Source organism: Streptomyces sp. NBC_01017 (assembly GCF_045162795.1).
GTDB lineage: Bacteria > Actinomycetota > Actinomycetes > Streptomycetales > Streptomycetaceae > Streptomyces > Streptomyces machairae.
This window is the reverse complement of sequence record NZ_CP108683.1, coordinates 6,984,737-7,100,079: the sequence shown is the minus strand read 5'-3', so window position 1 is coordinate 7,100,079 and position 115,343 is coordinate 6,984,737. Positions and strand designations below refer to the sequence as shown.

Genomic DNA, 115,343 nt, shown 5'->3' with positions numbered 1-115,343 from the left:
CGGATCTGCAGGGCCTGCTTGGGGGTGGCCTCGTCGGTGATGGGGATGGGCTGGTACGGCGAGCCGTTCCAGCAGGGCTGCGGGGTCTCGGCGTCACACAGCCGGACCTTGCCCATCACGTCCTCGGGCTTCATGCCGAGGACTCCGGCCAGCTTGGTGAGGACGCCCTTGCCGTCGTCCTTCATCTTCAGCAGGTCGGTACGGGAGGCGGAGACCACCAGCCGCGTCTCGTTGTCCGCGAGCGGCACTCCGCGCGCGTCCAGGATCGAGCCGCGCACGGCAGGATCCACGACCTGCTGGACGTGGTTGCCGGACGCCTCCTTGGCGTACGCGTCGCCCTCGCGGATCTGCAGGTACCACAGGCGCCCGCCGAGGGTGCCCAGGAGGGAGAGGACGAGGATCTGGATGACGACGAGCCGGATCTGGACGCGTGGCGTCCGGCCGGTCTCGGGGATGTTGCTCACTGCGGCTGCCTCCCCCTCTCAGTGCGAGTACCAGTGCGGATTTGACTGCGTGTGTACGACTCTTCGTACGGCCGTGTGCACGACGCCGCCTACGACCGCGTGTACGAGTGATGAACGTCCGGCCCGCGCGGCCCGGTTCCTCCCGGACTCACCCGTCCGGGTGAACTCCCCTGCCCTCACAGCCGCTTGACCCCCTTGATACGCCCGGCGCGCGCCGTCCGCGCCCGCACCGCCTTCACCTTCAGCCCGCCCTTGAGTCCGCCCTTCAGGCCCCCCATCCCGCCGCGCTGGCCGCCGATGCGCAGGCCGGTGCCGCCGGAGAGCCAGCCGGTGGAGATGTCGGCCTTCTTCGCCTGGGACTTGGTGTCGGCGAGCGGGTCGTTCTCCGCCCGCCTGGCCAGCGCCATGATCCCCGGGACGACGAACGGGGCGAGCAGCAGGTCGTACAGCGCGGCCGTGAAGAGCAGACTGCCGAGGCCGACATGGCGGGCCGCGGTGTCCCCGACGAGGGCGCCGACACCGGCGTACAGCAGGGTCGTGCCGATCGCGGCGACGACCACGACGACCATCGGCCCGGTGGCTGACTTGAGCCGGCCGTGGTCCGGCTTGATGAGCCCGGCGAGATAGCCGATGACGCACAGCACCAGCGCATAGCGGCCGGCGGCATGGTCGGCGGGCGGGACGAGGTCGGCGAGCAGACCGGCGCCGAAGCCGACGAGGGCGCCGCCGACATGGCCGTAGACCATGGCGAGGCCCAGGACGGTGAGCAGCACCAGATCGGGGACGGCGCCCGGTAGGTGGAGGCGGGCCAGGACGCTGACCTGGATCACCAGGGCTACGACGACCAGGGAGGAGGAGAGCAGGACTCGGTTGACGCGCATCTGGCTTCAGCTCCTACTGCTCTTGCTCGTACACGTCTTGCTCGTACTGGTTCCGGCCGTCGGCCGGAGGCGGATCCTGGCCGTCGGCCTGCGGCTGGTTCTCACCGTCGGCCTCCGGCTGGTCCTGACCGTCGGCCTGCGGCTGGTTCTGGCCGTCGGCCGGGTCCTCGGCGCCCGGCGTGACGGTGACCGTCACGGTCGGCGTGGGGGTCGGCTCGGGCTTGTCGGGGAGAACCGTGTCGCGCGGGTCCTTCGCGGGGGCCTGGACGACGACGCCGACGATGTCGAGCTTGCTGAACCCGACGTACGGCGTGACGTACAGGGTGCGGGTGAGGTTGCCCCCGGACGGGTCGACGCGGGAGACGACGCCGACGGGGACACCGGGCACGAACGGCTTGTCGGCCTGCGAGCCGAAGGTGACGAGCCGGTCGCCCTTCTTCACCTCGGCCTTGCCGTTGAGGAGTTCGACGCGCAGCGGACGGTCGCCCTGTCCGGAGGCGAAGCCGAGCTCGTCGCCGGCCTCCATGCGGGTGCCGACGGTGAAGTCGGGGTCGTTGGCGAGGAGCACGGTCGCGGTGTTCGGACCGACGGTCGTGACCCGCCCGACCAGCCCGTCCCCGTTCAGGACGGTCATGTCGCGCTGGATGCCGTCGTTCACGCCGACGTCGATGGTGATCGTCCAGGAGAAGCCCTGGGCCGCTCCTATCGCGATGACCTGCGCGCCCTTGATGCCGTACTGGCCGGCGCCCGCGACCTTCAGCACCTTGTCCAGCTGCTTCAGACGGCTGCGGTTACGGTCGTCGCTGCCGAGCTTGGCCTTGAGGGCGGCGTTCTCCTGCTCCAGCCGGGCGAGCCGGTCGTGGCGCTCGCCGGAGTCGCGGATCGCGTTGACCGCGTTGCCGACCGGGTTCACCGCGGCCGACACGCCGTCCTCGATCGGGCCGAAGACCGTGGCAGCGGCATGGCGGGCACCGTCGACCGGCGAATCCTCACCGCCGCGGATGTCCACCGTGATCAGCGCGAACGCGATGGCGACCAGCAGCACCAGGAGCAGCCGGCTCTCTCGTGTGTCCCTCACGTGCGGCGGCCGTGCCCTTCCTCAGTAGGAATTCGGGAAACCCCGGGTAAACCCGAGGGGCTCTGTATGCGGAGTTTGGCTATGAACTTGTAAGCGGAGCTTGTATGCGGAGCTTGTATGCGGGGCTTGCGTGCGGCGCTTCTCTGCGAAGTGTCGAAGTTCGAAGGGTCGAAGTTTCGAGGCTCTTCAGGGAGCTTATGCCTCTATATCAACGATCCGCCGTACGAGAGGAGATCATCCCGTACGGCGGAATCGAAGAGTTACGTCATCTGCGCGGCTGGGCGTCCAGCACCTGCTGCAACGCCTCGAACTCCTCGACGCACTTGCCGGAGCCGAGCGCCACGCTGTCCAGCGGGTCCTCGGCGATGTGGATCGGCATGCCGGTCTCGCGGCGCAGCCGCTCGTCGAGGCCGCGCAGCAGGGCGCCGCCGCCGGTCAGAACGATTCCTCGGTCCATGATGTCGCCGGACAGCTCCGGCGGGCACTTGTCGAGGGTCGTCTTCACGGCGTCCACGATCGCGTTGACCGGTTCCTCGATGGCCTTGCGTACTTCGGCCGCTGAGATGACGACGGTCTTCGGCAGCCCGGAGACGAGGTCCCGGCCGCGGATTTCGGTGTGCTCGTCAGCGTCGAGGTCGTACGCCGAACCGATCGTGATCTTGATCTGCTCGGCCGTCCGCTCACCCAGCAGAAGGGAGTACTCCTTCTTGATGTGCTGGATGATCGCGTTGTCCAGTTCGTCGCCCGCGACGCGGATGGACTGGGCGGTGACGATGCCGCCGAGGGAGATGACCGCGACCTCCGTGGTGCCGCCGCCGATGTCGACCACCATGTTGCCCGTGGCCTCGTGGACCGGCAGGCCGGAACCGATGGCCGCGGCCATGGGCTCCTCGATGATGTGCACCTGGCGGGCGCCGGCCTGGGACGACGCCTCGATGACGGCGCGGCGCTCGACGCCCGTGATGCCGGAGGGCACACAGACGACGACCCGCGGACGAGCCAGATACCGCCGCTTGTGGATCTTCAGGATGAAGTAGCGGAGCATCCGCTCGGTGATCTCGAAGTCGGCGATGACGCCGTCCTTCAGCGGACGTACGGCAACGATGTTGCCGGGCGTGCGCCCGATCATCTTCTTCGCTTCGGCGCCGACCGCGAGAATGCCACCGGTGTTGGTGTTGATCGCGACGACGGACGGCTCGTTGAGTACGATCCCGCGACCCCTGACGTACACCAGCGTGTTGGCGGTCCCGAGGTCGACAGCCATGTCACGGCCGATGAACGACATTGAGTTCCCCATCAGGATTCGTCTGGCCTTCCTGGGAGCTTTTGATGGCTTTTCAGGTCGGCGAAGTGGGTGCTGTGACGTGAAGGCTTCTATCGTAGACGCGCCTTCGCGAACACTGCGGGAGGGTCTTCGCCATTGTCAGCAGATGGCGAGTCGCCTCGCTTGTGGAGACGGGCCATCGGAGGCACTCGTTCCCTCGATCGCCACGCATATGCCACTGGGCGGCCGGGTTTCTTCAACCGTCCCAGTTCGGGCCGGGTGTGGGGGTCAGGCGCGGCCCGGGAAGAAGATCTTCACCTCGCGCTCCGCGGACTCCTCGGAGTCGGAGGCGTGGATGAGGTTCTCACGGACGATCACACCGAAGTCACCACGGATGGAGCCGGGCGCCGCGGCGATCGGGTCGGTCGGACCGGTCAGGGCGCGCAGCCCCTCGATGACCCGCTCACCCTCGACGATCAGGGCCACGACCGGGCCGGACGCCATGAACTCCACCAGCGGCTCGTAGAAGGGCTTGCCCTTGTGCTCGCCGTAGTGCTGCTCCAGGGTCTCCTGGTCCAGGGTGCGCAGCTCCAGCGCGGTGATCTGCCAGCCGGCCTTGCGCTCGATCCGGCCGATGATCTCGCCGGTCAGGCCACGGCGGACTGCGTCGGGCTTGAGCAGGACGAGGGTGCGCTGGGTCACGACGAGCTCCTTATTACCTACAGGTGTGCGGTGGGACGAGGTTACAGGGCTGAGCTGGGCGCTCGTCACGGAGTGTCAGCTAGTGCAGGTCGCCGACCCCGGGGGCTGCCCCCCAGGGCTCCGATCGGCCGCGACGGCCTCGTCCTCAGGCTCCGGAAGGGCTGGTTTTGTCCCCTTGCGCCGCAAAGCGCGCCTTCGCCTCGTCGACCTTTCTGCCGTAGTGCACCGACGCCCACCACAGCGCCGCGAACACCGCGCCCAGGAAGAACATCGTCGGGACGATGAAGCCGGAGGCGATGAGGGCGATCTGCAGGGCCCAGCCGAGGGCGACGCCGCCGGGGCGGGTCACCAGGCCGCACAGCACCAGGCACAGGAACATCGCGATCCCGCTGACCGTCCACACCGTCGACATGGACAGGTCGGGATCCTTCATGGCGACCAGACCGGCGAAGCCGATGACGAAGAACTCGCCGATCAGGGTCGAGGAACAGAGCGTACGCATCTTCGGACTCAGCCCTTCCCCAGCAGCAGCCGGGCCTCGCCGACCGTGATGACGGACCCGGTGACGAGCACACCGCCGCCCGCGAACTCGCCCTCCTCCTCGGCCAGCGTGATCGCGGCCTCCAGGGCGTCCGGCAGCCGCGGCTCGACCTGCACGCGCTCGTCGCCGAACACCTCGACGGCGATGGCGGCCAGTTCGTCGGCGTCCATGGCGCGGTGGGAGGAGTTCTGTGTGACGACGACCTCGGCGAAGATCGGCTCGAAGGCCTCCAGCAGCCCCCGCACGTTCTTGTCGCCGCTCGCGCCGACGACCCCGATCAGCCGGCTGAAGTCGAAGGCCTCCCCGATCGCCTCGGCGATCGCCCGCGCGCCCGCCGGGTTGTGGGCGGCGTCGAGCACGACGGTCGGCGAGCGCCGCACGACCTCCATGCGGCCCGGAGAGGAGACGGCCGCGAACGCCTTGCGGACCGTGTCGATGTCCAGGGGCTCGGCCCGCGCGGCGCCGACACCGAAGAACGCCTCCACGGCGGCGAGGGCGACGGCGGCATTGTGCGCCTGGTGCGCGCCGTGCAGCGGCAGATACACCTCGGTGTACTCACCGCCCAGCCCGCGCAGGGTCGCCAACTGCCCGCCGACGGCGACCTGGCGCGACACGACCCCGAACTCCAGGCCCTCGCGCGCGACGGTGGCGTCGACCTCCACGGCCTTCTTCAGCAGCACCTGCGCCGCGTCCACGGGCTGCTGGGCCATGATCACGGTGGCGTCCTGCTTGATGATCCCGGCCTTCTCGCCGGCGATCTCGCCCGGAGTGCTGCCGAGCCGGTCGGTGTGGTCGAGGTCTATGGGGGTCACGACGGCGACATCACCGTCGATGACGTTCGTGGCGTCCCAGGAGCCGCCCATGCCCACTTCCACGACGGCGACGTCGACGGGCGCGTCGGCGAAGGCGGCGTACGCCATGCCCGTCAGCACCTCGAAGAAGGACAGCCGGTACTCCTGCTGCGAGTCGACCATCTCGATGTACGGCCGGATGTCCTGGTACGTCTCGATGAACCGCTCGGCCGAGATCGGCGCCCCGTCGAGGCTGATCCGCTCGGTGATCGACTGGACGTGCGGGGAGGTGTAGCGGCCGGTGCGCAGCTCGAAGGCACCGAGGAGGGCCTCGATCATGCGGGCCGTCGACGTCTTGCCGTTGGTGCCGGTGATGTGGATGGAGGGGTACGCCCGCTGCGGCTCGCCCAGCACGTCCATGAGCGCGGCGATCCGGGTGACGGACGGCTCCAGCTTGGTCTCGCCCCAGCGGGTGGCGAGCTCCGCCTCGACCTCGCGCAGCGCCTTGTCGACCTCGGGGTCCTCGGGGCGTGCGGGCACGTCGGCGCCGGGCGGGCCGCCCTGGGTGCGCAGGGTGCGGCTGCCGGCCTCGATGACCGCGAGATCCGGGTCGCGGTCGGTCTCGGCCGCGATGATCTCTTCGAAGGGGTCGAGGGGGTCGGGCTCGTTCTGGTCGCTCACGGGGCCAGTCTACGGAGGGGGACTGACAGGGCGCCCACCCAGTGGCGTGTCCTGGGTCGTCGAGCGGCCGCTGGTCCATTGTGGCTGGTCACGCCCACGCCGCGGAGCCGCACATCGGTACAGCCCCGTGTCCCTGAGGTACGCGCAGGCCCCCGGCGCCTGACAGCACCGGGGGCCTCATGGCCGTAGAACCGCCTACGCCTGCGGCAGGCGGTCCAGCTGTGCGGCAATCCGCGCGATGTCCTCTTCCGCCTTCGCCAGACGGCCGCGGATCTTCTCCACGACGTTGTCCGGCGCCTTCGCGAGGAACGCCTCGTTGCCGAGCTTGGCGTTCGCCTGGGCCTTCTCCTTCTCGGCCGCCGCGAGGTCCTTGGCCAGGCGCTTGCGCTCGGCCGCGACGTCGATCACGCCGGAGAGGTCGAGGGCGACCTCGGCGCCCGCCACCGGCAGGGTCGCCGTGGCCGTGAAGGACTCGCCCTCCGGCTGGAGGCGCAGCAGCTGGCGGATGGCCGGCTCGTGCGGCGCGAGGGCCGTGCCGTCCAGGCTCAGGCGGGCCGGGACGCGCTGGCCCGGCTGAAGGCCCTGGTCGGCGCGGAAGCGGCGGACCTCGGTGGTGACCTGCTGGAGAACGGCGATCTCCTGCTCGGCCGCCGTGTCACGGAAGCCGCTGTCCTTCGGCCACTCGGCGATCACGATCGACTCGCCGCCCGTCAGCGTCGTCCACAGTGTCTCCGTGACGAACGGGACCACCGGGTGCAGCATCTTGAGGGTGACGTCGAGGACCTCACCGAGGACGCGCTTGGAGACCTCGGCCGGCTCGCCGCCCGCCTGGAACGTGGTCTTGGACAGCTCGACGTACCAGTCGAAGACCTCGTCCCACGCGAAGTGGAAGAGCGCGTCGGACAGCTTCGCGAACTGGAAGTCCTCGTAGAACGCGTCGACTTCGGCGACGACGGAGTTCAGGCGGGACAGGATCCAGCGGTCCGTCGACGACATCGCCGACGGCTCCGGCAGCGGGCCGTCGACCGTGGCGCCGTTCATCAGCGCGAAGCGCGTCGCGTTCCAGATCTTGTTGGCGAAGTTCCGGGAGCCCTGGACCCAGTCCTCACCGATCGGGACGTCGACGCCCGGGTTGGCACCGCGCGCGAGGGTGAAGCGGAGCGCGTCGCTGCCGTACTTGTCCATCCAGTCCAGCGGGTTGACCGCGTTGCCGAAGGACTTCGACATCTTCTTGCCGAACTGGTCGCGGACCATGCCGTGCAGGGCGATGGTGTGGAACGGCGGGGTGCCGTCCATCGCGTACAGGCCGAACATCATCATCCGGGCGACCCAGAAGAAGAGGATGTCGTAGCCGGTGACCAGGACGGAGTTCGGGTAGAACTTCGCGAGCGACTCGGTCTGTTCGGGCCAGCCGAGCGTGGAGAACGGCCACAGGCCGGAGGAGAACCAGGTGTCGAGGACGTCGGTGTCCTGGTGCCAGCCCTCGCCGGTCGGGACCTCGTCGTCGGGGCCGATGCAGACGACCTCGCCGTTCGGCCCGTACCAGACGGGGATCCGGTGACCCCACCACAACTGCCGCGAAATGCACCAGTCGTGAAGGTTGTCGACCCAGTCGAAGTACCGCTTCTCCATCTCCTGCGGGTGGATCTTGACCTTGCCGTCGCGGACCGCGTCACCGGCGGCCTTGGCGAGCGGGCCGACCTTGACCCACCACTGCATGGACAGGCGCGGCTCGATGGTGGTCTTGCAGCGCGAGCAGTGGCCGACGGAGTGGACGTACGGCCGCTTCTCGGCGACGATCCGGCCCTCGGCGCGCAGCGCGGCGACGATGGCCGAGCGGGCCTCCAGGCGGTCCAGGCCCTGGAACGGGCCGTGGGCCGTGATGACGGCGTGCTCGTCCATCACCGTGAGGGACGGCAGGTCGTGGCGCTGGCCGATCTCGAAGTCGTTCGGGTCGTGGGCCGGGGTGACCTTGACGGCGCCGGTGCCGAACTCGGGGTCGACGTGCTCGTCGGCGACGACGGGGATACGGCGGCCGGTGAGCGGCAGCTCGATGTCGCGGCCGACAAGGTGGCGGTAGCGCTCGTCATCGGGGTGGACGGCGACCGCGGTGTCGCCGAGCATCGTCTCGGCGCGGGTCGTGGCCACGACGATGGCGTCGTCGCCGTCGCCGTACCGGATGGAGACGAGCTCGCCGTCGTCGTCCTGGTACTCGACCTCGATGTCCGAGATGGCCGTCAGACAGCGCGGGCACCAGTTGATGATGCGCTCGGCGCGGTAGATCAGCTCGTCGTCGTAGAGGCGCTTGAAGATGGTCTGGACGGCCTGGGACAGCCCCTCGTCCATGGTGAAGCGCTCGCGCGACCAGGCGACGCCGTCACCGAGACGCCGCATCTGCCCGCTGATCTGCCCGCCGGACTCGCCCTTCCACTGCCAGACGCGCTCGACGAACGCCTCACGCCCGAGGTCGTGCCGGGACTTGCCTTCCTTCCCCAGCTCACGCTCGACGACGTTCTGCGTGGCGATACCGGCGTGGTCCATGCCCGGCTGCCAGAGCGTCTCGTAACCCTGCATGCGCTTACGACGCGTCAGGGCGTCGATGAGGGTGTGCTCGAAGGCGTGCCCGAGGTGCAGGCTGCCGGTGACGTTCGGCGGCGGGATGACGACGGTGAACGGCGGCTTGTCGCTCTTCGCATCCGCCTCGAAGTAACCGCGCTCTACCCAGCGCTCGTACAGCGGCCCCTCTACATCGGCCGGCGCGTACTGGGTCGGCAGTTCGGTGTCGGGCGCTGGTGGCTGCTGCTGAGCGTTCTCGGTCACCCGCTCAGTTTAGGGGTGTCGCGGGCGTGTCCCGAAACGCCTTTGTTCTGTAACGGTGGGCACCCCGATGCCATGCGTTGCCTGAGTCTGGGCCAGGATGTCAGGAACACATAAGCATCTGGAGGGGAACCCAGAAATGAGCTACAACCAGCCGGGCCCGTACGGCGGGCAGCCCCAGCAGCCCGGTCCGTACGGCCAGCCGCAGCAGCCCGGCCCGTACGGCCAGCCGCCGCAGGCGCCCCAGCCCGGCTACGGCTACCCCCAGCAGGCCCCGCCGGCCCAGCCCCAGCCCGGTTACGGCTACCCGCAGCAGCCCCCGGGCGTCCCGCCCCAGCAGCCGAACCCCTACGGCCAGCAGCCCCAGTACGGCCAGCAGCAGCCGTACGGCATGCCCCAGCCCCCGGCCCCGGGCGGCGGCGGCAAGAAGGCGGGCCTGATCATCGGCGCCGTGGCCGTCGTGGTCGCGATCGGCGTGGGGGCGTACTTCGTGCTGGGCGGCAGCAGCGGCGGCGGCGCGGGCCTCGAGGACGACGGGGCGCACAAGCTGGCTACGCCGGCGACGGTGCTCAGCGAGTACAAGCGGGTCGGTGAAAGCAACCAGTCCTCCGACGCCGACGATGTGAAGGACATGGAGAAGAGCGGCGTCAAGAACGGGACGGTCGTCGTCGGGAGTTGGTCCACCGCCGACTTCAGCGACTACGACCCGCAGGACCCCACCACCATTCCTGATCAGGCGGAGTTGCTCGCCGCCAAGGGCGTCACGATGGTGGGCGGTTACGGAGAGATCGCGGACCCCCAGTCGACCCTGGACAAGTTCTTCGCCTCCATCCAGAAGGAGGTCAAGGAGAGCTCTTCGGACGACTCGCCCACCATGCGGAACGCCGAGCTGGTGGGCGAGCCCGAGGAGGTCGAGATCGACGGCGCGGTCGCCAAGTGCCAGTCGACCAAGTCCACCAACGCACTCACCAAGAAGCAGTCCACCGACTGGTTCTGCGCCTGGGCCGACTACAGCACGGTCGCCATGGTCTCGCCCGGTGACAACACCGGCACGGGCGTCGGCAAGGACACCGCGGTCGACCTCACCAGCAAGCTGCGCCAGGAAGTCCGCGAAAAGGCCTGACGCCGCACGCGCCAACTACGAAGGGGCCCCGTCTCTCGACCGGGGCCCCTTCGTACGTCTGCGGTACTGCGGTACGGCTACGCCGTCTTCTGCTCCCCCGACCCCCGCCCCCGCGCGTCCCGGGGGATCAGCGTCGGGTTCACGTTCGAGCGAACGACGTCGGCCGTGATGACGACCCGGGCGACGTCCTTGCGGGACGGCACCTCGTACATCACCGACATCAGGACCTCTTCCATGATGGCGCGCAGGCCGCGCGCGCCGGTCTGGCGGAGGATGGCCTGGTCGGCGATGGCCTCCAGGGCCTCGCGCTCGAAGTCGAGTTCCACGCCGTCGAGTTCGAAGAGGCGCTGGTACTGCTTGACGAGGGCATTGCGGGGCTCGACCAGGATCTGGAGCAGGGCCTCGCGGTCCAGGTTGTGGACCGAGGTGATGACGGGGAGGCGGCCGATGAACTCGGGGATCATGCCGAACTTGACCAGGTCCTCCGGCATGACGTCCTCGAACTGGTCCTTCGCCTCCAGCTCACGCTTGGAGCGGATCGTCGCGCCGAAGCCGATGCCCTTGGCGCCGGCCCGCGACTCGATGATCTTCTCGAGGCCCGAGAAGGCGCCGCCCACGATGAACAGGACGTTCGTCGTGTCGATCTGGATGAACTCCTGGTGCGGGTGCTTACGGCCGCCCTGCGGCGGGACCGAGGCCGTGGTGCCCTCCAAGATCTTCAGCAGGGCCTGCTGGACGCCCTCACCGCTGACGTCCCGGGTGATCGACGGATTTTCACTCTTCCGCGCGACCTTGTCGATCTCGTCGATGTAGATGATCCCGGTCTCGGCCTTCTTGACGTCGTAGTCCGCCGCCTGGATCAGCTTCAGCAGGATGTTCTCGACGTCCTCGCCGACATACCCGGCCTCCGTCAGCGCGGTCGCGTCCGCGATGGCGAAGGGGACGTTCAGCATGCGGGCCAGGGTCTGGGCGAGCAGCGTCTTGCCGGAGCCCGTGGGGCCCAGCAGCAGGATGTTGGACTTCGCCAACTCGATGGCGTCCTCGCGGCTTTGACCGCCGCCGTTCTCGCCGGCCTGCACGCGCTTGTAGTGGTTGTAGACGGCGACGGAGAGCGCCTTCTTGGCTGCTTCCTGGCCGACCACGTAGCCCTCGAGGAACTCGTAGATCTCGCGCGGCTTGGGCAGCTCCTCCCAGCGGACCTCACTGGTCTCCGCGAGCTCTTCCTCGATGATCTCGTTGCAGAGATCGATGCACTCGTCGCAGATATACACACCAGGGCCTGCGATGAGCTTCTTGACCTGCTTCTGGCTCTTGCCACAGAACGAGCACTTGAGCAGATCGCCGCCGTCACCGATGCGTGCCACGGTGTGCTTCCCCTTCGCCTGGGAGACGACTGGACGTTTTCGAATCCAGCGGCTCCTGGTGCTGCCTTATGTCGACGGTACCTTGCCTGGCCCCCCGTTCGGGCCCCCCTTGGCGCGGTTCACTTTGACGTGCACCGTCCCAAACCGTGCCAAGGGGCAGCAGACACTACCGGGTCCGCGTCAGCGAACGTCGGCGCTGTTCATCTTCCGGGTGGAGATGATCTGGTCGATCAGCCCGTACGACAGCGCGTCCTCGGCCGTGAGGATCTTGTCGCGCTCGATGTCCTCGCGAATCTTCTCGATCGGCGTGGTGGAGTGCTTGGCCAGCATCTCCTCCAGCTGCGAGCGCATCCGAAGGATCTCGTTCGCAGCGATCTCCAGGTCGGAGACCTGACCGCGGCCGGTCTCGCTGTACGGCTGGTGGATCAGCACACGGGCGTTCGGCAGCGCCATGCGCTTGCCGGGCGTGCCGGCGGCCAGCAGCACGGCCGCGGCGGAGGCCGCCTGGCCCATGCAGACCGTCTGAACGTCCGGCTTCACGAACTGCATCGTGTCGTAGATGGCCGTGAGCGCGGTGAAGGAGCCGCCCGGGCTGTTGATGTAGACCGAGATGTCCCGGTCGGGGTCCATCGACTCCAGGCACAGCAGCTGCGCCATGACGTCGTTGGCGGAGGCGTCGTCGATCTGCACGCCGAGGAAGATCACGCGCTCCTCGAAGAGCTTCGCGTACGGGTCGTACTCGCGGATGCCCTGCGAGGTGCGCTCCACGAACCGCGGGATGACGTAGCGGGACTCGGCGGCGGGACCCGTGTACTCGGCGCGCGTGCGGTCGTACAGGCCGCTGCCGGGGAAGTCGTTCACTGTCTGTCTCCTAGGAGCTGTGGCGGTCGGCTGAGGGGCTTGCTGGGGCCGATTCGGTCCCACGGGGCGGTCAGGCCCCGGTGCCGCCGCCGCCCGGGATGCCGGCAGCTGTGGTGATGACGTCGTCGATGAGGCCGTACGCCTTGGCCTCCTCGGGGTCGAACCAGCGGTCTCGGTCCGAATCACGGGTGACCTGCTCGACCGACTGGCCGGTGTGCTGGGCCGTGAGCTCGGCCATGCGCTTCTTGGTGTGCAGCAGCCGCTCGGCGTGGATCTTGATGTCCGACGCCGAACCGGCGAGGCCGGCGGAAGGCTGGTGGATCAGGATCTCGGCATTCGGAAGGGCGAACCGCTTGCCCGGGGTGCCCGCGCTGAGCAGGAACTGGCCCATGGACGCCGCGAGGCCCATGGCGATGGTCATCACGTCGTTCTTGATGAACTGCATGGTGTCGTAGATCGCCATGCCGGCCGTGATCGAGCCGCCCGGGCTGTTGATGTAGAGGTTGATGTCCTTGTCGGGGTCCGCGGCGGCAAGGAGCAGCAGCTGTGCGGTGATCTTGTTCGCGATGTCGTCGTCGACCGGCTGGCCGAGGAAGATGATCCGCTCGTTGAGCAGCCGGTTGTAGACCTGGTCGCCGAGGCCACCACCGATAGAAGGCTCGCCGGCGGCTGAGGGCATCAGATTCGTCACGTATCCACCTGCTCGTCTTGCGACGGCGCCGGGCCGTCTCACGTTTCCCTGCGGGCTGGAGCCATTTCGGGGACTCCCCTGCCCTCGTATTCATGGACCCTAACGCGCGGCACCTGCGGCGCAATCCCGGTTCCAGGGGTGTTCGCTGTGAGCGCATGCCTGCGCTGCGTGGGCGGGCCCGGCGCCCCGGAAGGGCACCTTCCCACCGTACGTCGAAGGGCCCTGGGGTGTTGTGCTCCCCCAGGGCCCTCCGTACGGCTTACAAGGTGCCGTGGGCTCAGCCCTCGGACTTCTCCTCGTCGGCGGCGTCGGCGGTGCCCTCGGCGGCCTCCACCGTCTCCGTGGCCTGCTCGGTCTCGTCCTCGTCGTCCAGGTCGATGACCTCGCCGTTGGTGTCCTTGACCACGGCCTTCTCGACGACGACGGCCAGGGCCTTGCCGCGGGCGACCTCGCCGACCAGGAGCGGAACCTGGCCGCCCTCGACGACCGCCTGGGCGAACTGGTCGGGGGACATGCCGGAGGAGGCGGCGCGGCGCATGAGGTGCTCGGTGAGCTCCTCCTGGTTGACGTTCAGCTTCTCCTGCTTGACGAGCTCGTCGAGGACGAACTGCGTCTTGATGCCCTTGACCGCGGCTTCCTTGGTCTCGGCGTCGAACTCCTCGACCGTCTTGCCCTGGATCTCGAGGTACTTCTCGAGGTCGAGACCCATCTGGCCGAGCTGGTGGTGCTCGAGGTTGTGCTTACGGGTGTTGATCTCGTCCTCGAGGAGCTTCTCGGGGACGGGCACCTCGACGAGCTCCAGCAGCTTCTCCAGGACGCGCTCCTGGGCCTGCGTGGCCTGGTCGTACTGCTTCATGTTCTCGAGGCGCTTGCGGCTGTCGGCCTTGAGCTCGTCCAGGGTGTCGAACTCGGAGGCGAGCTGCGCGAACTCGTCGTCCAGCTCGGGCAGTTCGCGGGCGGCGACCTGGGTGACCTTGACGGTGACCTCGGCCTCCTTGCCGGCCGCCGAGCCACCCTTGAGCTCCGAGGCGAAGGTGGCCTCGGCACCGGCCTCGAGGCCCTTCACGGCGTCGTCGATGCCTTCCAGCAGCTCACCGGAGCCGATGGTGTAGGAGACGCCCTCGGCGACGCCGTCCTCCAGGACCTCGTCGTCGACCTTGGCCTGCAGGTCGATCGTGACGACGTCGCCGTCCTCGGCGGCACGCTCGACCGGGGAGGTGGAGGCGAAGCGCTCGCGGAGCTGCTCGACCGACTTCTCGACGTCCTCGTCGGTGACCTCGACGGCGTCGACCTCGACCTCGATGCCGGAGTAGTCCGGGATCTCGATGGTCGGGCGGATGTCGACCTCGGCGGTGAAGTTCAGCGTCTCGCCGTCCTTCAGCTCGGTGATGTCGACCTCGGGCTGGCCCAGGACGTTGAGGTCGGCCTCGTTGACCGCCTCGGTGTAGAACTTCGGCAGCGCGTCGTTGACGGCCTCCTCCAGCACGGCGCCACGGCCGAACCGCTGGTCGATGACGCGCGCCGGGATCTTGCCCTTGCGGAAGCCCTTCACCGTGACCTGCTGGTTGATCTTCTTGTACGCCGCGTCGAGGCTGTCCTTGAGCTCCTCGAAGGGCACCTCGACAGTGAGCCGAACCCGAGTCGGGTTCAGGGTCTCCACGGCGCTCTTCACGGTTCGGTCTCCTTGTGGCTGACTTCTGGGGTTCTGCCGGGACCAGACTGGCCCGGCGGATTTCGCCGCCCGGGAGGACTTCATCAGATGGAGAGACACACGGGCGTGCAGCTTGCATAGTAACGGCAGCGGCGACACGCCCCAAAGGCGATCACTGGACGCGATCACACGAGGTCGTCGCGCGTGTGGCCGGTCTTGACCGGTCCTGGTCGGGGTGGCGGGATTTGAACCCACGGCCTTCCGCTCCCAAAGCGGACGCGCTACCAAGCTGCGCCACACCCCGTGCTGGTGCGACACGTAGGGTACATGGCTACAAGCAGTGCGGCCCCCGCATTAACGGGGTGTGCGGCGAGGGGTGCCGACCCGCTACGATGCCTTCGGTGCCGCGGTCACCTGACCTGCGGCGCGTCGCGTGCGGGCGTAGCTCAATGGTAGAGCCCTAGTCTTCCAAACTAGCTACGCGGGTTCGATTCCCGTCGCCCGCTCCATACGGCTCAGGGCCAGGTCAGAGGATGATTCCTCCGCCTGGCCCTGATCGTTTCCGAGAGGCTTGAGGCACGGCCGGGTCAGAGGTTGCGTACGTCCACGGTGTAGCCCGAACGGATGCCGTACGGGACGTAGAGGCGTCGCCGACGAGGACCGGTGGGGCGGAGATGCCGGGGAAGTCGACCGTGCCGCTGGGGGACGCCAGGTAGAGGTGAGTGGCGGAGGCGGTCGGGGGCCCCGGATGTTCCACGGTGGAGTTGCTCCCCCAGAGCTGTCGCAGGGCCGCTGGAGCGGCTGCTGCCGGATCGGGGGTCGCGTCGATGAGGCGCGCCCACGTGTTACTGCCGTCGGCCAGGGCGAAACCGGGTCGCCATGACCTCGTCACCCGCGCAGACCAGCGACGTACCTGAGGCGATACAGCGATTGAAGGGACCGCCGGGGCCGATCGGCTCCTTGTCGACGCTCGGGCCCTTCGACCTCATGTGCCAGGCCTGCCAGCCGGCGGGCAGGTCGGCGGGAGCGGAGTCGTCACCCGTTACGGCGACGGTGGTGGCGGTGAGGAGTGCGGCGCCCAGCGTGATGGCCGACCACAGGCGTCTGCGGCGCCTGGGCGGTCGTGGGGGTGAGGTCTCCTCGTCCGCCGGCGTCGGCTCCGGCCGCCTCGGCTCCGGCAGCGGTGAGGAGTGCGGCGCCCAGCGTGATGGCCGACCACAGGCGTCTGCGGCGCCTGGGCGGTCGTGGGGGTGAGGTCTCCTCGTCCGCCGGCGTCGGCTCCGGCCGCCTCGGCTCCGGCATACGGCCGTCGCGCAGCAGCCCCAGTAACTCATCCGGCGTGGGGCGGGACTCGGGTTATTTCCCAGTCAAAAGTGAGTGAAGGGGAGCAAGTCGGGCGGTACCCCCATCATGGCCAGTTCGGATGAGAACGTCCGAGGCGCCGAAGTCGATGACGCGGGGGCCGTCCTCGGCGAGCATCACATTGGCCGGTTTCAGGTCCCGGTGGACCATCCCCGCGCGATGGATGTCGCGCAGGGCCTCGGCGAGGCCGGCGGCGGGTTCGCGCAACTTCGGCAGCGGCAGGGGGCCGTGGCGGCGGATGTGGGTACCGAGGTCCTCGCCCGGGATGTGGAGCGTGGCCGTCCAGGGGCGCGGCGCGGCGTCGGCGTCCACGACGGGAGCGGTGAAGGCGCCGCTGACCTGGTGGGCGGCGACCACCTCGCGGCGATGGGGGTCCCCCCGCTCGCGCGAAGCCGAGAGTGGGGGAGGATGCGGAACTCGTCGTCGGCGGCGGCGTGCTGCGCCTGCACCACCTTGAGGGCGAGGCGGCGGCCGGAGGCGGAGCGGGCCAGGTGGACCACGCCCATGCCGCCGGGGTCGAGACGGTCCTCGATCCGGTAGCCACCCGCCTGCGCCGGGTCCGTCTCGCGCAGCGCCATCCCGTACGTTCCCCCCGTTCCGTACCGTTCGACGATCCCGAACGAGGGTATCCGTACTCTTCCGGGCACCCCAGGGGCCCCGGAAGCCGCGCTCACGGACCCTAGAACTGGATCGAGTTGATGGTCTCCGCTATCGAGTTGAGGAACCGCTGGATGTCGTCGGCCATGCCTGTCGAGGCCAGGAAGAAGCCGAACAGCACGGCGACGACGGCGGGGCCGGCCTTCAGGGATCCGCCACGGATCAGCACCACCAAGATGATCGCCAACAGCAACACCACTGACAGCGAAATGGCCACAACAGATCACACCCTCGGTCGGTCCGCTCTCCCGGCCCTGGGATGCAACCCCGCGCACCCCCGCCAGAACCATCGTGCCACCAACCGGGCCTCGCTATGCGGCACGTGACGTTTCGTTCGCCACACCTGTGCCGGATCTGTGCGGGTGCGTCGGACGCGGTCACCTCTCGCGTTGCGCGCGTACAGCAATTCGGGGGAACACCGGCGGAGAGAATTCGACGGGTTCGTTTCCATCGGCACACAACGTGTTCGTCGGCAATTCGAATTGTGGATGAGTTGATCATTCCATCGGAGTCGGCTCCTGACCATATGCACCTTTTAGTCGGGATGAATCCGGACAAGGAGGGTGTCCAACAGGTGTCTGCCAGGTGCATGTTCGTTGTACACGCGAGTTCGAACGCAATAACCCGGAACGACCTCGCAGGTTTTACGAAATCCCATAGGCAACGCTAGGGTGCCTCAGATGTTCCATGCTGCCTCGTCCCCCGCATGCGCAGCGAGGGCCTGGATCTACTCCCCCGGCTTCCGGTGGGAGGGTCTGTGAACAACTCGCTGCGACCGCACGGCCACAACAGAGCGCCACTCCCCCCGGCAGAGTCGTCGGCGGACGGAGTGCCGAGTCCGCGCTCGCCTCAGAACAAGAAGGCTCAGGCGGACAACAGACCCGCGTCCGGCGGTGCCAAGCAGCGCGACGCGTTCTTCGACAACGCCAAGTACCTGGCGATCGTGCTCGTCGCCATAGGCCACGCCTGGGAGCCGATCAAGGGCGACAGTCGCATCCTGGAGGCCGTGTACACCGTCGTGTACACCTTCCACATGCCGGCGTTCATCATCATCTCCGGCTTCTTCTCGCGCAGTTTCGACGCGAGCCCCAACCGGCTGAAGCGGCTGATCACCGGCGTCGCCGTGCCGTACGTCGTCTTCGAGACGGCCTACCCGCTCTTCAAGCGCTGGATCGACGACGACCCCAGCCAGAACATCAGCCTGCTGGACCCGTGGTACCTGACGTGGTTCCTGTGTGCGCTGTTCATCTGGCGGATGACCACCCCCATCTGGAAGATGGTGCGCTGGCCGCTGCCGATCGCGCTCGGCCTCGCCATGGCGGGGACCGTCACCCCGGAGATCGGCGACGACCTGGATCTGCAGCGGGTCCTGCAGTTCCTGCCGTACTTCGTGCTGGGCCTGATCATGAAGGCCGAGCACTTCCACATGGTGCGCACGCGCACGGTGCGGATGCTGTCCGTGCCGGTAGGAGCGGTCGCGTTGGCCTTCGCCTGGTGGGCGGTGCCGCGGATGAACACCGCGTGGTTCTACCACCGTGACGCCGCGCAGGAGCTGGCCGCGCCGTGGTGGAGCGGGCCGGTCATGGTGCTGGCGATGTTCGGCTGCTCGCTGCTGCTGACGGCCTGCTTCTTCGCGTGGGTGCCGCGCCGGCACATGTGGTTCACGGCGCTCGGCGCGGGCACGCTGTACGGCTATCTGCTGCACGGCTTCGTGGTGAAGGCCGGCGACTACCAGGGCTGGTTCGAGCACGCCTGGCTGGAGCGGCCGCTCGGCGAGATCTTCGTCACCGTGCTCGCGGCCGTCGGCGTGACGCTGTTGTGCACCGCGCCCGTGCAGCGGGTGTTCCGGTTCGCGATGGAGCCGAAGATGGAGTGGGCGTTCAAGCGGGATGCCGCGGAGTTGGCTCGGGAGCGGGAGAAGCGGGAGGGGTCCGCCGCTCGCGAGAAGGTCAACGCCTGAATCGAGTAGTGGGACATCAGTCGGCTTTCAGACCGAGAAGTGCGCGCATCCGTGCGTACTTCTCGGTCAGTCGTTTCCGGGTCGGTTCGTCGAGGGTGGCGAGGCGGTTGGGGTCGGCGTTGTGGGCCAGGTCTGCCTGCTTCACGAGGAGTGCGCCGGGGGTTTCGAGGATGCGGGCGGCGTAGGCCTCGGGGGGTTCTCCGGGGCGCTTGGTGAGGGCCAGCACCATGGCCTTGGTGCGGGGGCTCAGGGGGGCCTCTTCCAGCCACTGGGCGGTCAGGGCGTCGTCCTCCACGGCGTCGTGGAGCCAGGCTGCGGCGATCTGGTCTTCGTCGCCGCCGCGTGTGCGGACGCCTTCTGCCACGGCTGCGAGGTGCTCGGTGTAGGGGTGTCCGGCCTTGTCGGTCTGGGTTGCGTGGGCGGTTCGGGCGATGTCCTCTACGGCGGTCAGGGACAGCGGGGTTCTGGAGGTCTCGGTCACGCGTCCAGTGTCCCGCCCCCGCCATCGGCCTGAACGGCCTCGTCCGCAAACGCCGGACGGGCTGAAATGCCTGGCCCGGCGCCGAAAAGGACCGTGCGTGCGGAGCGCCCTACGGGTGGGGGGTTGGGGACAGAGCCCCCGTGGGTCAGTGCGGCAGTGTTGTCTGAGCCGTTGGGCCCTCTCGGCAGATCAGCAGGAGGGCTCGGTCGTCGTTGACGTCCTTCGCCACCGCTTCGATGAGGTGCCAGGCGGCGCCGTGGAAGCCGCCGGCGACGTAGCGGTCGGCCTCGCCGGTGAGGCGGTCGATGCCCTCGACGATGTCGCGGTCCGAAGTTTCGACGAGGCCGTCCGTGAACAGCATCAGTACGTCTCCGGGGCGGAGGGAGCCCTTCACGGGGTCGAACTGGGCGCCGTCGTACACGCCGAGGAGGGGGCCCTCGGCGGCCTTCTCCTCCCAGCGGCCGCTGCCCGCGCTGAGCTGGAGGCCCGGGGGGTGGCCCGCGGAGTAGAGCTCGTAGTCGCCCGAGTCCAGGTCCAGGACCAGGTGGATGGACGTGGCGAAGCCCTCGTCCCAGTCCTGGCGGAGCAGGTAGCCGTTGGCCGCCGGGAGGAACGCGTGTGGGGGCAGGCTGCCGAGCAGGCCGCCGAAGGCCCCTGACAGGAGGAGGGCGCGGGAGGCCGCGTCCATGCCTTTGCCCGAGACGTCGGTCAGGACGACTTCCAGGGTGCGGCCGCCGTTGGTGCGGGCCGCCACCACGAAGTCGCCCGAGAAGGACTGGCCGCCCGCCGGGCGCAGGGCCATCTCACGATGCCAACCGTGCGGCAGCTGCGGCAACTTGCTCTGGACGCGGATACGTTCGCGCAGGTCGAAGAGCATCGTGCCGCCGCGCCGCCAGGGCACGCCCACACGGCTGCGGAACTGCGCGATGAGCAGGCCGAAGAAGCCGCACGCCGCCACGACCAGGACCACGCCCGGGGTGACGCGGGACGGGCCCTCCGTGTACGGGCCCAGCTGCACCGACTCGACGATGAGGCCGGTGGCCGCCGCCGCGTACAGGCCCAGCAGGCTCGCCGGGCGCAGCAGCAGTCCGCCGGCGACGATGGGGAGCACCAGCGCGGCCGGTGAGAACCACACCGGGTTGGCCATCGTCAGGGCGCAGATCAGCGGGACCGTCAGCAGCAGGCCGGCCAGCGCGATCCAGTCGGAGCCGTCACCGCGGAAGTAGTCCACAGCGCTTCTGCGCACGCCGACGCGGGCCCGGTGCCACTGCATCTTCAACCGGGCCGTGAACGTCTCGGCCACCGTGCGCCGCTCTCGTCCTGCTGCCATTAGTTCGGGACCCTATCCATCGGACCAGTTGCTTGGCACGGGAGGTCCCACTTGTCCCCCGTCCGAGGTTCGACTTCACAGTGAACTTCACGGAAAGCCGGCTTGGCCCCGGCACCGAGAAATTCCCTCGCTCGTCCCGCAATGCCCTGGTAGGCATGTTTCATGGCGAAAGACAGTGCGAGCGGCAGCGACCGTCCGGTCGCCACCGGCCCCGACCTGCGGGTGCTACGGCAGGACGAATGGGGCATCTGGTACGACGGCCTGATCCGCGCCTTCAGCGGAGTCCCGGAGGCAGCCGAGGAGCGGGAGTTGTGGGACTCCCTCACCGAGCTCGACCGTTCCCTCGGCGCCTGGGACGGGGACACCTGCGTGGGGACGGCCGGCGCGTTCAGCTTCCGGCTCACCGTGCCCGGCGGAGCCGCCGTGCCCGCCGCCGGGGTCACGATGGTCAGCGTCGCCGGTACGCACCGCAGGCGCGGCGTCCTTACGTCGATGATGCGCCGGCAGCTGGACGACGTACGCGAGTGGGGCTGGCCGGTCGCGGTACTGACCGCCTCCGAGCCGGAGATCTACGGCCGGTTCGGCTACGGCGTCGGCACCTTCCAGGTGAGCGCCGAGATCGACACCGCGCGCGTGCGGCTGTCCGTGCCGACCGGCACCGACGACGTACGTCTGCGCTACGCCGTACCGGCCGACGTCCTCGACGTGTGCGAGGCGGTGTACGCACGCAAGGTGTCCGCCCGGCCGGGGATGCTCGCGCGGCTGCCCGGCTGGGAGCGGCTCGGGCTGCTCGACCCGGAGAGCGACCGGGAGGGCGCGTCGCCACTGCAGTGCGTGCTGGCCGAGCTGGACGGCGAGGTCGTCGGGTACGCACGCTTCGGCGTCAAGCCGGAGTGGGACGGCAACGGCCCCTGTGGTGCCGTGCACCTGCGGGACGTCCAGGCCCTGACCCCGGCGGCGGAGGCGGCGCTGTGGCGGTTCCTGTTCGGCATCGACCTGACGTCCAAGGTGACGGTGCGGTCACGGCCGGTGGACGAGGCGTGGCAGCACCAGGTTTCGGACATCCGGCGGTGCGGTGTACGGGTGAAGGACGCCCTGCACGTACGGCTGGTGGATGTCGGGCACGCGCTGGCGGCGAGGACGTATCAGGCGCCGGTGGACGTCGTGTTCGAGGTCGAGGACGCCTTCTGCCCCTGGAACTCGGGGCGTTGGCGGCTGATGGGGGATGCCAAGGGTGCGTCGTGCGAGCGTACGACGGACGCCGCCGATCTCTCCTTGTCCGTACGGGAGTTGGGGGCGGCCTATCTCGGCGGCGTGAGCCTGGCGGCGCTGGGTGGCGCCGGGCGGGTGCGGGAGCTGCGGCAGGGGGCGTTGGCGGAGGCGTCCGTGGGGTTCGCTTCCACGGTGGCTCCGTGGCTGCCGCACGGGTTCTGACGCCGGGTCAACCGGTCGCGGGGATCGGTTGCGGGGTCGGTCACGGTGTCTGGCAGTTCGGGCACCAGAAGAGGTTGCGGGCGGCCAGGTCGGCGGTGCGGATCTCGCCGTCGCAGATGTGGCAGGGCAGGTTGGCCCGGCGGTAGACGTAGACCTCGCCGCCGTGGTCGTCGACGCGGGGCGGGCGGCCCATCGCCTCCGGGGTGTGCTCGGGGCGGACGGTGTCGATGCGGTTGTTGCGGACGCCCTCGCGCATGAGGTCGACGAGGTCCGTCCAGATGGCGTCCCACTGGGCGGGGGTGATGTCCTTGCCCGTGCGGTACGGGTCGATGCGGTGCCGGAAGAGGACCTCGGCGCGGTAGACGTTGCCGACGCCGGCGATGACCTTCTGGTCCATCAGCAGGGCGGCGATGGTCGTACGGCTGCGGGAGATTCTGCTGTAGGCGGTGTGCGGGTCCGCGTCCGCTCGGAGGGGGTCCGGGCCCAGGCGGTCGTGTATCGCTTGCTTCTCCGTGTGCGTGATGAGGGCGCAGGTGGTGGGGCCGCGGAGGTCGACGTACGCGGTGGTGTTCGCGAGGCGCAGGCGGACGGTGTCCGTGGGTGGGGGTGCGGGGGCGTCGCCGAAGTTGACCTTGCCGAAGAGGCCGAGGTGGATGTGGACCCAGTCGGTGTCGCGGAAGGCGAGGAAGAGGTGTTTGCCGTGGGCCTCGGTGCGGGTGAGTTCTGCACGGTCGAGGAGGGCCGCGGCGTCCGAGAACTTGCCCTGGGGGCTGGTGACGCGGGGGGTGGTGCCGAGGAATGCGGTGGCGTAGTCCTGGGCCAGACGGTGGATGGTGTGGCCCTCGGGCACGGTGGCTCCTTGTTGGTGTGCGGGTGCCTGCCGGCGGTGCGGCGGGATGTTTCGCCCCCGCCGCCCCTACCCTTCCCGTCCTCCAGGGGCTCCGCCCCTTCGACCCCGGACCTGGGGGCTGCCGCCCCCAGACCCCCGCTTCGGCCCTGAACGGGCCTCGTCCTCAAACGCCGGACAGGCTGAAGTGCTGGACCGGCGTCTTCAGGCGCCGTCCTGTGGCGCCTGTGACTACTGCTGCGGGTGGTGCGGCGGGATCGGGGGGAGGTCGCCGGTCGTTTCGTAGGCCGAGAGCATTTCGATGCGGCGGGTGTGGCGGCCCTCGCCCGAGTACGGGGTGTTGAGGAAGGTCTCGACGAACTTGGTCGCCTCGTCCTGGGTGTGCATGCGGGCGCCCACGGCGACGACGTTGGCGTTGTTGTGCTGGCGGCCGAGGGAGGCCGTCTCCTCGCTCCAGGCCAGCGCCGCGCGGACGCCCTTGACCTTGTTGGCGGCGATCTGCTCGCCGTTGCCCGAGCCGCCGATCACGATGCCGAGGGCGTCGGGGTCCGCGGCCGTCTTCTCCGCCGCGCGGAGGCAGAAGGGCGGGTAGTCGTCCTGGGCGTCGTAGATGTGGGGGCCGCAGTCCACCGGGTCGTGGCCGGCCGCCTTGAGCCAGTCGACGAGGTGGTTCTTGAGTTCGAAGCCCGCATGGTCGGAGCCGAGATACACGCGCATGGAATGAGTGTGACACGGGTGTTTCGGGGCAGCAGCGCCGGGTGTCAATCGCATCAAATGTGACGCACACCATGGAAGCTCAAGAAAACCTCAAGTAACAATCCCGAATCAAAGGTTCCCGAATCCGTTCTCCTCCGATTCACTGGTCCGACTCGTACGCCTCATGCACCCCGCTAGTACGAGGACCGCTCACCACGGCGCAAAGGAAATCCGTTCCATGACTTCGCAGCCGACCCAGAAATCGGCCGGATCGGCCGAACCGGCCGCAGGCGGCCACGGTCTACAGGCCGGGCTCAAGAACCGCCATCTGTCCATGATCGCCATCGGCGGTGTCATCGGCGCCGGACTCTTCGTCGGGTCCAGCTCCGGTATCGCCACCGCGGGCCCCGGCATCCTTCTCTCGTACGCCCTCGTCGGCACGCTCGTGGTGCTGGTGATGCGGATGCTCGGTGAGATGTCCGCGGCGAACCCGACCTCCGGATCGTTCTCCGCCCACGCCGACCGCGCGCTCGGCAGCTGGGCCGGCTTCTCCATCGGCTGGCTGTACTGGTTCTTCTGGGTGGTCGTGCTGGCGGTCGAGGCGACCGCCGGTGCGGTGATCCTGGAGGGCTGGATCCCGGCCGTCCCGCAGTGGGGCTGGGCCCTGATCGTGATGGTGGTGCTGACCGCCACCAACCTCGTCTCCGTCGGGTCGTACGGCGAGTTCGAGTTCTGGTTCGCCGGGATCAAGGTCGTCGCCATCGCCGCGTTCATCATCATCGGCGGGCTGGCCGTGTTCGGGCTGCTGCCCGGCGTCGACAGCGAGCAGGCCGGGCTGAGCAACCTCACCGAGCACGGCGGATTCCTGCCCAACGGGCCCGGTGCCATCCTCACCGGTGTGCTGCTCGTCGTCTTCTCCTTCATGGGCAGTGAGATCGCCACCCTCGCCGCCGGTGAGTCCGAGAACCCGCAGCAGGCCGTCACCAAGGCCACCAACAGCATCATCTGGCGTGTCGCCGTCTTCTACCTCGGCTCGATCTTCGTCGTCGTGGCCCTGCTGCCGTGGGACAGCAAGTCCATCGCCGACGACGGCTCGTACGTCGCGGCGCTCAACTCCCTCGGCATCCCGCACGCCGGTCAGATCATGAACTTCATCGTGCTGACCTCGGTGCTGTCCTGCCTCAACTCCGGCCTCTACACCGCCTCCCGCATGGCCTTCTCCCTCGGCCAGCGCGGTGACGCGCCGAAGTCCTTCGGCCGCACGACCGGCAACGGCGTGCCGCGCACGGCGATCCTCGTGTCCGTCGTGTTCGGCTTCGTGGCCGTGTTCTTCAACTACAAGTTCCCGGACTCCGTCTTCCTCTTCCTGGTCAACTCCTCCGGTGCGGTCGCGCTGTTCGTCTGGCTGGTGATCTGCTTCTCGCAGCTGCGCATGCGGAAGATCATCCAGGCCGAGGCGCCGGAGAAGCTGGTCGTGAAGATGTGGCTGTACCCGTATCTGACCTGGGCCACGGCCGCGCTGATCGTGTTCGTCCTCGGCTACATGCTCACCGACACCGAGCACGACGGCCGCAAGACCGTGCTGCTGTCGCTGCTGGTGGCCGCGCTCGTGCTGGTCGTCGCCTTCGTCAAGCAGAAGGTGCGCGGCGGCGGACACGGCCCCGCGAGTGTCGAGGCCGCTGCCGCGTCGGACGCGCCGCGCGACGAGGTCAAGACCGGCTGACCCGGACCGGCTGACCCCTGCCTCCCTCGGCCTCGGGCTGAGGAACAGGCTGAGAGTCGGGCTGAGAAACAGGCCGAGGGGCCCTTGGGACGCTTGCGCGTTTCGAGGGCCCCTCGGCTTTTGCGCTCACAGCACGGTGAAGCTCTCCTTCACCTTCTCGTAGGTCTTCAGTGCCTGCTCTTCCATGTCCGGCTGGTACCACGTGTTGATCTGGTACGACTTCCCGTCGACCGTGAAGCCCAGCAGCCGGGCGTGCCAAGGGAGATCGTTGAGGGTGAAGGTGTACTCCCAGACCACCGCCGGGTGTCCGCGGAACGTCGTCCGCTCCAGGCGGATCTTGTTGTAGTCCCGGCCCTGTTGGGCGTTCTGCTCCGACTTCTGCCAGGAGTCCATGAGGTCGTTGCGGGCCAGGGAGGACTTGGCGGCGAGTTCCTGCTTGGCGTCCGGTGACGTGTAGTGCACCTCCGACCCGGTCTTGACGTCCCGCTGCCAGCCCTCGGGCGGCGCCCACGCGAACCCGCCCGCCTCACGGCGCGCGCCGGGCGGCAGGCTCTGCGGCCTCGACGTGCCCTCCACCGTGGACGAGGGGCCGGCGCCCGGGGAGGACGCGGCCGAGGAGAGCGGCGACTGGGAGGAGCTTGCCTTGTCGTCCTCGGGCGAACCGGAGTTGGCCACCAGGACGACCGCCACGACGGCGCCGGCGGCGACGCTTGCGACGGCGGCGATGAGAGTCGTACGGCGATGCCGCCCGCGTCGGCGTACGGCCGGGACCGCGGGGCCGGGGAGTTCGCCGGGCGGCATGGCGGGAGGGGTGGGAGGCCTGGCGCCGTAGGGGCCGGGACCGGGACCGGGGCCGCCGGGTGCGGGGCCCGGCGCCGGCGCCGGCCGCCGCTCGGTCACCGCTTCGGAGCGCACCAGGGAGACGCCGTTGCGGCGGGGTGCCGCGCCACCGGAATCGCCGGCCGGGGTGGGCGAGCGGACCTCTGAACTGGCTCGGGAGGCGAGCTCGGTGGAGGCGTTGGAGGCGCGAGAGGGGTTCTCCGTCGCTGGGGGCGGGGTGCCGTTGGAGGGAGCAGAGGCGACCGCTTCGGGCGCGGGCGCCTTGACCTCGGGTGTGGCCGGGACGCGAGCGGTCGGGGTTGGGGTGAGGGGTGGGGTGGGTGTGGGAGTAGGAGTGGGTGTGGGTGTGAGGTTCGGTGGCGGTGGCGGTGGCGGGATGGCGTCGCGTACGTCGTCCGGCTGCCGGGGATCGGGCCTGGGCGGGACGCGGGGGGCCTCCAGGTAGGCGGGGGTCGGCGATTCCCCTGGGGAATTCGGGTTCCAGGGGAGGTGATGGGTCGCCGTTGCCGATGCGGGGTGGTCGGGGGTGGCTGCCGCGGAGTCCGGGGCCGCGCCGCCGCGTTCGGGCTCGGGCTCGGGCTCGGGCTCGGGCTCGGGCTGAGACTTGGGGCGGGCGGGTTCAGGGTGCGGGCCGGGTATGGGTTCGGGTCCGCTCCGATGTACGGGGGCGGGGCTTCGTGCAGGGGCCGGGCCTCGTGCGGAGTCGGGGCTGCGTGCGGGGTCAGGGCCGCGTGCGGGGTCAGGGCCGCGTGCGGGGTCAGGGCCGCGTGCGGGGTCAGGGCCCGGTGCGGGTTCGGAGTGGCGTACGGAGTCGGAGCCCGGCGCGGGTTCAGAGCCGCGCATGGGATCAGGACCACGTGCGTAGTCGGAGCCCGACGCGGGCTCAGAGCCGTGTACGGAATCAGGACCACGTGCGGACTCGGAACCGCGTACAGGTTCAGAGCCGGGTGCGGAGACGGAGTTGCGGTCAGAGTCAGAGCCCCATACGGAATCAGAGCCACGCTCGGAGTCAGGCCCCCGTACGTAATCAGAACCTCGTACGGAGTCAGGGCCCCGTACTGCTTCAGGCCCATGCTCTGCGTCCCGCTCGGGACGAGGCACCGGTTCGGGCCCTGCGCCGAGCGCCGGGCCGGCTTCCGGCACGGACGTGCTCGGCGGGGCCGGGTCGGGTGCCGCACCACGGGCGGGACCGAGGGGCCCCTCGCCCAACGCTCCAGAGCCGGTAGCGGTCCCCGCGCCCAACGCACCGGGCCCGGCAGCGCCCTCGGCGTCCAACGGCCCGGGGCCGGCGCCGGGCCTCGCGTCCAACCGTCCGGGAACCGCAGCAGTCCCCGCGCCCAACACACCGGAATCGGCAACGCTCTCCGCGTCCAACCGCCCGAGGCCGGGGGCAGGCCTCCCCTCCAACCGCCCGGGGCCGTCGGCAGCATCAGTGTCCAACCGCCCAGGCTCGGCGACAGCCCCAGCGTCCCACCGCCCAGGGCCCTCAGCAGCTCCCGTGTCCAACGCACCGGAATCGGCAACGCTCTCCGCGCCCAACGGCCCGGGGCCGGCGCCAGCCCCAGCGTCCGACTGGCCTGGGCCCGCAGCAGTCCCCGCGCCCAACCCACCGGAATCGGCAACGCCCTCGGCGCCCAACGGCCCGGGGCCGGCGCCAGCCCCAGCGTCCAACTGGCCTGCGCCGACGACAGCCCCAGCATCCAACCGCCCAGGGCCCGCAGCAGACCCCGCGCCCAACCCACCGGAACCGGCAACACCCTCCGCGCCCAACCCCCCAAGGCCGGCGCCAGCCCCAGCATCCAACCGCCCAGGGCCCGCAGCAGACCCCACGCCCAACCCACCGGAACCGGCAACACCCTCCGCGCCCAACCCCCCAAGGCCGGCGCCAGCCCCAGCATCCAACCGCCCAGGGCCCGCAGCAGACCCCACGCCCAACCCACCGGAACCGGCAACACCCTCCGCGCCCAACCCCCCAAGGCCGGCGCCAGCCCCAGCGTCCGACTGGCCTGGGCCGGCGGCAGCCCCAGCGCGCGGCCGCCCGGGGCCCGCAGCAGCCCCCGCGTCCAACTCACCGGGCCCAGCGACCGGCCCCCCAGGCCCCGCCATGGTCTCTGGCTCGCCACCCCACGGCGCGCCCATGGCCGGCGCCGGTGGTGTCACCGGCATTGTCGGGGTGGGTGCCGGGAAGGCCACCGGCTGGAGGGCCGTTTCCAGGGGGTCCAGGCCGGGGCGGAGGGTGGGGTCCTTGTCCAGGAGCGCGGCGAGGATGTTGCGCAAGGGGCCTGTCGTGGGCGGAAGTTCGGGCTCCTCGTACAGGACCGCGTGCAGGGTCGCGAGGGTCGTGTCGCGGGAGAAGGGGGAGCGGCCGGCGAGGGCCGCGCACAGGGTGGCGCCCAGGGACCAGATGTCCGACGGTGGGCCCTGGGGGCGCCCGGAGATGCGCTCGGGGGCCATGTAGTCGGGTGAGCCGACCAGCATGCCGACCATGGTGAGCGCCTTCGCGTCCTGGATCGCCGCGATGCCGAAGTCCGTCAGGACGACCCGGCCCCGCCCGCGTGCCACCTCCGTCTCCACCAGGACGTTGCCCGGCTTGATGTCACGGTGGAGCACCCCCCGGTCGTGGACCTGGCGCAGAGCCGCGAGCAGGCCGATGCCGATCCGGGCCGTCTCGCACGGGCCCAGCGGTCCCTCCTCCGCCATGATGCGTTCCAGGGAGCGGCCGGCCACCAACTCCATGACGATCCACAGGCGTTCGCCCTCGTCGACCACGTCGTAGACCCGTACGACATTGGGGTGGTCGATCCTCGCCGTCGCCCTCGCCTCACGCAGGGTGCGTTCACGGCGTGTGCGGGTGTCCTCCGGGTCGAGGCCGTCGATGCGCATTTCCTTGACGGCGACCAGACGATCAAGAATTTCGTCGACCGCTCGCCACACGCGCCCCATTCCCCCCTGGCCAATACTCTCGACCAGTCGATAGCGCCCCGTCACCAGTAAACCTGGAACCCCACCGCTCCTCGTATTTCCCATATTCCCCGGCAATCCACTGCACCCCCCTCGATGCCGCACCAGACATTCGCCATTGAAACACAATGGTCACACTTCAGGCTGTACCAGCATAGTGCGGAGAAATCTTGTGGTACCTCTTCAAGTACTGCGAATTCAGGCGCAGGCAAGGGGGACGAACATGAGTTCTCGTCGCACGACGGCCATCGCGGGATCGCTGGTCGCGACATCTTTCTCGGCAGTGATGATCCTTTCCTTCACTGCCAGTGCGGACGACCAGGGACCCGGGAGCAGCAAGGGGGGAAAGGTCATCGACGAGGCGCCGGCGGGCGTGAAGCTCACCACCGAACTGCCCGAGAAAATCTCGGTGAACAACAGTTCGCAGGAAACCGAGATCACTGCCACCGTCAAGAACGAAGGGACCAAGGACAGCGGAAAGATCCAGCTTTTGGTCGTCGGGTTCGACGGCCTGACGGTCAAGAATGTCGAGGGCTGCTCGGCGATCGAGAAAAACAGTCTTCCGGAGGGCTCGAACAGCGGTTTCGCCTGCCCCGTCGACAATCTCCCCGCCGGTGACTCGAAGTCGTATGCGGTGGACGCGACGTACGACCTCGGCAAGGAGGGCAAGATCTGCCTCCCCGTCCAGACCGGTGACGGCAAGAAGACGTACTGGCAGCAGGGCCCGGTGCCGTTCGGTACGACGAACCCGTCACCGGATGCTCCGGCCACCCCGCTGCTGCTCGGCACCGACAACAAGCCGGTCGCTCCGGGCGCCGACGAGCTGCCCAAGACCGGCCTCGGCCGGGACGTCCTGCCGCTGGGCGCGGCCGGCGCGACGCTGATCGCGGCCGGTGCGGCCGGGCTGTGGTGGTCTCAACTGCGGCGGCCTCGGCGGTCGCAGGAGGGCTGAGACGGGAGGGCTGAGACGGGAGAGCTGAGGCGCGAGGGCTGAGAGGTGACGGGGCCCGTCCGGCACAGAAACGGGCTCCGTCCGGCACAGAAGCAAGCCCCGTCCGACGCAGGAATGCCCTGTCCGGCACAGGAATGGCCCGTCCGACGCAGAACACGAAGAGGCTCGCCGGGTGCTGCACGACCCGGCGAGCCTCTTCCGCTGGAACTACGGCGTCAGCGGTTGGCGAACTTCCAGGCGGTGGGCAGCGCGCCCATCGCGAGGGCCGCCTTGAGGGCGTCGCCGATCAGGAACGGGGTGAGGCCGGCCGCGATCGCGGCGGTCGCCGACATGCCGGTGGCGAGGGCCAGGTAGGGGACGCCGACGGCGTAGATGATCGCCTCGCCCAGCAGCATGGCACCCGCGGTGCGCAGGGCGGTGCGGTCGGCGCCGCGGCGGGCCAGGGCGCCGACGACGGTGGACGCGAGGATCATGCCGAGGATGTAGCCGAAGGACGGGGCCGCGGCGCCGGAGGTGCCGTCCGCGAACCACGGCACGCCCGCGATGCCCGCCAGCGCGTACAGCGCGAGGGAGAGGAAGCCGCGGCCGGCGCCGAGGGCCGTGCCGACCAGCAGCACCGCGAGGGTCTGGCCGGTCACCGGCACCGGGGAGCCCGGCACGGGCACGGCTATCTGGGCCGCGAGGCCGGTGAGCGCGGCACCGCCGACGACGAGCGCGATGTCGCGGACGCGGGAGGCCGGGAGCAGGTCGGCGAGGACCTGTCCGGTGCGGGCGGGGGCGGCGGCAGCGGTGCTCATGGGGACTCCGCGAGGTGAGGGCAGTACGGGACGCTGTGACGCTATCCCAGCGTGTGCATGCCCATCACCGTCAGTGGTCGACAAAGGGCGGATCACGGGGTTGGTGGGCTCCGGACAAAGGATGGGGGTTACACCGGGTACGAGGTGACGCCGGTCACTGAGGCGGGGACGTCCAGCTCACAGGCCGGTCTGCCGTCTCGCCCGTCGGTCGCCGTCTGGGCAGCGGTGGCCCGTTTTGCTAGCTTCGAGCGCATGGTCGCCCAGTCCCGGAACTTCTCGTCGCGTCGCCACGTCGACCTGCGACGCGTGGGCGCGGCCGCCTGTCGCCGTCCGGGGTGAGTCGGCCCGTCGGTTCGACTCGCCCGCATCAGACGGCGCAGTGTCGGACCGGCTCCCGAGGAAGTTCCCCATGCCCCGTATCGCGGCACCCACCCTTTCGGCTTCGGCCTCGACGTCGACCTCATCGTCGGCCTCGGCCTCGAAATCGTCTCCGATCCCCCGTGTCTCCGACCGCGACCGGCGCCGGACCAGCGCCAGCGTCATCCTGCGGTCCGTCCTTGAGCACGGGCCGGTGGCACGCAGCACCATCGCCCGGCTGACCGGCCTGTCACCGGCGTCGGTGACCGACCACTGCGCCCGTCTCGCCGAGCTCGGGTTCGTCCGGGAGGCCACCGCACCCCGGCGGTCCAACGGCGTCGGCCGGCCACACGTACCCCTCGACATGGACAACTCGCGGTTCGTGGTGGGCGGGGTGCACGTGGCGGTGCCGTACACCACGGTGGCGCTGCTCGATCTGCGTGGACGGGTCGTCGCCGAACGGGAGTTGAAGCACTCGGGTGCCCCGGATCCGTACGGCGTCCTGGCCCGCGCCGCCGACGGGCTCGCCGCGCTGCTGGACGCGGCGCCGGGCAGCCGGCCGCTCGGTGTCGGCTTCGCCGCGGGCGGCTGGGTGGACCGGGACTCCGGGACCGTCGTCGAGCATCCGATGCTGGGCTGGCGCGAGGTGCCGGTGCGGGAGGTGCTCGGCGCACACACCGGGCTGCCGGTCCATGTGGACGGGCACGCGCGGGCGTTGGTGAACGCGGAGCGCCTCTTCGGGCGGGCGCGCGGCAGCCGGAGCGTGCTGCATCTGTTCGTCGGCAATGTGGTCGACGCGGCGTTCGCCACCAACGACGAGGTGCACCACGGCCCCCGCTCGCAGGCCGGCGCCATCGCCCATCTGCCGGTGCCCGGCGGTACGGAGACCTGTGACTGCGGGCGGGTCGGCTGCCTCCAGGCCGAGCTGAGCGAGCAGACGTTGTGCCGACGGGCGCGGGCCGCCGGCGTCATCGACGGGGCGAACCCGACGCATGTCGTGCGCGCGGCGGCGGGCGGGGACCCGGTGGCGGTAGGGCTGTTGACCGACCGGGCGCGGATGACGGGCCGGGCGGTGGGGCTGCTGCTCGACGTGCTCAACCCGGAGACGGTCGTCGTCACCGAGATCGGCATTCTGAGCCGGGAGGACTGCCTGGGCTCGCTGCGCGCAGCGGTGGGGACCGAGCGGGCGGCGGCCGTCGTGCCGTCCAGTTTCGCGGATTCGGTGCTTGCCACGGCCGGTGGCTCGGTGGCGCTGGACGTGCTGTACCGGGATCCGCTGGGCGCGTCCTTCGAGCGCGTCACCTGAGGCTATTTAATTCAGAAACTCGGAATATTGACAGGGACCGCCGATGACCAGGAACATCCTGCTCATGAGCCCGTTCGTGAGCTGTCGCACCCACTGTTGCTGACACGTTGCCGCGTGTGAAGCGCTCATTTCTTCCTGTGTGAATTCCCTTTCTCCGGCTTCTCCTGCCCGGAATTCCGCATGCTTTCTTGACCTTTTCTCACTCACGGAGTCCTCCCATGTCTTCTTCTCCTGTGCCGGGTGTCGACCGACGGTTCTTCCTCACCTCCCTGCTCGGCGCCGCGGCCGGCGTCGCCGGACTCAGCGGCTGCGCCGACGGCAGCGCGGCCGCCGCGGACGAGGGCGCCTCGACCGCCCCGCTGGCCAAGAACGTGCCCGCCGGCACGAGCCTGAAGATCGCCTCGTACCAGAACACCCAGCAACTTCAGTTCAGACTGGCCAAGCTGGGCGATCCGCCCTTCACGGTCAGCAACTGGCTGAACATCGGTGCCGGGCCCGATGTCATCAACGCCTTCCGGGCCAAATCCCTGGACCTCGCCAACAACGCGGGCATTCCGCCGATCCAGGCGTACTACCAGGGCTTCGACGCGAAGATCGTGGCGATCAACATCACCCGCAAGCCCAACTACCTCTTCGCCACCAAGCCCGGCAGCGACATCCGGTCGGTCGACGACTTCAAGCGCAGGCGGCTCGCCTTCTCGCAGGGCCAGGCGCAGGGCGTCGTCCTGTTGCGTGCCCTGAAGAAGGCGGGGCTGAAGTACGACGACGTGGAGCTGGTCCCGCTGACCAGCAACCAGTTCCTCACGGCCCTGCAGTCCGGGCAGGTCGACATCGCCCCGCTCGCCAACAGTCAGGCGCCCGCCTATCTGAAGCAGTACGAGGGCAAGGGCGCCCGCATCGTCACGACCGACGTCGTGGACCTGCTCAGCCTGCTGTGGGCGCCGGTCTCGGTGCTGAACGACTCCGCGAAGGCCGCCGCGATCGCCGCGTACATCCCGTACTGGGCCAAGGGCCAGGTGTGGACGTACGAGCACCCCGACGTCTGGAACCGCGAGTTCTACGTCAAGACGCAGAACCTGACCCTGCCTCAGGCCGAGGCGATCACCGAGCTCGCCAACAAGCCGCTGTTCCCGCCGAGCTGGGACGAGGCCATCACGTGGGAGCAGGAGACCGCGGATCTGCTCGCGGAGGGCGGGTTCGTGAAGAAGTTCGACGTCAGCGAGCTCTTCGACCATCGCTTCGAGGGCATCGCCGCGAAGTCCGTACCGGCCGAGTACCGGAAGTGACCGCCATGACCACGACCACCCTGCACAAGGCCACCGCCGTCGTCGTCGCCGACGAACGGCCCCGCAAGCGCCACCGCGGGCTCGCCCCCGGCAAACGCCTTCCCGCCGCCCGGCTCGCCGGACCCCTGCTGGTGCTCGTCCTGTGGGCCGCCGCATCCGCCGCCGAGGCGCTCGACCCCGCCGCGATTCCCGCGCCCTGGACGGTGGTGGAGACCGGCGCCCAGCTGTGGACCGACGGGACGCTGATCACCGACATCCTCACCTCGTTGCAGCGGGCCGCGTCCGGCTTCGCGATCGGTCTGACCGCCGGCGTCGTGCTGGCCCTGGCCGCCGGGCTCACCCGCACCGGGGAGGCGCTGATCGACGGCACGGTCAACCTCAACCGGGCCATCCCGACCCTCGGTCTGATCCCGCTGTTCATCCTCTGGCTGGGCATCGGCGAGACCTTCAAGATCGCCATCATCGCGATCGTCGTCTACATCCCGATCTACCTCAACACGCATGCCGCCCTGTCCGGCATCGACAACCGGTTCGTCGAGCTCGCCGAGGTGCAGGGCCTGTCGAAACTGCGCTTCATCCGGGAGATCGTCATCCCCGGTGCGCTGCCCGGGTTCTTCGTGGGACTCCGGCTCGGCGTGACCGGCTCCTGGCTGGGCCTGGTGGTCCTGGAGCAGATCAACGCCACCAGCGGCCTCGGCTACCTGATGTTCCAGGCCACGAACTACGGCCAGTCGGACGTCATCCTCGTCGGCCTGGTCGTCTACGGCATCTTCGGCCTCGCCTCGGACAGCACGGTCCGCCTCATCGAACGGAGGGTGCTGTCGTGGCGCCGCACACTGAGCAGCTGACCCGCCCCGCCGTCCAACTCCGGTCGCTGACACGCTCGTTCGACCAGCGTGTCGTTCTCGACGGCATCGACCTGGACATCCCCGCCGGCCAGTTCGTGGCCCTGCTGGGGCACAGCGGCTCCGGCAAGAGCACCCTGCTGCGAGCGGTCGCCGGTCTCGACCACGAGGTCACCGGCAGCGGACAGCTCACCGCCCCGGACCGGGTGTCGGTCGTCTTCCAGGACTCCCGGCTGCTGCCCTGGCGTCGCGTCCTCGCCAACGTCCTCCTCGGGCTCGACGGCAGGGAGGCGGAGCAGAAGGGCCGCGAGGCCCTCGCCGAGGTCGGGCTGAAAGGCCGCGAGGGCGCCTGGCCCAACGAGCTGTCCGGCGGCGAGCAGCAGCGCGCGGCACTGGCCCGCTCACTCGTGCGTGAGCCCGAACTCCTGCTGGCCGACGAGCCGTTCGGGGCACTGGACGCGTTGACCCGCATCAGGATGCATGCCCTGCTCAGGGAGCTGTGGGAGCGGCATCGGCCCTCGGTGCTGCTGGTCACGCATGACGTGGACGAGGCGATCGTGCTCGCGGACCGGGTGCTCGTGCTGGAGCGGGGGCGTATCGGGCTCGACCTCGCGATCGACCGGCCGCATCCGCGGTCGTACCGGGATCCGTTGCTCGGTGAGTACCGGGAGCGGTTGCTGGCCGCGCTGGGCGTGACTGAGGACGTGGGGTGAGCGTCGGCTGTCCTGACCGTCTGCTGGGGGCTGCCGCCCCCAGACCCCCGCTTCGGCCCTGAACGGGCCTCGTCCTCAAACTCCCCCGGAGGGGGCACCCCCGGACGGGCTGAAATGCCGGGACCGGCGCTCGCAAATCCCTCCCCTGCCCAGATCAAGGGACCTCCATGCCCAGACAGCTCCACCTCAACGCCTTCCTCATGAACACCGGCCACCACGAAGCCTCCTGGCGGCTCCCCGAGAGTGACCCTTACGCGCACGTGTCCCTCGCCCACTACGTCAACCTGGCCCGCGTCGCCGAACGCGGCACCTTCGACTCGCTCTTCCTCGCCGACGGCCCCCAGCTGTGGAACAACCTCGCCCAGCGCCCCGCCGGCGCTCTGGAGCCGCTCACGCTGCTCACCGCGCTGGCGACGGCCACCGAGCACATCGGGCTCATCGCCACCGCCTCCACCTCCTACAACTCCCCCTACAACCTGGCCCGCAAGTTCGCCTCCCTCGACATCATCAGCGGCGGCCGGGCGGGCTGGAACATCGTCACCACGGCGGGAGCGGAGGCCGCCCGTAACTTCGGGCTGGACGCCGAGCCCGCGCACGCCGAGCGGTACGCCCGCGCCGCCGAGTTCCTGGACGTCGCCCTGAAGCTGTGGGACAGCTGGGAGGACGACGCGATCGTCGCCGACAAGGCGGCCGGCGTGTGGGGCGACGACGCCAAGATCCATCCGCCCCGGCACGCAGGGACGTACTTCAGCGTCCAGGGCGCCCTCAATGTGCCGCGTACGCCGCAGGGTTACCCGCTGCTCGTGCAGGCCGGTTCGAGCGAGGACGGCAAGGGCTTCGCCGCCCGGTACGCGGAGGCGGTGTTCACCGCGCAGCAGACGATCGAGGACGCGCGGGCCTTCTACGCCGACCTCAAGGCACGTACGGCGGCGGCCGGCCGCGACCCCGAGCACATCAAGGTGCTGCCCGGCATCGTCCCGGTGATCGGCTCGACGGAGGCCGAGGCGCGGGCGGCCGAGCAGGTCCTGGAGGACCACATCGTGCACACGCACGGGGTGGGACGCCTGGAGAGCCTGCTGCAACTGCCCTCTGGCACACTGGAGTTGGACTCCGAACTCCCCTCCGATCTGCCGCCCGAGGACGCCATCGAGGGCGCCAAGAGCCGCTACACCCTCGTGGTGGAACTGGCCCGGCGCGAGCGGCTCACCGTGCGGCAGCTGATCGGGCGGCTCGGCGGCGGACGCGGCCATCTCACCTTCGCCGGTACGCCGGAGCAGGTCGCCGACGCCATCGAGACCTGGTTCACGCAGGGCGCCGCCGACGGCTTCAACATCATGCCGCCGGTCCTGCCCTCCGGCCTCGACGCCTTCGTCGACCACGTCGTCCCGATCCTTCGCGCCCGCGGTCTGCTCCGCAAGGAGTACGGCCCGCGCCGGACCCTGCGCGAGCGCTACGGCCTCCCGCGCCCCGCCAACCAGTACGTCAGCACCCCCGCAACCGGCACCCCCGCCCTCGTCTGAAAGGACCGCACATGTCCATCGAGATCCAGAAGGTCACCGCCAACATCGGCGCCCGCGTCTTGGGCGTGGACATCTCCCAGCCCCTCGGCCAGGAAACGGTCGCCGCTCTGCGTGAGGCCCTCACCGCCCACAAGGCGCTCGTCTTCGACGACGTGAACCTCGACGACGAGACCCAGCAGGCGTTCGTCCGCCCCTTCGGCGACGTCACCACCGCCCACCCGACGGTCTCCTCCGTCGCCGACACCCCGAACGTCCTGCCCGTCGACAGCGAGCGCGGCCGTGCCGCCAACCACTGGCACACCGACGTCACCTTCGTCCTCAACCCGCCGCAGGCCACCACCCTGCGCAGCATCACGATCCCGCCGTACGGCGGCGAGACTTTGATCGCCAGCTCGGCTGCCGCCTACCGGCAGCTGCCCGAGCCGCTGCGGAACCTGGCCGACACCCTGTGGGCGGAGCACACCAACGACTACGACTACGCCGTGCCGGACGAGGAGGTCGACGAGCAGCAGGCCGCCAATCGCGCCGAGTTCACGTCGATCAAGTACCGCACGGTCCACCCGGTCGTCCGCGTCCATCCCCTGTCGGGCGAGCGCGGCCTGTTCATCGGCGGGTTCGCGCAGCGCCTCGTGGGCCTCTCGCCGGGCGAGTCCCGCAGGATCCTCGACCTGCTCCAGGCGTACGTCACCCGGCCGGAGAACATCCTTCGCCACCGCTGGTCCGAGAACCAGCTGGTCGTCTTCGACAACCGCATCACCCAGCACTACGCCGTCGACAACTACGACGGGCTGCCGCGCCGCCTGCACCGGGTGACCGTGGCCGGTGACGTGCCGGTCGGCATCGAGGGCAAGGAGAGCTACTCGATCGAGGGGGACGCGTCGCACTACACGCCGGTCGCCGCGTAGTCGGCCTGTCACAGTCGGTGCGGTAAGTGTCCGCATAGTGGGCAGCCTCTCCTCTTCGGCGGAGAGGCCGCCCAGACTGTGGGCGTTTTTGCCCACCTTCTGCATTGGACGAGCCGCGCCCATGCCCAACAGCACCACGGAGACGCCCCCGAAGGCGGACGATGTCTCCCCAGGACTGAATCACGGCCTCAAGCAGCGCCACCTGTCGATGATCGCCCTCGGCGGTGTCATCGGAGCGGGCCTGTTCGTCGGGTCCGGCGCCGGTATCGCCGCCGCCGGTCCGTCGATCGTCATCGCGTACGTCCTCTCCGGCCTCCTCGTGATGCTGGTGATGCGGATGCTCGGCGAGATGTCGGCCGCGTATCCCTCGTCCGGCTCCTTCTCCGCGCACGCCGAGCGGGCGATCGGCCCGTGGGCCGGCTTCACGGTCGGCTGGGCCTTCTGGGTGCTGATGTGCACGGCCGTCGGCCTGGAGGGCATCGGCGCCGCGAAAATCGTGTCGGGCTGGCTGCCGGGCACCCCGGAGTGGGCCTGGGTGGCCCTCTTCATGGTCGTCTTCTGCGGTGCGAACCTCGCCGCCGTGAAGAACTTCGGCGAGTTCGAGTTCTGGTTCGCGGCCCTGAAGGTCGGCGCGATCGCGCTGTTCCTGGTGCTGGGCGGGCTGGCGATCGCGGGCGTCCTGCCGGGCACGGACGCGCCGGGCACCGCGCACCTCACCGGTGAGGGCGGATTCCTCCCGAACGGCACCGAAGGCCTGATCATCGGCCTACTCGCCTCGGTCTTCGCCTACGGCGGCCTGGAGACGGTCACCATCGCCGCGGCCGAGTCGGAGAACCCGGTCAGCGGCGTCGCGAGCGCGGTCCGCACGGCGATGTGGCGCATCGCCCTCTTCTACGTCGGCTCCATGGCGGTCGTCGTCACCCTCGTCCCCTGGGACTCCAAGGAGGTCGTCGAGAAGGGCCCGTACGTCGCCACCCTCGACCACCTCGGCATCCCCGGCGGCGGCCAGCTGATGAACGTCGTGGTCCTGGTCGCCCTGCTGAGCGCCATGAACGCCAACATCTACGGCGCCTCGCGCATCGCGTACTCGCTCGTCCAGCGCGGGCAGGGACCGAAGATGCTGGGCCGGGCGTCGGGCGGCGTCCCGCGCATCGCCGTCCTGGCGTCCTCGGTGTTCGGCTTCGTGTGCGTGGCGCTGAGCTACTGGCGGCCGGACGACGTCTTCCCCTGGCTGCTGAACATGATCGGCGCGGTCATCCTGGTCGTCTGGATCTTCATCGCCGTCTCCCAGCTGCGGCTGCGCAGCCGCATGGAGCGCGAGGCGCCGGAGAAGCTGGTCGTGCGGATGTGGGCGTTCCCGGTTCTGACCTGGGTCGCGCTGGCCGGGATGGCGGCCATCTTCGTCCTCATGGCCCGGGAGCCGGACACCCGCGTGCAGTTGTACTCGACGGGCGGGATGACACTGTTCCTGGCGGTCGTCGGGTACACGTGGCAGAAGGTGCGCGCCAAGGCCTGACGCGTCCGGGACGGCAGTCCGACAGCATCGAAGCCCCCGTGTCATCCACACGGGGGCTTTTTGCTGTTAGCTTGTTATTGCGAACCAGTCGCAACAAGGCGTCCTGCCTCGTGATCGTCTTCTCACCCTTCACGAACGGCGGGCGGAATGAAGGAAGCCCCCGCGAGGACCTGACTCGCGGGGGCTTTCCCGTGCTGCCGGAGTGCGTCAGGGCTTGCGGCCCAGTCCGCCGTGCTGGCCGATCGGCCGCGGCTCCTCGGCGGCCGGCTCCGGGTGCCACAGCGGGACGGAGACGAGGCCGGGCTCCACCAGGTCCAGACCCTCGAAGTACGCGGTGATCTGGTCGATCGGGCGCAGGAAGTACGGGACGGCGCCGGTCTCGTTGTAGGCGTCCTGGGCCTGCTCGTAGTCCGGGTCGGTGCCCCGGGAGCCCTCGTTGAGGGAGAGGTAACTGCCGGAGGGCAGGCCCGCCAGGAGGCCGCGGACGATGCCGCGGGCCTGCTCGTAGTCGGTGACGTGACCGAGGATGCCGCTGAGGATCAGGGCCGTGGGGCGGGAGAGGTCGAGGGTGCGGGACGCCGCCTCCAGGATCTTCTCCGGCTCGTACAGGCTCAGGTCCTCGTACGCCGTCACGCCCTCGGGCGTCGAGGTGAGCAGGGCGCGGGCGTGGGCCAGCACCAACGGGTCGTTGTCGACGTAGACGATCTTCGACTCGGGGGCGAGGCTCTGGGCGACCTCGTGGGTGTTGTCGACGGTGGGCAGGCCGGTGCCGACGTCGAGGAACTGACGTACGCCCGCCTCCGTGACCAGGTACCGGATGCTGCGGCCCAGGAAGGCGCGGCTGCTGCGGGCGATGGTGACGATGCCGGGGTACACGGCGGTGTAGGCGTCGCCGGCGGCCTCGTCCACGGGGTAGTTGTCCTTGCCGCCCAGCCAGTAGTTCCAGATCCTGGCCGAGTGCGGTACCGAGGTGTCGATCTCCGTCATGGGCACATGGTCCTACGAGACGTCCGGCTCGCACGGCACATTGAGGGAGAGAAGTGCCGCGGAACCGTCGGTTTTCATGTGCAGTTCGCTGATCGCCACGTTGCGCAGCCTCGGGAACACTCTGCGGTACTCCCCGGCCGGGATCGACAGCAGCGTGCACAGCACCAGCCGGAACAGGGTGTTGTGCGCGACGACGAGGACGCGTTCGCCGGAGTGGGCGGCGGCGATGCGGCGCAGGGCGGCGGCTCCGCGTTCGGCGGCGGCGACGGGGTTCTCGGCGTCCGGGAACGGGTGGGCCACCGGATCGGTGCGGAAGGCCTCGGCCGCCTGCGGGTCCTCGGCCGCGAACTGCGCGAGCGTACGGCCCTCAAGGACGCCGAAGTCGCATTCGCGCAGGCCGGGTTCGCGGTGCGGGGTGATGCCGAGGGCCCGGCAGGCGGGGTCGGCGGTGGCCACGGCACGGGACAGGGGCGAGGTCCAGATCGCGTCGACCGGGTGGGCGGCGGCCCAGCGGCCGAGGGCCTCGGCCTGGGCGCGCCCGGTGTCGGTGAGGGGCACGTCGCTGATCCCGGCGTAGCGGTTCTCGGCATGCCAGACCGTCTGTCCGTGCCGGGCCAGCAACAGCGTCGTACTCGTGCCCCGGTCCATGTCCATGCCCGTTCCCTCGCCTCTGCTCTCGCCCTTGCCCGTGCTCATGAAGCCGAAGTATCCGCGTCCAGGCGCGCGAGCGCGTGCGCCGCGACCGGCGGCGGGAGCCAGCCTCGGGCGGTCAGTTCGTCGACCAGACGCGCGTACGGCCCGGCGAAGCGGGCGGTGCGGCCGGGGCGGGGTTCGACGGTCCTGTCGATGCGGACCATGCCCTCCGCGGCCTCTGGCAGACCGGGTGCCGCGCCCGCTCCGTACGCCGCCAACGCGGCCATTCCCAGGGCCGGTTCCGTCTGCTGCGGTACGCGGGCCGGACGGCCCAGGATGTCGGCGCGCAGCTGGTTCCAGTACGGGCTGCGGGCGGCGCCGCCCGTGAAGGTGAGGGGGCCGTCGAGGGGAGCGCCGAGGTGGTGCAGATAGTCCAGGCACAGGCGTTCCGTGAAGGCGACGCCCTGGAGGAGCGCGGCCCACAGGTCGGCGTCCGAGTCGGGTTCGCCCAGGACGAGCGCGACGGCCTTCGGGGCCAGGAACGGGAACCGCTCGCCGGGTGACACGAGGGGGTACGTGATCGCCCCGGACGGCTCGTAGGAGGCGGCCAGCGTGTCCATGGCCGCCGGGTCGGCGCCCGAGAACGCGGCCGTGAGCACGCCCGCGCCCACGCTGGAGGCCCCGCCGGGCAGCCAGCTCCCGTCCGGGGCGCGGTGGTTGTAGACCACGCCGGTCGGGTCCCGGACCAGGGTCGGGGACGCGCCCTTGAGGACCAGCGTGGTGCCGAGCACGGAGTTCCAGGAGCCGGGGCGCAGGGCGGCGGAGGCGATCTGGGCCGCGCAGCCGTCGGTCATCCCCGCGATGACGGGGGTTCCGGCGGGGATGCCGGTGGCGTCGGCGGCGGTCGGGGAGACCTCGCCGAGGGGGGTGCCGGGGCGTACGACGTCCGGGATCACCGCGTCGGGCAGACCCAACCGGGTCAGCATGGCGGGCCAGGCGTCACGCTCCAGGTCGTAGCCGGTCTTCAGGGCGTGGCTGGAGTCGGCCGGGGGCAGCTCGCCGGTGAGGAGGGAGACGACCAGGTCCGGCTGATGGGTGACCCGCCCCTGCCCGTGCGTCTCGGTCAGCCACAGCGCCTTCGGCAGCGCCCAGGTGTCCTGCACCGCGAGCCCCGCCATCCGCGCCCGCGCTCCCTGAACCGTCGCCCGCCCGTCGTCGTACATCAGCGCGGGGCTCGTCGGCCGCCCCGCCCCGTCCGTCAGCAGCACGGTCCCGGACGTCCCGCACACCGCGAGCCCGCCGATCCGCACCCCTCGCAGGGAACCGAGCGCGGCCCGGGACGCCGTACACACCGCGTCCCACCACTCCCCCGGATCCTGCTCGTGCCGCACCCCGTCCCGGCGCCCGCCGAGGGGCGCCGAGCCGCTGCCGAGCACGGTGCCGTCCCCGGTGACCAGCAGGACCCGGACGCTCTGGGTGCCGAGATCGATCCCGAGCCATGCGTCGTCCTGATCGTGCGTCATACGGGGCTGTTCGTGTGCCATACCGGACCTCCAGCACATCTCGATCCGTGAACTTCACACTCTGCCCTGAGATTTTCCCTTGCGCGAGGGATTGACGCCCAACTTCCGCCGTTCCACCCTCTGTTAACGAGTCGACTCGCCGTGTTAACCCCTGTACCCGGATGGCCCAACCCCACGTGGAGGTCACGGATGGACATGCACGTGCACGACCGCCGCCGCTTCCTCGCCCTGACCGCCGCGGCCGCAGCGACGCCGCTGCTCGCGGCCTGCGGGGCCGGGTTCGGCGGTGACGACGACAAGAGCGACGGCTCGGCGGCGGACGACGTCACCGGGTCCTTCGACTGGAAGCGGGAGAAGGGCACGACCGTCAAGGCGCTGCTGAACAAGCACCCGTACACGGACGCGCTCATCGCCGATCTGAAGTCCTTCACCGAGAAGACCGGCATCAAGGTCGAGTACGACGTCTTCCCCGAGGACAACTACTTCGACAAGCTCACCGTCGACCTGTCCAGCGGGCGGGCCTCGTACGACGTCTTCATGCTCGGCGCGTACATGGTCTGGCAGTACGGGCCGCCCGGCTGGCTGGAGGACCTCGGTCCCTGGATGCGCAACTCCTCGGCGACCGGCGCCGAATGGGACCAGGCCGACTTCTTCCCGAACCTCCTCCAGGCCGACCAGTGGTCCCTGAAGGCGGGCGCGCCGCTCGGGCAGGGCGGGCAGTACGCGCTGCCGTGGGGCTGGGAGACCAACGTCGTCGCCTACAACACGGACGTCTTCAAGAAGCTCGGCCTCAAGCCCGCCGAGACCTTCGACGAGCTGCGCGACATCGCCGGGACGATCAAACGGAAGGCGCCGGGCGCCGGCTTCGACGGCATGTACGGGATCGCCGTGCGCGGGTCCCGGAGCTGGGCCACCATCCACCCCGGCTTCATGACGATGTACGCCCGCAACGGGCTCAAGGACTTCACGGTCGAGGGCGGGAAGCTCACACCGGCCATGAACAGCCCCGAGGCCGTCGCGTTCACCGAGGACTGGGCCGGCATGGTCAAGCAGGGCGGGCCGCCGTCCTGGACGTCGTACACCTGGTACCAGTGCTCCAGCGACCTCGGTGCGAAGAAGGCCGGGATGCTGTTCGACGCGGACACGGCCGCCTACTTCCAGGCGGTCGAGGGGGCGAGCCCGGCCTCCGGGAAGATCGCCTTCCACCCCGGCCCGAAGGGACCGGACGGGTCGCTCGCCACCAACATGTGGATCTGGTCGCTCGGCATGAACGCCAAGAGCAAGAAGAAGAGCGCCAGTTGGCTGTTCCTGCAGTGGGCGACCGGCAAGGAGCACCTGCGCAAGAGCGCGATCACGCACAACCACATCGACCCGGTCCGCAAGTCGATCGCCGACGACAGCGCCTACAAGGACAAGATGCGGCACCTGCCGGGCTTCATCGAGACCTTCGAGACCGTCGTCGACCAGACGAAGATCCAGTTCACCCCGCAGGCGCAGTTCTTCGACGCGACCACCAGCTGGGCCGCCGCCCTCCAGGAGATCTACGGCGGGGGCGGCGCCAAGTCGGTGCTCGACGGGCTGGCGGGCGACCTCGCCGACAAGGTGGGCTAGCCGATGGGATGGCGGCTCGCCCTTCGCCCGTACGTCCTGATCGTCCCCGCCCTGCTCCTGACCTGCGGAATCCTCTACCCCTTCGGGCTCGGCCTCTACTACACCCTGTTCGACTTCTCGGCGAGCAAGCCCCAGCCGGACATGGTGCGGTTCGAGAACTACGAGACCGTCTTCACGCAGGAGGCCTTCTGGAACTCGGCATGGGTGACGGTGCTGTACGCGGTGGGGGCCGCCGCCGTCGAGACGGTCCTCGGGGTCGCCGTCGCCCTGCTGCTGCACCGGTCGTCGCTGGTCGGAAGGGTGCTGGAGAAGATCCTCATCCTGCCGCTGATGATCGCGCCGGTGATCGCGGCGATCATCTGGAAGCTGATGCTCCAGCCGTCGGTGGGGGTGATCAACTACCTGCTGAGACCCTTCGGGCTGGGCGGAGTCCAGTGGACGGACACCCCGACCGGCGCCCTGCTGTCGTCGATCGCCGTGGACGTCTGGGTCTACACCCCGTTCGTGGCGATCCTCGCCCTCGCCGGCCTGCGTTCGCTGCCGACCTCTCCCTTCGAGGCGGCGGCCGTCGACGGGGCGGGCTGGTGGTACACCTTCCGGCGGCTGACGCTGCCGATGCTGTGGCCGTACGTCCTGGTGGCGGTGATCTTCCGGTTCATGGACTCGCTGAAGGTGTTCGACATCATCTACGCCCTCACGGAGGGCGGGCCGGGCGACTCGACCGTCGTGCTCCAGATCCGCGCCTATCTGGAGGCGATCCGCTTCCAGCGGTACTCGTTCGGGATCAGCTACACGATCGTGCTGTGGGCCGTGGTGTATCTCGCCGCGATGGTGCTGGTGAAGCACCTGGGGAAGATCCAGCGGAAGGCCGCGGAGGTGAAATGACCGTCAAGAATCGCCTGTTGGGGTGGCTGGCCGACGCCGCCCTCATCCTCTACTTCGTCTTCGCGCTGTTCCCGATCGCCTGGATGGTGATCCTGTCGCTGAAGCCGACGAACCAGCTCTTCTCCACCTACTTCTCCTTCTCCCCCACCCTCGACGGCTACCGCACGGTCCTCGGCGACAGCGAGGGCATCCCGTTCGTGCGGTTCTTCGTCAACAGCCTGGTGGTGTCGGTGGGCGCGGTCGTGCTGTCGCTCCTGGTCGGGCTGCCGGCCGCGTACGCCTCCGCGCGCTGGCGTTTCAAGGGCTCGGAGAACCTGATGTTCACGCTGCTGTCGTTCCGGTTCGCGCCCGAACTCACCGTGATCATCCCGCTGTTCGTGCTGTACCAGAAGCTCGGGCTGTTCGACACGTACGTCGGCATGGTGTGGGTGCTCCAGCTGGTCACGCTGCCGCTGATCGTGTGGATCATGCGGTCGTACTTCGCCGACCTCACGCCCGAGCTGGAACAGGCGGCGCTGCTGGACGGCTACACCCGCAAGCAGGCGTTCATGAGGGTGGCGCTCCCGCTGGTGAAGCCGGGAGTGGCCGCAGTATCCCTGCTCGCCTTCATCTTCGCCTGGAACAATTTCGTCTTCCCGCTGATCCTGACCTCCAACGAGGCGCAGACCGTGACGGTGGGCGCGCTGTCCTTCCTGGGCGGGGACCGGCCCAAGTACAACCTCACGGCCGCCGCCGCGCTCGTCTCCGTCGTACCGCCGCTGCTGCTGGCCCTCACCATCCAGCGGTATCTGGTGCGGGGGCTGTCGTTCGGGGCGGTGAAGTCATGATCCGCCTGAGGGAGATCCGCAAGGCGTATGGCAAGGCCACCGCGCTCGACGGGCTGGAACTGGACGTGCACGAGGGCGAGTTCTTCTGCCTGCTCGGCCCGTCCGGCGCCGGCAAGACCACCACCCTGAAGACCGTCGCCGGGCTGGAGATGCCCGACGCCGGCACGGTCGAACTCGACGGCAGGGACATGCGCGGCATCGAGCCCTACGACCGTGGCGTGGCGATGTGCTTCGAGAGCTACGCCCTCTACCCGCACAAGTCGGCCTACGACAATCTCGCCTCGCCGCTCCGCTCCCCCCGGCACCGCCTCCCCGCTGCGCAGGCCCGGGAACGGATCGGCGAGGTGGCCGAACTCCTCGGCATCTCGGCCCTGTTGGACCGTCCGGTCGGCCGGCTCTCCAACGGCCAGCGGCAGCGCGTCGCCCTCGGCCGCGTCCTGGTCCGCCCGGCCCGGGCCTTCCTCCTCGACGAGCCCCTGTCCCACCTCGACGCCAAGCTGCGCCAGCAGATGCGGGCCGAACTGAAGGCGATCGGGGCGGTGCGGCGCACGACCACCCTCTACGTCACCCACGACTCCGTCGAGGCGCTGGCGCTCGGCGACCGGATCGGGGTCATCCGGGGCGGGCGGATCGTGCAGACGGGGACGCGGGAGGAGATCTGGTACCGGCCCCACGACACGGAGGTCGCCCGCGCTTTCGGGCGGCCCCGTATCAACCTGCTGCCGGGAGCCCTCGCGCCCGACGGGAGCTTCCGCTCGGCGGACGGCAAGGTCGAGCTGCCGATGCGGGCCGACGCCGCCCCCGGCACGGAGGTCCTGGTCGGCGTCCGCCCACGGGACATCGAGCTGAGGGGCCGGGGACACGAGCTCACCGGCACCGTCTACGTCACCGAGGTGCTCGGCCGGTCCGTGGAGGTCACCGTCCGGCTCGGCGAGCAGCACGTGTCGCTGGTCGCCCCGCGCGGCGACGCGGCCGGCCTTCGACCCGATGATCCGGTCCGGCTGTCGGTCCGGCCTGAGAACCTGCTGCTGTTCGAGGCCGACCGGCCGGAGCGTCCAGGACGACGGATCGAGACACGATGAGCAGCAACCACAGCAGCGGTCAGCAGGGCCCCGCGGCCCGCCAGGCCGCCATGGCCGAGCAGGTCCTCGCCGACGGCTCGGCGACGGCAGCCGAGCTGGCCGAGCGGTTCGGCGTGAGCCTGATGACGATCCACCGGGACCTCGACGAACTCGAACGGCAGGGAATCGTGAGGAAGTCGAGGGGCGGGGTGACCGCGCAGCCGTCCGGTGTCTTCGAGTCCAACGTCCAGTACCGGCTGAAGACCATGCGGGCGCAGAAGGCCGCCGTGGCCGACCGTGCGCTGAAGCTGATCGAGCCCGGCATGGCGATCATGCTGGACGACTCCACCTCCACCCTGGAGATAGCCCGCAGGCTCCGCCTCGGCGAGGTCACCCCGCTCACGGTCGTCACCAACTTCCTGGAAGCCATCAACCTCCTCTCCGACCAGCGTGGCATCCACCTCATGGCCCTCGGCGGCGACTACGACCCGCTGCACTCGTCCTTCCTCGGCGTCTCCTGCGTCGAGGCGATCGAGCAGCTGCGCGTGGACGTCTGCTTCGCGTCGACGTCGGCCGTGCGCGGGGGTTTCGCCTACCACCAGGAGCAGCACATCGTGTCGGTGAAGCGGGCCATGCTCGACGCGGCCGCCCGCAACATCCTGCTGATCGACCACACCAAGCTCGCCCGCGTCGCCCTGCACCGGGTGGTCCCCCTCTCCCGCTTCGACCTGCTCCTCGTGGACGACGGGGCGTCGGCGGAGGCACTGCGGGACCTGGACGAGCACAAGGTCCGTTACGAGGTATGCGCGACGAAGGGCAGCGATGACCGAGCTGGAGCTACGTGATCTGCGCAAGACGTACCGGGCACGGGGCCGCCCGGCGGTGGACGCCGTACGCGGCATCGACCTCGCCCTGCGCTCCGGGGAACTGCTCGGCCTCCTGGGCCCGTCGGGCTGCGGAAAGTCCACCACCCTGCGCATGATCGCCGGCCTGGAGACGGTGACCGGCGGTGACATCCTGATCGGCGGAGCCTCCATCACCGCCCGCCCGGCCCAGCAGCGCAACATCGGGGTCGCGTTCGAGAACTACGCCCTCTACCCGCCGCTGACGGTGGCGCAGAACCTTGCCTTCGGCCTGAGGGCACGCAGACGGGCCGACCGGGCCGACGTCGACCGCAAGGTCAAGGAGATCGCCGAACGCGTCGACCTCACCGCCATCCTGGACGCCCACCCCGCCGGCCTCTCCAGCGGCCAGAAGCAGCGCGTGTCCCTGGCCCGGGCCCTGATCCGCGAACCGGACGTCCTCCTCCTCGACGAGCCCCTGTCCCACCTCGACGCAGCCCAGCGCGACACGACCCGCCGCGAACTCAAGCGCATCCAGCGCGACCTGGGCCATACGACCATCCTGGTCACCCACGACCAGGAGGAGGCCCTGTCCCTCGCCGACCGGATCGCGGTGATGAAGGACGGCGTCATCCAGCAGCTCGGCACCCCGTACGAGATCTACGACAGCCCCGCCAATGTCTTCGTCGCGGACTTCGTGGGCGAGCCCGCGATCAACCTCCTCCCCGGCAGCACGGACACCGACGCCCACGCCCGCCTCTCCGACGCGGTACGGATCGCGCTGCCGGTACCGCTGCCGGAGGGCCGCAAGGTAGTGGTCGGCATCCGCCCCGAGGACCTGACCCTGACCGGCGAGGACGACGGCGGCCTGCCCGCCCGCGTCGTCGCCCACGAACCACTCCTGGAGTCGGGCATCGCCACGCTCACCCTCGACGGCGTCGAAAACCCCCTCGTCGTCCTCACCACCCCCGAGGTCCGCCTCGCCCACGACGACCGCGTCCACGTCACCGCCGACCCTCATCTCACCCACGTCTTCGACGCCGAGACAGGAGACTCCCTTCGATGACCAACGGGAACAGCGTGCGTGTGGTGGCCGCGGGCGACCACTTCATCCTGCCGGCGCTGATCAGAGAGGCACTGGACCCTGAACTCACTTGCGAAGTGGCCGAGTTGACCCTCGGCTGGCCGCTCGACCCCTTCGGCCCGGTGGCGGAGGTGACGGAGGCGAGCGACGCCGAGGACGCGCTGATCGAGGCGCTCGCCGGTGCGCAGGTGCTGGTCACCCAGATGGGCCCGGTCACGGAACGCGTCCTCGACGCCTGTCCCGACCTCCGCCTGGTCGTGGTCTGCCGCGGCGGACCGGTGAACGTCAACCTGGACGCGGCCAAGCGGCACGACGTCCGGGTCTGCTACGCGCCCGGCCGCAACGCCGCCGCCACCGCCGAGTTCACGGTAGGCCTGATGCTGGCGGCCCTGCGCCGCATCCCCCAGGCCCACGACCTCCTTGCCCGGCAGGGCAGTTGGGAGGGGGCCACCTACTACACCTACGAGCACAGCGGCCTGGAACTGGAGGACCTGCCGGTCGGCCTGGTCGGCTACGGGGCGGTGGGCAGCAGGGTCGCGCGCGTGCTGGGCGCCTTCGGGGCACGGGTCATGGTCCACGACCCCTACGTCCACGGCGAGATCCACGGCCTGCGGGTCGCCTCCCTGGACGACCTCCTGCGCGCCTCCCGGGTGATCACCCTCCACGCCCGCCTCACCACCGAGACCCGAGGCCTGATCGGCGCCCGCGAACTCGCCCTGCTCCCGCAGGGGGCGGTGGTCGTCAACGCGGCCCGCGGCCCACTCCTGGACGAGGACGCCCTGTGCACCGCACTGGAGAACGGCCACCTGTCGGCGGCGGCCCTGGACACCTACGCCCAGGAGCCGCTCCCCCCGGCCTCCCGCCTGCACGCCCTCGCCGACCGCGTCGTCCTGACCCCCCACCTGGGCGGCGCGTCCCGCGCGGTCGCGGAGAAGGCGGCCCGGATCGCCGCCGACGAGGTGGGCCGCTGGGTGCGCGGGAAGCCACTCGCGCACTGCCTGACCTGAGGTGAGGGTCCGCCCGGGGCCCCGGGACCCCGGGTGCGAGCCCACCAACCTCACTGGTCCGACGACACCGGCCGTGAGGGAGCCGTAGGGGCGCGCCGGTGTCGAGAGGGTGAACGCGCGGAGGCCCGAAGGGTCGAGCACGATCGCCCTCTCGACACCGGCTGAGGCGCCCCGAAGGCGACCGAGCCAGATATTCGGCACGCCAGCTGCAAAAGGCACTGCACAGCCGACCGAGCCAAAGAGGTGGGTTGGAATGTACGTCGGTATCGATGTAGGCACGTCCACGGTGAAGGCAGCCGCGTTCGACTCGGCGGGCCGTGAACTCGCGGTCGGCGCCCGCCCCGTGAACCTGGCCCTGCACGGCGGTTTCGTCGAGCAGGACATGGAGGAGGTGTACGCCGCAGTCGTCGCCGTACTGAACGAGGTGACCTCCCACGCCCCCGAACCGGTCGAGCTGGCCGGCCTGACCGGCCAGGGCGACGGCGTATGGCTGGTGGACGCCGACGGACTCCCCGTGCGCCCCGCCGCCTCCTGGATGGACGGCCGGGCGCACGAACTGGTCGACCGCTGGCTGGCGGACGGCACGTTCGAGACGGTGTTCCGGCGGACGGGGGGCGCGATGTTCCCGGGGTCTCCGGGACCGCTCCTCGCCTGGCTGGACAGCCACGAGCCGAAGGCGCTGGATGCCGCGAAGGCCGCGCTGTACTGCAAGGACATGGTGTTCCAGCGGCTGACGGGAGCAGCCCCGACGACGGACGTGTCGGACGCCTCCATGCCCTTCCTCGACCCCCGCACCCGGACCTACGACAACCGAGTGGTCGAACTCCTGGGCCTGACCCACCGCCGCGGCCTCCTCGCCCCCGTCAGCGACCCGGTCGCGACCGCGCGGACCCGTGGCGAGGGCCTCCCGCCCGGGACCCGCATCGCGAACGGCCCGTACGACCTCCCGGCCTGCGCGCTCGGCGCGGGCGTGACGTCCCCCGGCGACGGTCTCCTCATCGTCGGCACCTGTCTGGCCAGCCTGGTCGCGACCACCGGCCTCGACCTGACCGGCGAGCCGGCCGGGCTGTACATCAACACCGACCGCCCGGGGCACTGGCTGCGCGCGATGCCCGCGATGGTCGGTACGGCCGCGCTGGACTGGGTGCTGTCGACGACGGGCGTCCGGCACGAGGAGGTCGACGGGCTGCTGGCAGAGACCCCGCCGGGAGCGCACGGCGTCCGCGTCCTGCCGTACTTCGCGCCGTCGGGCGAGCGCGCGCCCTTCGTCGAGCCCCGTCTGCGCGCCGAACTGACCGGTGTCTCCCTGGAGTCGACCCGCGCCGACCTGGTCCGGGCGACCTGCGAGGGCATCGGCTACGCGGCCCGGCACTGTCTGGAGGCGGCGGGCCTCACCGGAACGCTGGCCGTGTGCGGAGGCGGCACGCGCAGCCCGGCCTGGATGCGGCTGCTCGCCGATGTCCTCGGGCGTCCGCTGCGGGTCGTCGAGGGCGAGGTGGGCGCGCGGGGCGCGGTGCTGGCGGCCGCCGAGCGGTACGGGGTGGCGCTGGACGCGGAGGCGTGGACGCGGCCGACGGCTGTCGTCGAGCCGGACGGAGAGCGGGCGGCGTACTACGCGAGGGCGTTCGAGGACCATCTGGCCCGCCTGACCGAGGCGCGCGAGAGGGCACGACGCATCTGAAGAGCCGTACGAGGAAAGGGAGTTGTATGCATCCGAGACGTAGATCCCTGCTGCTCGCGGCCGCCGGCGGCACGGCGGCCGTGGCCGTACCCACACCGGCGGCCGCCGCCCCCCGCCCTTCGACGGGGCCGGTCGTCATCGGCCATCGCGGCGCGGCCGGGTGGCGCCCCGAACACACGGCGGCTTCCTACACGTACGCCGTGCAGACCGGCGCCGACTGGATCGAACCGGACCTCGTCCCGACGAAGGACCACGTCCTGGTCGTCCGGCACGAGAACGAGATCTCGCAGACGACGGACGTGGCATCGCACCCGGAGTTCGCGGACCGCCGGACGACGAGGACGGTGGACGGGCGGGCGGTGACCGGCTGGTTCACGGAGGACTTCACGCTGGCGGAGCTGAGGACGCTGCGGGCGGTGGAGCGGCTGCCGCTGGTCCGCAACCGCAACACGGTGTTCGACGGCCGGGAGGAAATCCTCACCTTCCAGGAGGTGGTGGACCTGGCGCGCAGGCTGTCGAAGACGTACGGCCGTACGATCGCCGTCTTCCCGGAGACCAAGCATCCGACGTACTTCCGCTCGATCGGCCTGCCGTTGGAGCCGAAGCTCGCGTACGTGATCCGTCGCAACCGGCTCGGCTCGCGTGAGTGCGTGGTGCAGTCCTTCGAGCCGACGAGTCTGAAACGGATCGCGGCGGAGCGGCTGAGGGTGCCGCTGTGGCAGGCGCTGGGGACCACGGGTGGGCCGTACGACCTGGTCTCGGCCGGTGATCCGACGACGTACAAGGACATGATGAGCCCGGCGGGCCTGGCGCGGATCGCCGAGTACGCGGACTGGATCGGGCCGGACAAGTCGTCGGTCGCCGGTACGTCGCTCGTCGCGGACGCGCATGCGGCGGGGCTGCGGATCGGGCCGTACACCTTCCGCGCGGAGAACCAGTTCCTGCCCGCGGAATTCCGGCGCGGTAGCGGAGCGAACGATTTCGGGGACGCGTTCGCCGAGTACGCGCTGTACTACGGGCTGGGGGTCGACGCGGTGGTGACCGACTTCCCCGATCTGGCGGTGATGGCTAGGAGGGGCTGATGTTTTTCCGGGACAAGAACTGCCGGACCTGTCGCAGCATGCAGGTGTTCAGGAAGCTCGACAACCGCGAGCGGGCGGCGATCAAGGAGAAGCACTCCTTCACCGCCGACCTGTGGCGCTGCACGGCCGAGGGCTGTCGTTGGTATCAGCCCTGGCACAGGCAGAGCGACGGCGGCCTGCTCCCGGAGGAACTGAAGATCCAGGCCGCCGCCACGGAACCGGGGTGAGCCCGGGTGAGCCCTACAGGTTGCTGAAGTCCGGCCCCTTCGTCCGCGTCCGCTTGATCTCGTAGAAGCCCGGCACGGAGGCCACGGCGAGGGTGCCGTCCCACAGCTTCGCGGCGTCCTCGCCCTGGGGGGCCGGGGTGACGACCGGGCCGAAGAAGGCGATCTGCTCGCCGTCGGCGCCGGGGACGGCGATGACGGGGGTGCCGACCTCCTGGCCGACCTTGTCGATGCCCTCCTTGTGGGAGGCGCGCAGCTGCGGCTCGTAGGGGGTGCCGTCCCAGTGCTCCAGGAGGGACTCGGGCAGGCCGACGTCCTTCAGGGCGGCGGCCACGGTCTCCTTGCCGGGGCCCTCCTCCTGGTTGTGGATACGGGTGCCGAGCGCGGTGTAAAGGTCGCCGAGCACCTCGGCGCCGTGCTCCTCCTGCGCGGCGATGACGACCCTGACGGGACCCCACGCCTTGGTCTCCAGCAGCTCGCGGTACTGCTCGGGCAGGTCGTCCAGCTTGTCCTCGTTGAGAACGGCCAGGCTCATCACATGCCAGCGGACCTCGATGTCACGGACCTTCTCCACCTCCAGCACCCAACGGGAGGTCATCCAGGCCCAGGGGCACAGCGGGTCGAACCAGAAGTCGACGGGGGTCTTCTCCGACATGTCTCTCCTCATGAGGCAAGCAGGTCTCAGCCGAACCTCTCGGGCAACACCGCTGCTCGCCCCGCCATTCCCCGGTGCCGTGGATCAGGGGCGCATGGCAGGATCGGGGCTGTCCGCATACTGAACACCACCCGAGGGAGTGCCGCTCGTGCCCGGTGAGAATCTGTCCCGCGACGAGGCCCGCGAGCGGGCCGCCCTGCTTGTCGTCGACGGGTACGACGTGTCCCTCGACGTGCGTTCCGCAGTCGGCGACGGGGACTTCGAGAGCGGGGCCCCGCGCACCTTCCGCTCGGTCACGACGATCCGCTTCCGGTGCGCCGAGCCCGGCGCGACCAGCTTCGCGGACCTGATCGCGCCGAGCGTGACGGCCGTCTCCCTGAACGGCAGGGACCTGGACCCGAGCGAGGTCTTCGACGGCTCGCGGATCGTCCTGGAGGACCTCGCCGCGGACAACGAGCTCGTCGTCGACGCGCAGTGCGCCTACTCCCGCACCGGTGAGGGCATGCACCGCTTCGTCGACCCGGAGGACGGCGAGGTCTACCTCTACACGCAGTACGAGCCGGCCGACTCCCGCCGCGTCTTCGCGAACTTCGAGCAGCCGGACCTCAAGGCGCCGTTCCGCTTCGAGGTGCGGGCACCCGAGGGGTGGACGGTGTGGAGCAACGGGACCGGTGAACTCACCGACGGCACCTGGCGGTTCGCGGAGACCAAGCCGATCTCGACGTACATCACGTGTGTGGTGGCGGGCCCGTACCACTACGTCACGGACTCGTACTCCCGCACGTTCGCCGACGGCACCACGCTTCGGATCCCGCTCGGCGCGATGTGCCGCAAGGGGCTCGCCCCGTACTTCGACGCCGACGACGTCTTCCTGGTCACCAAGCAGGGCCTGGACTTCTTCCACGACCACTTCGACTACCCGTACCCCTTCGGGAAGTACGACCAGGCGTTCGTGCCCGAGTACAACCTCGGCGCGATGGAGAACCCGGGGATGGTGACCTTCCGGGAGGAGTTCATCTTCCGCGGCAAGGTCACGCGGTCGTCGTACGAGGGCCGGGCGAACGTCATCCTGCACGAGATGGCGCACATGTGGTTCGGCGACCTGGTCACCATGGAGTGGTGGGACGACCTGTGGCTGAAGGAGTCCTTCGCGGACTTCATGGGCACGTTCGCGAACGTCGGCGCGACCCGCTTCAAGGACGCCTGGATCACCTTCGCCAACCGCCGCAAGGCCTGGGCCTACCGCGCCGACCAGCTGCCCTCCACGCATCCGATCACCGCGGACATCCGCGACCTCCAGGACGCGAAGCTCAACTTCGACGGCATCACGTACGCCAAGGGCGCTTCGGTGCTGAAGCAACTCGTCGCGTACGTCGGGCAGGACGCGTTCCTCGAGGGTGCGCGGCGCTACTTCAAGCGGCACGCGTACGGCAACACCCGGCTCGGTGATCTGCTGTCGGCGCTGGAGGAGACCAGCGGCCGGGACATGGGCGTATGGGCGCGCTCCTGGCTGCAGACGGCGGGCGTCAACTCGCTGACCCCGCAGGTGCTGTTGGACGCCGAGGGCCGGATCGACGAGCTCGCGGTCGTGCAGGAGGCGGCGGAGTCGCACCCCGAACTGCGCCCGCACCGGGTGGCGGTGGGCCTGTACCGGCTGGGCTCGGACGGTGCGCTGGAGCGGTACGCGCGGGCCGAGGTCGACGTCGACGGTCCGCGCACGGTCGTGGCGGAACTGGCGGGCGCCGAGGCGCCGGAGCTGGTGATGGTCAACGACGACGACCTGACGTACTGCAAGACCCGCTTCGACGAGACGTCCCTGACGACGCTGCGGGAGCACCTGGGCGCGCTGACCGACCCGCTCGCCCGCGCCCAGTGCTGGTCGGCGCTGTGGAACATGACGCGGGACGCGCTGCTGCCGGCGCGGGAGTTCGTGGATCTGGTGCTGCGGTTCGCGGGGCGCGAGTCCGACATCGGCGTGCTGCAGATGCTGCATGCGTGGGCGAACTCGTCGCTGGTCAACTATGTGGCGCCCGAGTGGCGGCAGACCGGCGAACGGCTGCTGGCCGAGGGCGCGCTGCGGGAGCTGCGGGCCGCCGCGCCCGGCAGCGAGCAGCAGTTGGCGTGGGCGCGGTTCCTCGCGTCGGTGGCGTCGGGGCCGGAGGATCTGGGACTGCTGCGGGGTCTGCTGGAGGGCGCGGAGAAGGTCGAGGGGCTGGATGTCGACCAGGAGCTGCGCTGGGCGTTCCTGGAGCCGCTGGCCGCGCATGGAGCGGCCGACGAGTCGGTGCTGGCCGCCGAACTGGCCCGGGACGACACGGCGTCCGGCAGGCGCCACCAGGTCCGCTGCCTCGCCGCCCGGCCGTCCGAGGCGGTGAAGGCGCAGGCGTGGGCGCAGGTCGTCGAGTCCGACGCGCTGTCCAACGCCCTGGTCGAGGCGACCATCTCCGGCTTCTCCCAGCCGTCCCAGCGGGAGCTGCTCGCGCCGTACGCCGAGAAGTACTTCGCCGCCATCGAGCGGGTGTGGGCCGGGCGGTCCATCCAGATCGGCATGGTCGTGGTCCGGGGTCTGTTCCCGGCGCTCCAGCAGTCGCGGGCCACGCTGGACGCGACGGACGCGTGGCTCGCGGCCCACGAGGACGCGGCGCCGGCGCTGCGGCGGCTGGTGCTGGAGGCGCGGGACGATCTGGCGCGGGGGCTGCGGGGGCAGGCGTGTGACGCGGCGGCCGCCGACGCGTCAACCGCCGGATGACCTATGGCCAACGATCACGGCGGTCCGTGACCGTTACGGAATTCAGGCAATAGCAGCCGTAACCCCTGGTCCCACCCGAACGGACCAGGGGTTTTCCGTGTCTACTCGGCATCCGAACACGCGTCCTTTAGCGCCATGTTGTCCGTATTTGTCGACGGGCGTGTAACAGCGGTTAAAGGGCCGATCCGACGCGGGAACCTCCGGGTCATGAACCACAACGCCCCGCCCCCCCCGCTCTCCCCCCGCCCCCTTCGTCACCTCTCCGAGGTGCACCGCCGTGTCATGACGGCCGCACAGCTGAAGTCCCACGGCGTCGCGAACGCCGACATGAACGAGCAGTGCCGCCCGGGCGGCCCCTGGCAGCAGATCCTGCCCGGCGTCTTCCTGCTCCACCCCGGCCCGCCGACCAGTGAGGAGCGCCTGCACGCGGTGCTGATGTACGCGGCACGGGAGCGGACGACGGGCGTACCGTCCCAGCCGAACGCGGACGAGGAACACGCCGCCCCCCGCTACCCCGACGCGGTGATCACCGGCCTCGCGGCGCTGACCCTGCACGGCTTCTCCGCCACGCCGCCGCTCACCGCGCTGGACACGGTCGACGTCCTGGTCCCGCGGATGCGCCGGCTGCGCTCCACGGGCTGCGCCCGCATCCTGCGCACCCCCGCACTGCCCACGCCCCAGCAGGTGACGGGCCTCCCGGTCGCCCCGGTGCCGCGCGCCCTGGCCGACGCGGTGGCCGAACTGACCGACGCGGGCGCCGTACGCCGGCTGCTGACCGAGGCCGTCCGGGGCGGCCACTGCGAACCGGCCTCGGTGGTACGGGAGTTGAACCAGGCGAAGCTGCTGTCCCGCCCGCACGTGGTGGACGCGGTGGACTCCCTGCTCGCGGAGGGCCGCGCGATCGCGGAGGACCGGCTGTACGAGATGGTCGGCGACCACGGCCTCCCCGACCCCGTCTGGAACGTCGACCTGCGCCTGCCGGGCGGCCCTCACCTCGGCGGCCTCGACGCGTACTGGCCGGAGCACTCGGTGGCGGTCGAACTCGACACCCGGGCCCCCCGCCAGGGCGACCGTCAGGACGACGACGCCCTGTGGTCCGAGTACGCCCGCAAGCGCGAGCATTTGGAGCGGCTCGGCATCACGGTCGTGCACATCACCCCGAAGAAGCTGCGGGAGTCGATGGAGCAGCAGGCGGCGGTGGTCCGTACGGCGCTGATGGCCGCGGTGGACCGTGATCCGGCCGCGTATGTCGTGGTGCTGCCCCGATGACAGCCGCAGAGGGCCGCGTCGGCGTGGTGCTGCCCCGGTATTGACTGCTCCCCTCGTGGGCGAGGGAGATTCCTGGCTCAGGCCGCCTCCTGGAGCGGCGCTCCAGGAGGTCTTGCGCCCTCGGCACCAGCCGGGTACAGACCAGCCCGGACCAGCATCACGCGTGCAGAGTTCTTGTCTCTGGGAGAGACGGCTCCGCACGCGGTGCAGGTGTAGGTACGTTCCGACAGAGGAAGTGCGTGCTTGGTTCTCGCTCCGCACGATGCGCAATCCTTGGTGGTGTGCGCGGGGTGCACCAGGCGCACGTCGCGCCCGCGCTTGCGGCCCATTTCCAGCAGGGCCTGTTTGGTGGCGCTGATCGCCGCGTCGGCGGCTTTGCGGGCCATGGTGGTCTTGGCAAGGAACTTCGGGCGGAAGTCCTCCACGGCGATCGCGTCGTGGTGGGTCACGACGCGTTTGGCCCACTTGCGGGCGGTGTCCTGCCGCTGCCGGGCGATCTTCTGGCACGTCTTCGTCCGCAGCTTCTTCGCCTCGCGATAGCCCTTCGAGGCCGCTTGCCCCTTGGCCGGCTTGCGGCGGGCCATCATCCGGTCGTACCGACCCAGGTCCGCCTTCGCTCTCCTGCCGTGCCCGGCGTGCGGGAGGTCGTGAGCGTCCGACGTGGTGGTCGCAGTCACCCTCACGCCCCAGTCCACCCCGATCACGGCGCCGGTGGCGGGGATCGGCTGGACTTCGACGCGAACGACGAACGAGGCGTACCAACGACCGAGGGGGTCGCGGTAGACGCGCACGCTGGACGGATCGGCCGGGAGGCCGCAGGACCACACCACCGTCAGGACGATGCCGCCCGCGAGGTGCAGGCGGCCGTCCTTGATCCGGAAGCCGCGCCGCGTGTAGTTGAGAGTGGGGTCGGCCTCGCCCTTCTTCTTGTACCTGGGCATTCCGGCCCGTTGACGAATCGGCTTGCGGTCCTTGATGTCCTTCAGAGCCTTCGCGCGAGACTTGCCGAAGTCGCGGATGGCCTGCTGCTGCGGAACTGACGAGCCTTCGGCCAGCCACGGCGTGGTGGCGCGGGCTTCGGTCAGCATCCTGTCCAGCCGCGCGGGGCCGCACTCCTCCCCGACCTGGTGGGCCTTCTTGGATCGGGCGACGCACTCGTTCCAGGCCCACCGGCACCGGTCCCACTCGGCGAGCAGGGCCGTACCGGCGGTGGAGGACACGCGGAGCCGGTAGGTGTACCGGGAGTGCCCGGCCTCCCTGACCCACGTCAATTCCGAGACAACATCACCCCCTTCCGTCCCACCCTCACACTCCGGGTTCCACGACGAGACCGTATGTGCGAGATACGCACATACGGGCCAAAGTCGCGAGGCAGTCACCACAACCAGCGAACGCCAGAACGGACGTTCCACTACCTGCCCCAGACCGAGCGCTACTCGCGCGCCGTGCGTTCAGGCCGACGGCGCCTGGGGTTCCGTATCCACTTCGGACGAGCCTCGTGAAGTCGGTCGGTTCGACCGCCGGTTCGACGCCATGGCAGCAGCACTCCCTCCCGAGGACCAGAAATCGCCCGCGACTTCAGGAACCCCACCGTTCCGTCGGCGATGGCGGCCTTGAGCTCGCAGATCAGCCGGTATGAGGCGGTACGGACATCACGTCCGACAGAACCGAATGCTTCTTGTCCGAGCCCGCTCGGTCGCCGCCCCTCACCGGCTCCTTCCCGCAGAACTCGGCCTCGATCACCGCGGCCGTGTCCCCCGACCAGTCGCCGTTGAAGTTGAAGGCGAGGGCGTGGCGGCCGTCCCGCGTCGTGACGCCCTCGGATGTGGAGCCGTGGATGCCGCCGCCGTGGCCCCAGACGGTGACCCCGCAGGTCAGCTCGGTCTTCATCAGGCCGAGGCCGTAACTGTTGGCCTCGTCGACGGGGATCGTCGTGGTCATCTCGGCGAGCTGCTCGCGCGGCAGGAGCTTGCCGCGCAGGAGGGCCGAGTAGAAGCGGTTGAGGTCGGCCGAGTTGGAGATCATCTCGCCGGCCGCGTAGGCGAGGGACGGGTTGAGCTTCGTGACGTCGTACGTCGGGCCCGTCGCCGTCTCCGCCAGCTTGGAGTAGGCGCGGCTGCTGGGCCCGGGGACGCTCACGCGGGTGCCGGGGACGGACGTGGCCGTCAGGTGCAGGGGCTTGATGATGCGGTCGCGGACCTCGGCGCCGTACGGGCGGCCCGTGGCCTTCTCGATCACCATTCCGGCGAGCAGGAAGTTGGTGTTGGAGTAGTTCCACGACGTCCCCGGCTCGAAGTCCGGCTTGTGGGTCATGGCGAGCGCGACCAGTTCCGCGGGCTTCCTGGTGTCGTAGCGGTGCTCGAAGAAGCCGTCCTTGAGGAAGTACGTACGGCCGAATTCGTCGTCCGCCGTGTAGTTGTAGATGCCGCTGGTGTGGTTGAGGAGCTGGCGGAGGGTGATCCGGCCGCCGTCGTGGCCGTTGCCCCGCACCACGCCCGGCAGCCACTCCTCGACGGTGTCGTCCAGCGACAGCGTGCCCTCCGCCTCCAGCTGGAGCAGCACCGTGGCGACGAAGGTCTTGGTGATGCTGCCCACCCGGTAGCGGTCGTCCGCCGAACGCGGCTTGCCCGTCCTGAGGTTGCCGACGCCCGCCGTCGCCGACCAGGTGCCGCGGCCGTCCTTCGCGGTCGCCGTCACACCGGGCACGCCGGTGTCGACGGCCGCCTCCATGGCCTCACGGGTCGCGCCGTGCCCCTCTGCGGCGGGCGTGGCCGCCAGCGCGGGGACCGCGAGGGCCACGGACAGCGTCACCGCCGTCGCCGCCACGAGGGCCGTGCGGGTCGTACGTACGCTCATGTCTCTCCCCCATCTGTCCGCTCACTTCGAGCGTGGTCGGAGAAAGAGACCGGGCGGGTGGCGCCAAGGTTGAAGAGGGGGACGGCAGTTGAGCGTGTTTCGGCCGTTGTGCGGCTCAGGGCTGCTTCAGGGCCCGCTCAGGCCTTCTTCAGGACCAGTTCCGTGTTCCGGTCCCCCCGCTCACCCGCCAGCGTCGAGCGCGCGCCGGGGGCGTTGAGGGACAGCTCGCGGTAGAGGGCGGCCAGACCTGTCTGGGAGAGGTCCGTGAAGTCTGTGGCGTGCGGGGCCGAGGACTCGATGAGGGTGGTGAACAGCGAGATCGTGCCGTCCTTGTTGTCCACCACCTCGATGATCCGGGCGAGTTGGGGGAAGTCGACGTGGGAGGCGGTGGAGATCTCCCAGAAGGAACGGCCGCCGGAGGCGGAGTGCGGGGTGATGACGTTCTTGTGGATGTGGCCGTTCACCCAGGCCAGGACATTGCGGTGACCGCCCAGCAGCCGGACCAGCTCGGCGCCGCCCACGCGCCGCTCGCCCGGGCGGGCCGGGTCGCGGCGGAGGTTGCCCATCGTCTTGCTGGTGTGATGGCTGAAGATGATCGCGTACGAGTCCTTGTTCTCCCGCAGCGTCCTGTCCAGCCAGTTGAACTGGGCCGCCCCGATGGACCCTTCGTAGTGGCCGCCCGGGTCGGTGGTGTCGAGGCTGATGCCGATGACGTCGTCGGCGATGCGGAAGCTGTAGTACTGGGTGCCCGCGTCCAGGTTGGCCGTCGAGTAGCCGTGGCCGACGGGGCCGAGGCCGCGGAACGCCGGGTCCAGGTGGGCCCGCACGTAGTCCTTCGGCGTGAACGGCGCCCGCTTCTCGTCCGGCGTGACCGAGCGCATCGAGCGGGCGTGGGCCTTGAGGAAGTCCTTGAAGACGGTGCCCCGCGGGTCCTTGTCCTGCTTGAGGGAGTCCTGGAGCTTCTTGGCGTCCGCGGCCGACACGTTCATCAGCTTCTTGCCGCCGACGGCCAGGTCGGTCAGGTAGGAGTCGCTGTGCGAGGCGTACGTGCCGAGCGGCATCGCGTCGTGGTTGCCGACCGTCGAGTACCAGGGGATGTTCAGGCCGGGGCTGCGCGTCTCTCGGATCGCGGCGGCGAGGAAGCCCTCGATGTGCGGGAAGCCGACCTGCTTGTCGGCGTCGCGGACGCTGTCGTCGGCCTGCCAGTACAGCTTCAGGCCGCTGTTCTGGACGCCCTCGTACTGCCGCGGGTCACCGGTGTTGGGGGTGACGCGACCGCCGCTCATCACCGTGAGGAACCACTCCAGCTCGGACCTGCAGTTATTGTCCGTGTTGTCGCCGGTGGTCATCGCGAAGTGGAGCGGGGCGCCGGTGACGGGGCCGCCCCGCAGGGCGTTGAGCCGCTCGACCAGGGCCACCGCGCCGGGCACGGTCAGCGCCTCCTGCGGCCGCCAGGCGTGCACGTCCGTGGAGCGCAGGTACTCCAGCCGCAGCGGGTGCTGGGCGTCGATCAGGTGCAGGTCGGTGAGCTGCACGAAGGCGGCGAGTGCCGTGCGCCGCTTCGCGCGGTCCGCCTTGGGGGCGGCCAGGTCGTCACGGACGACGCGGCGCCAGCCGGGGCCGTCACCGAGCCGGCGGTAGCCGGAGGTACCGCGCGGGGTGGCGACATTGGCCAGAGTGGTGCCCCGCGTGTACGGAGCGAGCGCGACCGGCAGCTTGCGGGAGGCACCGACCGGCGCCTCGGCCGCGGCGTTGCCCGCACCGGCGCCCTGCGCGCTCGCGGGGCCCGCCGTGGTGGCGGCCTCGCTGTCGGTGGGCCGCAGGGTGTAGCCGACCCCCGCGGAGAGGGTCACCGCACCGGTGGCGGCGAGCAGAGTACGGCGGTGGACCCCCAGCGCGGAGCTGGCGACAGAGCGTATGCGCGACATGGCGCGGTCTCCCCGAGTGCGAACGCGTCGGCAGTGGTCGCGGGGCGCTCGCCGAAGCGAACATCCCGCTCACTGTGGATCGTTGGCAGCGGGAATGACCTGCGCATGAACAGGGCCGCAACGCGCAGCGCCGATCACCGTACGTGGATCTTGGGACACCCTCCGCGTTCACGGCCGCTCCTCGAACGGCCGGGACGCGGTCACTCCGTGTTCATCTTGCGGGGTACTGAAGCTATTTACCCGCGCCCTGGATGCGCCCCGCCGCCGGCCGCTCGCGCCACAGGGCCAGCCCTTTGTCGACCATGGAGACACGGGTCAGGTCCGGGACGTCGTCCAGGGGATGCCAGGCCGCCATGTCGGTGGAGCCGTTGGCCTCGTAGCGCAGGTCGCCGCCGGTGATGCGGGCCTCGTAGACGAGGCGGACGCCGTGATGGTCGACGTCGCGGCCGAAGCGGGCCGGGAAGACGCGGTGGGCGGAGTCGAGGCCGAGGAGGCCGGTCGGTTCGACGAGGTAGCCGGTCTCCTCCTCCACCTCCCGCACGACCGTGTCGTAGGGGTCCTCGCCGTGCTCCATGCCGCCGCCGGGCAGCACCCATTCGAAGCCGCCGCCGGGGGCCGGGGACCGGGCGAGGAGGAGTTGTCCGTCACGCACGCAAATGGCGTAGGCCGCCACCCTCAACTTCTTTTGCACGTAGGGACATTAGAGGCGTGAGGCCCGGATCGGCAGGTGATTTTCCGGCTTGCGGGCGACTTGCCCCTTAAGACCCTTGCATCCCAAATGAACAGGGGGTTTCCCCCATCCCTCCATTTCGATTGGGTCAACTCTTCCCAAACATCCTTCCCTTGCGTAAGGCTGTGCGGTCGTCCGGGTTCACATACCGGACGGCCCATGCTCCTTTACCTACAAGGGATGCCGATGACCCTCACCCCCCAGCGCGAACCCAAGCCGGGCGCGAGACGCGCGGCCCGCATAGCCGTGGCCGCAGGTCTCGTCGCCGCGCTCTCCGCAGCCGGGCCGATACCCATGGCCATGGCCGGGGACCCCGCGCCCGCCGCGGACCCGAGCGTCAAGTCCGCGCACGACAAGCTCGGTTCGGACGACGCCGACCTGCTCGCCGAGGCGAAGTCCGACGGCGACAAGAACGTCACGATGATGATCGCGACCGCGCCCGGCCAGACCGAGAAGGTCGCCGAGCAGCTGGACGCGGTCGGCTCTGTGGGCCGTACCTACGACAAGCTCGGCTATGTCCGCGCGACCGTCCCCACCGGCAAGGCCGACTCGGCCATCGCCGCGGCGACGAAGCTCTCCTCGGTGCACGGCATCGACCTGCGCGAGGAGATACCCCTGGACGACCCCCGCCGTCGACACGAAGAAGTCGACGGCCGCCGCCACCTCCTACTCGGCCCCGTCCAAGAGCACCCCGGCCGAGAACCCGTACAACCCGTCCTTCGAGACGGGCTCCGTCGACTTCGTGAAGAAGAACCCGAAGGCGGACGGCCGCGGCATCACCATCGGCATCCTCGACAGCGGCATCGACCTCGCCCACCCGGCGCTGCAGAAGACCACCACCGGCGAGCGCAAGATCGTCGACTGGGTCACCGCCACCGACCCGCTCGTCGACAACGACCGCACCTGGCGCCCGATGGTGACCTCCGTCTCCGGGCCCACGTTCAGCTACAGCGGCAAGACCTGGACCGCGCCGGCGGGTTCCTACCAGGTCAGCACCTTCCTGGAGTCGTACACCACCGGCGGCGACGCGGCGGGCGACGCCAACCGTGACGGCGACAAGACCGACTCGTGGGGCGTGCTCTACGACGCCGCGAACGGCACGGTCCGGGTCGACCTCAACAACAACAACGACTTCGGTGACGACACCCCGATGAAGCCGTACAAGGACGGCTTCCAGATCGGGTACTTCGGCACCGACGACCCGGCCACCGACGTCGCCGAGCGGCAGCCGTTCGTCGTGCAGATCCGCAAGGACGTGCCGATGGACCCGCTGGGCGGCGACTGGGTCGGCCAGAAGCGCGACTTCGTCAACATCGGCGTCATCGAGTCCGAGCACGGCACCCACGTCGCCGGCATCACCGCCGCGAACGGCCTGTTCGGCGGGAAGATGAACGGCCAGGCCCCCGGCGCCAAGCTCGTCGCGTCCCGTGCCTGCACCTGGACCGGCGGCTGCACCAACGTCGCGCTCACCGAGGGCATGATCGATCTCGTCGTCAACCGTGGCGTCGACATCGTCAACATGTCCATCGGCGGTCTGCCGGCGCTGAACGACGGCAACAACGCCCGCGCCGAGCTGTACACGCGCCTGATCGACACCTACGGTGTCCAGCTCGTGATCTCGGCCGGCAACTCCGGCCCCGGCGCGAACACCATCGGTGACCCGGCGCTGGCCGCCAAGGTCATCTCGGTCGGCGCGACCGTCTCCAGCCAGACCTGGGCCGCGAACTACGGCTCGGTCGTGGAGAAGAAGTACGCGATGATGCCGTTCTCCTCGCGCGGCCCGCGTGAGGACGGCGGTTTCACCCCGACGCTGTCGGCGCCGGGTGCCGCGATCAACACCATCCAGACCTGGCTGCCGGGCGCCCCGGTCGCCGAGGCGGGCTACACCCTGCCGGCCGGCTACGGCATGCTCCAGGGCACCTCGATGGCGTCCCCGCAGGCCGCGGGCGCGTCCGCGCTGCTCCTGTCGGCCGCCAAGCAGAAGGGCATCGCCCTCACCCCGGCGAAGCTGCGCACCGCGCTGACCTCGACCGCCGACCACATCAAGGGTGTCCAGGCGTACGAGGAGGGGGCCGGCCTCATCAACGTCCCGGACGCCTGGGACTCCATCCGTGACGGCGCGACCGCCCACGAGTACACGGTGAAGGCGCCGGTCGACACCGCGATCGACCAGTTCCTGAAGACGCCGGGCTTCGGCACGGGCGTCTACGACCGCGAGGGCGGCCTCAAGGCCGGGCAGAAGAAGACGTACGACGTCACGATCACCCGTACGTCCGGCGCGGACAAGGCGATCCGGCACGAGCTGCACTTCGAGAACAACGCCGGGGGCACCTTCAAGATCGTCGGCTCCGACGAGATCAGCCTCGGCCTGAACAAGCCGGTCACCGTCAAGGTCGCCGCGAAGTCCTCCTCGGCGGGCATCAAGAGCGCGATCCTGGAGGTCGACGACCCGCGCACCGAGGGCATCGACAAGCAGGTCCTCAACACGGTCGTGGTCTCGGCGCCGGTCGAGTACACCTACTCGGCGGCCGGTTCGACGCAGCGCAACAGCACCAAGTCGTACTTCGTGACCGTCCCGGAGGGCGCGAAGTCGCTGGAGGTCGCGATCGGCGGGCTGAAGGACAAGAGCCAGACCCGGTTCATCGCCATCCACCCGTACGGCACCCCGTCGGACAACACCGGCACCCCGTACTGCTACAACAACTACCTCGACGGCAACGGCTGCAAGCCGGACGTGCGTTCCTACGCCGACCCGCAGGCCGGCGTCTGGGAGATCGAGGTCGAGGCGCGCCGTACGTCGCCGCTGCTCGACAACCCGTTCAAGCTGGACGTCACCGTCCTCGGTGCGGCCTTCGACCCGGAGACCGTGACCGTCCCCGAGGCCAAGGTCGGCACCCCTGCCGCCGCCTCCTGGAAGGTGACCAACAAGTACGCCGCGATCGACGGCAAGCTGGCCGGCGGCCCGCTCGGCTCGTCGAAGGCGGCCCGTCCGACCATCGCCGAGGGCGCCACGCAGACCACCACGGTGGAGGTGCCCGAGGGCGCCACCTCGCTCGACGTCTCCATCGGCAACGTCTCCGACGCGGCCGCGGACCTCGACCTGGCCGTCTACGACGCGGCCGGCACCGAGGTCGGCAGCTCCGCCGACGGCGACTCGGAGGAGTCGGTCTCGATCGCGAAGCCGGCCGCCGGGAAGTACAGCATCGAGGTCATCGGCTACTCGGTGCCGGCGGGCTCGACGGCGTACGACTACCTGGACGTGTTCTTCTCCGCCGCGCTCGGCACCGTCACGGTGGACGAGTCGCCGGTGAAGCTCGGTACGGGTGCCACGGCCACGGTCGGCGGCAGCGTCACCGCGCTGGCGCCCGCGCCGGAGGGCCGTGAGTTCTTCGGCCAGGTCCAGCTGCTCAACGCCCGTGGCACGGTCGCGGGCCTGGGCAACGTGAAGATCGAGAAGGTCACGCCGTAGTGGCGTAGTACGGCTCCGCCGCAATGGCGGTGAGGGCGGGCGTCCGGTTTCGGGCGCCCGCCCTTCGTCGTCAGCAGGTGAGTCCCCGCGACTGTGCCAGCGAGCCGGTGATCCAGGCCCGTTCGGGGGCGATGTTCTTCTCGCCGACGGCCCAGAAGTCGGGCTGGAGGGCGCCCTGCGGGATGCCGATGAGCACCTGGTCGCCCTCGCGCAGGCCTGGGACGAGGTTCTCGTCGACCACGAAGGCCGGCTCCTGCTCGCCCTTGTCCGGCTTGTAGTAGCGGGTCATGTGCAGGGTGACGCGGACCGACCCCGTACCGGCGAGCTGTTCGACGGAGGTGGCCCTCCCCTCGGCCACCAGACGGGAACAGGCGAGGTAGCGGGGGCTGCCGAAAGCGGAGTCGGCGTCAGCGGAGGCCTCGTCCTTCGCGGCGCTGCCGGAGTCCGCTCCCGAGCTCGCGGTGTCGCCGCTCCCGGCCTGGGTCAGCAGCCAGCCCATGCCGACCAGTACGGACGCGGCGGCGGCCACGGCGAGGCTGCCGAGGGCGACGGTGAACACGCGGCGCCGGGTGCGGGAGGGCTGTCGTACGGGGGCAGGTGCCGGCGCGTGCCCGGGCGCCGGTGCCGGGGGCATCGGCTCGGCGAGCGCGTGCCCGATGATCCCCAACTGCTCGCGCAGCAGCGCCACATCGGCCGCCGCGGACCGGTGCTCCGCCATGAAGGCGGCGTCCGCGCGGGCCTCGTCGGTGAGCGGCTCGCCGGTGATCGCGGCCAGCAGGGCGTCGACGCCGCCGCGGCCGTCGTCGTAGCCGTCGCGACCGGTGCGGTCTTCGTTCTCGGCGGTCACGTCACACCACCTCGTCCTCGTGCAGGCGGGCGCGCAGAGCCCGTACCGCCGTGTGCAGCCTGCTCTTGACCGTGCCCTCCGGGATGCCGAGCTCCTCGGCGATGTCGCGGACCGGCAGGTCGCCGTAGAAGCGCAGGACCAGGACCTGGCGCTGGGTGTCGGGCAGTTCGTCCAGGCCCCGGGCGACGGCGAGGGAGAGCAGGCTGGTGTCCTCGCCGGAGGGGTGTTCGAGCTGGCGCAGGGAGGCGAGCCGCTCCCCCAGCCGCTCCTGGCGCTTCTTGGCCCGGTGCCAGTCCATGGCGAGGTTGGAGGCGACGACCGCCGCCCACGCCGACACGTCCCGCGGCGCCTCGCGGCCGCCGGCGGCCCGCTCCAGCAGCCGCAGACGGACCTGCTGCACCCCGTCCGGCAGGTCCGTCTGCGGCACTCCGCCCAGTGCGAGCACGGCCCGCACCCGGCGTTCCTGGGCCGCGTCCAGCGGATCGTCCGGTACGTCCCGGACGGCACCGCCCCCCTGGTCGCGGCGGGCCCTTCTGCGCAGCACAGCCACCCCTCCCCTCCCCGTGTGGTGACTGTGACGCCGTACTGCGCCAAAACGTTCGGCCGGATGCCCGGCAATTTCTGGGCGCGGCACGGAGTTGTACGTCACACAGCCGCGTAGCCCGGTCACCGGTGGGCAGGCGAGCTTGCGGCGCGGGGCGGCCGTTGGACGAATTTCTCCAGCTCAGCACGGGTATGAGCCGGAGAACCGGAGCCGCACCCGGGGTCCGTCGCGTCCCATTGGCCGGTCATCCGTGCCAAACAATTGGACAGGCGGGCCGAGGCTGACCGCATCATGGAAACGCCTCGGCCATGCAGCAGACACAGACAAGCCACGTAGAAGGAGTCGCCGTGAGGGTCGGAATCGTCGGAGCCACCGGTCAGGTCGGCACGGTCATGCGCAGGATCCTCAAGGAGCGCGACTTCCCGGTCACCGAGCTGCGCCTGTTCGCCTCGGCCCGCTCGGCCGGCTCGGTGCTCGACGGCGTGACCGTGGAGGACGCGTCGACGGCCGACTACACCGGCCTGGACATCGTCCTGTTCTCGGCGGGCGGCTCGACCTCGAAGGCCCTCGCCCCGAAGGTCGCCTCGCAGGGCGCCGTCGTGATCGACAACTCCTCGGCCTGGCGGCGCGACCCCGAGGTCCCGCTGGTCGTCTCCGAGGTGAACCCGCACGCGATCACCGACCGCCCCAAGGGCATCATCGCCAACCCGAACTGCACGACGATGGCCGCGATGCCGGTCCTGAAGCCGCTGCACGCCGAGGCCGGCCTCGAGGCGCTGGTCGTCGCCACGTACCAGGCGGTGTCGGGCTCGGGTCTGGCCGGCGTCGACGAGCTGTTCGAGCAGGTCAAGAAGGTCGGCGACGACGCGCCCAAGCTGACCCACGACGGCTCGGCGGCGGAGTTCCCCGAGCCGCACAAGTACGTCGCCCCGATCGCGTACAACGTCCTGCCGCTGGCCGGCTCGATCGTCGACGACGGTCTGCACGAGACCGACGAGGAGCAGAAGCTCCGTCACGAGTCCCGCAAGATCCTTGAGGCCCCGGAGCTGAAGGTCTCCGGCACGTGCGTGCGCGTCCCGGTCTTTTCCGGCCACTCCCTCCAGGTCAACGCCCGCTTCGCCCGCCCGATCAGCGTGGAGCGCGCCAAGGAGCTGCTGGCCGGCGCCCCCGGCGTCGCCCTCTCCGACGTCCCGACCCCGCTGCAGGCGGCCGGCCAGGACCCGTCGTTCGTCGGCCGTATCCGCGCCGACGAGACGGTCGAGCACGGCCTCGCCCTCTTCCTCTCCAACGACAACCTCCGCAAGGGCGCCGCGCTGAACGCGGTGCAGATCGCGGAGCTGGTGGCGGCGGAGCTGAAGGGCTGACGCCCGGTCCTACGTCGAGAGGGGCGCCCACCGGTAGACGGTGGGCGCCCCTCTCGTTGTGCTCGGACCCTGTGCTCAGAGCTCCAGATGCAGTCGGAGTGCCGCATCGATCTGGGCCATGCGCTGACGGGGTACCGACCCGATCTGCCGCAGCAGCCGCTCCCCGGCCAGGGCGCGGACCTGCTCGCACTGCACCTTGGAGTCCTTGGGGAGGCCGCCCTCACCCGCGGGAAGCAGCACCTGGAACGGGAAGACGCGGGAGGTGTTCGTGGTCAGGGGAACCAGTGTCACGACGCCTCGCCCGGTGCGCTGGACCGCCGCGTTGGCACCGTCGTTCGAGACGATCACCGCCGGACGTGCCTTGTTGGCCTCGCTGCCGCGCACCGGCTCGTAGTCGACGAGGTAGATGTCACCGCGCTTCATCGGTCAGCCCGTCCCCCGAGAACTGGTCCCAGAACCCGGCGTCCTCGCTGCCGTCCCACTCGGCGAACGCCTCCGTGTACTCCTGCTCCAGGTGAGCCCGTCGCAGCAGTTCGATGGCGTCGTGAATCACCGCGGACCGGGAGTCCGCCGATTTCTTCGCGACGTACTCGTCGACGAACGCAACATCCTCCTGAGGAAGGCTCACACTGATCTTCATACCCCGAGCATAGCAAGTGGCGGCAAATGTTACTACTGCCAGTACTACCAGCAGTACTACTCCCGATACCTACCCCTTGCGCACCTCGTAGAGGAAGCACCCGTACTCCACGGCCCGGACATGGACGAACGCCACCTCCGGGTCGGCGAAAGCCTCCGCGAACGACGCCTCGAAGTCCCCCGGCTCCACCAGCCGTCCCCCGACGATACGCCCGTCGCCCGAGTAGCGGCGGACGGTCCGGTGGGCGTTGGCGAAGGGCAGCGCGTCCCCGTCCGGACCTGCGCACTCGTCGGCGTGGATGAACACCGGCCCCTGCTCGTCGTAGGCCCCAGGATCGACCCCGTTCTCGGCCGCCCGGCGCCGCTGCGGGGCGTACGAGACGAGGGCGATGCTCCCCCACTCTCGGCTTCGCTCGAGCGGGGGGACCCCCATGCCGGGGGCGCTGCGGCGCAGGCAGCAGCGCAGGGGCGCCCCACCCTCCTCGTCGGTCACGGGAACCGTCCGGCGTCCCGCGTCGTCAGCAGAGCGAAGCTCCTTCAGGGCCGTCGGATCGATGGGGCGTGCCAGATAGGTCGTCATGTCCCCAGCGTCACGCGTGTACGCCCCGCCCACCGGCGGTAAACGGACATCGCGCTCCGTGCAGGTCCCATGGAAGGATGACCGAACCCACACATATCGAGGAGATGACCGCGTGCCTGGCACAAACCTGACTCGCGAAGAGGCGCAGCAGCGGGCGAAGCTGCTGACCGTTGACTCGTACGAGATCGATCTCGACCTCTCCGGCGCGCAGGAGGGCGGTACCTACAGGTCCGTGACCACGGTGCGCTTCGATGTCGCGGAGAACGGCGCCGACTCCTTCATCGACCTCGTGGCCCCGGCCGTCCACGAGGTGACTCTCAACGGCGACGCGCTCGACGCGGACGAGGTCTTCAAGGACTCCCGCATCGCGCTGTCCGGTCTGCTGGAGGGTCGCAACGTCCTGCGGGTCGTCGCCGACTGCGCGTACACGAACACCGGCGAGGGCCTGCACCGGTTCGTCGACCCGGTCGACCAGCAGGCGTACCTGTACACCCAGTTCGAGGTCCCGGACGCCCGCCGCGTCTTCGCGTCCTTCGAGCAGCCCGACCTGAAGGCCACCTTCCAGTTCACCGTGAAGGCCCCCGAGGGCTGGACGGTGATCTCCAACTCGCCCACCCCGGAGCCCCGGGACAACGTCTGGTCCTTCGAGCCGACGCCGCGTATCTCGACGTACATCACGGCGCTCATCGTCGGCCCGTACCACTCCGTGCACAGCGTCTACGAGAAGGACGGCCAGTCCGTCCCGCTCGGCATCTACTGCCGTCCCTCGCTCGCCGAGTACCTCGACTCGGACGCGATCTTCGAGGTGACCCGGCAGGGCTTCGACTGGTTCCAGGAGAAGTTCGACTACGCGTACCCGTTCAAGAAGTACGACCAGCTGTTCGTGCCGGAGTTCAACGCGGGCGCGATGGAGAACGCGGGCGCGGTGACCATCCGCGACCAGTACGTCTTCCGGTCCAAGGTGACGGGCGCGGCGTACGAGGGGCGCGCGGAGACGATCCTGCACGAGCTGGCCCACATGTGGTTCGGCGACCTGGTCACCATGGAGTGGTGGAACGACCTGTGGCTGAACGAGTCGTTCGCCACCTACACCTCCATGGCCTGCCAGGCGCACGCCCCCGAGTCGCGCTGGCCGCAGGCGTGGACGACGTTCGCCAACCAGATGAAGACGTGGGCGTACCGCCAGGACCAGCTGCCGTCGACGCACCCGATCATGGCGGAGATCCGCGACCTGGACGACGTGCTCGTCAACTTCGACGGCATCACCTACGCCAAGGGCGCCTCGGTCCTCAAGCAGCTCGTGGCGTACGTCGGCCAGGACGAGTTCTTCCGCGGCGTCCAGGCGTACTTCAAGCGGCACGCGTTCGGCAACACGCGCCTGTCCGACCTGCTGGGCGCCCTGGAGGAGACCTCCGGCCGCGACCTGAAGGCCTGGTCGAAGCAGTGGCTGCAGACGGCGGGCATCAACATCCTGCGTCCCGAGATCGAGACGGACGCCGACGGTGTGATCACGTCCTTCGCGATCCGCCAGGAGGCCCCGGCGCTGCCCGCCGGCGCCAAGGGCGAGCCCACGCTGCGCCCGCACCGCATCGCGGTGGGCCTGTACAACCTGGACGCCGGCTCCGGCAAGCTGGTGCGCGACGAGCGCCTCGAACTGGACGTGGACGGCGAACTCACCGCCGTACCGCAGCTGTCGGGCACCCGCCGTCCGGACGTGGTCCTCCTCAACGACGACGACCTGTCGTACGCGAAGGTCCGCCTGGACGAGGAGTCCCTCGCGTTCGTGACGGACCACCTCGGCGACTTCGACGCCTCCCTCCCCCGGGCCCTGTGCTGGGCGTCGTCCTGGGACATGACGCGTGACGCCGAGCTCGCCACCCGCGACTACCTCTCCCTGGTCCTGTCGGGCATCGGCAAGGAGTCCGACATCGGTGTCGTGCAGTCGCTGCAGCGCCAGGTGAAGCTGGCGATCGAGCTGTACGCCGCCCCGGGCACCCGCGAGGCCCTGCTGACCCGCTGGACCGACGCCACGCTGGCCCATCTGCGTGCCGCCGAGGCGGGCAGCGACCACCAGCTGGCGTGGGCACGGGCGTTCGCGGCCACGGCCCGTACGCCGGAGCAGCTCGACCTGCTGGAGGGCCTGCTCGACGGCTCCCACTCGATCGAGGGGCTGGCCGTCGACACGGAGCTGCGCTGGGCGTTCGTCCAGCGCCTGGCGGCCGTGGGCCGCTTCGACGAGGCGGAGATCGCGGGCGAGTACGAGCGGGACAAGACGGCCGCCGGCGAGCGCCACGCCGTCACGGCCCGGGCCGCCCGCCCGACCGCGGAGGCCAAGGCCGAGGCCTGGTCGTCGGTCATCGACTCCGACAAGCTGCCGAACGCCCTCCAGGAAGCGGTCATCGTCGGCTTCGTCCAGACCGACCAGCGCGAACTGCTGGCCCCCTACGCGGACACGTTCTTCGAGGTGGTCAAGGACATCTGGGACGCCCGTTCCCACGAGATCGCCCAGCAGATCGCCATCGGCCTCTACCCGACGATCCAGGTCTCCGAGGACACCCTCCGCAAGACGGACGCCTGGCTGACCTCGGCCGAGCCGAACGCGGCCCTGCGACGCCTGATCTCCGAGTCCCGGGCGGGCGTTGAGCGTGCGCTGAAGGCGCAGGCTGCGGACGCGGCGGCGGAGTAGCAGTAACCGTCGTCGTACGTACGCCCCAGGGGGCGCCCGGTGCACACCGGGCGCCCCCTGTTCGTCCCGTCGAGCGGGCCGCGCACGTCCCCGGGCGAGCCGCCCCTCAACCAAGCCCCGCGGCAACGGCCTCCAGTGCCGACAGCACCGTCCCCACAGCAGCCCCCGCCTCACTCCCCCTGCGCACGGCGGCCACCACATGCCGCACCGGCCGCTGCTCCCCCACCTCCCGCATCACGACGCCGCCCCTGGCCACCGCGGCCGTCCGCGGCACCAGCGCCACCCCCATCCCCGCCTCCACCATGGCCAGGATCGCCGTCCACCCGGCGGCGGAGTGCCCCTGCCGGGGGCTGAACCCGGCGGCCTCACACGCCCCGCGCGTGATGTCCGACCACGGCCCGCTTCCCCCGAAGATCCACTCCTCCGCGGCGAGATCGGCGAGCCGCACCTCCTCGGCCCGCGCCAGCCGGTGGCCCCGGGGCAGGGCGACGTCCAGCGGGTCCGCGAGCAGCGGCACCCTGGTGAAGCGCACGTCGCCCACCGTCGGCGCCTGCGCCGCGAGCGACAGGGCGAGGTCCACCTCCCCGCCGGCGAGCAGCTCGTACGCCTCCTGCGCCTCTGCCTCGCGCACCCGTACGGTCACCCCGGGATGCGTCCGACGCAGCGCCCGCACGGCCGGTACGACCAGCGCCGGCACGGCCGTGGAGAAGGCGCCCACCCGCACCTCCCCGACCTCACCGTGCACATACGCCGCCAACTCGGCGTCCGCCCGCTCCAGTTGCTCGAACACGGCCTCGGCGTGCCGCAGCAGCAGCCGGGCCGCGTCCGTCAGCCGCACTCGCCGGCCCTGCGCCTCCAGCAACGGCACCCCGACCTGCCTGGCCAGATTCGTCAGCTGTTGCGACACCGCCGACGGCGTCATGCGCAGCGCCTCGGCCGTCGCCGTCACGGTGCCCCGCTCCCGCAGGGTCCGCAGGATCTGCAGCTTCCGGATGTCCCACTCGACCATGGCGGCAACCTATGTCACCGCCGCGTCGCCGCCCCCAGGACGACTCCGCCGAGGATCAGCGCCATGCACAGCACCTGCGTCCAGCCGGTCGCCTCGCCGAGGACCGCCCAGGACAGCAGGGCCACGCACACCGGCTGGAGGTAGTAGACGACCCCGGCACGGCTCGGGCCGACCAGGGCGATCGCCCGGTTCCAGGCGAAGAAGGCGACGGCGGAGGAGGCGACCCCCACATAGAGGATCGGCAGGACCGTGCCGGGGGTGGGCTCGAAGCCGCCCTGCACCGCCAGGCTCACCCCCTGCGCGGGCACCAGCAGGGCCGCACCCACCAGGAACGTCGTGAACAGGAAGGCCGCACCGCCCAGTTCGGCCGGCCGCCGCCGCAACAGGCCGCTGTACGACCCGAAACAGCAGGCAGCGGCCACCATCCACAGATCCCCGGCCGAGAACCCTGCCCCGCCCGCACCACTGCCGATCAGCAGCACGACACCCGCACAGGCCACCAGCAGCCCCACCACCCTGCGCGCACCGAGCCGTACCCCCGCGGCCCGCTCGAACACCGCCATCAGCACCGGCGAAGCAGCCATGATCATGCCCATGTTGGCGGCGGGAGTGGTCGACCCGGCCTGGTTGACGAGGGTGTTGTAGGTGGTGACGCCGAGCAGCGCGGCGAGGAGCACGTAGCCGAGGTGCCGGCGGATCAACTCCCGCTGCCGCCAGGCCTGCCGGGCACCGAACGGAGCCACCGCGACCAACGCCACCAGCCACCGCCAGAACGCGTGCTGCACCGGCGGCACGCTGTCGTGCAGCGCCCGTGAGGTGACGAAGCTGCCGGACCAGACGACCGTGGCGAGAGCGGCGAGCGCGACCCCGAGGGCGGCGGCCGTCCTCGGGGTCGGGGTGGTGGAAGGGGATACGGAAGGGGGTGTCGTACGGGCGGTCCGCTTCAGGACTGCGGGCACAGAGGTCCTTTCGATGGGCGGTGACGATGACGGGTCCACCGTCGCAGCGCGCCATCTGTCGCGTCCATCGAAACTTTCCGAGCATTCCTTTCAGGAGAACTGAAAGGTTGTGCGGGGCTCTCCGCTCACCCCACGTGCTCGGCGACCGCCGCCTCGACCGCCCCCGCGTCGGTGCCGTCCGCCGCCCACGCCACATATCCGTCGGGCCGCACGAGCATGGCCGTACGGCGGTCGCTCGCCCAACGCTCCACGGTGAGCCGGTCCTTACGGCCGTCCTGCGCCTCGGGCACCTCCCCGCCCCGCGGGAGGATCAGCACGAACCGCCCACCCCGCAGAGCGTCGTACAGACGCCCGCTCCCCAAGGCCACATCCGGGACGCGGGAGCCGGCCAGACGGTGGGAGCCGTGCGGGGCGGCGTACCGGTACCCGATGCCGGAGATCTGGGCCAGGGCCTTCGTCCGGGCAGGCCGGGCGGCGTTGACGAAGGCGGAGAACAGGGCGCGTACGGCGCGCAGTGCCGGGCTCTGCGCCCGGGCCAGCCGGACCAGCCCGCCGCTGCTGCGCAGCACCGCCTTGCCGACGGGGTGACGTTCGGCCTGGTAGGTGTCCAGGAGACTCACGGGCCGGCGGCCGTTGATGACCGCGGCCAGCTTCCAGCCGAGGTTGGCCGCGTCCTGCAGGCCGGTGTTCATGCCCTGCCCGCCGGCCGGTGAGTGGACGTGCGCGGCGTCACCGGCGAGGAAGACCCGCCCGACCCGGTACCGCGGCGCCTGCCGCTCGTCACTGTGGAAGCGGGACAGCCAGCGCGCGTCATGCATGCCGTAGTCGGTGCCGAGGGCGCGGCGGGTGACCTCCTTGACCTCGGCGAGGTCGAGCGGGACGTCGTCGGGGACCTCGTGGCGGCGGTTCCAGCCCATGACGCGGTACCAGCCGTCGCCGAAGGACGCGATCATCGCGAAGGAGTCGCCGGCGCCGTTGACGGTGAGCACGCTCGCGGGCTGCTCGTCGAGCCGGACGTCCGCCAGGAACAGGGACTTGATGACGGAGACGCCGGGGAAGGGCAGGCCGACCGCCTGGCGTACGGCGCTTCGGTGACCGTCCGCGCCGACGACGTAGGCCGCGCGGTGCGTGACGACCGCCCCGTCCGGACCGCGCACATCGAGGTCGACCCCGTCGTCGTCCTGCCGCAGCCCCACGACCTCGCTCTCGAAGAGGAACTCGACCCCGAGTTCGCGCGCCCGCCGCTCCAGCAGCCGCTCCACCTCGTACTGCGGGGTGATGAGCAGGAACGGGAAGCGCGACGGCAGCGAGCCCAGGTCGAGGGAGAGGCGGCGGAACAGGCGCAGTTCGGTGATGGTGCTGCCGGTGGCGATCAGCTCGTCGGCGAGGTTGCGGGCGTCGAGCTGCTCCAGGGTGCGGGCGTGCACGCCGAAGGCGCGGGAGAGGTTGCTGATGCCGTGCGGGCGCCGCTCGACGAGGGTGACGCGGACGCCTGCGGCGGCGAGGTCGCCTGCCAGGAGGAGACCGGTGGGGCCGGAGCCGACGACGAGGACGGGGTGGGTGGAGCCGGTGCCGTTCGTGGCGGTCATGCGGGCCTCCTGATGCCAACACCTGTAGTCAACGCTTGTTGGTCAACGCTTGTTGGCAACCGTAGAACCGCCCCACAATCCTGTCAACACTTGTTGGCCCACACTCGTTGGCATACGATTGTTGGCATGACGCAGAGCAGCCCCGCCGACTCCACCCCCACTCCCGCCCCGCGCCGCTCCGAGGCCACGCGCACGGCGATCCTCGACGCGGCTCGCGAGCGCTTCGCGGCAGACGGTTACGAGCGCGCGACCATCCGCGCGATCGCCAAGCACGCGAACATCGACCCGTCGATGGTGATGCGCTACTACGGCAACAAGGAGGGGCTCTTCGCGGCGGCCGTCGCCATCGATCTGAAGCTGCCGGAACCGGCGTCGCTGTCCCGCGAAGACGCCGGCCGGGCGCTCGTGACCCACTTCCTGGCCATGTGGGAGGAGAACGAGGTGCTCACGGCCCTGCTGCGGGTCGGCGCGACCAACCAGGCCGGGGCCGAGCGCATGCAGGGCATCTTCGCGGACCAGCTGCTGCCGGTCGCCCGTCGGGTGTGCCCCGATCCCGAGCAGGCCCCGGCGCGGGCCGCGCTGGCGTCGTCACAGCTGCTCGGGCTGGCGCTCACGCGCTACGTCCTGCGGTTCCCGCCCGCCGTGGCGCTGGCGCCCGAGGAGATCGTGGCCTGGCTGGCGCCCACGGTGCAGCGCTATCTGACCGCGCCGTACCCGGCGTGACGGTCACCCGCACCAGCCCGAGAACACACCGAGGGCGCCGGCCTCGTCGTACGTACGGCGGATGCGCGTACGCAGGACGGGGCCGGCGCCCTCGACAAAAGCGGGGTCGGCCGGAACCGCGCGGATCAGGCCTTCGCCTTGGCCTTCACCTTCGGCTGGCGGTCCGTGGAGCGGTCCAGGACCATCACGAGGCCCGCGATGACCGCGAACAGCACGATCGGGGCCAGAACGAACAGGCCCAGCGTCTCGATGACGCTCAGGCCCTGACCGGGGTCGTCGCCGTCGTCACGCGTGAGCGCGAGCGCGGGGGACGACATGAGCAGCATCATCAGCGTCGTACCGGCAGCCAGGGCGCCGGCGCGCAGGGCGTTCTTCTTGTCCACGGGGCCAAAAGTACCGAACGCCGCCGGGGGACGCGCGTCCGGGGGGTGCCGTAAGGAGCATCCGGCACCCCGGACGACGGACGCCGCAGGGCCTGACCGTGCCGGTCAGCCGTGCCCGCGTGCGTCTTCCCGCAGCACTTCCACCAACGCCCGCATCCGCGGCGACGCCGCCAGTTCCTCCAGCGTCATCGGCCGCCCCTGGGCGTCCGCGATCGGCAGCCGCCAGTTCGGGTACTGGTCCCAGGTGCCCGGCAGGTTCTGCGGGCGGCGGTCGCCCACGCCGTCGGGGAGCCAGATGCCGACCATGCGGGCCGGGGTGCGCAGCAGGAAGCGGTGGACGGCCTGGATCTCGGCCTCCTCCTCCGAGGCGCAGTGCCCGCCGTGCGTGCCGTGCGTCAGCCCGAGCCGGGACAGCAGCTCCAGCCACTCGCCGGTGTCGGCCGCCGCCTCCGCGCGCTCCTGCTCCAGGGGGCGGGTCAACAGGCCGAGGCTGTCGCGCAGTTCGACGTGCTCGCCGGTGAGGCGGGCCGCGGTGGACGGCAGGTCGTGCGTGGTGGCGGTGGCGAGACAGTCGGCGCGCCAGGTCTCCGGCTTCAGGGGGCGGCCGTCGCCGTCCCAGTCCCGTTCGAACCACAGCACCGAGGTGCCGAGCACGCCCCGCGAGCGCAGCGCCTCCCGCACACCGGGCTCGACCGTGCCGAGATCCTCCCCGATCACCACCGCTCCGGCCCGGGAGGCCTCCAGCACCAGGATGGCGAGCATGGCTTCGGCGTCGTAACGGACGTAGGTCCCCTCCGTCGGCGCATGCCCCTGCGGCACCCACCAGAGCCGGAACAGCCCCATGACGTGGTCGATCCGCAGCGCGCCCGCGTAACGGAAGAGCGCCCGCAGCAGACGGCGGTACGGCTCGTACCCCGACTCGGCCAGCCGGTCCGGCCGCCAGGGCGGCAGCCCCCAGTCCTGGCCGCGGGCGTTGAAGGCGTCCGGCGGGGCGCCCACCGACATCCCGGCCGCGAAGTACTCCTGCTGCGCCCAGGCGTCCGCGCCGTCGGGATGCACCCCGACCGCGAGGTCGTGCACGATCCCGACCGGCATCCCCGCCTCCCGCGCGATCCGCTGGGCGGCGGTCAGCTGGGTGTCGGTGAGCCAGGCGAGCCGGCAGTGGAAGTCGACCCGGTCCATCAACTCGCCCCGCGCCCGGGCGGTTTCGGGCGAGCGCGGGTCCCGCAGGCCCTGCGGCCACCGCCGCCAGTCCGAGCCGTGCACCTCGGCCAGCGCGCACCACGTGGCGTGGTCCTCCAGCGCCTGGCCTTCCTGCGCGAGGAAGTCGACGTAGGCGGCCCGCCGCCCGGGCCCGAGCGGTACCTCGCGCACCAGTTCCAGCGCCTCCCGCTTCGCCTCCCACACGGCGTCCCGGTCGATCAGCTCCCCCTTCTCCAGCACCGCTTCCCGCAGCCTCCCGGCCCGCTCCAGCAGGGCCCGGACGCGCTCGGGGTCCTCGACGTGGGCGAACTCGGGCACGTCCTCGACCCGCAGATGCACCGGGTCGGGGAAGCGGCGGGAGGACGGGCGGTAGGGCGAAGGGTCGGTCGGGGCTCCGGGTACGGCCGCGTGCAACGGGTTGACCTGCACGAATCCGGCGCCGAGCGCCCGGCCGGCCCAGGCGGCGAGCTCACCGAGGTCGCCCAGGTCGCCCATGCCCCAGGAGCGGCGGGAGAGGAGGGAGTAGAGCTGGACGAGAAGGCCGTACGAACGTGCGGTGGGCGTGGGCAGCCGGGGCGGGGTGACGACCAGGTGGCTGGTCGCCGTACGGCCGTCCGGTGTGGTGACGGTCAACCGGTGGACACCGGGCGGGAGTTGACCGGCGGAAGGGAGCCGGTCGACGGCGGCGCGGGTGTCGCCCTGTTCGGTCTCGATGTGCAGCCGGGTGCCGGACGGCAGCGCGGCCGGCGCCAGGGGCTCGGCGCCTGGCCGGCACACCACTGTCGGCGGCAGCAGCCGCTCGCGCAGCTCGCGCTCCCGCGCGGCCAGCTCGGCACCGACGGACGCGGGCGTGCTCGCGTCGACGTCGAGGGCGGCCAGGGCGAGGGTGAGTGCGGTGGCGGAGGCCGCGACCGTACGGTCGGCGGACGGCTGGTAGGAGGTGGCGACGCCGTGCAGCTCGGCGAGCCGCGACAGGTCGTCGGAGGGGGGACCTTCGGGACCCTCTGGGTCCTCGGCAGGGGCTTCGGCCGACCGCTGTCCTGTCATCTACGGCCTCGTGGAATACATGTCCATATCCATACCGGTGTCCATACCCATGTCCCAGGTCGCCGCCTCACTCGTCAGCGGTGCCGCGTCCGCGAGCGGCGGTTCGCTGGTGAGGGGCTCGGCGTCGGGCAGGGGTGGTTCGCTGGTGAGCGGGGCCTCGGTGCAGGCGCCCTCGGAGCTGAAGACGCAGGCGTACATCTCGGGTTCGGTGAAGACGCCTTCGTACATCTCGGGCTCGCTGGACGCCTCGGGTTTGGAAAGGGCCGATGCAGTGGCCACGGGGGCCTCCTCTTCAAGTACGGCGTGCGGGTTACCGCCGTCCCTACCCAGCGAGCGCGGCAACAGACGTATACCGACGAACAACGTGCCTCTCATCACATTCTGTTCCGCACATTCTGTTCCGCTCCCGCGGTTTCCCGGGCTTTCTTGCTGATCACTATTCACTCAGTACATGTACTCAGTACATAATGCTCGGCATGAGCACCCGCCACATCCTGCTGGGGCTGCTCGCCACGGGTCCGAGCCATGGCTACGACCTCAAGCGACGCCACGACGAACGCTTCCCACAGGCCCGTCCGCTGGCCTACGGGCAGGTCTACACGACCTTGCAGCGGCTGGTCCGCGACGGACTCGCCGAGGTCGACGGCACCGACTCGGACGGCGGCCCGGAGCGGACCAAGTACCGCGCGACGGACGACGGCGCGCACGAACTGGCCCAGTGGGCCGGGGAGATCGCGCCGCCCGCGCCGTTCGTGACGAACGAGATCTTCGCCAAGGTCGTCGTGTCGATCCTGTCCGGCGGTGACCCCGAGGCCTATCTGCGCGCCCAGCGTGCCGCCCACATGGAGCGGATGCGGCAGCTCACGGCGGTCAAGACCGCGCCGGGCACCGATCTCGCGACCGTGCTCTCGGCGGACTACGCCCTCAACCACCTCGACGCCGACCTCCGTTGGATGACGACCACGGCGGCCCGGCTCACCACCCTGACCGCGGAGGTCGACGCAGTATGAGCAACCAAGAGGGAAGCCCGGTGCCGCTTCTTCTGGCCCGTGACCTCGTCAAGGCGCACGGCAGAACCGAGGCGCTGCGCGGCGCCTCGGTCGAACTGCGGGCCGGTGAGATCCTCGCCGTCACCGGCGCCAGCGGCAGCGGAAAGTCGACGCTGCTGCACTGTCTGTCCGGCATCGTCCGCCCGGACTCCGGCTCGGTGACGTACGACGGGGAGCGGCTGGACCAGTTGCCCGAGCAGCGGCTGAGCGAGCTGCGGCGTACGGAGTTCGGCGTGGTCTTCCAGTTCGGGCAGCTGATCCCCGAGCTGACGGCCCTGGACAATGTCGCGCTGCCGCTGCTGCTCGCGGGCACCCGCCGGCCTCAGGCGCAGGCGCAGGCCGGCGAGTGGCTGGAGCGGTTCGGGGTGCGCGGGCAGGAGGAGCTGCGGCCCGGCGAGCTGAGCGGCGGCCAGGCCCAGCGGGTGGCCCTGGCGCGGGCCCTGGTCACCGGCCCGAGGATCGTCTTCGCGGACGAGCCGACCGGGGCGCTGGACTCACTGGCGGGCGAACAGGTGATGACGGCCCTGACGCACACGGCCCGCGAGTCGGGCACGGCGGTGCTGCTCATCACGCACGACGCCCAGGTGTCGGCGTACGCGGACCGCGAGGTACGGCTGGCCGACGGCACCGTGACGCCGCTGGGGGTGGCGGCATGAGGAACCGGCGGAACCGCCTGAGCACCGACCTCCGGCTGGCCTGGCTGCTCACCCGGGGGTCCGACCGGCGGGAGTGGTGGCGGGTCCTGCTGACGGCGGTGGGGGCGGGGGGTGCGACCGGGATCGGGCTGGCGGTCGCCACGCTCGCCGCGATGGACGGGCAGTACTCGGTGTCCTTCGGATCCGGGCTCCTCGACCAACCCAGCGACCGGCAGGGCGTGATCTTCGCGCTGCTGATGCTGCTGGTGCCGGTGCTCGGGTTCCTCGGGCAGTGCGCCCGGGTGGGTGCGGTGCATCGCGACCGGCGCCTGGCCGCACTGCGGCTCGCGGGTGGCGCGCCCGCCCAGGTGCGGCGGATCGCGGCCCTGGAGGCGGGCCTGGCCTGTCTGGCCGGGTCGGCCGTGGCGACCGTCTTCTGCGTCCTCCTGCTGCTGCGCGTGTGGCAGGCTCCCGAACCCATGGCGTGGCTCGGCATCGCCCTGGTCGCCGTGACCGTCCCGGCGCTGGGCGCCGCCGTGAGCGCGCTGTCGCTACGGCGCGTGGTGGCCTCGCCGCTGGGCCGGGTACGGCGGGTTCGGCCGACGCGGGGCCCGGGGCGGGTGTTCGGGCTGGTCACCGGGCTGCTCACGCTGCTGGCGGTGTTGGCGGTGCTGATCGCCGCGACGCCTTACCACCGCGCCAATCGCCTGGGCTTCGCCGTCGTCCCGTTCACGGTCTGCACCGTGACCTTGTTGATCGCGGCCGCCTCCGTGTGGCTGGCCGGTTCGTCCTCCCGGCAACTGGGCGAGGCCTTCGCCGCCCGGGCCCAGAGCCCGGCGCTGCTGATCGCCGCGGAGCGGCTGCGCGACGACCCGTGGGCGGCATCCCGTACGCATGCGGCGGTGCTGCTGGTCACGGTCGTGGGCTCGGGCTTCGTGGGCGTCCGTGTAGTGCTGCTCGCCGATCTGCGGGCGATGCGCCGCGACGGTCAGCTCGGCATGAACATGGAGTACTACACAAGCGGCCTCGACCTCACGGGCGCCGCGATCCTCCTCGCCCTCGCCCTCATCCTGTCGGCGCTGGCCGTCGGCACCGCCGAGTCACTGGCCACCCGGCGCCGGGGGCTGGCCGCACAGGCCGCCGCCGGTGTGCCGAGCGCGGTGCTGCGGCGGGCGCTGCTGCTGGAGACCGCGCTGCCGCTGGCACCCGCGGTCGCGGTGGCGGGCCTCGGCGGCATGACGATCAGCGCGTCGTACGCCGCGATCACGACGGAGCACACGGTGCCGGACGTGCCGTACCTGGCCCTCCTGGTCCCGCTCGCCGTCTACGCCGCCTGTCTGCTGGCCGCGGCCACGTCCCTGCCGATGCTGCGGCGGTCGGTGCGGCCGGCGGAGCTGCGGTACGTGTGAGAAACGGCCGTGCGGCCACGTGAACGGACGGCCCCGGGGGGCACGGGGGACCCTCGGGGCCGGACGCGGGCCGCCGCACACCAGGTATGCGAAGGCCCGGGTCGTCAGGCGGAGATGCCGTCGATCCGGGCCATGGCGTCCTCGGCGCCGTACGGTTGCAAGTACGGCAGCCAGCGCGGGTCCCTATGCCCGGTGCCGATGATGCGCCAGGCGAGACCGGTGGGTGGAGCGGGTTTGTGGCGCAGCCGCCAGCCGATTTCGAACAGATGTCGGTCGGCCTTCACGTGGTTGCAGCGGCGGCAGGACGCCACCACGTTGTCCCAGACGTGCTTGCCCCCGCGGCTGCGCGGAATGACATGGTCGACGCTGGTTGCGACGCCACCGCAGTACATGCACCGGCCCCCGTCGCGCGCGAAGAGCGCCCTGCGGGTAAGAGGAACGGGCCCCCGATAGGGAACCCGGACGAATCGCTTGAGCCGGACCACGCTGGGTGCGGGGACTGTGACGGTTGCGCTGTGCATAAAGGCGCCGGACTCCTCGAGGCATACGGCCTTGTTCTCGAGGACGAGGACGAGCGCGCGGCGGAGCGGTACGACGCCGAGCGGCTCGTACGACGCGTTGAGGACCAGGACATGCGGCACGGATGCCTCCTTGGGCGTCGGCGGCGCGTGGCTCGCGCCGGGACGATCTGTAGTCAGTCTCCCCTCTCGCCTGGTGAAAGCGCCACCATGTCCCGGTAACGGGCTGAGAGTGTTTTCGACCACATCTGATTCATCCCCTGGGCGATGAACGGTTCATCCCACCAGTTCATCCCCACGTGGGCACGATTCCTCCCTCGAACATGGCGACGATCCACACACGATGCCCCGTTAGTGTGGTGAGCCTGCCCTGCCGGTGACCCTTTCGTGACCTTGACCATCTACCGACGGGGCGGGCCGCTGCACTGGAGGTACCTGCCGTGTCCCTGTCCGCCGTCCTACTGGCCGCCGGCCCTACGCCGTCGCCAACCCCCTCGGGGACGACCACCCCGGCGGTTCCCACGATCAAGGACGCTCACGAGAGTGCGACCCAGGCTGCGACCTGGGTCGAGCAGAACTGGTCGACCTGGCTCGCGATAGGCCTCAGGGTCCTGCTGATCCTGGCCATCGCGGCGGTGCTGAGAGTGGTGATCCGGCGGGCGATCACCAAGCTCATCGACCGGATGAACCGCACCGCCCAGGCGGTGGACGGCACGGCCCTCGGCGGCCTGCTCGTCAATGTCGAGCGCCGCCGTCAGCGCTCGCAGGCGATCGGCTCGGTGCTGCGTTCGGTGGCCAGCTTCGTGATCATGGGCACGGCCGCCCTGATGGTCCTGTCCGCCTTCGAGATCAACCTCGCCCCGCTGCTGGCCTCCGCCGGTGTCGCGGGCGTCGCGATCGGTTTCGGTGCCCGCAACCTGGTCACGGACTTCCTCTCCGGCGTCTTCATGATCCTGGAGGACCAGTACGGCGTCGGCGACACGATCGACGCGGGCGTCGCCTCCGGCGAGGTCATCGAGGTCGGCCTGCGCGTGACCAAGCTGCGCGGCGACAACGGCGAGATCTGGTACGTCCGCAACGGCGAGGTCAAGCGCATCGGCAACCTGTCCCAGGGCTGGTCGACGGCCGGCGTCGACGTCACCGTCCGCTCCTCCGAGGACCTGGACAAGGTCAGGCGCAGCATCGGCGACGTCGCCGAGCGCATGAGCAAGGAAGAGCCCTGGAACGAGCTCCTCTGGGGCCCGATCGAGGTCCTCGGCCTGGACAGCGTGCTTCTGGACTCGATGGTCGTACGCGTCTCGGCGAAGACGATGCCGGGCAAGTCCCTGACCGTCGAACGCGAACTGCGCTGGCGCATCAAGCTCGCCTTCGACGCCGCCGACATCCCGATCGTCGGCCGCGCGCCCCTCGCGCTGGACGCGGAGTCCACGGCGGACCCGACGGCGGGCATGGCGGCCCCCTCGGCCTACGCCAGCACCACCTCGCCGCAGTCCGTGGCGGCGACCCCGCTCGCCCCGCCCAGCGTGACGAAGTAGCCGCAGCCGGCCATACGACGAAGGGGGCGCCCGCAGCTGCCGGGCGCCCCCTTCGCGATGCGCAGGACATCGACGGCCACGGCGTTTGCGCAGGTGCACAACGCTTGGTTGTGACCGCACGGGCCGCCGGTTGTTTGATCCGCGCAATCGCCGCTCGCTTTGATGGCCTCCGTCGACGGAGGGCTGGGTATGGCGGGCGGGCGGTCGTTGGGGCGGCGCTTCGGGTGGCTGTGGGCGGCGTACGCGGTCAGCGCGTTCGGGACACGGCTGGCCTTCGACGCCTTCACGTTGATCGCGGTCGTCGTGCTGCACGCCGGGGCGACCGAGGTCGCGCTGCTGGCGGCGTCGGGCCTCGCGGTGGGGGCGGTGGTGGCGGTGCCGCTCGGGGCGTGGGTGGAGTTCCGCCGGAAGCGGCCGGTGATGATCGCGGCGGACCTGATCCGGTGCGCTGCGCTGCTGAGCATCCCCGCCGCGTTCGCGCTCGACGGGCTGGGGCTCGGCCAGTTGCTGGTGGTGTCGGTGGTGATCGCCGCGGCGGACATCACGTTCGGCGCGGCGAGCGGCGCGTATCTGAAGTCCCTGGTGCCGCCGGAGGACCTGCTCGTGGCGAACGGCCGTTTCGAGGCCACGACCTGGACGACCACCGCACTCGGCCCGCCGCTCGGCGGGGTCGCGGTCGGCGTGTTCGGCCCGATGACGACCGTGCTGGTGGACGCGGTCAGCTATCTGCTGTCGGCCCTGGGGATCCGGGCGATCGGCGGTGAGGAAGGGCAACAGAACGAGAGGCAGGAGACGGTACGGCAGCAGCAGCCCCGCCCCGACGCCTCCTCAGGGCTGCGGATGAGCGACCTCCAGACCGGCTGGCGGCACATCCTCGGCCACCCCACCCTGCGCCCGCTGTTCCTCAACACGGTCCTGGTCAACGCCCTGATCATGGCGCCGGCCCCGCTGCTCGCCGTCCTGATGCTCGGCCAACTCGGCTTCCCCCCTTGGCAGTACGGCCTCGCCTTCGCCGTGCCGTGTCTGGGCGGCCTGCTGGGCTCACGCCTGTCCCGCCGCCTGGTGGCCCGGCACGGCCGGCGCCGGGTGCTCCTGACCGCGGGCACCCTGCGCGCGCTCTGGCCCGTGGGCCTGGCCTTCGTCGGGCCGGGCACGCCGGGCCTCCTCCTCGTCATGGCCGTCGAGTTCGGCCTGATCACCTGCATCGGCGTCTTCAACCCGGTGCTCGCCACCACCCGCCTCGACCGGACCCCGCAGGACCGCACCACCCGCACCCTGACGGCATGGTCGATCACCGGCAGGACGACGACCGCGGCCGCGACGGCACTGTGGGGCCTGCTGGCCGCGCTGACCGGCACGCGCGCGGCGATCGCCCTCGCCGGGGTCCTGCTGCTGGCGACGCCGCTCCTGCTCCCGCGGCACGAGCCGGCGGCCGACCGCAGCGCCCTCAAGTAACGACTCTGTTGCCTGCCGGACCACCTCTCTTGACGCCGCCTTCCTGCCGGGCTTACTTTCCTCGGCAGCAGATAGGAAACTTTCCTAACAGTGATCCTGGATGGACTTCCCTCGTAGATCGCTGAGAAGCTGGTCAGCCGAAAGGCAGGTGTCGACCCCCATGGCAGGAACCGCCGGTACGCCGGGCACCCCGCGCGTCCTGCGCGCCATGAACGACCGTGCCGCCCTGGACCTCCTCCTGGAGCACGGGCCGCTGTCCCGCACGCGGATCGGCAAGCTCACCGGCCTGTCCAAGCCGACCGCCTCCCAGCTGCTGGCCCGCCTGGAGTCCGCCGGCCTCGTCCTGGCGACCGGCACCACGGAGGGCCGCCCCGGCCCGGGCGCCCAGCTGTACGAGGTCAACCCGGCCGCCGCGTACGCCGCGGGGCTCGATGTCACCCCCGAACGCATCCTCGCCGCCGTCGCCGACGTCACGGGCCGCACGGTCGGGTCGTACGAACTGCCCACCCCCGGCAGACGCCCGGCCCAGCCCGTCGTCCGGCAGGTCACCGACGCCCTGGACGGCGCGGTGAAGGCGGCGGGCCTCGCCCGCGACGACGTCCACCGGCTCGTCATCGGCACCCCCGGCGCCTTCGACCCCAACACGGGCCGGCTGCGCTACGCCTCCCACCTCCCCGGCTGGCACACCCCCGCACTCCTGGACGAACTCGCCGCGGCGCTGCCGATGCCGGTCGAGTACGAGAACGACGTCAACCTCGCGGCGGTGGCCGAGCAGCGGCTCGGCGCGGCCCGCGGCCACGAGGACTTCGTGCTGCTGTGGAACGAGGGGGGCCTGGGCGCCGCCCTGATCCTCGGCGGCCGGCTGCACCGCGGCTGGACCGGCGGCGCGGGCGAGGTGGGTTTCCTGCCGGTTCCCGGAACACCCCTGGTCCGCCAGGTCGCCAAAGCCAACAGCGGCGGCTACCAGGAGCTGGCCGGTTCGCAGGCGATCCCCCGGCTGGCCCGCGAACTCGGCATCGGCAACATCCCGTCGACGCCGTACGCCGAGGCCGCCGCCGCCCTCGTCGAACGGGCCGCCACCGAGGACACCGTCCTGCACCGGCTGCTCCTCCAGACCTACGCGACCCGGCTGGCCACCGGTCTCGCCTCCCTGGTCTCCGTCCTCGACCCCGAACTCATCGTCCTCAGCGGCGCCTCCCTCACCTCCGGCGGTGAGGTGCTGCGCGCCCTCGTCCAGTCCGAGCTGGAGGAACTGGCCGCGGCCCGCCCCAAGCTGGTCGTCGGCGACGTACGTGAACACCCGGTGCTGCGGGGCGCGTTGGAGAGCGCGCTCGCGACCACACGCGACGAGGTCTTCGACACCGCCCGCTGACGGCCCCGCTCCCCCGGCCCACCTCCTCCTCCGCACCCCCTGACTCACCCCCCGCCTTCCCTCACCCACCCCGTTCCCGCCCTTGGGAGACCTCGCCATGCCCGGAAAGTCCTGGAACGTCATACCCTCACCCACCCGCAAGGCAGCCGCCGCCCTCGCCGCCACCGCCTCCCTGGCCCTCCTCGCCACGGCCTGTACCGGCCAGTCGGAGTCCGCCGCCACCGACGACCCCAACGCCAGGACGACGATCACCTTCTGGCACGGCTGGAGCGCACCCGCCGAGGCCAAGGCGATCCAGGAGAACGTCGACCGCTTCGAGAAGGCCCACCCGAACATCACGGTGAAGATCGTCGGCAACATCAACGACGACAAGCTCAACCAGGCCCTGCGCGCGGGCGGTTCCAGCGGCCCCGACGTGGTGTCGTCGTTCACGACCTCCAACATCGGCAAGTTCTGCTCCTCGGGCGCCTTCCTCGACCTGAAGCCCTTCATCGAGAAGTCGAAGCTCGACCTCGACAAGCTGATCCCGAAGCCGATGCTCGACTACACCCAGTTCGAGGGCACCCGCTGCGCACTGCCCCTGCTGGGCGACGCCTACGGCCTCTACTACAACAAGGACGCCTTCGAGAAGGCGGGCATCAAGTCCCCGCCGAAGACCTGGTCGGAGTTCGCGACGGTCGCCAAGAAGCTGACCAAGGCCAAGGGCGACAGCTACGAGCAGCTCGGCTTCATGCCGACCTACCACGGCTACGAGACGGTCGTGGACCACTACATGTCCCAGTGGGACCACACCTACTTCGGCAAGGACGGCAAGTCCAGCATCGCCAAGGACCCGGCCTTCGCCGAGATGTTCACGTACCAGAAGAAGCTCATCGACGACCTCGGCGGCTTCGCGAAGCTGGAGAAGTACCGCAACACCTTCGGTGACGAGTGGGGCGCCAAGCACCCGTTCCAGACCGGCCAGGTGGCCATGCAGCTCGACGGCGAGTGGCGCCTGGGCATGACCCAGCAGGCCGGCGTCGACTTCGAGGTCGGCACCGCCCCGATGCCCGTCGCCGACGACGAGGCCGCCGAGTACGGCAAGGGCTTCCTCTCCGGCACGATCATCGGCATCGCCCCGCAGAGCAAGAAGCAGAACGCGGCCTGGGAGCTGGTGAAGTACCTGACGACCGACACCGAGGCCGTCGTCTCCTTCGCCAACGCCATCCACAACGTGCCCTCCACGTTCGCGGCCCTGAAGTCGCCCGACCTGAAGGTCGACCCCGGTTTCAAGACGTTCCTGGACATCGCCCAGAACGAGCACTCGAACACCCCGCCGGCCTCCATCAACGGCTCGACGTACCAGACGACCCTTCAGGACTTCGGCTACCAGTACGAGTCCGGCAAGGTGAAGGACCTGAAGGCCGGTCTGGAAAAGACCGCCGAGCAGATCGACACCGACATCGAGCAGGCGAAGTAGCGCCGTCGATGTCCACGCACACTCTCCGCGCGAAGCGCCGCAGGTCGGCGCTTCGAACGGTGGCCTTCCTGTCACCGTGGCTCATAGGTTTCGGCGTCTTCTTCGCCTACCCGCTGGTGTCCACCGTGTACTTCTCCTTCATGAAGTACGACGGCTTCGGCACACCGGTCTTCCGCGGCCTGGGCAACTGGGCCTACGTCTTCAACGACTACCCGATGTTCTGGCCGGCGCTGCGCAACACGCTCTGGCTGGTGCTGGTGATGGTGACCTGCCGGGTGGTGTTCGGTCTCGGCATCGGTCTGCTCATCACGAAGATCAAGACCGGCGCGGGCGTCTTCCGCACCCTCTTCTACCTGCCGTACCTCGCCCCGCCGGTCGCCGCGACCCTGGCCTTCGTCTTCCTCCTCAACCCCGGCACCGGCCCGGTCAACTCGGTCCTCGACGGCCTGGGCCTGCCGACCCCCGGCTGGTTCACGGACCCCGCCTGGTCCAAGCCGGCCCTCACCGCGCTCGCGCTGTGGGGCGTGGGCGACCTCATGGTCATCTTCATGGCCGCGCTGCTCGACGTACCGAAGGAGCAGTACGAGGCGGCGGAGCTGGACGGCACATCCGCCTGGCAGCGGTTCCGCTACGTCACCCTGCCGAACATCTCGCCGATCGTGATGTTCGCCGTGGTCACGGGCGTCATCCAGACGATGCAGTACTACACGCAGCCGCTGGTCGCCGGAAAGGTCGCCTCCGGCATCATCGGCGGCTCCGGCCAGCAGTTCGAACCGGGCTACCCCGACAAGTCGACCCTGACCCTCCCCCAGCTCGTCTACAACCTCGGCTTCCAGCGCTTCGACTACGGCTCTGCCTGCGTGGTCGCCCTCGTGCTGTTCGCCCTCGCCATGGCCTTCACCGCGCTGCTGATGCGGCGCCGGGGCGGACTGATCCAGGCAGGTGACTGACCATGACCCAAGTACTGGACGAACCGGTGCGGTTGGAGACCCCGACCACCGCCGAGCGCACGGCCCGCCGCCGGGCACTCCTGGAATGGATAGCGATCCACTCCCTCGGCCTCGCCGCCGCGCTCTTCTTCACCCTGCCCTTCGTGTTCGTCGTCCTGACCTCGCTGATGAGCGACCAGCAGACGCTCACCCGCGACCTGGTCCCGGCGACCTGGGAGTGGAGCAACTACACCAAGGTCTTCGACACCCCCGGCTTCCTGACCTGGTGGAAGAACACCCTGCTCTACGCGGGCCTGGGCACGCTCCTCACCGTCGTCTCGTCGATCCCGGTGGCGTACGCGCTCGCCAAGTTCCGCTTCCGTGGCCGGAACCTGTCCCTGATGCTGGTCATCTCGATGATGATGCTGCCGCCCCAGGTGATCATCATCCCGATGTACCTGTTCTGGGCGAAGCAGCTGGACCTGTCAGGAACCCTCTGGCCCCTGATCATCCCGATGGCGTTCGGCGACGCGTTCTCGATCTTCCTCCTGCGTCAGTTCCTGATGACGATCCCGAACGAGTACCTGGACGCGGCCAGGGTGGACGGCTGCGGCGAACTGCGCACGCTCCTTCGGGTCGTCCTCCCCATGGCGAAGCCGGGCATCGCCGCCGTGGCCCTCTTCCAGTTCTTCTACGCGTGGAACGACTACTTCGGGCCCCAGATCTACGCGTCCGAGAACCCCGGCGCCTGGACGCTCTCCTACGGCCTGGAGTCGTTCAAGGGCGCCCACCACACCGACTGGAACCTGACCATGGCCGCGACCGTGCTGGTCATGGCCCCCGTGATCCTCGTGTTCTTCTTCGCGCAGAAGGCGTTCGTAGAGGGCGTCACGCTCACCGGAGTGAAGGGTTGAACCACACATGCAGCGTCTCCCCGGGGGACAACCCCCGGACCCCCGGCCGATCAGCGTCACCCACACCCTGAAGCGAGGCATCTCGCAGTGAAACTCACCGTGGTCGGCGGAGGCTCGACCTACACGCCCGAACTCATCGACGGTTTCGCCCGCCTGCGGGACACCCTCCCCATCGAGGAACTGGTCCTGATGGACCCTGCGGAGGACCGCCTGGAACTCGTGGGCGGCCTGGCCCGCCGCATCTTCACCCGCCAGGCCCACAACGGAAAAATCACCACCACCACAGACCTCGACGCGGCGGTGGACGGCGCCGACGCAGTCCTCCTCCAACTCCGCGTCGGCGGCCAGGCGGCCCGCGAGCAGGACGAGACCTGGCCCCTGGAGTGCGGCTGCGTCGGCCAGGAGACAACCGGCGCCGGCGGCCTGGCGAAGGCCTTGCGCACGGTCCCCGTGGTCCTCGACATCGCGGACCGCGTCCGCCGCACCAACCCCACCGCCTGGATCATCGACTTCACCAACCCGGTCGGCATCGTGACCCGGGCCCTGCTCCAGGAGGGCCACCGGGCGGTCGGCCTGTGCAACGTGGCGATCGGCTTCCAGCGCAAGTTCGCGGCCATGCTCGACGTCCCCGCCTCCGAGATCCACCTGGACCACGTGGGCCTCAACCACCTCACCTGGGAGACGGGCGTACGCCTGGGCGGCCCCGAGGGCGAGAACGTCCTGCCGGGACTCCTGACCGACCACGGCGACACGATCGCCGCCGACCTGCACCTCCCCCGCCCCCTCCTGAACCGCCTGACCGCGGTCCCGTCGTACTACCTGCGCTACTACTACGCACACGACGAGGTCGTACGGGAGCTGCGCACCAAGCCGTCCAGGGCCGCGGAAGTCGCGGAGATGGAACGCCAGTTGCTGAGCCTGTACGCCGACCCGTCCCTGGACGAGAAGCCGGAGCTGCTCGCCAAGCGGGGCGGCGCCTACTACTCCGAGGCAGCCGTCGACCTGGCAGCAGCCCTCCTCGGCGGATCAGGCAGCCCCTACCAGGTGGTCAACACCCTCAACAACGGCACGCTCCCCTTCCTCCCCGATGACGCGGTGATCGAAGTACAGGCAGCGGTGGGCGCGAAGGGCGCGGCCCCCCTCGCCGTACCTACCGTGGACCCGCTGTACGCCGGCCTGATGGCCCAGGTGACGGCCTACGAGCACCTGGCCCTCGAAGCAGCGCTGCACGGCAGCCGCGACCGGGTCTTCAAAGCCCTGCTCTCCCACCCCCTGATCGGCCAGTACGAGTACGCCGAAGCCCTCACCGACCAACTGATCGCACACAACCGGGAGCATCTCGCGTGGGCATGACCGCACGTGTCCTCGCCGTAGACGCGGGCAACAGCAAGACCGACGTGGCAGTGGTGGCCGCCGACGGAACCGTGCTGGCCACGGCGCGCGGCGGCGGCTTCCGCCCACCCACGGTCGGCGTGGAGCCGGCGATGGACGCCCTGGCCGCGGCCGTCGAACAAGCCCTCACCGCGGCGGGCGTGACGTCCGCCGACCACGTCTCGGCCTGCCTGGCCAACGCCGACCTCCCGGTCGAGGAGGAACAACTGACCGCAGCCCTGCACGCACGCGCGTGGGGCACGACCGTCGAGGTCCGCAACGACACCTTCGCGATCCTCCGCGCGGGCGTGCCGGAACCCCGTGGCGTGGCCGTCGTCTGCGGCGCGGGCATCAACTGCGTCGGCATGCGCCCCGACGGCCGTACCGCCCGCTTCCCGGCACTGGGCCGCATCTCCGGTGACTGGGGAGGCGGCTGGGGTCTGGCGGAGGAAGCCCTGTGGCACGCGGCACGCGCGGAGGACGGCCGAGGAGCGCCTACGACGCTGGCGCACACGCTCCCCGCCCACTTCGGCCTGCCCACCATGTACGCCCTGATCGAGGCCCTGCACCTCGAACACATCGCCCCTGCCCGCCGGCACGAGCTGGCCCCGGTCCTCTTCACCACCGCGGCGGCCGGTGACCCGATCGCCCGCGAGATCGTGGACCGCCTCGCCGACGAGGTGGTCACCATGGCGACGGTCGCCCTGACCCGGCTGGACCTGCTGGAGGAGTCGACTCCGGTGCTCCTGGGAGGAGGCGTCCTGGCTGCCCGCCACCCCCAACTGATCGACGCCATCCACGACTTGCTCGCCACCCGCGCCCCCAAGGCCGTCCCGAACGTGGTCACGGCAAGCCCGGTACTGGGCGCGGCCCTGCTGGGCCTGGACGCGGTGGGGGCACTCCCGGAGGTCCATGTCCGACTCCGCCGCCACTTCGAGCCGTAGGCTCCGCCCCGTCAACCCCGCCAGGGGGCTCCGCCCCCTGGACCCCCACCCACCCCGCACAGGCCACCGCGGGCATCGAACCTGGAACCGAACAGATTCCCCCGGCGTATTCATGGGCAGGGGGCTCGTGCACAGCGGTTTCGGTGTGCCGGAATCTCGGGATCCGCGCTGCGATCCGATCAAGATCCAGCGAAGGCCGGTGCGGATGTCGGTCCCGGCAGCGATACTTGCGGCACGGATGGCCACGGGGGAGGTCAACAGTGACACAGACGCCGAAGAGCAGCACAGCACCACCACCGGGCAACGACCCGGCACAAGGCGCACCCACCATGCCGTCCGTACCGCCACCCCGGCCCGCACCCCCGGCACCCCCCGCGGCCAACGGCCGGCCCATCCCCCCGGCAACAGCCACGCCACCCCGCCGCACCGCCTTCGCCGAGGGCCTGGACCAACTCCGCGCAGCCGCCACCACCGAACCCGGCCGCCTCCGCATCATCGGCGCCCTCCTCGCCGCCCTCGTCGTCGCCTTCGGCGCAGTAGCCGCCTGGCAGATGACCGACCGCGCATCGGCAGCCGACGACGTCCTCAACCGCAGCCAACCGCTGAGCTCGGACGCGGCCGACATCTACCGCTCCCTGGCGGACGCCAACACCGCAGCCGCCAGCGGCTACCTCGCGGGCCTGCAGGAAAAGCCCGCCATGCGCGAGGGCTACGAAAAGGACATCCGCACAGCCGCAGCCAAACTCGTCACGGCCGCAGCCAACTCCGAACCGGGCTCCGCCTCGGCGAAAACCATCGCGGACCTCAGCAGACTCCTCCCGGAGTACAAGGGCCTCGTGGAAACAGCCAGGGCCAACAACCGCCAGGGCTACCCCGTCGGCGGCGCATACCTGCGCGCCGCGAACGAGATGATGCAGCAGAACATGCTGCCCAGGGCCGAAAAGCTGTACCAGACGGAGAACCAGCGCCTCAGCGACGACTACGTGGACGCGAAGTCGTTCCCCTGGGCCGCCGCGGGCCTCGGCATCGTCGCCCTCGCTGCCCTCGCCTGGGCCCAGCGCCGCAACTACCAGCGCACGAACAGGGTCCTGAACCACGGCCTCGTCACGGCCACGACCGCCGCGACGGTGGTCCTGCTGTGGCTCGCCGTCAGCCACATGGTCGCCCGGTCGGGCCTGAACGACTCCTACGACCACGGCGTCCGTTCCCTGAACGTGCTGCACGAGGCCCGCATCGCTTCACTCACGGCCCGCAGCGACGAGAACCTGACCCTGGTCCGCCGCGGCGCCGACACGAAGACCCTCGGCGACGACACGGTCGTGGACGCGTACGAGTGGGGCTACGACCAGCAGATCAGCCAACTGGGCAAGGCGCTGAACCGAGCCGAGGACCTCGCGGACGATTCGACCGGCAAGAAGCCCGTCCAGGACGCGAACGGCTTCATGAAGGTCTGGAAGGACCGCCACGACGTCGCCCGCGACGACAACAACAGCGGCAACTACCAGGCCGCCCGCGATCGCGTCATCGGCGCCGCGAAGGAGCCGACGAGCGTGTGCTTCGACAACGTCGACAAGGCTCTCGCGGCCGCGCTCGCGCACGAACAGACCGAGTTCAAGCAGGCCGCGAGCGACGGTCGTGACTCGCTGACGGGCCTGCCGACCGGCGCCGCGGTCCTCGCGGTCCTGGGCGCGGCCGGCGCGGTCCTCGGCATCGGCCGCAGGCTGTCGGAGTACAGGTGAGAGGGGGCACGACGATGAACGCACGCGATGGCGCGGTCTTCCCCCGGGCCATGACGGGCCCATGGCGGAGCCTGCGCACCGGCCTGCGCGGCTGGGGCGGCGTGGGCGCGATGGCGCTCCTCGTCGCCCTGACGGTGACCTTCGCCCTGCTGCTGCCCGTGGCACAGCTCCGCGGCGACGACGGCCCGGCCACCGGGAGCCAGGGCCTCGCCCGGGTCAGCCAGGCGAAGGCGGAGGACTGCGAGAACCCGCAGGACCAGAGCCTCTCCCCGTCCGGCGGGACCGACGGCACCCCGACCGTCGACGCCATCAAGGCCCGCAAGGACCGCCGCCTGATCGTCGGCGTCGACACCAACAGCTACCGCTGGGGCTACCTCGACCCGAACAACCCCTCCGGCGAGCTGGAGGGCTTCGACATCGACCTGGTCCACCGGATCGCCGAGGACATTCTCGGCGACCGCGACGCGGTGCAGTTCAAGGCCATCCCGACCAGCCGCCGTGTCGAGGCGATCCAGAAGGGCGAGGTCGACATGGTGGTCCGCACCATGACGATCAACTGCGACCGGATCGGGCAAGTCGCCTTCTCCGCCCCGTACTTCGTCACCGGCCAGCAGGTCCTGGCCCCCAAGACCTCGAAGATCACCGGGTTCGACAAGACCCTGGCCGACCAGAAGGTGTGTTCGGCGCAGGGATCCACCGCGTACGACAACCTGGAAGCGGGCCGGAAGTCCGGCGACCTTCCCGACTCCACCGACATCACGACCACCGTCCCCAACCAGCTCGACTGCCTGGTGAAGTTGCAGCTCGGCGAGGTCGACGCGGTCGTCACGGACGGCGCCCTCGCGGCCAGCCAGGCCGCGCAGGACCCTACGGTGGAACTCAAGGGCGGCCTGTTCACGGACGAGTACTACGGCGTGGCGATGAAACTGGGCTCCGACGATCTGGTACGCCAGGTCAACCGGACCCTGGAGAACTACGTCGAGGACGGCGGCTGGAAGGCGTCGTACGAGAAGTGGCTGCATCCGACCATGGACCAGGGCGACAAGAAGTCGGCGTCGGCAACCCCTCCCGATGCGAAGTACAAGTGACCGACCATCAACTGACGCACGATTGACGGGAACAGACGTAACGCAACGATCAGAACGAACAGACCGATCCGACGGAACACGACAGCAGCGAGAGGTGATCGATGGGCGTCACGGACCCCGCCGGGCCGGTGATGGACCGGGACGAGGTGGACCGTGCGCTGGCGCGGCTCGGCGCGGAGCACGAGGCGATCGAGACCTCGCTCCTCGCGCTGCAGGACCACGCGGGCCGCAGACTTCTCGAGGGCGCCGAACTCACGGGCGTCACCAATGAGCGGTGGACGACCGCGGAGGCGTCGATAACGCTGCTGTGGGCGTATTTCGACGCGTACACGGACGCGTTGCGCTCCGCCCGCGAGATCCGTTCCCGGCGCCGCTGGTCCAGCCGCGACGACCTGGTGGAGCTGACGGAACTGCTGCGCGGCGAGTCGGTGACCCTGGCGGGCTCGGCGACCGCCACGGCCAACGCGCCCACGCTGCACGGCGGTTCGGGCAAGCTCAGCGAGCAGTTCACGCTCGTCACGCTCGTGGACCGGATGAACGAGCTGTACGCGACGTCGCTGGACATGGTCGTCGCCGCCGACGCGGTGTGGTCGGCGCTGCCCGCCCGGATCGATTTACTGGCCGCGGAGCTCCAGCGCACCCGCCGGCTCGCGCACTCCGTCGGCGTACGCCCCGGCGAGCACCCGGCGGGCGACGACCTGGAGCGCATCACCCGCACGCTCACCAAGCTGCGCTCGGAGGTGGTGTCCGACCCGCTCGCGTACTGGATCCCCACGCAGGGGAGTTCGGCGCCGGGCGGCGGCAAGCCCGACACCACGGTCTACGACCGCGAGGCCCGCGCCCTGGAGGACGTACGCCGTGAGATCGACGCGGTGTTGACGGTCCGCCAGGACGCCGAGCAGCGCCTGGTGAGGCTGCGTGACGTGCTGTCGCGCGCGGACCGTACGCTCGCCGAGGCGCGCACCGCGCGTGGCGAGGTGCTGGCGAAGATCGCCGCCACGGAGGTGCCGGTCGTCAGCGGCCCGCCGACCGTGCTGCAGGAGCAGCTGGCGACCGCCGCCGAGTACCGCAGACACGCCCAGTGGCACCGCCTGTCCCCGCTCCTGGAGTCCCTGGAGCAGAAGGCGGATGACGAACTGCTGCGCGCCCGGGAGTCGTTGACCGCGGTCACCGCGCCCCTGGCGGTCCGCGCCGAGCTGCGGGGCCGCCTCGACGCGTACAAGGCGAAGGTGGCCCGGCACGGCCTGGCGGAGGACAAGTTCCTCATCGAGCGCTACGACGCGGCCCGCCGCATGCTGTGGAGCGCGCCCTGCGACCTGCGCGTCGCCGGGGACGCGGTGCTGCGCTACCAGCAGGCGGCCGCCGAACTGCTCGGCAGCGGGCGGGTGCCGGGGCCGCGCGCGCCCGAGGACCGGAGGGGGCCGGGATCATGAGGGTCAGGGGGGTGTCGTCGTCATGAGCCAGCCACAGCAGAGCTGTCAGCGACCGGACTGCGGCGGGGCGTACGAGGACGTGGGCGGCGGTGAGCTGTACTGCGACACCTGCGGCCTCGCCCCGGTCGTCTCGGCGACCGGCATGGTCGGCTCGCCGCCCACCGGGATGACGGCCGGCGGCAAGGCGTCGTCGCGCGGGTCGGCGGGCAGCGGCAGCTCCCGCTCCAGCAGCCGCGGCAGCTCCCGTTCGTCGTCCCGTACGTCGTCCCAGTCGTCGAAGTCCCGCCGCTCGGTGTCGGGACGGCTGTCGCGTTCGCTGTCGGGCCGTTCCACGGGCCGCTCGGTGTCGGTGCGCAGCTCCGGTTCCACGGCCGGCTCCAGTGGCCGCGGGCGGCTCGGTGTCGGCCTGGTCCAGGTCCCGGACGTGCCGCGCCCCGACCCGCGCGCGATGGTGCTGGAGAACCCGGAGGTGCCCGAGCGCAAGCGGTTCTGCTCCCGCTCGGACTGCGGCGCCCCCGTCGGCCGGGCCCGCGGCGACCGGCCGGGCCGTACGGAGGGCTTCTGCACGAAGTGCGGCCACCCGTACTCCTTCGTCCCGAAGCTGAAGTCAGGCGACATCGTGCACGGCCAGTACGAGGTCGCGGGCTGTCTGGCGCACGGCGGCCTCGGCTGGGTCTACCTCGCCGTGGACCGCGCGGTCTCCGACCGCTGGGTGGTGCTCAAGGGCCTGCTCGACACCGGCGACCAGGACGCGATGGCGGCGGCGATCTCCGAGCGGCGCTTCCTCGCGGAGATCGAGCACGCCAACATCGTGCGGATCTACAACTTCGTCGAGCACCTCGACCAGCGCACGGGCTCCCTCGACGGCTACATCGTGATGGAGTACGTCGGCGGCAAGTCGCTGAAGGAGATCGCCAATTCACGCCGTACCGGCACGGGCAAGCGGGACCCGCTGCCCGTGGAGCAGGCGTGCGCGTACGGCATCGAGGCGCTGGAGGCCCTCGGCCACCTGCACAGCCGCAACCTCCTGTACTGCGACTTCAAGGTCGACAACGCCATCCAGACCGAGGACCAGCTCAAGCTGATCGACATGGGCGCGGTGCGCAGGATGGACGACGACGAGTCGGCCATCTACGGCACGGTGGGCTACCAGGCGCCCGAGGTCGCGGACGTCGGCCCGTCGGTGGCGTCGGACCTGTACACGGTCGCCCGCACGCTCGCCGTCCTGACCTTCGACTTCCAGGGCTACACGAACGTCTACGCCGACTCGCTGCCCGACCCCGACAACATCGAGGTCTTCCACCGGTACGAGTCCTTCTACCGTCTCCTGGTCCGCGCCACGGACCCCGACCCGGCCCGCCGCTTCGCCTCCGCCCAGGAGATGACGGAGCAGCTCACGGGCGTACTGCGCGAGGTCGTCTCCCTGCAGACGGGCCGCGCGAGGCCGGCCCTGTCGACGCTGTTCGGCCCCGAAGTGCGGGTCACGGACACCGAGTTGTTCCCCAAGCTGGACGGGGATGTCTCGCGGTTGGGGGCGCGGGTGGCACCTGCCGGGAAGGGGGCAGCCGCCCTCGCCAACGCGCCGGCCGCCGCGGGCACGGGCATCGTCAGGTTCGTCGACGCCCCCGTCGCCGCCCTCGCGCTGCCGGTCCCCCACGTCGACCCCGCCGACCCCAACGCCGGTTTCCTCGCCGGTCTGATGACCACCGCGCCGGCCGAGCTGCTCGGCGCCCTCGCCGCCGCGCCGGCGCCGTCGGCGGAGACACGGCTGCGGCAGGTGCGGGCCTGGCTGGAGAACGGCGACACCCGCACCGCGCACGAGCAGCTGCTGGAGCTGGAGGACGAGCGGTCCGACGACTGGCGGGTCGTCTGGTACCGCGGCGTGGCGGCGCTCGGCACCGGCGACCACGAAGGCGCCGCGCTCGCCTTCGACGCGATCTACGACGCCTTCCCCGGCGAACCCGCCCCCAAGCTGGCCCTGGGCCTGTGCGCGGAGGTGCTGGGCCAGCTGGACAACGCCGCCGAGTACTACCGCCTGGTGTGGTCCACCGACCCGAGCTTTGTGAGCGCGGCCTTCGGTCTCGCCCGCGTCCAGCTCGCGACCGGCGACCGCCGCGGCGCGGTCGGAACCCTGGAGTCGGTTCCGGAGAGCTCCATTCACTACACGGCCGCACGCGTGGCGGCCGTCCGCGCCCGGCTGCGTCAACGCACGGCGGCCGCCTCTGACGTACCGTTCCTGGACGACCTGACCGCCGCCGCGGGCCAGGTCGAGGCGCTGGACGCGTATGGTCTGGACCCGGCGCGCCGGGAGCAGTTGTCGGCGGAAGTCCTCGGTTGCGCGCTGGACTGGATACTCTCCGGTGGCCAGGGTTCCGCCCCGCCTGCCGCCGGAGGACGGACGCTGCTCGGCAGCGGCCTGGACGAGCGGGGACTGCGTTTCGGCCTGGAGCGTTCGTACCGCACGCTGGCCCGGCTCGCGCGGGGCGGCGAGGAGAGGATCGACCTGGTGGAACGTGCCAACCGTTACCGCCCCCGGACGTGGGTGTAGTTGATGTCGCAGATGCCCCAACTGTCCGCCTGCCCGAGCTGCGAATGGCCGCTCGAGTCGGGTGACCGTTTCTGCGGTGCGTGCGGATATGACCTGTCCGCCGTGCCCGTACGGCCGGACGACCATCCGACCATCGCCATGAACGGCTCGGTGCCGCCGCCTGCCACGGGCGCGCCCGGCGCGGACTGGCCCGTCGCCGCACCGGACGGCGCAGCCCCCGAGGCCGCCCATCTGCCGACGGACCTCCCCGGCACCGACTCCGGCGGCCGCGACCTGCCCCCGGGCACGCCGCCGCCCCCGCAGGTGCCGCCGGCGGCGACCGCTCCCGACGCCGCGCACGGCACACCGGGCGTCCCGGCGCCGGGCAACCACGGCGTCCCGGGCGCATCCCCGGCCCCCGGCCACCAGGCACCATCCGGTCACCCGACCGTTCCGGCCCCGGGCGGCCCCGCCGTGCCCAGCGGCCCGCAGACGCCCGCCGCCCCGGTCGGCCCCCCGCCCTCGCCGGGCTCCCCCGACGCCCCGGCCTCCGGCGTCCGTTTCGACCGCCCTCCGGGGCCCGACGAGTACGCCCCTGCGGAGTCCGACGGGTACGCCCGTCCCGAACCGGACGAGTACGCGCTGCAGGCGCCCGACCCGCGTGTGTCCCCCGCCGCGCCGACCCCGCCCGAGGGCACCAAGGTGTGCGTGGCGTGCCGCGCGGGCCGCGTCGACCACGACGGGTACTGCGAGAACTGCGGGCACGCCCAGCCGCGCGAGCGCGACCACATGGAGCAGGACGCCGGCCCCGTCGCCGCCGTCAGCGACCGCGGCCTGCGCCACCACCGCAACGAGGACGCGTTCGCCGTCGGCTGCACCGCGCTGCCCGACGGCCGGCCCGCGGTCCTGGCGATCGTCTGCGACGGCGTGTCCTCGGCGACCCGTCCCGACGACGCCTCGATGGCCGCGTCCCGGGCCGCGAGCGAGTCGCTGCTGGCCGCCCTGCCACGCGGCGCACACCCGCAGCAGGCCATGCACGACGCGATCATCGCCGCCTCCAACGCGGTCAACGCGCTCGCCAACGAGCCGGCCACGGCCCGCGAGCAAGCCCCGCACCAGAACGCGCCGGCCTGCACCTTCGTCGGCGCCATCGTCACCGCGGGCCTGCTGGTCGTCGGCTGGGTCGGCGACAGCCGCGCCTACTGGGTCCCGGTGGACCGCAGCACACCCCCGGCCCGCCTCACCGAGGACGACTCCTGGGCCGCGCAGATGGTCGCGGCGGGTCTGATGAACGAGGCCGAGGCGTACGCCGACGAGCGCGCCCACGCCATCACGGGCTGGCTCGGCGCGGACGCCTACGAACTGGAGCCGCACACCGCTTCCTTCAAGCCGGACCGGCCGGGTGTAGTGGTGGTGTGCACGGACGGCCTGTGGAACTACGCGGAGGCGGTCGACGACATGGCCGACGTCGTGCCTCTCGACGCCGCCGCGCGCCCGCTGCACAGCGCCCAGGTCCTCGTCGGACACGCGCTCGACGGCGGGGGCCACGACAACGTAACAGTGGCCGTCCTGCCGTTCCCGGCGCCGCCGATGGGGGCAGGATCGGCCTGAGGCCAACTGCGGGGACGGCCTCATCGGACCGGAGGGGACCGGTCCATCGACAGCCATGGCCCCACCACGGGGTTCTTTAGGGGGATTTGAGAACGTATGGCCAACTTCTCGAAATCAAATGTGCCGCAGTTCTCGGTGGACGTGTACCAGAACGAGTACCTCCCGGAGGCAGGTCGCGAGGTCAACGCGATCGTCACCGTGACCGCGACCGGCGGCGGCACCGTGGGCAGCGCGGTCGCCGCGCCCCACCTCTACTCGCCGGGGCAGGGCCCGTCCGCGGGTGTGGCGATCATGGTCGACTGCTCGGGCTCGATGGACTACCCGCCGACCAAGATGCGCAACGCCCGCGACGCCACGGCCGCCGCGATCGACACCCTGCGCGACGGCGTGCACTTCGCGGTGATCGACGGCACGCACGTGGCCAAGGAGGTCTACCCGGGCGACGGCAGTCTGGCGGTCGCCGACGCCACCACCCGCGACCAGGCCAAGCAGGCCCTGCGCAGGCTCAGCGCGGGCGGCGGCACGGCCATCGGCACCTGGCTGCGGCTCGCCGACCGCCTGCTGTCCTCGGACGACGTCGCCATCCGGCACGGCATCCTGCTCACCGACGGCCGCAACGAGCACGAGGCACCGGAGGAACTCAAGGCCGCCCTCGACGCCTGCGCCGGACGCTTCACCTGTGACGCCCGTGGCGTGGGCACCGACTGGGAAGTGAAAGAAGTCACAGCCATCGCCTCCGCGCTGCTCGGCAGCTCCGACATCGTCGCCGATCCGGCCGGTCTCGCCGCCGACTTCACGCAGATGATGGAGACCGCGATGGGCAAGGAGGTCGCGGACGTCGCCCTGCGGGTGTGGACGCCGGTGGGCACGACCATCAAGTTCGTCAAGCAAGTCGCGCCGACGGTCGAGGACTTGACCGACCGCCGCGCCGAGGCCGGCCCGCGCGCCGGCGACTACCCCACCGGCTCCTGGGGCGACGAGTCCCGTGACTACCACGTATGCGTCGAGGTGCCCGCCGCCGGCCTCGGCCGGGAGATGCTCGCCGCCCGGGTCTCCCTGGTCATCCCGCAGTCCGACGGCACCGCACAGAACTTGGGCGCGCAAGGTCTCGTACGGGCCGTATGGACCGACGACATGGTCGCCTCGACCTCGATCAACCCCCAGGTCGCCCACTACACCGGCCAGGCCGAACTGGCACAAGTCATCCAACAAGGTCTCGACCTTCGCAAGTCGGGCGATATCGATGGAGCAACGGCCAAACTGGGCCGTGCCGTTCAGCTCGCCGGCGCCTCCGGAAATGCCGATACGGCGAAACTCCTTGCGAAGGTGGTGGACGTGGTCGACGCCGCGGCGGGTACTGTGCGACTGAAGGCGAAGGTCGCGGAGGCCGACGAGATGACTCTCGAGACACGGTCCACAAAGACTGTTCGTGTAAAGAAGTGACCTAGCAGGACCCAGCAGGACCCTGAAAAGGATCGAGCCTGACCCCTTGGGGTTGGAGAAATCCGGTCGTGAGCGGCCGGAAAGGAGAGGGGGAAGCGCCGACATGCCGACCTGCCCGAACGGACACCAGTCGGGTTCCGACGACTGGTGCGAGGTCTGCGGTCACCGCATGGCCGGTGCCGTACCTCCGCCCCCTCCTCCACCGCCCCCGCCCGGTGGCGGCTACGGCTTCCCGCCGCCCGGCGGCCCTGCTCCCGGTGGTCCGTTCGGCGGCCCGAACGCCGGCCAGCCGGGCGGCCCCCCGCATCCTTCCGCCGTACCGGAGCCGGAGCTCTGCCCGCAGTGCCGTACGCCCCGTGAGGGCGGTGCGCCGTTCTGCGAGGAGTGCCGGTGGAACTTCCTGACCAACACGGCGACCTCGTACACCCCCGCAGCCCCGCGCCCCCCGGCGCCCGGCGGCCCGGGCCTGCCCTCGCACTTCCAGCAGCAGTCGGGGCCCCCGCCGTCGTTCGGCGGCGGTGACTCGTACGACTACCAGGGCTCGCGCCCGTCCCAGATGAACCGCCCGGCGGAGCCGATCCCGCCGTTCGGCGCGGAGCCTGCGGGACCGGGCGGACCTGGCGCCCCGGGTGGTCCCGGCGGACCTGGCCCCGGTGGCCAGGGCGGTCCCGGAGGCCCCGGTGGTCCCGGTGCCGGTGGCCCTGGCGGTCCCGGCGGTATGGGTGGCCCCGGTCCTGGTCAGGGTTACGGCGGCCCCGGCGGCTTCGGTCCCGGCCCCGGCGGCCCTGGTGCCACCAACCCCGGTCCCGGTGGCCCGGGCGGTCACGGTGGGCCCGGCGGCCCGGGCGGCAACGGCCCCTCCGTCTTCGGTGACCCCGGGCGGCAGGTTCCGCCGCCGCCCGGGCCCACGCCGCCCGGTGGTCCGGGCGCGACCAGCGGTGGTCCGCAGGCCTTCCAGCAGGCAAGCCCGTCCGCTCCCCCGGCCCCGCACGGGTTCCCGCAGGAGACGAACCGCCCGCCGCAGGGCGGCCCGTCCTTCGGCGGCGGTGACGACGACTGGGTGATCTCACCGCCCTCGTCGGGTCCCGGCGCTCCGGGTGGACCGGGCGCTCCCGGTGGCCCCCCTCAGGGCGGCTACGGCTACCCGCAGCCCGGCGCCACCCAGGCCCCGCCGCCCGGTCATGGCTACCCGCCGCAGCAACCGACGACCTGGCTGGCCACGATCGGCCCGGATCGCGACTACTTCATGGCGATGATGCAGCGCTCCGGCCCCGAGGCCGCGGGCCTGAACCTGCCTGCTTACTCGCCCGAGCAGCAGCGCACGCTCACCGGCAACCAGGTCACCATCGGCCGCCGCCGCCACTCCACCGGCGAATCCCCCGACATCGACCTGTCGGTGCCGCCGGAGGACCCGGGCGTCTCGCACCAGCACGCGGTCCTGGTCCAGCAGCCCGACGGCACCTGGGCGGTCGTCGACCAGAACTCGACGAACGGCACCACGGTGAACGGCTCCGAGGAGCCGATCCAGCCCTTCGTGCCGGTGCCGCTGCAGGACGGCGACCGGGTGCACGTGGGGGCGTGGACGACGATCACGGTCCGGCGCGGCTAGCCGGAACCCACGACCGGCCGGCTCCGGGCGCGGCTCGATCTTGGGACCGGGAGGGGCGGTCGTACGGCGGGAAAGTGCCGTACGACCGCCCCTCCCGGCGTTTCAGCCGGGCAGCGGCCAGGCGTACGGCCCCTCCGGGTCGTCCAGCCAGGCCCACTCGTGCTCGCCGCGCACGGTGATCCCGTACCGCTCCCGCTGCGGCTGCCCCTCGCGCTCCCACAGCGCGTAGGCCTCCTGTGGATCGAGGCTGCCGCGGGTCAGGGCCAGCAGGAAGCGGAACAGCTCGTCCTCCCGGGCCCGGCGCGGCAGCCCGGCCACGGGCGAGGACTCCGGCTCGGTCCGGATCCCGCCGCGCAGCGGCACGAAGTACGCGGGCGTGTGCAGGAAGCGCCCTTCGGCGTGCTCGGCGTCCTGGACGGTGAGGGCGAGCAGGCCGGTGGCGAGCGGGGTCAGGATGCGGGCGCCGGGGCGGCACTGGGCGAGCCAGGCGCGCGGGATCAACGGCAGGGCGCAGGTCGCGATGATGCGGTCGAAGGGGGCGCGCTCGGGCACGCCGCGCGCCCCGTCACCCGTGACGACGACGGGGTGGTATCCGGCCGCCGTCAGGTGCCGGCGGGCCGACTCGGTGATCTCCGGTTCCAGGTCGATGCTGGTGACGAGGTCGTCGTCGCCGAGCCGGCGCGCGAGCAGGGCGGCGTTGTAGCCCGTGCCCGCGCCGATCTCCAGGACGCTGTCGCCGTCCGTCACCTCCAGCGCGACGAGCATCATCGCCATCAGGGACGGCTGGCTGCTGGAGGAGAGCAGCTCGCCGTCGCGCAGCCGGGTGGCGAGGGGGGTGTCGGCGTACGCGCCGCGCATCCACCGCTCACGCGCGGCCGGCTCGGGGCTCTGGCCCCAGCGGCGTTCGTAGCCGCCGGCGACGCCGACGTAGTAGTACGGCACGAACAGATGCCGTGGCACGGCCGCGAAGACGTCCCGCCACCGCGGGTCCTCGCTCCATGCCCCGTCGGCCTCGATCGCGCGCACCAGCGCGGCCCGCGCCGAGGCGGCGAGGTCGTCCAGGTCATTGTCGAGAGCGTGCGCGCTCATACGTCCACTGTCCTGCGCGAGGCGCCGCGAGGCGAGCACTGCGCCGGACGATCCGGAACGCGTCACTCGGGGCGCCCTGCCCTTCACGACCGCCGGTCCTAAGCCTCAGGTCCTCCGTCTGCGCGTCTGAGACCATGGACGGGTGAATGAGATTCGGCGCGGCACGCTTCAGGAGCAGACCTTTTACGAGCAGGTCGGCGGGGAGGAGACCTTCCGCCGCCTCGTCCACCGTTTCTACCAGGGTGTCGCCGAGGACCCACTGCTCAAGCCCATGTACCCCGAGGAGGACCTGGGCCCGGCCGAGGAGCGCCTCACGCTGTTCCTGATCCAGTACTGGGGCGGCCCGACGACGTACAGCGAGAACCGCGGGCACCCTCGCCTGCGCATGCGCCACGCCCCGTTCACCGTCGACCGCGCGGCCCACGACGCGTGGCTGAAGCACATGCGGGACGCCGTGGACGAGCTCGGCCTCTCCGAGGAGCACGAGCGGACGCTGTGGAACTACCTGACGTACGCGGCGGCGTCGATGGTGAACACCGCGGGCTGAGCCGACTGTCAGCGGACGCTGACGTCCAGAGTGCCGAGTCCCGCACGCCGTACGGCGATCGACCCGTACGGCGTGCGCAGCCGCAGCCACGCACCGGACGAGAGCAGGGCCAGCTCCCTGGTGGCACGCAGGAATCCCAGCGACTGGGCCGCGTGCACGGCACGCACCGGCAGCTGGGTGTCCCCGACGGTCCGGGACCAGATCTCCCGCCCGACCCGGTCGAGTTCGGCCCGGGTGCGCTGCTCGGCCGCCAACTCCTGGGTACGCGACCGGAACTCCGCGACACCCGCACCGACCATCGCCCGCAGGGCATCGGGCGCGGGCAGCCCCGGCACCGCCCGCCATCCGCCGCGCGGCGGGAGCACGCCGGCCCACGGCGGCCCGGTCACGGCGCCCGGCACGACCGCGGTGGCCGCCGACTCGTCGACGGACTCCAGGAGTTCACCCGCGGACACGGTCACGTCCAGGGTGACGTCGAGTCCGTTCTCGTACGGTTTCGCGAGCCGTACCGCGCGAATCGCCAGCACCTCGAAGGACGGTGGCCGTCCGAAGACGGCGAGCGCGGTGCCGGCCGCCTGCAGGCGCACCGCGGCTCCACGGTCGTAGTGGAGCAGCCGGGAGAGGAAGGCCGCGAGATCCGCCGCCTCCCCCTCGTCGGCGAGATGGAGCACCGTCATGCGGCGACGGCCTCCTCCTCGTTGTCCTTGTCGGTCGCGTCGTCCGTGTACTCGCGGAGGAAATCCTTCTCCTCCGCGGTGAGCCGGCGCGGCCGTTCCGCCTCGAAGTCGAACGGCACGACCACGGTCGAGGCCCGGACATAGACCAGGTCGTCGTCCTTCACCTCGTAGGTGATGGTGAAGGACGCGGCCCTGATCTCACTGACCCACAGCTCTATGTCCACCGGGTGGTGCCGGTGGACGAGCTGCCGCTTGTAGTCGATCTCGTGACGCGCCACCACCGACCCCTGCTTGAAGTCCTTCTCCGGACGGAACAGGAAGTCGATGCGGGCTTCCTCCAGGTAACGGACGAAGACCGCGTTGTTGACGTGTCCGTACGCGTCCATGTCGGACCAGCGCAGGGGGCAACGGTAGATGTGGCGCAAGATCGATCAGCCCCGGGTCAGCTTCTTGTAGGTCGCGCGGTGCGGACGGGTGGCGTCCGCGCCGAGCCGCTCGACCTTGTTCTTCTCGTACGACTCGAAGTTGCCCTCGAACCAGAACCACTTGGACTCGCCCTCGTAGGCGAGGATGTGCGTGGCGACCCGGTCGAGGAACCAGCGGTCGTGGGAGACGACCACGGCCGCGCCCGGGAACTCCAGAAGTGCGTTCTCAAGACTCGACAGCGTCTCGACGTCCAGGTCGTTCGTCGGCTCGTCGAGGAGCAGCAGGTTGCCGCCCTGCTTGAGGGTGAGCGCGAGGTTGAGGCGGTTGCGCTCACCACCGGAGAGGACGCCGGCCGCCTTCTGCTGGTCGGGGCCCTTGAAGCCGAAGGCCGAGACGTACGCCCGCGAGGGCATCTCGACCTGGCCGACGTTGATGTAGTCGAGCTCGTCGGAGACCACGGCCCACAGGCTCTTCTTCGGGTCGATGTTCTCGCGGCTCTGGTCGACGTACGAGATCTTGACGGTCTCGCCGACCTTGATGCTGCCGGAGTCGGGCGTCTCCAGACCCTGGATCATCTTGAAGAGGGTGGTCTTGCCGGCGCCGTTGGGGCCGATGACACCGACGATCCCGTTACGCGGAAGCGTGAACGAAAGATCATCGATGAGAACCTTCTCGCCGAAGGCCTTGCTGAGGTTGTTGACCTCCACGACGATGCTGCCCAGACGCGGGCCCGGCGGGATCTGGATCTCCTCGAAGTCCAGCTTCCGCATCTTGTCGGCCTCGGCGGCCATCTCCTCGTAGCGAGCGAGGCGCGCCTTGGACTTGGCCTGACGCCCCTTGGCGTTGGACCGCACCCACTCCAGCTCTTCCTTGAGCCGCTTGGCGCGCTTGGCGTCCTTCTGGCCCTCGACCTTGAGGCGGGTCTGCTTGGTCTCCAGGTACTTGGAGTAGTTGCCCTCGTAGCCGTGGAGCCGACCGCGGTCGACCTCGCAGATCCAGCCGGCCACGTTGTCGAGGAAGTACCTGTCGTGGGTCACGGCCACGATGGTGCCCTCGTACTTGGCGAGGTGCTGCTCCAGCCAGTTCACGGACTCGGCGTCGAGATGGTTGGTGGGCTCGTCGAGCAGGAGCAGGTCAGGGGCTTCCAGCAGCAGCTTGCACAGCGCGACGCGGCGCTTCTCACCACCGGAGAGGTTGACGACGGGCCAGTCGCCGGCCGGGCACCCGAGCGCGTCCATGGCCTGCTCGAGCTGGGCGTCGAGGTCCCACGCGTTGGCGTGGTCGAGGTCCTCCTGGAGCTTGCCCATCTCTTCGAGAAGCGCGTCGGAGTAGTCGGTGGCCATGAGCTCGGCGATCTCGTTGAACCGGTCGAGCTTGCCCTTGACCTCGGCGACACCCTCCTGGACGTTCTCCAGGACGGTCTTCTCCTCGTTCAGCTTGGGCTCCTGCATCAGGATGCCCACGGTGTACCCGGGCGACAGGAACGCCTCACCGTTCGACGGCTGCTCCAGCCCCGCCATGATCTTCAGGATCGTCGACTTACCGGCGCCGTTCGGGCCGACGACGCCGATCTTCGCTCCGGGGAGGAAGTTCAGGGTGACGTCGTCGAGAATCACCTTGTCGCCGTGCGCCTTGCGCGCCTTGCGCATGGTGTAAATGAACTCAGCCAAGAGAAACCGTCCGGCAGCTTGAAATCAGGCAGTGGGCAGATACACCCCATCTTGCCGGATCGCCACCCCTCGGGGGAAACCCGTATCGCCGATGCCCCCTGACCTGGACTTTCGTTACCGAAGGCCACCGGCCGGGGTGCCGAGCAGCGCGGTCGAGCTGACAGAAGCTCAGCGGGAGGTGCCGGCGCCGCAGTTGCCGAGCCGTGGTGAGTTCGGGAGTCCGGCCGGGCGCACCCGGGTGCCGATATCGGCGCGCCGTCGGGACATATAGGAATTTTTCACATTAACCTCCCGTAACTGTACGGAGTCGATCTCTCACGGATCGCACCCACCACTCACTCCATCGGAGATGACATGCTCAACCTTCGCAAGGCTGCCGTCATGGCCGTCGCCATCGGCACCGTCGGACTCCTGGGCGCCGGCACCGCCACCGCCGACGGCCACGGCGGCAAGGGCGGGGACAAGGTCAGCGTCCTGCAGAGCTCGAACTGCAAGTCGCACGACCTGAACGTCGACGTCCTCGGCCAGGTCGGCATTCTCAACGGCGCGCTGGGCAACGCGCTCAACGGCGAGGGCGACACGGGCGCGCAGGCCACCCACATCGGTTCGACCATGGGCTGCGACAACAGCGCCTGGTAGACCCCAGTCCGAGACGAGGTCTTCTCGCCACGTCTCACAACGGGACGCCGGCGGGCGCGAATCGGTGCCCCATGGCGAGACCTACCGGTGGAGTACGGGCCGTGACAGACGGCCCATGGGTTGTTCCGCCGACGGCAGCGCACCCCCAGGCACCCCGTGAACCAGTCAGGGGCTTGATCCAGCGAAGTGGATCAAGCCCCTGATCTGGTGTTTTGTCGAAGTGTCCGGTCGGGCCGGCCCCCAGGCGCCGGCCGGCCTGCCTCAGTCCTGCGTCGGCAGCTGCTTTTTCCGAACGACGATCAGCGCCGCGCCGCCGATCACGACCAGGCCGATGGCGATGCCCGTGATCAGGGGGGTCATCGCGGAGCCGCCGGTCGCGGCGAGGTTGGTGTCGTCGGTCGCCGTGCCGACCGTGGCGGGGCTCGGCTCGGCGAGGGTCTGGGTCAGGGTGCCCGCCGCCTCGGCCTCACCCATCTGCGTCATGCAGTCCAGCACTCCGGTGAACCGCTTCTCGAAGCCGCCCGCCCCCTGGATGGTGAAGTCGTACGCCTGGTCCTCCTGCAGCGGAACCGTCACCGTCCGTGACTCGCCCGCCGCGATGCTGTGCTCGATCCCGAGCAGCTCGAACGTGAACGCCTCGGTGCCCTCGTTGGCGGCGGTGATGTCGACGCCGCCCTTGTCGCAGTTCTCCGCGGCGGACAGCGCGGGTATCGCACCGGTCTTCGCCCAGCTCGCGCTCGCCGTCGCCGAGACGGTCGACTCGCTGGAGCCGGCCAGGATCTGCGTCTGGCTGCGGCTCTCGGCGGCGAAGGCACGTCCCACCGGCACGGTGGTCGAGGCCTGCACGGTCAGCTCGGCCTGGCCGGCCGCCGCGTTCTCGGGGACCTCGAAGAACACCTGACCGCCGTCCGGCGCGGATGTGACGGCCCTGCCGTCCTTGTCCACGATCCGCACCCCGCTGGTGGCCGCGTCCGCCGGGGGCGTCAGCGTCACGCCGTCCGCGTCGGTGTGCACCGTCACCGGACCGAGCCGCTCACCGGGGTGGCCGGAGACCGCGGGCGGGTCGAGCCGCAGGGACGCCTCGGGCTCCGCCACGCCCCGCGCGCTCTTCTCCAGGTAGTCCGCGAGCTGCTCGGCCTGCGGGTCGAGGGCGTCGACGTCCGCACCGTCCGAGTAGCGCCAGATGGCCACCTGCGTACCGGCCGCCGCGTCCTGCTCGGTGAGGCCGCCCTTGACGCCGGCCCTGCCCGCGAGGGCGGCGAGATCGTTCACCTGCGGGTAGGAGTTCTGCAGGATCCAGCGGATCTTGCCCGCGTCCTTGTTGGCGCCCAGCGAGGTGCCGCTCCAGGGCGTCTCGTGATACCTGGCGTCGCGCTGCGTGGGGTTGTGGATGTCGACGCAGTACGTCTGCAGCATGCCGCCGCCGTCGACGGACATCTCGAACAGACCGGCCGAGATCTCCTGGTCACCGGAGTCGGCGTGGACGACAGCGCCGCCGTAGGTCTTGAGGCCACCTATGGTCGCGGTCGCCCCGCCCTGGCTCCAGGCTGCCCCGTCGGCCGCGGCTGTGCCGGCACCGGCAACCACCGAGGCGGCGACGAGCCCGGACACCAGGGTCGAGGCGGCCAGCCGAGCCGCCCCGCGCCCGCGCGCCGACAGCGCAGAGAACGCAGCAAACACAGAATTCCCCTTCGAGCAGGACCCGTTGACGTGGGGGGCACGGTCCCACCAGCAGAAGCTTCAAGCCCCGAGAGCTATGTCCGGCATCCTAGGTACGCCGCGCACCACGCTTCCCTGCGATCCCGTCGGCGGGCCGATCCGACTCGGAATCGTTATCGCCAAGATCCCCCGCGAGCAGGGCTTATCGACAAATCCACCGGGTCGTTCGGAACGCATTCGCCGATAAGCCGCACTTCGGTCAGCCTCTGGAGGTGACTGACGTCACGTCACCGCCACTGGTTCCTCGGCCTGTTGGGAGTCCACGTCGGCGGGTGGTGTCTCCCACTCCGGCTCGGGCTCGGACGGCGCGGATGCGGATGCGGATGTGGATGCGGATACAGATACGGAGCCGGCGGCTGAGGTCGTGGCTCCCGCCTCCGGCCTGAGGGCGCGCCGGAAGGCCGACGTGCCGCGCGCCAGGTCGTGGCCGATCGCCGTCGCGTCGATGTCGGCCGAGGTCCAGCTCTGCCCCTCGCGTACGTCCGAGCGCACCTTCAGCCGGCCCTGCACCACGACGGGATCGCCTACATTCAGCGACCCCGCGGCGTTCGTGGCGAGCTGGCGATTGGCCCACACCGTGAAGAAATTGGTGTGCCCGTCGGTCCACTCGTTCTTCCCGCGGTCCAGGTAGCGCGAGGTCACCGCCAGCCGGAAGCGCGCGGACGGTCCCGTCGTCAGCTCCCGGTACACCGGCTGTGTCGCCACGTTGCCCACTGCGCAGATGATCGTCTCGTTCATCTCGATCCCTCCCCTCGCCCGGCCTCTCCCGCCGGGCGGACACGCGTACGGGCCCGTCCCGTACGGCTGCGTCCGACCGTCCTTCGCGATCGCCGCGAAGCCAGACTGCCTCCGTCGGGCCGAGCCCGCTGAGCCCTGTGGATCACCATGTGCCTGTGGACAACTCCGCCACCCGAACGGGTGATCGCCGCACCCACGAGCCCCAGTTCCGGCGGGCCCGCGGGGCCGAGGGGCCGCCCGGCCCCCCTCCACAGCCGTCGCCGCTCAGGTCACCTCCCCGCGGACCCCACCCCCATCACGCGCCCGTACTGCTCCCGGACCTCCCGGTACCGCAGCAGCTCCGAGGCCACCGGATCCAGTACCCGGGCCCGCCCGCACCCGGCCGCCGCCTCCCGCAACCGCCGTTCCGCCTCCAGGCCGTACCGCCGCGCCGGCCCCCGGGCCGCCATCCGGCAGCCCCACTCGACGAACGGGCCGCCGACGATTCCGGCCGTCATCAGCAGCACCGGCACGCCCAGGTTGGGCGCCATCACCCCGACGATCTGTCCCACCAGCCAGAGCCCGCCGATGACCTGAAGGATCGTCATGGACGCCTGCACCAGGACGGCCGCCGGCCACCAGCCCGGCCGCGGCGGCCGCCCGGGCGGCAGTCCCGCACGCGCGGCCAGCTCGTCCAGCGCCTCGGGCAGCCCCTGAGCGCCCCGTACGGCCGACTCGCGCACCGCCTGCGCCCACGGTGTGGGCAGCCCGGCCGACGCCCGGTCGGCGACCGTACGCACCGCCTGTTCGACGCGCTGCCGCGCGGTGGCCTCCTCGTCCGTCTGCGTCCGCACGGACAGACGTCCCGTCGTGGGCTCGCCCCGGTCCTGGTACCAGCGCCACAGCCGCAGCCAGGGCGTCCCGCACGCGCGGTTGGCGTTGCGCAGCCATGCCCGTTCGGCGGCCTCGCCCGCGGCGGTGGCGCCGATCGCGTCCGCGAGGCGCGCGGAGAACTCGTCGCGCGCCTCCTCGCTGAGTCCGGTCCGCCGCCGCGCGGCGTACACGGGCCGCAGCCGCCACCCGGCGGCGTCCACGTCGGCCGAGATCCGGCGTGCGGCCGACCCGCGTTCCGCCACGAACTGGCCGAGCGCCTCACGCAGTTCGCCGACGCCCTCGCCGGTGAGAGCGGACAGCGCAAGCACGATGGCGCCCGGTTCGCCGTGCTCGCCCAGGGCGATGCCGTCCTCGTCGAGCAGCCGCCGCAGGTCGTCGAGGACCTGGTCGGTGGCCTCCCCGGGCAGCCGGTCGACCTGGTTGAGGACGACGAACATGATCTCGGCGTGTCCCGCCATGGGCCGCAGATAGCGCTCGTGCAGGACCGCGTCGGCGTACTTCTCGGGGTCGACCACCCAGATGACCGCGTCGACGAGCCCCAGGACGCGGTCGACCTGCTCGCGGTGCTGCACGGCGGCCGAGTCGTGGTCGGGCAGATCGACCAGGACGAGCCCGCGCAGCTGCCCGTCCGCGGCCGCGTTCTGCGCGGGACGCCGCCGCAGCCGCGGTGGGATGCCGAGCCGCTCGATGAGGCCGACCGCGCCGTCGCTCCAGCTGCAGGCGAGGGGCGAGGCGGTCGTCGGCCGCCGTACGCCCGTCTCCGAGATGGTCACCCCGGCGAGCGCGTTGAAGAGCTGCGACTTGCCGCTGCCCGTGGCGCCCGCGATGGCGACGACGGTGTGCTGGCCCGAGAGCCTGCGCCGCGCCGCCGCCTCGTCCAGCACCCGGCCCGCCTCGGAGAGCGTCTTGTTGTCGAGCCGGGTGCGCGAGAGCCCGACCAGTTCGCGCAGCGCGTCGAGCCGGGACCGCAATGCCCCGTCGTACGCGAGCGGCGTCACGACCTGCGCCCCGGAGGCACGGGGTTCCACAGCTGCGGGTTGTTCCGGAGCAGTGCTCTCATTCACCCGCCTTGCGATCAGCCCGTCGTCCCAGGGGGTCGCGGAGTCCGTACCGGAGGAGTCCACCCGAGAGGCGGAATCCGTACGAGGGGCGGGATCCGTACGCGCGGGAGAGGCCGTACGGGACGGGGGCTCCGTACGGGACGACGAGGACTCCGCACGTGCCGAGGAATCCGTACGTGCCGAGGAATCCGTACGTCGGGAGGTACCGCCGCTCTTACGGCCGCCCGGGTCGGAGGCACCGCCACGCGCGGGCGCGGCACCGGCCCTGCGGCCCCCCGCGTCACGGCTCCCCTCACGCGCGGGCGCGGCACCGCCCTCACGGGCGCCGGAGTCCGGGGCATCCTCACGCGCGGGCGTGCCGCTCTCCTTACGGCCGCCGGAATCGGCGGCGCCCCCACGCGCGTGCGCGTCAACGTCCTTACGCCCCCCGGGCTCGGGGACACTCACCCGCATCTGTGCCTCACCATCCTCACGGCCGGCGGAGTCGAGGGCCCCCTCGCGCGCGGGCGTGTCACTGTCCGTCAGGTCCTCCACGCGCGCGTGACCGTCGTCCGCCCGGCCGTCCCACTTAGCGAGCTTCCTCCAGAGCATGCTTCGGTTCTCCGGCTCCTCGACGGCTGCGGGACCCTCGCCCTCGCCGGGCGCTCCCGCCACCTGATCGCCCTCCGCGGGGAGGCCGTTCCCGGAAGCGCCCTCCAGAGGGACGTTCGCAGGGGTGCTGTTCTCGCGCACGGCGTGCCCCGTGGCGCCGTCCTCCTGCTGATCGGCGTGTTCCGTGTGGTCCTGGTCAG

Annotated in this window: 93 protein-coding genes, 2 tRNA genes and 3 pseudogenes (1 of these 98 cut by a window edge); 49 read left to right on the top strand and 49 right to left on the bottom strand. The window is 70.6% G+C overall.

From position 1 onward, the window contains the following. From mrdA to OG331_RS32670, 8 genes are all read right to left on the bottom strand, one after another. On the bottom strand, positions 1–464 hold the start of the coding sequence (mrdA, locus tag OG331_RS32705; protein ID WP_406202830.1) for a penicillin-binding protein 2. Its footprint begins 1,798 nt before the window's first position; only the first 464 of its 2,262 coding nucleotides appear in the window; its start codon is at positions 462–464; its stop codon lies off the left edge, out of view. Between the two features lie 176 nt (positions 465–640). Then, positions 641–1,345: a rod shape-determining protein MreD gene (gene mreD, locus OG331_RS32700; protein ID WP_406202828.1), complete on the bottom strand. Its 705-nt coding sequence runs from the start codon at positions 1,343–1,345 to the stop codon at positions 641–643. Positions 1,346–1,358: 13 nt separating this feature from the next. Then, positions 1,359–2,423 carry a rod shape-determining protein MreC gene (gene mreC / locus OG331_RS32695; protein WP_406202826.1) on the bottom strand — a complete coding sequence of 355 codons (1,065 nt, stop codon included), beginning with the start codon at positions 2,421–2,423 and terminating at the stop codon, positions 1,359–1,361. Between the two features lie 265 nt (positions 2,424–2,688). Continuing rightward, positions 2,689–3,708: a rod shape-determining protein gene (locus OG331_RS32690; protein ID WP_004931372.1), complete on the bottom strand. Its 1,020-nt coding sequence runs from the start codon at positions 3,706–3,708 to the stop codon at positions 2,689–2,691. Between the two features lie 267 nt (positions 3,709–3,975). After that, positions 3,976–4,389 (bottom strand): nucleoside-diphosphate kinase, encoded by a 414-nt coding sequence (gene ndk / locus OG331_RS32685; RefSeq protein ID WP_406202824.1) that lies wholly within the window; start codon positions 4,387–4,389, stop codon positions 3,976–3,978. Positions 4,390–4,534: 145 nt separating this feature from the next. Beyond that, positions 4,535–4,891, bottom strand: coding sequence for a DUF4233 domain-containing protein (locus OG331_RS32680; RefSeq protein ID WP_383235307.1), 357 nt, complete (start codon positions 4,889–4,891; stop codon positions 4,535–4,537). An 8-nt stretch (positions 4,892–4,899) separates the two neighbouring features. Beyond that, the gene (locus tag OG331_RS32675) at positions 4,900–6,402 is read right to left on the bottom strand and encodes a bifunctional folylpolyglutamate synthase/dihydrofolate synthase (RefSeq protein ID WP_406202822.1); all 1,503 of its coding nucleotides are present in this window, start codon (positions 6,400–6,402) and stop codon (positions 4,900–4,902) included. A gap of 195 nt (positions 6,403–6,597) precedes the next feature. Then, positions 6,598–9,222: a valine--tRNA ligase gene (locus OG331_RS32670; RefSeq protein WP_406202820.1), complete on the bottom strand. Its 2,625-nt coding sequence runs from the start codon at positions 9,220–9,222 to the stop codon at positions 6,598–6,600. A gap of 136 nt (positions 9,223–9,358) precedes the next feature. Between OG331_RS32670 and OG331_RS32665 the strand changes: the two genes are divergently transcribed. Continuing rightward, a complete protein-coding gene (locus OG331_RS32665; protein WP_406202818.1) occupies positions 9,359–10,342 on the top strand; it encodes a hypothetical protein in 984 nt (327 codons plus the stop codon). 77 nt (positions 10,343–10,419) lie between these two features. Here the strand turns inward: OG331_RS32665 and clpX are convergent, their stop codons facing one another. The 5 genes from clpX to OG331_RS32640 all read right to left on the bottom strand — a co-directional run bounded on the left by clpX (position 10,420) and on the right by OG331_RS32640 (position 15,213). Further along, positions 10,420–11,706 carry an ATP-dependent Clp protease ATP-binding subunit ClpX gene (gene clpX, locus OG331_RS32660; RefSeq protein ID WP_406202816.1) on the bottom strand — a complete coding sequence of 429 codons (1,287 nt, stop codon included), beginning with the start codon at positions 11,704–11,706 and terminating at the stop codon, positions 10,420–10,422. A gap of 180 nt (positions 11,707–11,886) precedes the next feature. After that, positions 11,887–12,567 carry an ATP-dependent Clp protease proteolytic subunit gene (locus tag OG331_RS32655; protein ID WP_406202814.1) on the bottom strand — a complete coding sequence of 227 codons (681 nt, stop codon included), beginning with the start codon at positions 12,565–12,567 and terminating at the stop codon, positions 11,887–11,889. 70 nt (positions 12,568–12,637) lie between these two features. Then, a complete protein-coding gene (locus OG331_RS32650; RefSeq protein WP_328881648.1) occupies positions 12,638–13,258 on the bottom strand; it encodes an ATP-dependent Clp protease proteolytic subunit in 621 nt (206 codons plus the stop codon). A gap of 277 nt (positions 13,259–13,535) precedes the next feature. Next, positions 13,536–14,930: a trigger factor gene (gene tig, locus OG331_RS32645; RefSeq protein ID WP_406202812.1), complete on the bottom strand. Its 1,395-nt coding sequence runs from the start codon at positions 14,928–14,930 to the stop codon at positions 13,536–13,538. 206 nt (positions 14,931–15,136) lie between these two features. Beyond that, positions 15,137–15,213, bottom strand: a tRNA-Pro gene (locus OG331_RS32640). Between the two features lie 131 nt (positions 15,214–15,344). On the opposite strand from OG331_RS32640, the gene OG331_RS32635 reads away from it, so the two are divergent. After that, a tRNA-Gly gene (locus tag OG331_RS32635) sits at positions 15,345–15,418 on the top strand. Between the two features lie 925 nt (positions 15,419–16,343). On the opposite strand, the pseudogene OG331_RS32630 reads toward OG331_RS32635, so the two are convergent. Further along, positions 16,344–16,849 (bottom strand): annotated as a pseudogene (locus OG331_RS32630) (protein kinase domain-containing protein); the annotation flags it as partial. A gap of 101 nt (positions 16,850–16,950) precedes the next feature. After that, positions 16,951–17,145 carry a hypothetical protein gene (locus tag OG331_RS32625; protein ID WP_030044846.1) on the bottom strand — a complete coding sequence of 65 codons (195 nt, stop codon included), beginning with the start codon at positions 17,143–17,145 and terminating at the stop codon, positions 16,951–16,953. A gap of 612 nt (positions 17,146–17,757) precedes the next feature. Between OG331_RS32625 and OG331_RS32620 the strand changes: the two genes are divergently transcribed. Then, positions 17,758–18,888, top strand: coding sequence for an acyltransferase family protein (locus tag OG331_RS32620; RefSeq protein ID WP_406202810.1), 1,131 nt, complete (start codon positions 17,758–17,760; stop codon positions 18,886–18,888). Positions 18,889–18,904: 16 nt separating this feature from the next. Here OG331_RS32620 and OG331_RS32615 read toward each other — a convergent pair whose 3' ends face one another. Beyond that, positions 18,905–19,369 carry an HD domain-containing protein gene (locus tag OG331_RS32615; RefSeq protein ID WP_406202808.1) on the bottom strand — a complete coding sequence of 155 codons (465 nt, stop codon included), beginning with the start codon at positions 19,367–19,369 and terminating at the stop codon, positions 18,905–18,907. A gap of 145 nt (positions 19,370–19,514) precedes the next feature. After that, complete coding sequence (locus OG331_RS32610; protein ID WP_406202806.1) at positions 19,515–20,699, bottom strand: PP2C family protein-serine/threonine phosphatase; 1,185 nt, start codon at positions 20,697–20,699, stop codon at positions 19,515–19,517. 162 nt (positions 20,700–20,861) lie between these two features. Here OG331_RS32610 and OG331_RS32605 point away from each other — a divergent pair, with 162 nt between their 5' ends. Continuing rightward, entirely contained in the window at positions 20,862–22,133 is a 1,272-nt protein-coding gene (locus OG331_RS32605) for a GNAT family N-acetyltransferase (protein WP_406202804.1), read from the top strand. A 40-nt stretch (positions 22,134–22,173) separates the two neighbouring features. On the opposite strand, the gene OG331_RS32600 is transcribed toward OG331_RS32605, so the two are convergent. Then, positions 22,174–22,983: an Fpg/Nei family DNA glycosylase gene (locus OG331_RS32600; protein ID WP_406202802.1), complete on the bottom strand. Its 810-nt coding sequence runs from the start codon at positions 22,981–22,983 to the stop codon at positions 22,174–22,176. A 228-nt stretch (positions 22,984–23,211) separates the two neighbouring features. Continuing rightward, positions 23,212–23,697 carry a ribose-5-phosphate isomerase gene (locus OG331_RS32595; protein WP_406202800.1) on the bottom strand — a complete coding sequence of 162 codons (486 nt, stop codon included), beginning with the start codon at positions 23,695–23,697 and terminating at the stop codon, positions 23,212–23,214. Positions 23,698–23,914: 217 nt separating this feature from the next. Between OG331_RS32595 and OG331_RS32590 the strand changes: the two genes are divergently transcribed. Next, positions 23,915–25,399, top strand: coding sequence for an amino acid permease (locus tag OG331_RS32590; protein ID WP_406202798.1), 1,485 nt, complete (start codon positions 23,915–23,917; stop codon positions 25,397–25,399). Positions 25,400–25,525: 126 nt separating this feature from the next. Here OG331_RS32590 and OG331_RS32585 read toward each other — a convergent pair whose 3' ends face one another. Together OG331_RS32585 and OG331_RS32580 are read right to left on the bottom strand one after the other, a co-directional pair. Next, positions 25,526–27,082: a hypothetical protein gene (locus OG331_RS32585; RefSeq protein ID WP_406210428.1), complete on the bottom strand. Its 1,557-nt coding sequence runs from the start codon at positions 27,080–27,082 to the stop codon at positions 25,526–25,528. 1,188 nt (positions 27,083–28,270) lie between these two features. Further along, positions 28,271–29,182 (bottom strand): annotated as a pseudogene (locus tag OG331_RS32580) (serine/threonine-protein kinase); the annotation flags it as partial. A 241-nt stretch (positions 29,183–29,423) separates the two neighbouring features. Here OG331_RS32580 and OG331_RS32575 point away from each other — a divergent pair. Beyond that, the gene (locus OG331_RS32575; protein WP_406202796.1) at positions 29,424–30,152 is read left to right on the top strand and encodes a hypothetical protein; all 729 of its coding nucleotides are present in this window, start codon (positions 29,424–29,426) and stop codon (positions 30,150–30,152) included. A 215-nt stretch (positions 30,153–30,367) separates the two neighbouring features. Here OG331_RS32575 and OG331_RS32570 read toward each other — a convergent pair whose 3' ends face one another. After that, positions 30,368–30,949, bottom strand: a complete 582-nt coding sequence (locus tag OG331_RS32570; protein WP_328881638.1) for a biotin transporter BioY — start codon at positions 30,947–30,949, stop codon at positions 30,368–30,370. A gap of 409 nt (positions 30,950–31,358) precedes the next feature. Between OG331_RS32570 and OG331_RS32565 the strand changes: the two genes are divergently transcribed. The 7 genes from OG331_RS32565 to OG331_RS32535 all read left to right on the top strand — a co-directional run bounded on the left by OG331_RS32565 (position 31,359) and on the right by OG331_RS32535 (position 39,397). Beyond that, positions 31,359–32,612 carry an ROK family protein gene (locus OG331_RS32565; RefSeq protein WP_406202794.1) on the top strand — a complete coding sequence of 418 codons (1,254 nt, stop codon included), beginning with the start codon at positions 31,359–31,361 and terminating at the stop codon, positions 32,610–32,612. Between the two features lie 218 nt (positions 32,613–32,830). Continuing rightward, positions 32,831–33,898 (top strand): ABC transporter substrate-binding protein, encoded by a 1,068-nt coding sequence (locus tag OG331_RS32560; RefSeq protein ID WP_406202792.1) that lies wholly within the window; start codon positions 32,831–32,833, stop codon positions 33,896–33,898. A gap of 5 nt (positions 33,899–33,903) precedes the next feature. Continuing rightward, positions 33,904–34,746, top strand: coding sequence for an ABC transporter permease (locus tag OG331_RS32555; RefSeq protein WP_406202790.1), 843 nt, complete (start codon positions 33,904–33,906; stop codon positions 34,744–34,746). Further along, complete coding sequence (locus OG331_RS32550; RefSeq protein WP_406202788.1) at positions 34,722–35,456, top strand: ABC transporter ATP-binding protein; 735 nt, start codon at positions 34,722–34,724, stop codon at positions 35,454–35,456. Before OG331_RS32555 ends, OG331_RS32550 begins: the two co-directional genes overlap by 25 nt. A 167-nt stretch (positions 35,457–35,623) precedes the next feature. After that, the gene (locus tag OG331_RS32545) at positions 35,624–36,976 is read left to right on the top strand and encodes an LLM class flavin-dependent oxidoreductase (protein WP_406202786.1); all 1,353 of its coding nucleotides are present in this window, start codon (positions 35,624–35,626) and stop codon (positions 36,974–36,976) included. 11 nt (positions 36,977–36,987) lie between these two features. Beyond that, a complete protein-coding gene (locus tag OG331_RS32540; RefSeq protein ID WP_406202784.1) occupies positions 36,988–37,881 on the top strand; it encodes a TauD/TfdA dioxygenase family protein in 894 nt (297 codons plus the stop codon). A gap of 121 nt (positions 37,882–38,002) precedes the next feature. Then, positions 38,003–39,397 carry an amino acid permease gene (locus OG331_RS32535; protein ID WP_406202782.1) on the top strand — a complete coding sequence of 465 codons (1,395 nt, stop codon included), beginning with the start codon at positions 38,003–38,005 and terminating at the stop codon, positions 39,395–39,397. A 207-nt stretch (positions 39,398–39,604) separates the two neighbouring features. Here OG331_RS32535 and OG331_RS32530 read toward each other — a convergent pair whose 3' ends face one another. Genes OG331_RS32530 through OG331_RS32520 form a run of 3 tightly spaced genes read right to left on the bottom strand, consistent with a single transcriptional unit; the run spans position 39,605 to position 42,561 of the window. Next, positions 39,605–40,384: an SAM-dependent methyltransferase gene (locus OG331_RS32530; RefSeq protein WP_406202780.1), complete on the bottom strand. Its 780-nt coding sequence runs from the start codon at positions 40,382–40,384 to the stop codon at positions 39,605–39,607. Positions 40,385–40,396: 12 nt separating this feature from the next. After that, positions 40,397–41,032 (bottom strand): histidine phosphatase family protein, encoded by a 636-nt coding sequence (locus tag OG331_RS32525; RefSeq protein ID WP_406210425.1) that lies wholly within the window; start codon positions 41,030–41,032, stop codon positions 40,397–40,399. 44 nt (positions 41,033–41,076) lie between these two features. Further along, positions 41,077–42,561: an FGGY-family carbohydrate kinase gene (locus tag OG331_RS32520; RefSeq protein ID WP_406202778.1), complete on the bottom strand. Its 1,485-nt coding sequence runs from the start codon at positions 42,559–42,561 to the stop codon at positions 41,077–41,079. Between the two features lie 168 nt (positions 42,562–42,729). Between OG331_RS32520 and OG331_RS32515 the strand changes: the two genes are divergently transcribed. The 10 genes from OG331_RS32515 (at position 42,730) to OG331_RS32470 (ending at position 52,847) form a co-directional block, all read left to right on the top strand. After that, positions 42,730–44,151, top strand: a complete 1,422-nt coding sequence (locus OG331_RS32515; RefSeq protein ID WP_383246424.1) for an ABC transporter substrate-binding protein — start codon at positions 42,730–42,732, stop codon at positions 44,149–44,151. Positions 44,152–44,154: 3 nt separating this feature from the next. Further along, the gene (locus tag OG331_RS32510; RefSeq protein ID WP_363041212.1) at positions 44,155–45,036 is read left to right on the top strand and encodes a sugar ABC transporter permease; all 882 of its coding nucleotides are present in this window, start codon (positions 44,155–44,157) and stop codon (positions 45,034–45,036) included. Beyond that, a complete protein-coding gene (locus OG331_RS32505; RefSeq protein WP_406202775.1) occupies positions 45,033–45,863 on the top strand; it encodes a carbohydrate ABC transporter permease in 831 nt (276 codons plus the stop codon). The genes OG331_RS32510 and OG331_RS32505 overlap by 4 nt, the downstream gene beginning before the upstream one ends. Further along, the gene (locus tag OG331_RS32500; RefSeq protein WP_406202773.1) at positions 45,860–46,945 is read left to right on the top strand and encodes an ABC transporter ATP-binding protein; all 1,086 of its coding nucleotides are present in this window, start codon (positions 45,860–45,862) and stop codon (positions 46,943–46,945) included. Before OG331_RS32505 ends, OG331_RS32500 begins: the two co-directional genes overlap by 4 nt. Continuing rightward, on the top strand, positions 46,942–47,769 hold the full coding sequence (locus tag OG331_RS32495) for a DeoR/GlpR family DNA-binding transcription regulator (protein WP_363041209.1): 828 nt from the start codon (positions 46,942–46,944) through the stop codon (positions 47,767–47,769). Before OG331_RS32500 ends, OG331_RS32495 begins: the two co-directional genes overlap by 4 nt. Further along, a complete protein-coding gene (locus tag OG331_RS32490; protein ID WP_406202771.1) occupies positions 47,747–48,832 on the top strand; it encodes an ABC transporter ATP-binding protein in 1,086 nt (361 codons plus the stop codon). The genes OG331_RS32495 and OG331_RS32490 overlap by 23 nt, the downstream gene beginning before the upstream one ends. Then, a complete protein-coding gene (locus tag OG331_RS32485; RefSeq protein WP_406202769.1) occupies positions 48,829–49,857 on the top strand; it encodes a 2-hydroxyacid dehydrogenase in 1,029 nt (342 codons plus the stop codon). The genes OG331_RS32490 and OG331_RS32485 overlap by 4 nt, the downstream gene beginning before the upstream one ends. 253 nt (positions 49,858–50,110) lie before the next feature. Next, positions 50,111–51,538, top strand: a complete 1,428-nt coding sequence (locus tag OG331_RS32480; protein ID WP_406202767.1) for an FGGY family carbohydrate kinase — start codon at positions 50,111–50,113, stop codon at positions 51,536–51,538. Positions 51,539–51,564: 26 nt separating this feature from the next. After that, complete coding sequence (locus OG331_RS32475) at positions 51,565–52,620, top strand: glycerophosphodiester phosphodiesterase family protein (RefSeq protein WP_406202765.1); 1,056 nt, start codon at positions 51,565–51,567, stop codon at positions 52,618–52,620. Beyond that, positions 52,620–52,847, top strand: coding sequence for a hypothetical protein (locus OG331_RS32470; RefSeq protein ID WP_406202763.1), 228 nt, complete (start codon positions 52,620–52,622; stop codon positions 52,845–52,847). Before OG331_RS32475 ends, OG331_RS32470 begins: the two co-directional genes overlap by 1 nt. Positions 52,848–52,860: 13 nt before the next feature. On the opposite strand, the gene OG331_RS32465 is transcribed toward OG331_RS32470, so the two are convergent. Continuing rightward, positions 52,861–53,499 (bottom strand): DsbA family protein, encoded by a 639-nt coding sequence (locus OG331_RS32465; RefSeq protein ID WP_363041197.1) that lies wholly within the window; start codon positions 53,497–53,499, stop codon positions 52,861–52,863. A gap of 148 nt (positions 53,500–53,647) precedes the next feature. Between OG331_RS32465 and pepN (OG331_RS32460) the strand changes: the two genes are divergently transcribed. Beyond that, the gene (pepN, locus tag OG331_RS32460) at positions 53,648–56,248 is read left to right on the top strand and encodes an aminopeptidase N (protein ID WP_406202761.1); all 2,601 of its coding nucleotides are present in this window, start codon (positions 53,648–53,650) and stop codon (positions 56,246–56,248) included. A gap of 207 nt (positions 56,249–56,455) precedes the next feature. Next, positions 56,456–57,517, top strand: a complete 1,062-nt coding sequence (locus OG331_RS32455; RefSeq protein WP_406202759.1) for a hypothetical protein — start codon at positions 56,456–56,458, stop codon at positions 57,515–57,517. A gap of 77 nt (positions 57,518–57,594) precedes the next feature. Here OG331_RS32455 and OG331_RS32450 read toward each other — a convergent pair whose 3' ends face one another. The 4 genes from OG331_RS32450 to OG331_RS32435 all read right to left on the bottom strand — a co-directional run bounded on the left by OG331_RS32450 (position 57,595) and on the right by OG331_RS32435 (position 62,992). Further along, positions 57,595–58,788 (bottom strand): RNA-guided endonuclease InsQ/TnpB family protein, encoded by a 1,194-nt coding sequence (locus tag OG331_RS32450; protein ID WP_406202757.1) that lies wholly within the window; start codon positions 58,786–58,788, stop codon positions 57,595–57,597. Between the two features lie 355 nt (positions 58,789–59,143). Then, entirely contained in the window at positions 59,144–60,373 is a 1,230-nt protein-coding gene (locus OG331_RS32445; protein WP_406202755.1) for a serine hydrolase domain-containing protein, read from the bottom strand. A 137-nt stretch (positions 60,374–60,510) separates the two neighbouring features. Beyond that, a complete protein-coding gene (locus OG331_RS32440) occupies positions 60,511–62,301 on the bottom strand; it encodes a TIGR03767 family metallophosphoesterase (RefSeq protein WP_406202753.1) in 1,791 nt (596 codons plus the stop codon). Between the two features lie 232 nt (positions 62,302–62,533). Further along, positions 62,534–62,992: an NUDIX hydrolase gene (locus OG331_RS32435; RefSeq protein ID WP_406202751.1), complete on the bottom strand. Its 459-nt coding sequence runs from the start codon at positions 62,990–62,992 to the stop codon at positions 62,534–62,536. A 225-nt stretch (positions 62,993–63,217) separates the two neighbouring features. Here OG331_RS32435 and OG331_RS32430 point away from each other — a divergent pair. Further along, positions 63,218–66,500, top strand: a pseudogene (locus OG331_RS32430) (S8 family serine peptidase). Positions 66,501–66,570: 70 nt separating this feature from the next. On the opposite strand, the gene OG331_RS32425 reads toward OG331_RS32430, so the two are convergent. Continuing rightward, complete coding sequence (locus OG331_RS32425) at positions 66,571–67,347, bottom strand: hypothetical protein (protein ID WP_406202749.1); 777 nt, start codon at positions 67,345–67,347, stop codon at positions 66,571–66,573. A gap of 1 nt (position 67,348) precedes the next feature. Next, on the bottom strand, positions 67,349–67,897 hold the full coding sequence (locus tag OG331_RS32420; RefSeq protein ID WP_406202747.1) for an RNA polymerase sigma factor: 549 nt from the start codon (positions 67,895–67,897) through the stop codon (positions 67,349–67,351). 341 nt (positions 67,898–68,238) lie between these two features. Between OG331_RS32420 and OG331_RS32415 the strand changes: the two genes are divergently transcribed. Beyond that, the gene (locus OG331_RS32415; protein ID WP_328881610.1) at positions 68,239–69,255 is read left to right on the top strand and encodes an aspartate-semialdehyde dehydrogenase; all 1,017 of its coding nucleotides are present in this window, start codon (positions 68,239–68,241) and stop codon (positions 69,253–69,255) included. A 75-nt stretch (positions 69,256–69,330) separates the two neighbouring features. On the opposite strand, the gene OG331_RS32410 is transcribed toward OG331_RS32415, so the two are convergent. The 3 genes from OG331_RS32410 to OG331_RS32400 all read right to left on the bottom strand — a co-directional run bounded on the left by OG331_RS32410 (position 69,331) and on the right by OG331_RS32400 (position 70,474). Beyond that, on the bottom strand, positions 69,331–69,678 hold the full coding sequence (locus tag OG331_RS32410) for a type II toxin-antitoxin system PemK/MazF family toxin (RefSeq protein WP_406202745.1): 348 nt from the start codon (positions 69,676–69,678) through the stop codon (positions 69,331–69,333). Beyond that, complete coding sequence (locus OG331_RS32405) at positions 69,665–69,895, bottom strand: ribbon-helix-helix domain-containing protein (protein ID WP_328881608.1); 231 nt, start codon at positions 69,893–69,895, stop codon at positions 69,665–69,667. The genes OG331_RS32410 and OG331_RS32405 overlap by 14 nt, the downstream gene beginning before the upstream one ends. 69 nt (positions 69,896–69,964) lie before the next feature. Beyond that, positions 69,965–70,474: a DUF1203 domain-containing protein gene (locus OG331_RS32400; RefSeq protein ID WP_406202743.1), complete on the bottom strand. Its 510-nt coding sequence runs from the start codon at positions 70,472–70,474 to the stop codon at positions 69,965–69,967. 112 nt (positions 70,475–70,586) lie between these two features. Between OG331_RS32400 and pepN (OG331_RS32395) the strand changes: the two genes are divergently transcribed. Next, positions 70,587–73,160, top strand: a complete 2,574-nt coding sequence (pepN, locus tag OG331_RS32395) for an aminopeptidase N (RefSeq protein ID WP_406202741.1) — start codon at positions 70,587–70,589, stop codon at positions 73,158–73,160. 106 nt (positions 73,161–73,266) lie between these two features. Here the strand turns inward: pepN (OG331_RS32395) and OG331_RS32390 are convergent, their stop codons facing one another. The 3 genes from OG331_RS32390 to OG331_RS32380 form a co-directional block, all read right to left on the bottom strand. Further along, complete coding sequence (locus tag OG331_RS32390; RefSeq protein WP_406202739.1) at positions 73,267–74,169, bottom strand: LysR family transcriptional regulator; 903 nt, start codon at positions 74,167–74,169, stop codon at positions 73,267–73,269. Positions 74,170–74,183: 14 nt separating this feature from the next. Continuing rightward, a complete protein-coding gene (locus OG331_RS32385; protein WP_406202737.1) occupies positions 74,184–75,128 on the bottom strand; it encodes a DMT family transporter in 945 nt (314 codons plus the stop codon). A 125-nt stretch (positions 75,129–75,253) separates the two neighbouring features. After that, on the bottom strand, positions 75,254–76,717 hold the full coding sequence (locus OG331_RS32380) for an FAD-dependent monooxygenase (RefSeq protein WP_406202735.1): 1,464 nt from the start codon (positions 76,715–76,717) through the stop codon (positions 75,254–75,256). Between the two features lie 126 nt (positions 76,718–76,843). Between OG331_RS32380 and OG331_RS32375 the strand changes: the two genes are divergently transcribed. Beyond that, entirely contained in the window at positions 76,844–77,440 is a 597-nt protein-coding gene (locus OG331_RS32375; protein WP_406202733.1) for a TetR family transcriptional regulator, read from the top strand. A gap of 125 nt (positions 77,441–77,565) precedes the next feature. Here the strand turns inward: OG331_RS32375 and OG331_RS32370 are convergent, their stop codons facing one another. The 3 genes from OG331_RS32370 to OG331_RS32360 form a co-directional block, all read right to left on the bottom strand. Beyond that, the gene (locus tag OG331_RS32370) at positions 77,566–77,823 is read right to left on the bottom strand and encodes a hypothetical protein (RefSeq protein ID WP_406202731.1); all 258 of its coding nucleotides are present in this window, start codon (positions 77,821–77,823) and stop codon (positions 77,566–77,568) included. A 105-nt stretch (positions 77,824–77,928) separates the two neighbouring features. Further along, the gene (gene malQ, locus OG331_RS32365) at positions 77,929–80,073 is read right to left on the bottom strand and encodes a 4-alpha-glucanotransferase (protein ID WP_406202729.1); all 2,145 of its coding nucleotides are present in this window, start codon (positions 80,071–80,073) and stop codon (positions 77,929–77,931) included. Beyond that, positions 80,074–80,301, bottom strand: a complete 228-nt coding sequence (locus tag OG331_RS32360) for a hypothetical protein (RefSeq protein ID WP_406210422.1) — start codon at positions 80,299–80,301, stop codon at positions 80,074–80,076. It lies immediately after the preceding gene. Between the two features lie 248 nt (positions 80,302–80,549). Between OG331_RS32360 and OG331_RS32355 the strand changes: the two genes are divergently transcribed. The 3 genes from OG331_RS32355 to OG331_RS32345 are packed head-to-tail and all read left to right on the top strand — an operon-like array spanning position 80,550 to position 83,166. Further along, positions 80,550–81,083, top strand: coding sequence for a PadR family transcriptional regulator (locus OG331_RS32355; protein ID WP_406202727.1), 534 nt, complete (start codon positions 80,550–80,552; stop codon positions 81,081–81,083). Then, positions 81,080–81,778, top strand: a complete 699-nt coding sequence (locus tag OG331_RS32350; RefSeq protein ID WP_406202725.1) for an ABC transporter ATP-binding protein — start codon at positions 81,080–81,082, stop codon at positions 81,776–81,778. Before OG331_RS32355 ends, OG331_RS32350 begins: the two co-directional genes overlap by 4 nt. Continuing rightward, positions 81,775–83,166: an ABC transporter permease gene (locus tag OG331_RS32345; protein ID WP_406202723.1), complete on the top strand. Its 1,392-nt coding sequence runs from the start codon at positions 81,775–81,777 to the stop codon at positions 83,164–83,166. Before OG331_RS32350 ends, OG331_RS32345 begins: the two co-directional genes overlap by 4 nt. Positions 83,167–83,270: 104 nt before the next feature. Here the strand turns inward: OG331_RS32345 and OG331_RS32340 are convergent, their stop codons facing one another. Continuing rightward, positions 83,271–83,807 carry an HNH endonuclease gene (locus OG331_RS32340; RefSeq protein ID WP_031476758.1) on the bottom strand — a complete coding sequence of 179 codons (537 nt, stop codon included), beginning with the start codon at positions 83,805–83,807 and terminating at the stop codon, positions 83,271–83,273. A 317-nt stretch (positions 83,808–84,124) separates the two neighbouring features. Here OG331_RS32340 and OG331_RS32335 point away from each other — a divergent pair, with 317 nt between their 5' ends. From OG331_RS32335 to OG331_RS32265, 15 genes are all read left to right on the top strand, one after another. Next, on the top strand, positions 84,125–85,219 hold the full coding sequence (locus OG331_RS32335) for a mechanosensitive ion channel family protein (RefSeq protein ID WP_406202721.1): 1,095 nt from the start codon (positions 84,125–84,127) through the stop codon (positions 85,217–85,219). Between the two features lie 189 nt (positions 85,220–85,408). Then, a complete protein-coding gene (locus OG331_RS32330; RefSeq protein WP_406210420.1) occupies positions 85,409–86,674 on the top strand; it encodes an MFS transporter in 1,266 nt (421 codons plus the stop codon). 160 nt (positions 86,675–86,834) lie between these two features. Beyond that, entirely contained in the window at positions 86,835–88,046 is a 1,212-nt protein-coding gene (locus tag OG331_RS32325; protein WP_406202719.1) for an ROK family protein, read from the top strand. A 121-nt stretch (positions 88,047–88,167) separates the two neighbouring features. After that, the gene (locus tag OG331_RS32320) at positions 88,168–89,505 is read left to right on the top strand and encodes an ABC transporter substrate-binding protein (protein WP_406210417.1); all 1,338 of its coding nucleotides are present in this window, start codon (positions 88,168–88,170) and stop codon (positions 89,503–89,505) included. 8 nt (positions 89,506–89,513) lie between these two features. Continuing rightward, on the top strand, positions 89,514–90,455 hold the full coding sequence (locus OG331_RS32315) for a sugar ABC transporter permease (protein WP_328881594.1): 942 nt from the start codon (positions 89,514–89,516) through the stop codon (positions 90,453–90,455). Positions 90,456–90,457: 2 nt separating this feature from the next. After that, positions 90,458–91,348: a carbohydrate ABC transporter permease gene (locus OG331_RS32310; RefSeq protein WP_406202717.1), complete on the top strand. Its 891-nt coding sequence runs from the start codon at positions 90,458–90,460 to the stop codon at positions 91,346–91,348. 87 nt (positions 91,349–91,435) lie between these two features. Then, complete coding sequence (locus OG331_RS32305) at positions 91,436–92,701, top strand: 6-phospho-beta-glucosidase (protein ID WP_406202715.1); 1,266 nt, start codon at positions 91,436–91,438, stop codon at positions 92,699–92,701. Beyond that, the gene (locus tag OG331_RS32300) at positions 92,698–93,663 is read left to right on the top strand and encodes an N-acetylglucosamine kinase (RefSeq protein ID WP_406202713.1); all 966 of its coding nucleotides are present in this window, start codon (positions 92,698–92,700) and stop codon (positions 93,661–93,663) included. The genes OG331_RS32305 and OG331_RS32300 overlap by 4 nt, the downstream gene beginning before the upstream one ends. A gap of 260 nt (positions 93,664–93,923) precedes the next feature. Beyond that, positions 93,924–95,402 (top strand): hypothetical protein, encoded by a 1,479-nt coding sequence (locus tag OG331_RS32295; RefSeq protein WP_406202711.1) that lies wholly within the window; start codon positions 93,924–93,926, stop codon positions 95,400–95,402. Between the two features lie 14 nt (positions 95,403–95,416). Next, a complete protein-coding gene (locus OG331_RS32290) occupies positions 95,417–96,490 on the top strand; it encodes a glutamate ABC transporter substrate-binding protein (RefSeq protein ID WP_406202709.1) in 1,074 nt (357 codons plus the stop codon). 101 nt (positions 96,491–96,591) lie between these two features. Further along, on the top strand, positions 96,592–97,923 hold the full coding sequence (locus tag OG331_RS32285; protein WP_406202707.1) for a hypothetical protein: 1,332 nt from the start codon (positions 96,592–96,594) through the stop codon (positions 97,921–97,923). Positions 97,924–97,945: 22 nt separating this feature from the next. Continuing rightward, positions 97,946–100,471 (top strand): tetratricopeptide repeat protein, encoded by a 2,526-nt coding sequence (locus tag OG331_RS32280; protein WP_406202706.1) that lies wholly within the window; start codon positions 97,946–97,948, stop codon positions 100,469–100,471. Between the two features lie 3 nt (positions 100,472–100,474). Then, positions 100,475–102,061, top strand: a complete 1,587-nt coding sequence (locus tag OG331_RS32275; protein ID WP_406202704.1) for a protein phosphatase 2C domain-containing protein — start codon at positions 100,475–100,477, stop codon at positions 102,059–102,061. A 96-nt stretch (positions 102,062–102,157) separates the two neighbouring features. Continuing rightward, entirely contained in the window at positions 102,158–103,504 is a 1,347-nt protein-coding gene (locus OG331_RS32270) for a vWA domain-containing protein (RefSeq protein ID WP_406202702.1), read from the top strand. A 103-nt stretch (positions 103,505–103,607) separates the two neighbouring features. After that, positions 103,608–105,113 carry an FHA domain-containing protein gene (locus tag OG331_RS32265; RefSeq protein WP_406202700.1) on the top strand — a complete coding sequence of 502 codons (1,506 nt, stop codon included), beginning with the start codon at positions 103,608–103,610 and terminating at the stop codon, positions 105,111–105,113. A 102-nt stretch (positions 105,114–105,215) separates the two neighbouring features. On the opposite strand, the gene OG331_RS32260 is transcribed toward OG331_RS32265, so the two are convergent. Then, positions 105,216–106,202 (bottom strand): methyltransferase domain-containing protein, encoded by a 987-nt coding sequence (locus tag OG331_RS32260; RefSeq protein ID WP_406202698.1) that lies wholly within the window; start codon positions 106,200–106,202, stop codon positions 105,216–105,218. Between the two features lie 142 nt (positions 106,203–106,344). Here OG331_RS32260 and OG331_RS32255 point away from each other — a divergent pair, with 142 nt between their 5' ends. Next, positions 106,345–106,749 carry a globin gene (locus OG331_RS32255; RefSeq protein ID WP_328427595.1) on the top strand — a complete coding sequence of 135 codons (405 nt, stop codon included), beginning with the start codon at positions 106,345–106,347 and terminating at the stop codon, positions 106,747–106,749. A gap of 8 nt (positions 106,750–106,757) precedes the next feature. On the opposite strand, the gene OG331_RS32250 is transcribed toward OG331_RS32255, so the two are convergent. From OG331_RS32250 to ettA, 3 genes are read right to left on the bottom strand one after another with little or no spacing between them, the layout of a single operon-like run. Continuing rightward, positions 106,758–107,426 (bottom strand): hypothetical protein, encoded by a 669-nt coding sequence (locus OG331_RS32250; protein ID WP_406202696.1) that lies wholly within the window; start codon positions 107,424–107,426, stop codon positions 106,758–106,760. After that, positions 107,423–107,851 carry an acyl-CoA thioesterase gene (locus OG331_RS32245; protein WP_406202694.1) on the bottom strand — a complete coding sequence of 143 codons (429 nt, stop codon included), beginning with the start codon at positions 107,849–107,851 and terminating at the stop codon, positions 107,423–107,425. The genes OG331_RS32250 and OG331_RS32245 overlap by 4 nt, the downstream gene beginning before the upstream one ends. 6 nt (positions 107,852–107,857) lie before the next feature. After that, positions 107,858–109,522, bottom strand: coding sequence for an energy-dependent translational throttle protein EttA (gene ettA, locus OG331_RS32240; protein WP_406202692.1), 1,665 nt, complete (start codon positions 109,520–109,522; stop codon positions 107,858–107,860). 354 nt (positions 109,523–109,876) lie between these two features. Between ettA and OG331_RS32235 the strand changes: the two genes are divergently transcribed. Further along, positions 109,877–110,161, top strand: a complete 285-nt coding sequence (locus OG331_RS32235; protein ID WP_406202690.1) for a hypothetical protein — start codon at positions 109,877–109,879, stop codon at positions 110,159–110,161. Positions 110,162–110,422: 261 nt separating this feature from the next. Here the strand turns inward: OG331_RS32235 and OG331_RS32230 are convergent, their stop codons facing one another. From OG331_RS32230 to OG331_RS32220, 3 genes are all read right to left on the bottom strand, one after another. Then, entirely contained in the window at positions 110,423–111,841 is a 1,419-nt protein-coding gene (locus OG331_RS32230) for a Cys-Gln thioester bond-forming surface protein (protein WP_406202688.1), read from the bottom strand. A gap of 261 nt (positions 111,842–112,102) precedes the next feature. Beyond that, positions 112,103–112,618, bottom strand: a complete 516-nt coding sequence (locus OG331_RS32225) for a single-stranded DNA-binding protein (RefSeq protein WP_406202686.1) — start codon at positions 112,616–112,618, stop codon at positions 112,103–112,105. Between the two features lie 269 nt (positions 112,619–112,887). Continuing rightward, positions 112,888–115,005 (bottom strand): GTPase, encoded by a 2,118-nt coding sequence (locus tag OG331_RS32220; protein ID WP_406210414.1) that lies wholly within the window; start codon positions 115,003–115,005, stop codon positions 112,888–112,890. Positions 115,006–115,343: the final 338 nt, after the last annotated feature.

Coding starts and splice junctions, on each gene's coding strand:
- mreD (WP_406202828.1), bottom strand. CDS start 1,345: ATGCGCGTCAACCGAGTCCTGCTCTCCTCCTCCCTGGTCGTCGTAGCC.
- OG331_RS32690 (WP_004931372.1), bottom strand. CDS start 3,708: ATGTCGTTCATCGGCCGTGACATGGCTGTCGACCTCGGGACCGCCAAC.
- OG331_RS32680 (WP_383235307.1), bottom strand. CDS start 4,891: ATGCGTACGCTCTGTTCCTCGACCCTGATCGGCGAGTTCTTCGTCATC.
- OG331_RS32665 (WP_406202818.1), top strand. CDS start 9,359: ATGAGCTACAACCAGCCGGGCCCGTACGGCGGGCAGCCCCAGCAGCCC.
- OG331_RS32610 (WP_406202806.1), bottom strand. CDS start 20,699: ATGGCAGCAGGACGAGAGCGGCGCACGGTGGCCGAGACGTTCACGGCC.
- OG331_RS32605 (WP_406202804.1), top strand. CDS start 20,862: ATGGCGAAAGACAGTGCGAGCGGCAGCGACCGTCCGGTCGCCACCGGC.
- OG331_RS32595 (WP_406202800.1), bottom strand. CDS start 23,697: ATGCGCGTGTATCTCGGCTCCGACCATGCGGGCTTCGAACTCAAGAAC.
- OG331_RS32590 (WP_406202798.1), top strand. CDS start 23,915: ATGACTTCGCAGCCGACCCAGAAATCGGCCGGATCGGCCGAACCGGCC.
- OG331_RS32585 (WP_406210428.1), bottom strand. CDS start 27,082: ATGCGCGGCTCTGAACCCGCGCCGGGCTCCGACTCCGTACGCCACTCC.
- OG331_RS32575 (WP_406202796.1), top strand. CDS start 29,424: ATGAGTTCTCGTCGCACGACGGCCATCGCGGGATCGCTGGTCGCGACA.
- OG331_RS32570 (WP_328881638.1), bottom strand. CDS start 30,949: ATGAGCACCGCTGCCGCCGCCCCCGCCCGCACCGGACAGGTCCTCGCC.
- OG331_RS32565 (WP_406202794.1), top strand. CDS start 31,359: ATGCCCCGTATCGCGGCACCCACCCTTTCGGCTTCGGCCTCGACGTCG.
- OG331_RS32560 (WP_406202792.1), top strand. CDS start 32,831: ATGTCTTCTTCTCCTGTGCCGGGTGTCGACCGACGGTTCTTCCTCACC.
- OG331_RS32555 (WP_406202790.1), top strand. CDS start 33,904: ATGACCACGACCACCCTGCACAAGGCCACCGCCGTCGTCGTCGCCGAC.
- OG331_RS32545 (WP_406202786.1), top strand. CDS start 35,624: ATGCCCAGACAGCTCCACCTCAACGCCTTCCTCATGAACACCGGCCAC.
- OG331_RS32540 (WP_406202784.1), top strand. CDS start 36,988: ATGTCCATCGAGATCCAGAAGGTCACCGCCAACATCGGCGCCCGCGTC.
- OG331_RS32535 (WP_406202782.1), top strand. CDS start 38,003: ATGCCCAACAGCACCACGGAGACGCCCCCGAAGGCGGACGATGTCTCC.
- OG331_RS32530 (WP_406202780.1), bottom strand. CDS start 40,384: ATGACGGAGATCGACACCTCGGTACCGCACTCGGCCAGGATCTGGAAC.
- OG331_RS32525 (WP_406210425.1), bottom strand. CDS start 41,032: ATGGACCGGGGCACGAGTACGACGCTGTTGCTGGCCCGGCACGGACAG.
- OG331_RS32520 (WP_406202778.1), bottom strand. CDS start 42,561: ATGGCACACGAACAGCCCCGTATGACGCACGATCAGGACGACGCATGG.
- OG331_RS32515 (WP_383246424.1), top strand. CDS start 42,730: ATGGACATGCACGTGCACGACCGCCGCCGCTTCCTCGCCCTGACCGCC.
- OG331_RS32510 (WP_363041212.1), top strand. CDS start 44,155: ATGGGATGGCGGCTCGCCCTTCGCCCGTACGTCCTGATCGTCCCCGCC.
- OG331_RS32505 (WP_406202775.1), top strand. CDS start 45,033: ATGACCGTCAAGAATCGCCTGTTGGGGTGGCTGGCCGACGCCGCCCTC.
- OG331_RS32500 (WP_406202773.1), top strand. CDS start 45,860: ATGATCCGCCTGAGGGAGATCCGCAAGGCGTATGGCAAGGCCACCGCG.
- OG331_RS32495 (WP_363041209.1), top strand. CDS start 46,942: ATGAGCAGCAACCACAGCAGCGGTCAGCAGGGCCCCGCGGCCCGCCAG.
- OG331_RS32490 (WP_406202771.1), top strand. CDS start 47,747: ATGACCGAGCTGGAGCTACGTGATCTGCGCAAGACGTACCGGGCACGG.
- OG331_RS32485 (WP_406202769.1), top strand. CDS start 48,829: ATGACCAACGGGAACAGCGTGCGTGTGGTGGCCGCGGGCGACCACTTC.
- OG331_RS32480 (WP_406202767.1), top strand. CDS start 50,111: ATGTACGTCGGTATCGATGTAGGCACGTCCACGGTGAAGGCAGCCGCG.
- OG331_RS32475 (WP_406202765.1), top strand. CDS start 51,565: ATGCATCCGAGACGTAGATCCCTGCTGCTCGCGGCCGCCGGCGGCACG.
- OG331_RS32470 (WP_406202763.1), top strand. CDS start 52,620: ATGTTTTTCCGGGACAAGAACTGCCGGACCTGTCGCAGCATGCAGGTG.
- OG331_RS32465 (WP_363041197.1), bottom strand. CDS start 53,499: ATGTCGGAGAAGACCCCCGTCGACTTCTGGTTCGACCCGCTGTGCCCC.
- OG331_RS32455 (WP_406202759.1), top strand. CDS start 56,456: ATGAACCACAACGCCCCGCCCCCCCCGCTCTCCCCCCGCCCCCTTCGT.
- OG331_RS32445 (WP_406202755.1), bottom strand. CDS start 60,373: ATGAGCGTACGTACGACCCGCACGGCCCTCGTGGCGGCGACGGCGGTG.
- OG331_RS32440 (WP_406202753.1), bottom strand. CDS start 62,301: ATGTCGCGCATACGCTCTGTCGCCAGCTCCGCGCTGGGGGTCCACCGC.
- OG331_RS32410 (WP_406202745.1), bottom strand. CDS start 69,678: ATGAAGCGCGGTGACATCTACCTCGTCGACTACGAGCCGGTGCGCGGC.
- OG331_RS32405 (WP_328881608.1), bottom strand. CDS start 69,895: ATGAAGATCAGTGTGAGCCTTCCTCAGGAGGATGTTGCGTTCGTCGAC.
- OG331_RS32400 (WP_406202743.1), bottom strand. CDS start 70,474: ATGACGACCTATCTGGCACGCCCCATCGATCCGACGGCCCTGAAGGAG.
- OG331_RS32390 (WP_406202739.1), bottom strand. CDS start 74,169: ATGGTCGAGTGGGACATCCGGAAGCTGCAGATCCTGCGGACCCTGCGG.
- OG331_RS32380 (WP_406202735.1), bottom strand. CDS start 76,717: ATGACCGCCACGAACGGCACCGGCTCCACCCACCCCGTCCTCGTCGTC.
- OG331_RS32375 (WP_406202733.1), top strand. CDS start 76,844: ATGACGCAGAGCAGCCCCGCCGACTCCACCCCCACTCCCGCCCCGCGC.
- malQ (WP_406202729.1), bottom strand. CDS start 80,073: ATGACAGGACAGCGGTCGGCCGAAGCCCCTGCCGAGGACCCAGAGGGT.
- OG331_RS32360 (WP_406210422.1), bottom strand. CDS start 80,301: ATGTACGAAGGCGTCTTCACCGAACCCGAGATGTACGCCTGCGTCTTC.
- OG331_RS32355 (WP_406202727.1), top strand. CDS start 80,550: ATGAGCACCCGCCACATCCTGCTGGGGCTGCTCGCCACGGGTCCGAGC.
- OG331_RS32350 (WP_406202725.1), top strand. CDS start 81,080: ATGAGCAACCAAGAGGGAAGCCCGGTGCCGCTTCTTCTGGCCCGTGAC.
- OG331_RS32345 (WP_406202723.1), top strand. CDS start 81,775: ATGAGGAACCGGCGGAACCGCCTGAGCACCGACCTCCGGCTGGCCTGG.
- OG331_RS32330 (WP_406210420.1), top strand. CDS start 85,409: ATGGCGGGCGGGCGGTCGTTGGGGCGGCGCTTCGGGTGGCTGTGGGCG.
- OG331_RS32325 (WP_406202719.1), top strand. CDS start 86,835: ATGGCAGGAACCGCCGGTACGCCGGGCACCCCGCGCGTCCTGCGCGCC.
- OG331_RS32315 (WP_328881594.1), top strand. CDS start 89,514: ATGTCCACGCACACTCTCCGCGCGAAGCGCCGCAGGTCGGCGCTTCGA.
- OG331_RS32310 (WP_406202717.1), top strand. CDS start 90,458: ATGACCCAAGTACTGGACGAACCGGTGCGGTTGGAGACCCCGACCACC.
- OG331_RS32300 (WP_406202713.1), top strand. CDS start 92,698: ATGACCGCACGTGTCCTCGCCGTAGACGCGGGCAACAGCAAGACCGAC.
- OG331_RS32290 (WP_406202709.1), top strand. CDS start 95,417: ATGAACGCACGCGATGGCGCGGTCTTCCCCCGGGCCATGACGGGCCCA.
- OG331_RS32285 (WP_406202707.1), top strand. CDS start 96,592: ATGGGCGTCACGGACCCCGCCGGGCCGGTGATGGACCGGGACGAGGTG.
- OG331_RS32280 (WP_406202706.1), top strand. CDS start 97,946: ATGAGCCAGCCACAGCAGAGCTGTCAGCGACCGGACTGCGGCGGGGCG.
- OG331_RS32275 (WP_406202704.1), top strand. CDS start 100,475: ATGTCGCAGATGCCCCAACTGTCCGCCTGCCCGAGCTGCGAATGGCCG.
- OG331_RS32270 (WP_406202702.1), top strand. CDS start 102,158: ATGGCCAACTTCTCGAAATCAAATGTGCCGCAGTTCTCGGTGGACGTG.
- OG331_RS32265 (WP_406202700.1), top strand. CDS start 103,608: ATGCCGACCTGCCCGAACGGACACCAGTCGGGTTCCGACGACTGGTGC.
- OG331_RS32260 (WP_406202698.1), bottom strand. CDS start 106,202: ATGAGCGCGCACGCTCTCGACAATGACCTGGACGACCTCGCCGCCTCG.
- OG331_RS32250 (WP_406202696.1), bottom strand. CDS start 107,426: ATGACGGTGCTCCATCTCGCCGACGAGGGGGAGGCGGCGGATCTCGCG.
- OG331_RS32235 (WP_406202690.1), top strand. CDS start 109,877: ATGCTCAACCTTCGCAAGGCTGCCGTCATGGCCGTCGCCATCGGCACC.
- OG331_RS32225 (WP_406202686.1), bottom strand. CDS start 112,618: ATGAACGAGACGATCATCTGCGCAGTGGGCAACGTGGCGACACAGCCG.
- OG331_RS32220 (WP_406210414.1), bottom strand. CDS start 115,005: ATGCGGGTGAGTGTCCCCGAGCCCGGGGGGCGTAAGGACGTTGACGCG.